The 110,743-nt window shown below is 67.3% G+C and carries 98 protein-coding genes and 3 tRNA genes (1 of these 101 cut by a window edge); 48 read left to right on the top strand and 53 right to left on the bottom strand.

The genetic code is table 11. The features are described from left to right. The 5 genes in view from ACZ5V4_RS02930 to ACZ5V4_RS02910 are tightly spaced (at most 52 nt apart) and all read right to left on the bottom strand, a layout consistent with a single transcriptional unit that may run on beyond the window. Positions 1 to 278 carry the 5' portion of an MlaA family lipoprotein gene (locus ACZ5V4_RS02930; protein ID WP_464316681.1) on the bottom strand. It extends 499 nt beyond the left edge of the window, so only the first 278 of its 777 coding nucleotides appear in the window; the start codon lies at positions 276 to 278; the stop codon falls past the left edge of the window. A 52-nt stretch (positions 279 to 330) separates the two neighbouring features. Next, on the bottom strand, positions 331 to 915 hold the full coding sequence (locus ACZ5V4_RS02925; RefSeq protein WP_464316680.1) for a Tgt2/MlaC family protein: 585 nt from the start codon (positions 913 to 915) through the stop codon (positions 331 to 333). After that, positions 912 to 1,379 (bottom strand): outer membrane lipid asymmetry maintenance protein MlaD, encoded by a 468-nt coding sequence (gene mlaD, locus ACZ5V4_RS02920; RefSeq protein WP_464316679.1) that lies wholly within the window; start codon positions 1,377 to 1,379, stop codon positions 912 to 914. The genes ACZ5V4_RS02925 and mlaD overlap by 4 nt, the downstream gene beginning before the upstream one ends. A 34-nt stretch (positions 1,380 to 1,413) precedes the next feature. Next, on the bottom strand, positions 1,414 to 2,217 hold the full coding sequence (locus ACZ5V4_RS02915; protein ID WP_464316678.1) for an MlaE family ABC transporter permease: 804 nt from the start codon (positions 2,215 to 2,217) through the stop codon (positions 1,414 to 1,416). 12 nt (positions 2,218 to 2,229) lie between these two features. Further along, complete coding sequence (locus ACZ5V4_RS02910) at positions 2,230 to 3,438, bottom strand: class I SAM-dependent rRNA methyltransferase (RefSeq protein ID WP_464316677.1); 1,209 nt, start codon at positions 3,436 to 3,438, stop codon at positions 2,230 to 2,232. A gap of 83 nt (positions 3,439 to 3,521) precedes the next feature. Here ACZ5V4_RS02910 and ACZ5V4_RS02905 point away from each other — a divergent pair, with 83 nt between their 5' ends. Continuing rightward, positions 3,522 to 4,001 (top strand): hypothetical protein, encoded by a 480-nt coding sequence (locus ACZ5V4_RS02905; protein WP_464316676.1) that lies wholly within the window; start codon positions 3,522 to 3,524, stop codon positions 3,999 to 4,001. Positions 4,002 to 4,153: 152 nt separating this feature from the next. Further along, positions 4,154 to 4,543 carry a tautomerase family protein gene (locus tag ACZ5V4_RS02900; protein WP_464316675.1) on the top strand — a complete coding sequence of 130 codons (390 nt, stop codon included), beginning with the start codon at positions 4,154 to 4,156 and terminating at the stop codon, positions 4,541 to 4,543. 95 nt (positions 4,544 to 4,638) lie between these two features. On the opposite strand, the gene ACZ5V4_RS02895 is transcribed toward ACZ5V4_RS02900, so the two are convergent. Next, positions 4,639 to 5,847, bottom strand: a complete 1,209-nt coding sequence (locus ACZ5V4_RS02895) for a phospholipase effector Tle1 domain-containing protein (RefSeq protein WP_464316674.1) — start codon at positions 5,845 to 5,847, stop codon at positions 4,639 to 4,641. A gap of 186 nt (positions 5,848 to 6,033) precedes the next feature. Here ACZ5V4_RS02895 and ACZ5V4_RS02890 point away from each other — a divergent pair, with 186 nt between their 5' ends. From ACZ5V4_RS02890 to ACZ5V4_RS02870, 5 genes are all read left to right on the top strand, one after another. Next, positions 6,034 to 6,645, top strand: coding sequence for a TetR/AcrR family transcriptional regulator (locus tag ACZ5V4_RS02890; protein ID WP_464316673.1), 612 nt, complete (start codon positions 6,034 to 6,036; stop codon positions 6,643 to 6,645). Continuing rightward, complete coding sequence (locus ACZ5V4_RS02885; RefSeq protein ID WP_464316672.1) at positions 6,639 to 7,601, top strand: HlyD family secretion protein; 963 nt, start codon at positions 6,639 to 6,641, stop codon at positions 7,599 to 7,601. Before ACZ5V4_RS02890 ends, ACZ5V4_RS02885 begins: the two co-directional genes overlap by 7 nt. Then, positions 7,598 to 8,521: an ABC transporter ATP-binding protein gene (locus ACZ5V4_RS02880; RefSeq protein WP_464316671.1), complete on the top strand. Its 924-nt coding sequence runs from the start codon at positions 7,598 to 7,600 to the stop codon at positions 8,519 to 8,521. Before ACZ5V4_RS02885 ends, ACZ5V4_RS02880 begins: the two co-directional genes overlap by 4 nt. Beyond that, the gene (locus ACZ5V4_RS02875; protein ID WP_464316670.1) at positions 8,518 to 9,651 is read left to right on the top strand and encodes an ABC transporter permease; all 1,134 of its coding nucleotides are present in this window, start codon (positions 8,518 to 8,520) and stop codon (positions 9,649 to 9,651) included. Before ACZ5V4_RS02880 ends, ACZ5V4_RS02875 begins: the two co-directional genes overlap by 4 nt. A gap of 88 nt (positions 9,652 to 9,739) precedes the next feature. Further along, a complete protein-coding gene (locus ACZ5V4_RS02870) occupies positions 9,740 to 10,456 on the top strand; it encodes a TerC family protein (protein WP_464316669.1) in 717 nt (238 codons plus the stop codon). A 147-nt stretch (positions 10,457 to 10,603) separates the two neighbouring features. Here the strand turns inward: ACZ5V4_RS02870 and ACZ5V4_RS02865 are convergent, their stop codons facing one another. Further along, a complete protein-coding gene (locus ACZ5V4_RS02865) occupies positions 10,604 to 11,947 on the bottom strand; it encodes a TrpB-like pyridoxal phosphate-dependent enzyme (protein ID WP_464316668.1) in 1,344 nt (447 codons plus the stop codon). 237 nt (positions 11,948 to 12,184) lie between these two features. On the opposite strand from ACZ5V4_RS02865, the gene ACZ5V4_RS02860 reads away from it, so the two are divergent. After that, entirely contained in the window at positions 12,185 to 13,462 is a 1,278-nt protein-coding gene (locus ACZ5V4_RS02860) for a YhjD/YihY/BrkB family envelope integrity protein (protein ID WP_464316667.1), read from the top strand. 142 nt (positions 13,463 to 13,604) lie between these two features. On the opposite strand, the gene ACZ5V4_RS02855 is transcribed toward ACZ5V4_RS02860, so the two are convergent. The 4 genes from ACZ5V4_RS02855 to ACZ5V4_RS02840 all read right to left on the bottom strand — a co-directional run bounded on the left by ACZ5V4_RS02855 (position 13,605) and on the right by ACZ5V4_RS02840 (position 17,254). Continuing rightward, a complete protein-coding gene (locus ACZ5V4_RS02855) occupies positions 13,605 to 14,345 on the bottom strand; it encodes an amino acid ABC transporter ATP-binding protein (protein WP_464316666.1) in 741 nt (246 codons plus the stop codon). Continuing rightward, on the bottom strand, positions 14,332 to 15,123 hold the full coding sequence (locus ACZ5V4_RS02850) for an amino acid ABC transporter permease (protein ID WP_464316665.1): 792 nt from the start codon (positions 15,121 to 15,123) through the stop codon (positions 14,332 to 14,334). The genes ACZ5V4_RS02855 and ACZ5V4_RS02850 overlap by 14 nt, the downstream gene beginning before the upstream one ends. A gap of 61 nt (positions 15,124 to 15,184) precedes the next feature. Beyond that, the gene (locus tag ACZ5V4_RS02845; protein ID WP_464316664.1) at positions 15,185 to 15,922 is read right to left on the bottom strand and encodes a basic amino acid ABC transporter substrate-binding protein; all 738 of its coding nucleotides are present in this window, start codon (positions 15,920 to 15,922) and stop codon (positions 15,185 to 15,187) included. Between the two features lie 213 nt (positions 15,923 to 16,135). After that, positions 16,136 to 17,254: an aminotransferase class I/II-fold pyridoxal phosphate-dependent enzyme gene (locus tag ACZ5V4_RS02840; protein ID WP_464316663.1), complete on the bottom strand. Its 1,119-nt coding sequence runs from the start codon at positions 17,252 to 17,254 to the stop codon at positions 16,136 to 16,138. Between the two features lie 110 nt (positions 17,255 to 17,364). Between ACZ5V4_RS02840 and ACZ5V4_RS02835 the strand changes: the two genes are divergently transcribed. The 3 genes from ACZ5V4_RS02835 (at position 17,365) to ACZ5V4_RS02825 (ending at position 19,513) form a co-directional block, all read left to right on the top strand. Further along, entirely contained in the window at positions 17,365 to 18,354 is a 990-nt protein-coding gene (locus ACZ5V4_RS02835; RefSeq protein WP_464316662.1) for a polysaccharide deacetylase family protein, read from the top strand. Between the two features lie 121 nt (positions 18,355 to 18,475). After that, complete coding sequence (locus ACZ5V4_RS02830) at positions 18,476 to 18,715, top strand: DUF2905 domain-containing protein (protein WP_464316661.1); 240 nt, start codon at positions 18,476 to 18,478, stop codon at positions 18,713 to 18,715. Positions 18,716 to 18,808: 93 nt separating this feature from the next. Next, positions 18,809 to 19,513, top strand: a complete 705-nt coding sequence (locus tag ACZ5V4_RS02825; protein ID WP_464316660.1) for an HD-GYP domain-containing protein — start codon at positions 18,809 to 18,811, stop codon at positions 19,511 to 19,513. 12 nt (positions 19,514 to 19,525) lie between these two features. Here ACZ5V4_RS02825 and ACZ5V4_RS02820 read toward each other — a convergent pair whose 3' ends face one another. The 4 genes from ACZ5V4_RS02820 to ACZ5V4_RS02805 all read right to left on the bottom strand — a co-directional run bounded on the left by ACZ5V4_RS02820 (position 19,526) and on the right by ACZ5V4_RS02805 (position 24,651). Continuing rightward, positions 19,526 to 20,275 (bottom strand): GGDEF domain-containing protein, encoded by a 750-nt coding sequence (locus ACZ5V4_RS02820; protein WP_464316659.1) that lies wholly within the window; start codon positions 20,273 to 20,275, stop codon positions 19,526 to 19,528. A 369-nt stretch (positions 20,276 to 20,644) separates the two neighbouring features. Further along, a complete protein-coding gene (gene clpB / locus ACZ5V4_RS02815) occupies positions 20,645 to 23,260 on the bottom strand; it encodes an ATP-dependent chaperone ClpB (RefSeq protein ID WP_464316658.1) in 2,616 nt (871 codons plus the stop codon). 49 nt (positions 23,261 to 23,309) lie between these two features. After that, positions 23,310 to 23,627 carry a chaperone modulator CbpM gene (locus tag ACZ5V4_RS02810; protein ID WP_464316657.1) on the bottom strand — a complete coding sequence of 106 codons (318 nt, stop codon included), beginning with the start codon at positions 23,625 to 23,627 and terminating at the stop codon, positions 23,310 to 23,312. A gap of 34 nt (positions 23,628 to 23,661) precedes the next feature. Beyond that, on the bottom strand, positions 23,662 to 24,651 hold the full coding sequence (locus tag ACZ5V4_RS02805) for a DnaJ C-terminal domain-containing protein (RefSeq protein WP_464316656.1): 990 nt from the start codon (positions 24,649 to 24,651) through the stop codon (positions 23,662 to 23,664). 228 nt (positions 24,652 to 24,879) lie between these two features. Here ACZ5V4_RS02805 and ACZ5V4_RS02800 point away from each other — a divergent pair, with 228 nt between their 5' ends. Further along, positions 24,880 to 25,590 (top strand): Smr/MutS family protein, encoded by a 711-nt coding sequence (locus ACZ5V4_RS02800; RefSeq protein WP_464316655.1) that lies wholly within the window; start codon positions 24,880 to 24,882, stop codon positions 25,588 to 25,590. A 254-nt stretch (positions 25,591 to 25,844) separates the two neighbouring features. Here the strand turns inward: ACZ5V4_RS02800 and ACZ5V4_RS02795 are convergent, their stop codons facing one another. Next, positions 25,845 to 27,632 carry a motility associated factor glycosyltransferase family protein gene (locus tag ACZ5V4_RS02795; protein WP_464316654.1) on the bottom strand — a complete coding sequence of 596 codons (1,788 nt, stop codon included), beginning with the start codon at positions 27,630 to 27,632 and terminating at the stop codon, positions 25,845 to 25,847. 59 nt (positions 27,633 to 27,691) lie between these two features. On the opposite strand from ACZ5V4_RS02795, the gene ACZ5V4_RS02790 reads away from it, so the two are divergent. After that, positions 27,692 to 29,977, top strand: a complete 2,286-nt coding sequence (locus tag ACZ5V4_RS02790) for a cysteine synthase (RefSeq protein WP_464316653.1) — start codon at positions 27,692 to 27,694, stop codon at positions 29,975 to 29,977. A gap of 224 nt (positions 29,978 to 30,201) precedes the next feature. On the opposite strand, the gene ACZ5V4_RS02785 is transcribed toward ACZ5V4_RS02790, so the two are convergent. Continuing rightward, complete coding sequence (locus ACZ5V4_RS02785; protein WP_464316652.1) at positions 30,202 to 31,851, bottom strand: glycosyltransferase; 1,650 nt, start codon at positions 31,849 to 31,851, stop codon at positions 30,202 to 30,204. Here ACZ5V4_RS02785 and ACZ5V4_RS02780 point away from each other — a divergent pair. Next, the gene (locus tag ACZ5V4_RS02780; protein WP_464316651.1) at positions 31,850 to 32,515 is read left to right on the top strand and encodes an L-threonylcarbamoyladenylate synthase; all 666 of its coding nucleotides are present in this window, start codon (positions 31,850 to 31,852) and stop codon (positions 32,513 to 32,515) included. The two genes, ACZ5V4_RS02785 and ACZ5V4_RS02780, sit on opposite strands and share 2 nt — an antisense overlap. A gap of 208 nt (positions 32,516 to 32,723) precedes the next feature. Here the strand turns inward: ACZ5V4_RS02780 and ACZ5V4_RS02775 are convergent, their stop codons facing one another. After that, the gene (locus ACZ5V4_RS02775) at positions 32,724 to 33,626 is read right to left on the bottom strand and encodes a glycosyltransferase family 9 protein (protein ID WP_464316650.1); all 903 of its coding nucleotides are present in this window, start codon (positions 33,624 to 33,626) and stop codon (positions 32,724 to 32,726) included. A gap of 152 nt (positions 33,627 to 33,778) precedes the next feature. Between ACZ5V4_RS02775 and ACZ5V4_RS02770 the strand changes: the two genes are divergently transcribed. From ACZ5V4_RS02770 to pdxA, 4 genes are read left to right on the top strand one after another with little or no spacing between them, the layout of a single operon-like run. Beyond that, positions 33,779 to 34,282, top strand: coding sequence for an NUDIX domain-containing protein (locus tag ACZ5V4_RS02770; protein ID WP_464316649.1), 504 nt, complete (start codon positions 33,779 to 33,781; stop codon positions 34,280 to 34,282). 56 nt (positions 34,283 to 34,338) lie between these two features. Further along, positions 34,339 to 35,796: a glycogen synthase GlgA gene (gene glgA, locus ACZ5V4_RS02765; protein ID WP_464316648.1), complete on the top strand. Its 1,458-nt coding sequence runs from the start codon at positions 34,339 to 34,341 to the stop codon at positions 35,794 to 35,796. A gap of 57 nt (positions 35,797 to 35,853) precedes the next feature. After that, positions 35,854 to 37,758 (top strand): 1,4-alpha-glucan branching protein GlgB, encoded by a 1,905-nt coding sequence (gene glgB, locus ACZ5V4_RS02760; protein ID WP_464316647.1) that lies wholly within the window; start codon positions 35,854 to 35,856, stop codon positions 37,756 to 37,758. 42 nt (positions 37,759 to 37,800) lie between these two features. Next, a complete protein-coding gene (gene pdxA / locus ACZ5V4_RS02755; RefSeq protein WP_464316646.1) occupies positions 37,801 to 38,802 on the top strand; it encodes a 4-hydroxythreonine-4-phosphate dehydrogenase PdxA in 1,002 nt (333 codons plus the stop codon). 77 nt (positions 38,803 to 38,879) lie between these two features. Here pdxA and ACZ5V4_RS02750 read toward each other — a convergent pair whose 3' ends face one another. The 6 genes from ACZ5V4_RS02750 to ACZ5V4_RS02725 form a co-directional block, all read right to left on the bottom strand. Continuing rightward, complete coding sequence (locus tag ACZ5V4_RS02750) at positions 38,880 to 40,433, bottom strand: FAD-binding protein (protein ID WP_464316645.1); 1,554 nt, start codon at positions 40,431 to 40,433, stop codon at positions 38,880 to 38,882. A gap of 9 nt (positions 40,434 to 40,442) precedes the next feature. Continuing rightward, on the bottom strand, positions 40,443 to 41,252 hold the full coding sequence (locus tag ACZ5V4_RS02745; RefSeq protein ID WP_464316644.1) for a tetratricopeptide repeat protein: 810 nt from the start codon (positions 41,250 to 41,252) through the stop codon (positions 40,443 to 40,445). Positions 41,253 to 41,372: 120 nt separating this feature from the next. Then, positions 41,373 to 42,503, bottom strand: coding sequence for a glutamine-hydrolyzing carbamoyl-phosphate synthase small subunit (carA, locus tag ACZ5V4_RS02740; RefSeq protein WP_464316643.1), 1,131 nt, complete (start codon positions 42,501 to 42,503; stop codon positions 41,373 to 41,375). Positions 42,504 to 42,666: 163 nt separating this feature from the next. Further along, positions 42,667 to 43,566 carry a D-alanine--D-alanine ligase family protein gene (locus tag ACZ5V4_RS02735; RefSeq protein ID WP_464316642.1) on the bottom strand — a complete coding sequence of 300 codons (900 nt, stop codon included), beginning with the start codon at positions 43,564 to 43,566 and terminating at the stop codon, positions 42,667 to 42,669. Beyond that, positions 43,523 to 44,173, bottom strand: coding sequence for an HDIG domain-containing metalloprotein (locus ACZ5V4_RS02730; protein WP_464316641.1), 651 nt, complete (start codon positions 44,171 to 44,173; stop codon positions 43,523 to 43,525). Before ACZ5V4_RS02730 ends, ACZ5V4_RS02735 begins: the two co-directional genes overlap by 44 nt. Beyond that, a complete protein-coding gene (locus ACZ5V4_RS02725; protein WP_464316640.1) occupies positions 44,173 to 45,000 on the bottom strand; it encodes a tetratricopeptide repeat protein in 828 nt (275 codons plus the stop codon). Before ACZ5V4_RS02725 ends, ACZ5V4_RS02730 begins: the two co-directional genes overlap by 1 nt. Positions 45,001 to 45,538: 538 nt before the next feature. Here ACZ5V4_RS02725 and ACZ5V4_RS02720 point away from each other — a divergent pair. From ACZ5V4_RS02720 to ACZ5V4_RS02690, 7 genes are all read left to right on the top strand, one after another. Continuing rightward, on the top strand, positions 45,539 to 47,137 hold the full coding sequence (locus tag ACZ5V4_RS02720; protein ID WP_464316639.1) for a methyl-accepting chemotaxis protein: 1,599 nt from the start codon (positions 45,539 to 45,541) through the stop codon (positions 47,135 to 47,137). 122 nt (positions 47,138 to 47,259) lie between these two features. Next, a complete protein-coding gene (locus tag ACZ5V4_RS02715) occupies positions 47,260 to 47,487 on the top strand; it encodes a HypC/HybG/HupF family hydrogenase formation chaperone (protein WP_464316638.1) in 228 nt (75 codons plus the stop codon). After that, entirely contained in the window at positions 47,474 to 48,580 is a 1,107-nt protein-coding gene (gene hypD, locus ACZ5V4_RS02710; protein ID WP_464316637.1) for a hydrogenase formation protein HypD, read from the top strand. The genes ACZ5V4_RS02715 and hypD overlap by 14 nt, the downstream gene beginning before the upstream one ends. Before the next feature lie 8 nt (positions 48,581 to 48,588). Further along, on the top strand, positions 48,589 to 49,593 hold the full coding sequence (gene hypE / locus ACZ5V4_RS02705; protein ID WP_464316636.1) for a hydrogenase expression/formation protein HypE: 1,005 nt from the start codon (positions 48,589 to 48,591) through the stop codon (positions 49,591 to 49,593). A 199-nt stretch (positions 49,594 to 49,792) separates the two neighbouring features. Next, on the top strand, positions 49,793 to 50,167 hold the full coding sequence (locus ACZ5V4_RS02700) for a hypothetical protein (RefSeq protein WP_464316635.1): 375 nt from the start codon (positions 49,793 to 49,795) through the stop codon (positions 50,165 to 50,167). A gap of 230 nt (positions 50,168 to 50,397) precedes the next feature. Further along, positions 50,398 to 50,778 carry a response regulator gene (locus ACZ5V4_RS02695; protein WP_464316634.1) on the top strand — a complete coding sequence of 127 codons (381 nt, stop codon included), beginning with the start codon at positions 50,398 to 50,400 and terminating at the stop codon, positions 50,776 to 50,778. 3 nt (positions 50,779 to 50,781) lie between these two features. Further along, complete coding sequence (locus tag ACZ5V4_RS02690; RefSeq protein ID WP_464316633.1) at positions 50,782 to 52,992, top strand: EAL domain-containing response regulator; 2,211 nt, start codon at positions 50,782 to 50,784, stop codon at positions 52,990 to 52,992. A gap of 91 nt (positions 52,993 to 53,083) precedes the next feature. On the opposite strand, the gene ACZ5V4_RS02685 is transcribed toward ACZ5V4_RS02690, so the two are convergent. From ACZ5V4_RS02685 to ACZ5V4_RS02655, 7 genes are all read right to left on the bottom strand, one after another. Beyond that, on the bottom strand, positions 53,084 to 54,958 hold the full coding sequence (locus ACZ5V4_RS02685; RefSeq protein ID WP_464316632.1) for a methyl-accepting chemotaxis protein: 1,875 nt from the start codon (positions 54,956 to 54,958) through the stop codon (positions 53,084 to 53,086). Positions 54,959 to 55,092: 134 nt separating this feature from the next. Continuing rightward, positions 55,093 to 56,727 (bottom strand): L-lactate permease, encoded by a 1,635-nt coding sequence (locus ACZ5V4_RS02680; protein ID WP_464316631.1) that lies wholly within the window; start codon positions 56,725 to 56,727, stop codon positions 55,093 to 55,095. Between the two features lie 30 nt (positions 56,728 to 56,757). Continuing rightward, entirely contained in the window at positions 56,758 to 58,047 is a 1,290-nt protein-coding gene (locus ACZ5V4_RS02675; protein ID WP_464316630.1) for a (Fe-S)-binding protein, read from the bottom strand. A 4-nt stretch (positions 58,048 to 58,051) separates the two neighbouring features. After that, positions 58,052 to 59,434 (bottom strand): FAD-binding oxidoreductase, encoded by a 1,383-nt coding sequence (locus ACZ5V4_RS02670; protein ID WP_464316629.1) that lies wholly within the window; start codon positions 59,432 to 59,434, stop codon positions 58,052 to 58,054. 364 nt (positions 59,435 to 59,798) lie between these two features. Further along, positions 59,799 to 61,205 (bottom strand): sigma-54-dependent transcriptional regulator, encoded by a 1,407-nt coding sequence (locus ACZ5V4_RS02665; protein ID WP_464316628.1) that lies wholly within the window; start codon positions 61,203 to 61,205, stop codon positions 59,799 to 59,801. Between the two features lies 1 nt (position 61,206). Further along, positions 61,207 to 64,209 carry a hybrid sensor histidine kinase/response regulator gene (locus ACZ5V4_RS02660; protein ID WP_464316627.1) on the bottom strand — a complete coding sequence of 1,001 codons (3,003 nt, stop codon included), beginning with the start codon at positions 64,207 to 64,209 and terminating at the stop codon, positions 61,207 to 61,209. Positions 64,210 to 64,300: 91 nt separating this feature from the next. Continuing rightward, on the bottom strand, positions 64,301 to 65,209 hold the full coding sequence (locus ACZ5V4_RS02655; RefSeq protein ID WP_464316626.1) for an esterase/lipase family protein: 909 nt from the start codon (positions 65,207 to 65,209) through the stop codon (positions 64,301 to 64,303). Between the two features lie 181 nt (positions 65,210 to 65,390). Between ACZ5V4_RS02655 and ACZ5V4_RS02650 the strand changes: the two genes are divergently transcribed. The 5 genes from ACZ5V4_RS02650 to ACZ5V4_RS02630 all read left to right on the top strand — a co-directional run bounded on the left by ACZ5V4_RS02650 (position 65,391) and on the right by ACZ5V4_RS02630 (position 67,013). Then, complete coding sequence (locus tag ACZ5V4_RS02650; protein WP_464316625.1) at positions 65,391 to 65,822, top strand: hypothetical protein; 432 nt, start codon at positions 65,391 to 65,393, stop codon at positions 65,820 to 65,822. Between the two features lie 67 nt (positions 65,823 to 65,889). Next, positions 65,890 to 65,965, top strand: a tRNA-Val gene (locus tag ACZ5V4_RS02645). A gap of 7 nt (positions 65,966 to 65,972) precedes the next feature. Next, positions 65,973 to 66,049 (top strand) — tRNA-Asp (locus tag ACZ5V4_RS02640). 115 nt (positions 66,050 to 66,164) lie between these two features. Next, positions 66,165 to 66,770 carry a DUF2238 domain-containing protein gene (locus ACZ5V4_RS02635; RefSeq protein WP_464316624.1) on the top strand — a complete coding sequence of 202 codons (606 nt, stop codon included), beginning with the start codon at positions 66,165 to 66,167 and terminating at the stop codon, positions 66,768 to 66,770. Positions 66,771 to 66,936: 166 nt separating this feature from the next. After that, positions 66,937 to 67,013: transfer RNA gene (locus tag ACZ5V4_RS02630), tRNA-Asp, on the top strand. Between the two features lie 116 nt (positions 67,014 to 67,129). On the opposite strand, the gene ACZ5V4_RS02625 is transcribed toward ACZ5V4_RS02630, so the two are convergent. Both ACZ5V4_RS02625 and ACZ5V4_RS02620 read right to left on the bottom strand, forming a co-directional pair. After that, positions 67,130 to 68,182: a hypothetical protein gene (locus ACZ5V4_RS02625; protein WP_464316623.1), complete on the bottom strand. Its 1,053-nt coding sequence runs from the start codon at positions 68,180 to 68,182 to the stop codon at positions 67,130 to 67,132. After that, the gene (locus tag ACZ5V4_RS02620; RefSeq protein WP_464316622.1) at positions 68,157 to 69,566 is read right to left on the bottom strand and encodes an MBOAT family O-acyltransferase; all 1,410 of its coding nucleotides are present in this window, start codon (positions 69,564 to 69,566) and stop codon (positions 68,157 to 68,159) included. The genes ACZ5V4_RS02625 and ACZ5V4_RS02620 overlap by 26 nt, the downstream gene beginning before the upstream one ends. A gap of 398 nt (positions 69,567 to 69,964) precedes the next feature. Here ACZ5V4_RS02620 and ACZ5V4_RS02615 point away from each other — a divergent pair, with 398 nt between their 5' ends. The 3 genes from ACZ5V4_RS02615 (at position 69,965) to ACZ5V4_RS02605 (ending at position 72,968) form a co-directional block, all read left to right on the top strand. After that, entirely contained in the window at positions 69,965 to 70,990 is a 1,026-nt protein-coding gene (locus ACZ5V4_RS02615; RefSeq protein ID WP_464316621.1) for an acyltransferase, read from the top strand. A gap of 77 nt (positions 70,991 to 71,067) precedes the next feature. Continuing rightward, positions 71,068 to 72,216 (top strand): NADP-dependent isocitrate dehydrogenase, encoded by a 1,149-nt coding sequence (gene icd, locus ACZ5V4_RS02610; RefSeq protein ID WP_464316620.1) that lies wholly within the window; start codon positions 71,068 to 71,070, stop codon positions 72,214 to 72,216. Between the two features lie 158 nt (positions 72,217 to 72,374). Further along, a complete protein-coding gene (locus ACZ5V4_RS02605) occupies positions 72,375 to 72,968 on the top strand; it encodes an O-methyltransferase (RefSeq protein ID WP_464316619.1) in 594 nt (197 codons plus the stop codon). 129 nt (positions 72,969 to 73,097) lie between these two features. Here the strand turns inward: ACZ5V4_RS02605 and ACZ5V4_RS02600 are convergent, their stop codons facing one another. Beyond that, on the bottom strand, positions 73,098 to 73,319 hold the full coding sequence (locus tag ACZ5V4_RS02600) for a hypothetical protein (protein WP_464316618.1): 222 nt from the start codon (positions 73,317 to 73,319) through the stop codon (positions 73,098 to 73,100). A gap of 238 nt (positions 73,320 to 73,557) precedes the next feature. On the opposite strand from ACZ5V4_RS02600, the gene ACZ5V4_RS02595 reads away from it, so the two are divergent. From ACZ5V4_RS02595 to rpsT, 9 genes are all read left to right on the top strand, one after another. Continuing rightward, complete coding sequence (locus tag ACZ5V4_RS02595; protein ID WP_464316617.1) at positions 73,558 to 74,034, top strand: chemotaxis protein CheW; 477 nt, start codon at positions 73,558 to 73,560, stop codon at positions 74,032 to 74,034. A gap of 72 nt (positions 74,035 to 74,106) precedes the next feature. Then, positions 74,107 to 77,550 (top strand): transcription-repair coupling factor, encoded by a 3,444-nt coding sequence (gene mfd, locus ACZ5V4_RS02590; protein ID WP_464316616.1) that lies wholly within the window; start codon positions 74,107 to 74,109, stop codon positions 77,548 to 77,550. After that, a complete protein-coding gene (locus ACZ5V4_RS02585) occupies positions 77,547 to 78,473 on the top strand; it encodes a peptidylprolyl isomerase (RefSeq protein ID WP_464316615.1) in 927 nt (308 codons plus the stop codon). Before mfd ends, ACZ5V4_RS02585 begins: the two co-directional genes overlap by 4 nt. A gap of 99 nt (positions 78,474 to 78,572) precedes the next feature. Continuing rightward, a complete protein-coding gene (locus tag ACZ5V4_RS02580; RefSeq protein WP_464316614.1) occupies positions 78,573 to 79,529 on the top strand; it encodes a SurA N-terminal domain-containing protein in 957 nt (318 codons plus the stop codon). A gap of 21 nt (positions 79,530 to 79,550) precedes the next feature. Then, entirely contained in the window at positions 79,551 to 80,552 is a 1,002-nt protein-coding gene (locus tag ACZ5V4_RS02575) for a helix-turn-helix domain-containing protein (RefSeq protein WP_464316613.1), read from the top strand. Positions 80,553 to 80,779: 227 nt separating this feature from the next. Continuing rightward, a complete protein-coding gene (gene recO / locus ACZ5V4_RS02570) occupies positions 80,780 to 81,529 on the top strand; it encodes a DNA repair protein RecO (RefSeq protein ID WP_464316612.1) in 750 nt (249 codons plus the stop codon). Between the two features lie 25 nt (positions 81,530 to 81,554). After that, a complete protein-coding gene (gene glyQ / locus ACZ5V4_RS02565; RefSeq protein ID WP_464316611.1) occupies positions 81,555 to 82,424 on the top strand; it encodes a glycine--tRNA ligase subunit alpha in 870 nt (289 codons plus the stop codon). Between the two features lie 12 nt (positions 82,425 to 82,436). After that, positions 82,437 to 84,521: a glycine--tRNA ligase subunit beta gene (gene glyS / locus ACZ5V4_RS02560; protein WP_464316610.1), complete on the top strand. Its 2,085-nt coding sequence runs from the start codon at positions 82,437 to 82,439 to the stop codon at positions 84,519 to 84,521. A 101-nt stretch (positions 84,522 to 84,622) separates the two neighbouring features. Next, complete coding sequence (gene rpsT, locus ACZ5V4_RS02555; protein WP_464316609.1) at positions 84,623 to 84,889, top strand: 30S ribosomal protein S20; 267 nt, start codon at positions 84,623 to 84,625, stop codon at positions 84,887 to 84,889. Positions 84,890 to 85,138: 249 nt separating this feature from the next. Here the strand turns inward: rpsT and ACZ5V4_RS02550 are convergent, their stop codons facing one another. From ACZ5V4_RS02550 to ACZ5V4_RS02515, 8 genes are all read right to left on the bottom strand, one after another. Continuing rightward, a complete protein-coding gene (locus ACZ5V4_RS02550; RefSeq protein WP_464316608.1) occupies positions 85,139 to 85,771 on the bottom strand; it encodes a uracil-DNA glycosylase in 633 nt (210 codons plus the stop codon). Between the two features lie 153 nt (positions 85,772 to 85,924). Beyond that, complete coding sequence (locus ACZ5V4_RS02545; RefSeq protein WP_464316607.1) at positions 85,925 to 86,596, bottom strand: adenylate kinase; 672 nt, start codon at positions 86,594 to 86,596, stop codon at positions 85,925 to 85,927. Between the two features lie 39 nt (positions 86,597 to 86,635). Next, positions 86,636 to 87,694 carry a tRNA lysidine(34) synthetase TilS gene (gene tilS / locus ACZ5V4_RS02540; protein ID WP_464316606.1) on the bottom strand — a complete coding sequence of 353 codons (1,059 nt, stop codon included), beginning with the start codon at positions 87,692 to 87,694 and terminating at the stop codon, positions 86,636 to 86,638. 4 nt (positions 87,695 to 87,698) lie between these two features. Then, complete coding sequence (locus ACZ5V4_RS02535; RefSeq protein ID WP_464316605.1) at positions 87,699 to 88,106, bottom strand: bacteriohemerythrin; 408 nt, start codon at positions 88,104 to 88,106, stop codon at positions 87,699 to 87,701. A gap of 24 nt (positions 88,107 to 88,130) precedes the next feature. Beyond that, entirely contained in the window at positions 88,131 to 88,466 is a 336-nt protein-coding gene (locus ACZ5V4_RS02530) for a hypothetical protein (RefSeq protein WP_464316604.1), read from the bottom strand. Between the two features lies 1 nt (position 88,467). After that, positions 88,468 to 89,790 (bottom strand): glutamyl-tRNA reductase, encoded by a 1,323-nt coding sequence (gene hemA, locus ACZ5V4_RS02525; RefSeq protein ID WP_464316603.1) that lies wholly within the window; start codon positions 89,788 to 89,790, stop codon positions 88,468 to 88,470. Continuing rightward, positions 89,790 to 90,614 (bottom strand): cytochrome C assembly family protein, encoded by an 825-nt coding sequence (locus tag ACZ5V4_RS02520; RefSeq protein ID WP_464316602.1) that lies wholly within the window; start codon positions 90,612 to 90,614, stop codon positions 89,790 to 89,792. The genes hemA and ACZ5V4_RS02520 overlap by 1 nt, the downstream gene beginning before the upstream one ends. Next, positions 90,601 to 91,278, bottom strand: coding sequence for a precorrin-2 dehydrogenase/sirohydrochlorin ferrochelatase family protein (locus tag ACZ5V4_RS02515; protein ID WP_464316601.1), 678 nt, complete (start codon positions 91,276 to 91,278; stop codon positions 90,601 to 90,603). The genes ACZ5V4_RS02520 and ACZ5V4_RS02515 overlap by 14 nt, the downstream gene beginning before the upstream one ends. A gap of 79 nt (positions 91,279 to 91,357) precedes the next feature. Between ACZ5V4_RS02515 and ACZ5V4_RS02510 the strand changes: the two genes are divergently transcribed. Both ACZ5V4_RS02510 and ACZ5V4_RS02505 read left to right on the top strand, forming a co-directional pair. Beyond that, the gene (locus ACZ5V4_RS02510) at positions 91,358 to 92,584 is read left to right on the top strand and encodes a glycosyltransferase family 9 protein (RefSeq protein ID WP_464316600.1); all 1,227 of its coding nucleotides are present in this window, start codon (positions 91,358 to 91,360) and stop codon (positions 92,582 to 92,584) included. After that, positions 92,581 to 93,852, top strand: coding sequence for a CgeB family protein (locus ACZ5V4_RS02505; RefSeq protein WP_464316599.1), 1,272 nt, complete (start codon positions 92,581 to 92,583; stop codon positions 93,850 to 93,852). The genes ACZ5V4_RS02510 and ACZ5V4_RS02505 overlap by 4 nt, the downstream gene beginning before the upstream one ends. An 86-nt stretch (positions 93,853 to 93,938) precedes the next feature. Here the strand turns inward: ACZ5V4_RS02505 and ACZ5V4_RS02500 are convergent, their stop codons facing one another. The 6 genes from ACZ5V4_RS02500 to lspA are packed head-to-tail and all read right to left on the bottom strand — an operon-like array spanning position 93,939 to position 97,271. Then, the gene (locus tag ACZ5V4_RS02500) at positions 93,939 to 94,679 is read right to left on the bottom strand and encodes a protein phosphatase CheZ (protein ID WP_464316598.1); all 741 of its coding nucleotides are present in this window, start codon (positions 94,677 to 94,679) and stop codon (positions 93,939 to 93,941) included. Positions 94,680 to 94,684: 5 nt separating this feature from the next. Then, entirely contained in the window at positions 94,685 to 95,212 is a 528-nt protein-coding gene (locus ACZ5V4_RS02495; RefSeq protein ID WP_464316597.1) for a PilZ domain-containing protein, read from the bottom strand. A 17-nt stretch (positions 95,213 to 95,229) separates the two neighbouring features. Further along, positions 95,230 to 95,658 carry an NIL domain-containing protein gene (locus ACZ5V4_RS02490; protein ID WP_464316596.1) on the bottom strand — a complete coding sequence of 143 codons (429 nt, stop codon included), beginning with the start codon at positions 95,656 to 95,658 and terminating at the stop codon, positions 95,230 to 95,232. Between the two features lie 14 nt (positions 95,659 to 95,672). Beyond that, positions 95,673 to 96,512 carry a tol-pal system protein YbgF gene (ybgF, locus tag ACZ5V4_RS02485; RefSeq protein WP_464316595.1) on the bottom strand — a complete coding sequence of 280 codons (840 nt, stop codon included), beginning with the start codon at positions 96,510 to 96,512 and terminating at the stop codon, positions 95,673 to 95,675. Continuing rightward, positions 96,509 to 96,730 carry a PLDc N-terminal domain-containing protein gene (locus tag ACZ5V4_RS02480; protein WP_464316594.1) on the bottom strand — a complete coding sequence of 74 codons (222 nt, stop codon included), beginning with the start codon at positions 96,728 to 96,730 and terminating at the stop codon, positions 96,509 to 96,511. The genes ybgF and ACZ5V4_RS02480 overlap by 4 nt, the downstream gene beginning before the upstream one ends. 55 nt (positions 96,731 to 96,785) lie before the next feature. Continuing rightward, the gene (gene lspA, locus ACZ5V4_RS02475) at positions 96,786 to 97,271 is read right to left on the bottom strand and encodes a signal peptidase II (protein WP_464316593.1); all 486 of its coding nucleotides are present in this window, start codon (positions 97,269 to 97,271) and stop codon (positions 96,786 to 96,788) included. A 196-nt stretch (positions 97,272 to 97,467) separates the two neighbouring features. Between lspA and carB the strand changes: the two genes are divergently transcribed. The 3 genes from carB to ACZ5V4_RS02460 all read left to right on the top strand — a co-directional run bounded on the left by carB (position 97,468) and on the right by ACZ5V4_RS02460 (position 102,624). Then, on the top strand, positions 97,468 to 100,698 hold the full coding sequence (gene carB, locus ACZ5V4_RS02470; protein ID WP_464316592.1) for a carbamoyl-phosphate synthase large subunit: 3,231 nt from the start codon (positions 97,468 to 97,470) through the stop codon (positions 100,696 to 100,698). Positions 100,699 to 100,865: 167 nt separating this feature from the next. Continuing rightward, a complete protein-coding gene (gene purF, locus ACZ5V4_RS02465; protein WP_464316591.1) occupies positions 100,866 to 102,278 on the top strand; it encodes an amidophosphoribosyltransferase in 1,413 nt (470 codons plus the stop codon). 10 nt (positions 102,279 to 102,288) lie between these two features. After that, on the top strand, positions 102,289 to 102,624 hold the full coding sequence (locus ACZ5V4_RS02460) for a hypothetical protein (RefSeq protein ID WP_464316590.1): 336 nt from the start codon (positions 102,289 to 102,291) through the stop codon (positions 102,622 to 102,624). A 327-nt stretch (positions 102,625 to 102,951) separates the two neighbouring features. Here the strand turns inward: ACZ5V4_RS02460 and ACZ5V4_RS02455 are convergent, their stop codons facing one another. The 5 genes from ACZ5V4_RS02455 to ftsY form a co-directional block, all read right to left on the bottom strand. Beyond that, positions 102,952 to 103,287 (bottom strand): phasin family protein, encoded by a 336-nt coding sequence (locus tag ACZ5V4_RS02455; protein ID WP_464316589.1) that lies wholly within the window; start codon positions 103,285 to 103,287, stop codon positions 102,952 to 102,954. 29 nt (positions 103,288 to 103,316) lie between these two features. Further along, the gene (locus tag ACZ5V4_RS02450) at positions 103,317 to 104,978 is read right to left on the bottom strand and encodes an ABC1 kinase family protein (RefSeq protein WP_464316588.1); all 1,662 of its coding nucleotides are present in this window, start codon (positions 104,976 to 104,978) and stop codon (positions 103,317 to 103,319) included. 57 nt (positions 104,979 to 105,035) lie between these two features. Then, positions 105,036 to 107,000 (bottom strand): RecQ family ATP-dependent DNA helicase, encoded by a 1,965-nt coding sequence (locus ACZ5V4_RS02445; protein WP_464316587.1) that lies wholly within the window; start codon positions 106,998 to 107,000, stop codon positions 105,036 to 105,038. A 103-nt stretch (positions 107,001 to 107,103) separates the two neighbouring features. Beyond that, complete coding sequence (locus tag ACZ5V4_RS02440) at positions 107,104 to 107,631, bottom strand: HD domain-containing protein (protein ID WP_464316586.1); 528 nt, start codon at positions 107,629 to 107,631, stop codon at positions 107,104 to 107,106. Positions 107,632 to 107,670: 39 nt separating this feature from the next. Continuing rightward, positions 107,671 to 109,080, bottom strand: coding sequence for a signal recognition particle-docking protein FtsY (gene ftsY / locus ACZ5V4_RS02435; RefSeq protein ID WP_464316585.1), 1,410 nt, complete (start codon positions 109,078 to 109,080; stop codon positions 107,671 to 107,673). 190 nt (positions 109,081 to 109,270) lie between these two features. On the opposite strand from ftsY, the gene asnS reads away from it, so the two are divergent. Then, a complete protein-coding gene (gene asnS, locus ACZ5V4_RS02430) occupies positions 109,271 to 110,647 on the top strand; it encodes an asparagine--tRNA ligase (RefSeq protein ID WP_464316584.1) in 1,377 nt (458 codons plus the stop codon). Positions 110,648 to 110,743: the final 96 nt, after the last annotated feature.

The following is a 110,743-nucleotide window of genomic DNA, read 5'->3' as shown; positions in this document are numbered from 1 at the left end:
AAGTTGGAGTAGGCGTTCTCGATGCGCTCGCGCCCGTACTTGGGCATCACGAAAGTGTAGAACCTGCTGAACGGCTTGCCCAGACCCATGTAGAACATGTCGTTGAAGCCGAACCAGAAGCGGTTCCAGGGCTCCAGGGGGTCGGCTATCTGGGTGGTGTCCACGTCCTCGGGGTCCACCGGGGCCTTGGCGGCCTTCTTCGCGCAGCCGGAGGCGAGCGCCAGCGCGGTGACGAGCAAAAGGACCAGGATGAGGGGGCGCGCCGTTGAGCGATTCATGTGTCTTCCGCCGTGTCTTTGGGATGCCGTTGACGGGTGTGGACGGGGCCGGCTAGCTGGCCGAGCCCATGGACTCCACCCGCCCGATGAGCTGGGCGGGGGTTTCCCTGGCCAGGATTTCGCTGAACTGCTTGCGGTAGTTCTGCACGAGGCTCACGCCTTCGATGACCACGTCGTAGACCTTCCAGTCGGCCTTCTTGATGAGCCTGTAGACGATGGGCACCTCCTTGCTGGAGGTGACGATCTTGGTGCTCACCTCGGAGCGGTCGTCGGCCAGTGAGGATTCCTCCAGGAAGACCACCTTCTCGTCGGTGTAGGCCTCGATGCGGCGCAGGTAGGTGCGCTCAAGGAGCCTCACGAAGGCCTTGGTGAAGCGGGCGCGCTCGTCCTCGCTGAAGGACTGCCAGTTGGCGGCCAGGGTGCGCCGGGCCAGCTCCTCGGGGTCGAAGACCTTGCCCACGGCCTCGTTGAGCTTGGCGGTGCGGCTGGGGTCGCCCGCCTTGGTGGAGGAGAGCACGTTCAGCACCTCGTCCACGGCCGCCTTGAGCGTGTCGCGCGCCTGCCCGGCGTGGGCCGCGCCCGCGAAGCCGGCCAGCAGGGCCATGATGATAAGCACGCAGACTGCACGCGCCCTCATTTCTTCTCCTCCTTCACTCCGCCGAAGACGTACTTGCCTATGAGGTCCTGGATGTCCACCGAGGATTCTGTCTCGGTGAGCAGGCCGCCGGGCTTCACCGGGTCGCCCGCGCCTCCGGGGGTGATCTTCACGTATTTGTCGCCGATGAGCCCGCTCGTCTTCACGGAGACGATGGCGTCGTCGGAAAGCTTCACGGCCTTGGCGATCTTCATGGAGACGATGGCCTTCTTGTCCTGGGAGAGGTCGATGGAGTCCACGCGGCCCACGCGCACCCCGGCCAGCTCCACGCCCGCCCCGGCCTTGAGCCCGGTGACGTCGAGGAAGCGGGCCTTCACCTCGTACGTGTCGCCGCCGAGCACCTCGAGCTTGCCCAGCTTCACGGTCAGGTAGGCCACGCACAAAAGGCCCGCCATCACGAACAGGCCCACGGCGATTTCCACGGAACGGTTTCTTGCGGTATCCATCAAGCCATCTTCCCGGGCGCGAAAGCGCGCCCCGTCACAGCAGAAAAGACGTCAGAACGTAGTCCGACACCAGTATGCACACGCAGGAGGCCACCACCGCCGAAGTGGTGGAGAGCCCCACGCCCTTGGCCCCGTATCCGTCGGGCCGGCGGTGCGTGTTGTAGCCTTCGTAACAGCAAACGGCCGCCACCAGCAAGGCGAACACCAGCGACTTGTAGAAGCCTCCGCTCACGTCGGAGAGCTCCACGCTGTCGTGGATGCGCGCCCAGTAGACGCCCGGGCTCACGCCGAGAAGCATCACGCCCGAGACGTAGCCGCCCGCGAGCGCGATGACGTCGAACATGGCCGTGAGCAGCGGAAACGAGATCAGCGCCGCGGCCAGCCTCGGGCTCACCAGGTAGCGCACGGGGTTGACGTCCATGGCGTCCAGGGCGTCGATCTGCTCGGAGATGCGCATGATGCCGAGCTCGGCGGCCATGGACGAGCCTGCCCGGCCCGTGATCATGATCGCCGTGAGCACCGGCCCAAGCTCCCTGATGGCGGAAAGGGCCACGGCCGCGCCCAGAAGCCCCTCGGCCCCGAACTTGACCAGGGTGTAGTAGCCCTGAAGGCCGAGCACCATGCCCGTGAACAGCCCGATGAGCGCGATGACCGTCACGGACTTCACGCCGATGAAGTAGACCTGCCTGAGCACCTTGTCCCATTGCGGGGGCAGGCTCAGCATGTGCGCGAGCCCCCTGGCCGTGAACACGGCGAAGGACCCGAGCCCCATGGTGGTGGCCATGGCCGCGCGGCCCAGCGCGGCCGGGGGAGTCAGCAGGGCGTCCAGGACGTTCATCGAGGGGCCGTTCTATCCGATTTCCGCATTTTGTGAAGCGTTTATCCTAAAGAGCAGCGATTTCAGGTAATCCGTTTCCGGCATGGACGGGTGCACCGGATGGTCCGGCCCCTGGCCGCCCCTGTAAACCAGCTGCGCGCGGCGGCGGCCCGACACGGCCGAGGTGACGATGCGCTGGAACTGCCACGGCTCGAGGTTCTGCGAGCAGGAGGCCGTGAGCAGGAATCCCCCGGGCTTGAGCAGGCGCGCGGCCAGCTTGTTTATCTTGTGGTAGGCCCCCAGGCCCTGCTCCAGGTCCTTGCGGCGCTTGACGAAGGCGGGCGGGTCCACGCTGACCACGTCGAAGCGGCGGCCCTCGGCGATCAGGCTGTCCAGCACCTCGTCCGCGTCGCCCTTGAGCGCGCTGACGCTCTGCGCCACGCCGTTCAAGTCCGCGTTGGCGGTCACGTGGTCGAGGGCCGCCTGGGAGGCGTCCACGCACACGGCCTCGCGGGCCCCGGCCAGCACGGCGCCGATGCCGAGCGCGCCCACGTAGCTGAACACGTCCAGCACGCTGGCGTTCTTGCACAGCCTCTGGATGCCCAGGCGGTTGGGGCTCTGGTCGAAGAACCAGCCGGTCTTCTGCCCGGCGGCCAGGCTGGCCCGGTAGCGCCCCAAGCCCTCGGGCACCTCGACCTCGTCGGGGATGTCGCCCTTGGCGGCCACGACCTCCAGGGGCAGGCCCTCCAGCTGGCGCGAGCGCACGTCGCCCTTGAGGAGCACCGCGCGGGGCGAGAGAAGCTCGTCCAGCACGTCCAGCACGTCCTCGCGCATGCGCTCCATTCCGGCGGTGAGCAGCTGCACGGAGAGCACGTCTCCGTAGCGGTCCACCACCAGGCCCGGCAGGTGGTCGCCCTCGCCGTGGACCAGGCGGTAGAAGGGGGCCTGGAAAAAGGCCTCGCGCAGGCTGAGCGCCTGGGAGATCCGGTTCTTCAGCCACGCCCGGTCGATGACCGCCGAGGGGTCCTTGTCCAGGATGCGCGCCAGGATGAGCGAGCCGGGGTTGACGTAGGCCACGCCCAGGGGTTTGTTGCGCGCGGACATGACAAGGGCCTTGTCCCCGGGCTTGAACGCGCCGAGCGGGCTTTGGGCCGTGTCCGCCTCGTTGGAGAACACCCACAGGTGTCCCGTCATGAGGCGGCGTTCCTCGTGTTTCTTGAGATGGAGAATGGGAAGGTTCATAAGCGCTTGGTCCTGTATGCCTTACGGCCGTGCATTGCAATAATTAGCTTGAGCATGGAACATTTGGCGGATAATTTCCAGCCATGAAAACCGCAGCCTTCATTCTTTTCGCTGTGGTCACGGCAGCCGTGGCCGCGCTGTCCACCCTCACCGCCACCCGCTACCTCAGCCTGGAGAAGGAGCTGTCCGACACGCGCTCCCGCCTGGAAGACGCCCTCACCGAGCGAAAGCGCCAGGAGGAGGAGAAGATCGTCCTGCGCCTGGAGCGCGAGCGCGTGCAGTCCGACCTCGAGGCCCGGCTCGCCGAGCAGCTCTCGCGCGTGGAGGCCTGCGAGGGCAAGCGCCAGCAGGAGCTCCTGGAGATCGAGGCCACCCTGAAGATACTACAGAAGGCCGTGATCGACATCCAGGTGCACATGGGCCCCTCCGCGCGCCAGGACCAGGGCGCGGCCGCTCCCCCGGCCCCGCAGGCCCCAGGCGAGCCCGCCAGGGCCACGGACGTGCCCAGGGGGGCCATCCCCACGCCGGAGCAGGAAGCCGCCAGGCTCGACAAGGCGCAGTAGGGGCGCGGCCGGGCCAGGGTCCCCGCGGCGGCCCGTCCCTGGACTCGCTCGCCCGTGCAACGGGCGTGCGCGCTCCATCCGGCGGGCGAACGGCTTATACCGCACCGCTTGCCCCCGAAACGGCGCGAACACCCTTCGACAAGGAGCACTTCATGCCTCTCGTCACCGTGAGCGGCCTCGGCCAAAGGACCGCCGGCGAAAAGACCGCCGTCATGAACGCCGTGCACGCGGCGCTGATGGACGCCTTCGGCATCCCCGAGCCCGACCGCAACATCCGCTTCCTGGAATACGCGCCGGGTGACTGGCTTTTGCCGCCGGGCAAGTCGGAGAAGTACCTCCTGGTGGAGGTGTTCGCCTTCGCCGGGCGCAGCCCCGAGGCCAAGGGCAGGCTCTTCGCCAAGGTGGTGGAAAACCTGGGCGCGCTTGGCGTGCCCGCCATGGACGTCTTCGTCATCGTGGTGGACCAGCCCCGCGAGAACTGGGGCATCCGGGGCGGACAGCGCGCGGACCTCGTGAACCTGGGCTACGAGGTGAAGGTCTAGCCCCGTTCGCCCGGATGCCTGGCGCTTGCGGCCGCCAAGCGCGCGGCCCAAGCCTCTCCTCGCATTTCCGCGCGGGCGGGGGCGCGCGCCTGGCCTCAGAGCGTCACCGCGATGCCGGGCCGTGGCCTGCCCGAAGGCTCCAGGAGGCTCCCCAGGTTCCCGGGCGCGTAGGGCGCGGGGGCGTGCGGCTTGAACGCCACCCCTTGCCCCCAGCGGTCCAGCACCGCCTGGTGGACCAGCAGGTCCGCGCGCCCGGCGAAATCCCTGCCGTTGGGGAGCTTCTTCCAGATCTTGTTCACGGCCTCGTCGTGGGCCATGCCCAGGGCCTTGGCCGCGAAACCCGCATAGGACGAGGCCGGGCTCCGGAACGCGAGGCCGCGCCCGGACAGGCGGGCCTTCATCCAGGCCTGGGCCACGTCCGAGAGGTCGCTTTCGCCCCCCGTCACCGGGTAGCCCCCGCCCACGTCCGCGTGTCCGCCGGGGAAGAGCGCCTGGGTCACGTTGGCCGCCTGGTCCCACAGGGTGGGCGTGAAGTCCGCGCGCCGGTCGTCCACGCAGACCGCGTGCAGCCCGGCCGCCACCTTGGGGCTGAGCGCCGTGTCCGCGAACCGGAAGGCGTCGTAGCGCTCGTCCTCCCCGTCGTAGCTCGGGATGCCGAGCGCGCCCACGGTGTCGAACACCGCCACGGTGGAAATCCCCGGCACGGGCACGAAGGCGTCGTCGTGCAGCATCTCCGCCACCAGGCCGGGCAGGAACATGAGCGCGGCCCTGAGCTTGCCCAGAAGAGTCGGGTCCTGCTTCAGGCGCTCGCGCCGGTAGCTCTGCCAGGCCGCCGCCCCCATGATGTAGGCCTTCTCCTTGTCGCCGCCGGTCTTCGACTGGTCCAGCAGGCCCTTGGCGCAGACCAGCCCGGCCAGGGCGCGCGCGGTGTAGGCCCCCCGGCTGAAGCCCACGATGTGGATGCGGTCGCCGTCCTCGTAGGCGCGCGAGAGGTACGTGTAGCCGCGCACGATGCGCTTGATCACGCCCGCGCCGGTGGCCCCGCCAAGAAGCTTCACGATGGGGTTCTTCGAGTCGCCCACGCCGTGGATGTACTTGGCCGCCTGCGTCACCGCGCCGTCCGGCGAGAACACCCGCTCCTGCTCGTTGCCCAGGCGCTTGGAGCCCGGGGTGTCCTCGCCCGCCAGGTCGTCGAAGAGCTTCCAGACGTTGGTGGGGTCGTTGTCGTAGACGTCGTCGGCGTCCAGGTCCACGCCGGGGCCGTTCCACGTCCCGTCGGCGAAAAAGGCTATGTGCTTTGCCATGGCTGTCTCTGCGGGCTGCACTGCTTTGGTTGCGACGTACTTCTCCTGCGGCCTCCACGCTCGTCACGGAAGGGTTTCCCCATCCTTGCCCGATACCGGGCCGGGCCGCGCCTGTCAACGCGCGCGGCATTCCGGCGGAAGGCCTTGACCCTTTCTAACCGGATGGTTAAACCACTCGGTATGACGATGAAGCGCCAAGACGGGGAGGACCCGCAGACGGCCGCCATCCTGGACGCGGCGGCCACGGTCTTCGCGGAGCACGGCTTTGCCGGGGCCCGCGTGGAGGCTATCGCCAAGGCGGCAGGGATCAACAAGGCCATGCTCTACTACCGCGTGGGCGACAAGGCCCGGCTCTACGAGCTGGTAATCCTGGGCCAGTTCGACCGCGTGGCCTCGGCCGTGGAGAGCGCCCGTCCGGCCGGGGACTGGCCCGAGGCCGCGGGCGCGGTGCTCACGGCGCTGGCGGGCATCTTTTCCGAGGACCCCAGGCTGCCGCGCATCATGGCCTGGGAGTTCGTCTCGGGAGGGGCCACGATCCCCGAAGCCGTGACCTCGCGCTGGGCAAGGATCATGGCCGTGGTCTTCCCCCTGGCCGAGAAGGCCGGGATGGACCCGGTGCTCCTGTACATGTCCATGCTCGGCCCCATGGTGCTCACCTGCCTGACCGGCCCCATGCGCGCCCGCATCGGCGCGGGCAAGCCCGAGCCCTTGGCGCGCGTGGCGGCCATTAACGTCGACGACATGGCCGGGTTTCTGGCCGGGCTTTTCGGCAAAGCCGCGGGAGGGACGAAATGCTGAGACGCGCCGTGGCCGCATTGGCCCTGCTTCTGCTCCCGGCCTGCTCCGAGGGGGGCGGTGGGGCCTACCAGGGATACGTGGAGGGGGAGTTCGTCTACGTGGCCACGCAACTGGCCGGACGCCTGGACGAACTGCCCGTGGCGCGCGGCGACCGGGTGCGCCCGGGAAGCCCGCTCTTCGTCCTGGAACACGCCCTGGAGCTCCAGGGCGTGCAGAAGGCCGAAGCGAGCCTCAAGCGCGCCCAGGACACGGTGAACGACCTGAAGAAGGGCCTGCGCCCCGAGGAGATCGACCAGATCCTCGCGCGCATCTCCCAGGCCCAGGCCGAGGTGTCCCTGGCCAGGCTGGAGATGGACCGCCGCGCCGCGCTTCTTTCCACCGGGGCCGTGGCCCGCGAGGACTACGACCAGGCCCGCACGGTCTTCTTGAGCGCCAGCGGCCGCCTGGCCGACTACCGGGCGCAGCTGGCCACGGGCAAGCTCGGCTCGCGCATCGACCAGATCCTGGCGGCCCAGGCCCAGGCCGACGCGGCCCAGGCCGACCTGGACCAGGCCCGCTGGTACCTGGGCCAGAAGGCGGCCGCGTCCACGCAGGACGCCCTGGTCTTCGACCTGCTGCACTACAAGGGCGAGTGGGTTCAGGCGGGCAGCCCCGTGGTCAAGCTTTTGCCGCCGGGCAACGTCAAGGTGCGCTTCTTCATCCCGGAGACGGACCTGGGCAAGGTGGCCGTGGGCCAGGGCGTCACGGCGCGCTGCGACGGCTGCCCGCGCCCCTTCGAGGGCAAGGTGAGCTTCGTCTTCCCCCAGGCCGAGTACGCCCCGCCCGTGATCTACAGCCAGGGCTTCCGGGCCAAGCTCACGTTCATGGTGGAGGCCCGCTTCGACGCCGAGGCCTCGCGCCTGCTCAAGCCCGGCCAGCCCGTGGACGTGACGCTCGCGGCCGGGGGCGGCTCGTGAGCCGTCCGGCCATCGACGTCTCGGGCATCACCAAGTCCTTCGGGGGCAAGGTGGTGGTGAACAACCTCTCCATCAAGGTGGAGCAAGGCGAGATCTACGGCTTTCTGGGCCCCAACGGCTCGGGCAAGACCACCTTCATCCGCATGCTCTGCGGGCTCCTGAAGCCGGACTCCGGCAGCGGGACCTGCCTGGGCATGGACGTGGTCAGGGACGCGGCGCTGATCAAGACCCGCGTGGGCTACATGGCCCAGCGCTTCAGCCTCTACGGCGACCTCTCCGTGCGCGAGAATCTCGACTTCATGGCCCGGGTCTACGGCGTGGAGGACCGCCGCCGCGCCGTGGACCAGATGGTCGAACGCATGAGCCTCGGGCCGTACGCCGATCAACTGGGCCAGAACCTTTCCGGCGGCTGGAAGCAGCGCCTGGCCCTGGCCGCCAGCCTGATCCACGGGCCGGAGCTCCTTTTGCTGGACGAGCCCACGGCCGGGGTGGACCCCAAGGCCCGGCGCGACTTCTGGGACGAGATCCACGAGTTGGCAGGGCAGGGGCTCACGGCGCTCATCTCCACGCACTACATGGACGAGGCCGAGCGCTGCCATCGCCTGGCCTACATCGCTTACGGCGACCTGCTGGCCAAGGGCACGGTGGAGGAGGTGGTCTCGGGGCGCGGGCTGACCACGCTGGAGGTCTCCGGCCCAGGGCTCTACGAGCTGGCCAAGACCATGAAAGGGCTGCCGGGGATCGAGCAGGTGGCCCACTTCGGCAACACCCTGCATGTCTCGGGGCGCGACGCCGCGCTCCTGCACGCGAGCCTCGATCCCTTCGCGCACGGCCCGCAGGCCTTCCGGCCCGTGGACACGAGCCTCGAGGAGGTCTTCATCAGCCTGATGAACGAGTCGCTCTCCAGGGGGCGCGGATGAGCCTCTTCTCCCCGAGCCGCTTCTGGGCCATGGTGGTCAAGGAATTCGTGCAGATGCGCCGCGACCGCGTGACTTTCGCAATGATGATCGGCATCCCGATCATGCAGCTCGTCCTTTTCGGCTTCGCCATCAACTCCAACCCCCAGTACCTGCCCCTGGCCGTGCTCTCCAACGACGACTCCGAGTTCTCGCGCGGCATCGTGGCCGGGCTCCAGAACAGCCTCTACTACCGCGTGACCAAGGTGATATCCAAGGAGTCGGAGGCCAAGCGCATCCTGGACCGGGGCGAGGCCCTCTTCGTGCTGACCATCCCGCAGGACTTCGGCCGCCTGCTGGCCCGGGGGGACCGCCCGGCGCTGCTCATGGAGGCCGACGCCTCGGACCCCACGGCCTCCGGCTTCGCGCTGGGCGCGCTGGACACCGTGGTCTCCCAGGCCCTGGAGCGCGACCTCGTCGGACCGCTTTTGACGCTACGTTCCCAGCCCGGCCCGGCCCAAGTGATCGTGCACCGCCTCTACAACCCGGAGATCCAGACCAAGTACAACATCGTGCCCGGGCTCATGGGCGTGGTGCTGACCATGACCATGGTGATCATCACGGCCCTGGCCATCACCCGCGAGCGCGAACGCGGCACCATGGAGAACCTTTTGTGCACGCCGGTGCGGCCCTTCGAGGTGATGGTGGGCAAGATCATCCCCTACATCGTGGTCGGCTACGTGCAGGTGCTGCTCATCGTCCTGGCCGCGCGGGTGATCTTCGGGGTGCCCGTGGTGGGGAGCTTGGCCTTGCTGCTTTGCGTCTCGATCCTCTTCATCGCGGCCAATCTGGCGGTGGGCATCACCTTCTCCACCGTGGCCCAGAACCAGCTCCAGGCCATGCAGATGGCGTTCTTCTTCTTTCTGCCCTCCATCCTGCTCTCGGGCTTCATGTTTCCCTTCCAGGGCATGCCGGACTGGGCGCGGGTGATCGGCGAGGTGCTGCCGCTCACGCACTACCTGCGCATCGTGCGCGGCATCGTGCTCAAGGGCAACGGCCTGGCAGACATCGCCCCGGAGCTCTGGCCCATGGCGCTTTTCCTCGTGGTGCTCATGACCGTGGCCGTGAAACGCTACCGCCAGACCCTGGATTGACGGAGCCCGGGCCGCGCATTTCACTTGATAAGGCGGCCTGGGGCGGGTAGACGCCGGGGGAATCGGCAAACCTCCAACCCGCAAGCAGATGGAAATCTTCACCGCGAGCAACTTCATCGCCTTTCTCACGCTCTCCGCCCTGGAGATCGTGCTGGGCATCGACAACATCGTCTTCATCGCCATCATCTCCAACCGCCTGCCCCTGGAGCAGCAGCCGCGCGCCCGGCGCATCGGGTTGCTCCTGGCCATGGGCACGCGCATCCTGCTGCTTCTCTCCATCGCCTGGGTCATGCGCCTGACCGCGCCCTTGTTCGCGGTGCTCGGCAACGAGTTCTCGGGGCGTGATTTGATCCTTCTGGCCGGCGGGCTCTTCCTCATCGCCAAGTCCACCTTCGAGATCCACGAGAAGACCGAGCACAAGGGCCACGGGCCCGAGTCCGGCGGGGGCAGGGTGCTCTCCTTCGGCGCGGCCGTGAGCCAGATCGCCGTGCTGGACATCATCTTCTCGCTCGATTCCGTGATCACGGCCGTGGGCATGGTGGACCAGGTGTCGGTGATGATCGCGGCGGTGGTGGCGGCAGTGGCCGTGATGATGATCTTCGCCGAGCCCGTGAGCCACTTCGTGAAGCGCCACCCCACCATCCAGATGCTGGCCTTGTCGTTTCTCATCCTCATCGGCGTGTTCCTAGTGGCCGAGGGCCTGGGCAAGCACATCGACCGGGGCTACATCTACTTCGCCATGGCCTTCTCGCTGGGTGTCGAGCTTCTTAACATGCGCGCCAGGAAGGCCACGGAGCGCGGCTAGGCCTGGGGAGCCTCCGGGACGCTTGGCCCGTGTCCTCGCGGCCCGCGTTTTCACCGGGCAGGCGCGGCTGCGATGAAAACCGCACTGTAAAAACGAAGGCCGCCGGAGAAATCCGGCGGCCTTCGTTTTTGCTCAGCCTCAAGCGGTCTAGTCGATGTCCGGGCAGTCTTTGAGGGCCTCGGCCAGCTCCGCCTCGGAGTGCTCGAAGTCCGTGAGGTTCCCCTGGAGGTAGGCGTCGTAGGAGGCCAGGTCCAGGAGCCCGTGGCCGGAGAACAGGAAGACCACGTTCTGGCCGGGCTCGGCCTCCCTGGCCACGTCGATGGCGGCCTTGATGGCGTGGGAGGTCTCGGGCGCGGGCAAAAAGCCCTCGGTGGCCTGGAACAGGCGCGCGGCCTCGAAGCACTCGTTCTGGAAGTAGGCCCGGGCGTCCACGAGCCCCTCGGCCGCCAGGTTGCACACGATGGGCGCGTCGCCGTGGTAGCGCAGTCCGCCCGCGTGGATGGGCGCGGGCATGTAGGAGTGCCCCAGGGTGTGCATCTTGAGAAGCGGCGTCAGGCGCGCGACGTCGCCGTAGTCGTAGCGGAACTGGCCGCGCGTGAGCGTGGGGCAGGCCTTGGGCTCGGCGGCCACGAAGGTGATCTTCTCCCCGGAGAGCTTCCTGGGCAAAAAGGGCAGCACCAGCCCGCCGAAGTTGCTGCCGCCGCCCACGCAGCCCACCAGGTAGTCGGGCTTTTCCCCGGCCATGGCCAGCTGCTTCTCGGTCTCCAGCCCCACGATGGTCTGGTGCAGCACCACGTGGTTGAGCACGCTGCCCAGGGCGTACTTGGTGTCCTCGTGGGTGGCCGCGTCCTCCACGGCCTCGGAGATGGCCAGGCCCAGGCTGCCCTGGCAGTCCGGGTCCTTCTCCAGGACCATCCGGCCCACCCGGGTGCGGTCCGACGGCGAGGGGAACACCTCGGCCCCGTAGGTGTGGATCAGGATGCGCCGGTAGGGCTTCTGGTTGTAGCTCACCTTGACCATGTACACTGTGCAGGCAAGGCCGAACATCTTGCACGCGAAGGACAGGGCGGTGCCCCACTGGCCCGCGCCCGTCTCCGTGGCCAGGCGCCTGACGCCCTCCACCTTGTTGTAGTAGGCCTGCGGCACGGCCGTGTTGGGCTTGTGCGACCCGGCCGGGGAGCGCGACTCGTCCTTGTAGAAGATCTTGCACTTGACGCCGAGCGCCTTCTCCAGGTTGCGCGCCCGCACCAGGGGCGTGGGGCGGTAGAGGCGGTAGACGTCCAGCACCGGCTCGGGGATGTCGATGCGCGGCCTGGAGCTGACCTCCTGCTCGATGATGCCCATGGGGAAGATGGGCGTCAGCGCGTCCGGGGTGACGGGCTTGCCGCTGGCGGGGTCGAGCGGCGGGGCCAGGGGGGTGGGCAGGTCGGGCAGGGCGTTGTACCACTGCCTGGGCATCTCGCTTTCGGGCAGGATGATCCTGGATTCCATCGAACCTCCTCGTCCTTCGGTTTGCGTTGGTCGGGCTTAGGCGCTCCCCCGAAGCGCCTCGATGCAAACCGGCGTGATTCAGGGACCCCATCGATTCAGAAAGCATGGACTTGTTTCCTGTCCCTAATGACTAGCTGGCCGCATCAAACGCTGTCAAGGAAGGCCGCCCATGCCCGCCTGGGCCTTCATCTGCTCAAAATCCTGGAAAAACGCGTAAAATGGAGCTAAGGCAGGGCCATGATCCGCGAGCCTCTCGTCATCTCCTGGGCGCGTTTCGTGGCGTCCTCGTTCATGCGCAACCGCAGCCTGCTGCTGGCTGCCTCGCTCAGCTACACCACGGTGCTCTCCCTGGTGCCGCTTCTGGCAGTGGCCTTCTCCGTGGCCAAGGGCTTCGGCATCTACGAGGCCCCCTTCCTGCACGACGTGCTCATGCGCCTGTTCGCGGAAAAGGCCGAAGTGGTGGACGCGGTGCTGGGCTACATCCAGAACACCAACGTCAAGGCCCTGGGCTTCATCGGCGTGGCCACGCTCTTCGTCACCTCCTTCGGCCTGCTTTCCACCATGGAGGAGGCCTTCAACATCATCTGGGGCGCGCGCGAGCAGCGCGGGCTGTGGAGCCGCATCTCCAACTACCTCACCGTGATCCTGGTCTGCCCGGTGTTCATCCTGGCGGCCTTCAGCCTCACCGCCACCCTGCAGAACGCAGAGGTGGTGCGCTGGATCAAGGAGATCGAGCTGGTGAACACGGCCCTGACCGCCTCGCTGAAGGCCGTGCCCATGGTCATGGTGACCATCTCGCTCTTCATCCTCTACAAGTTCCTGCCAAACGTGAAGGTCAGGCCCTTTGCGGCGCTTTGCGGCGCTGTGGCCGCGGGCGTTGCCTGGCAAAGCACGCAGGCCCTCTACATCAAGTACCAGGTCGGCGTGACCGGGTACAACGCCATCTACGGCAGCTTCGCCCAGATCCCGCTTCTTCTGGTCTGGCTCTACGTGAGCTGGCTCATCGTGCTGGCCGGGGCCGAGATCGCCAACGCGGCGCAGAATTTCGCGGCCATCCGCAGCGAGGAGGCGGCCCAGGGCTACTCCTTCGCCGACAGGCGCGACCTGGCGCTCTTGCTGGCCGTGCTTCTGACCGAGAAGGCCGAGCAGCGCGAGCCCCCGCTCACGGGGATCGGCGCGGCCGTGGCGCTCGGGGTGCCGATTCGCCTGGTTGCGGAGGAGTTGGAACATCTCGCGCGCATCAAGGTGGCCGTCCGGGTGGAGGGCGAGGGCGCGGACGGCTCGGGCTACGTGCTCGCGGCCCCGCCGGACAGGATCACCGTGGGCGAGTTGGTGGTGGCCTGGGAGGGGTTGCGCGGCCAGGAGGGCCAAGGGGAGCTTGGCAAGCGCTTCCCCATGGTCGAGGAGATAAGGGGCAGGCTCAGCGCCTCCTGCCTGGAGGGCTCCACCCAGACGCTGCGCGAGGTCTGGGCGTCGCTGCCCGAGGGCGGCGCGGAGGCCGGGACCGGGCGGTAGAAGCCCGGGCCGCCCGCGCGGGGCCTTTCCGCAAGACGACGCCCATGCGCCCCTCCGGAAACGATGGCGGGGACGCGAAAAAGCCGGGGCCCGGCCGCACGTTCATGCGGCCGGGCCCCGGCTTTTTCGGGTGATTTCGAGGCTAGAGGATCTGCTCCAGGAACTTCTGGGCCCTGGGGTGCTTGGCGCTCTCGAAGAACTCGGCCGGGGGGCCGTGGTCGATGATCTGCCCCTGGTCCATGAACACGATGCGGTCTGCGGCCTGGCGGGCGAAGCCCATCTCGTGGGTCACCACCACCATGGTCATGCCCTCGCGGGCCAGGTCCAGCATGACGGCCAGCACCTCGCCGATCATCTCGGGGTCGAGGGCCGAGGTGGGCTCGTCGAAGAGCATGATCTTGGGGTTCATGGCCAGCGCCCTGGCGATGGCCACGCGCTGCTGCTGGCCGCCCGAGAGCATGGAGGGGAACACGTCGGCCTTCTCCTCGATGCCGACCTTCTTCAGGAGCGCCCGGGCCTTTTCCTCGGCCTGGGCCTTGGGCTCGCGGCGCAGCTTGATGGGGGCCAGGGTCACGTTGTCCAGCACCGTGTAGTGCGGGAAGAGGTTGAAAGACTGGAAGACCATGCCCACTTCCATGCGCACCTGGTTGATGTCCACCTTGGCGTCGGAGAGGTCGAAGCCGTCCACCACGATGCGCCCGGCGTCGATGGTCTCCAGGCGGTTGATGGTGCGCAGCAGGGTGGACTTGCCCGAGCCCGAGGGGCCGATGATGACCACCTTCTCGCCCGGGACCACGTCCATGCTGACGTTCGAGAGCGCTCGCAGCTTCCCGAAGAACTTGCCCACGCCCTGGATGGAGATGATGGGCTCAGCGTTTGACATAGTAGGAGAGCCTCTCTTCGAGCTTGGAGACCATCTTGGAGAGCAGCAGGGTGATGATCAGGTAGATGAGCGCCACCACGGTGTAGGTCTCGAAATACAGAAACGTCTCGGATGCGAATTCGCGGCCCCGGCGCAACAGGTCCGCCACGGCGAGGATGGAAACCAGCGAGGTGTCCTTGAGCAGCATGATGAATTCGTTTCCGACCGGCGGCAGGATGATGCGCATGGCCTGGGGCAGGATGACGTAACGCATGGTCTGGGCGCGGCTGAAGCCCAGCGAGCGCGCGGCCTCGGTCTGGCCCTTGTCGATGGCCAGGATGCCCGCGCGGAAGATCTCGCCCAGGTACGCGCCGTAGCACACGGCCATGGCGATGACCGCCGCCACCATGTCCGGCACGCGCACGAACCTGCCCAGGGCGTAATAGATGTAGAAAAGCTGCACCAGGAGCGGGATGCCCCGGATGATCTCCACGTAGGTGGAGGCCACCAGGTTGATCCAGCGGTTGCGCGACACCCTGCCCAGGCCCGTGAGCAGACCAAGGAGGAGCGCCAGCACGATGGAGTAGACGGTCACCTGGAAGGTGATGGCCACGCCGTCCGGGATGAACTTGACCAGGCGCATGTACGCGCCCTTTTCCACGAACACCAGGTAGGCGAGGGTGCCGACGGACAGGGTAAGCGAGAGCCACCAGGCCGAGACGAGCCCCCGATCCGATTTGCGGGGGATGGCCGGGCCGTCGTGCTGCTCGATGACGGGGGTGGGTTGTTGGGTCTGCATGGGTGTTTTAAAGAAGAAGGGGAGGGCCGGTTTCAGCCCTCCCCTCCCGGAAGTTGCAGGTCTACTGGCCGATCCACTTCTTCATGAGTTCCTTGTCGATGCCCTTGGCCTTCACGGCGGCGATGCCCTTGTTGATCAGGGCCAGGTTCTCCTTGTCGCCTTTCTTCACGGCGATGCCGTAGAACTCGTCCTCGCCGGACTCGATGATGCCGCCGATCTTGAGCTTGCCCTTGTACTTTTCGGTCTGCAGGGCGTAGTTGGCGGCGACGGGGTCGTCGCAGACCACGGCGTCGATGCGGCCGTTGAACAGGTCCTCGATGGCCAGGCCGACTTCGTCGTAGGACTTGTCCTTGATGCCTTCGACCTTCTTCAGGGCCAGGTGGCCGGTGGTGGAGATCTGGGCGCCCACGGTCTTGCCCTTCATGTCGGCGAAGCTCTTGGCGTTGGAGGCGACGGGCACCACCAGGGCCTGGCGGACCTTGAAGTAGGGCTCGGAGAAGTCCATGGTGCCTTTACGTTCCTCGGTGATGGACACGGAGGAGCAGATGGCGTCGTATTTGTTGGCGGCCAGGCCGGCGAAGATGCCGTCCCAGGCAACGGCCTTGAACTCGGGGGTGAACCCGGCTTCCTTGCCGGCGGCGGTCATGTAGTCGATGGCGAAGCCGGTCATCTTCTTGTCGGCATCGACGAACTCCATGGGGGGCCAGGTGGCGTCGGAAGCGAAGACGATGGTCTTGGCCCAGGCGGACTGGGCGAGCAGGGCGAGCATCAGGGCGGCCAGGACGACGATTCTGCGCATGGTTTTCTCCGGGTTTGGTTTGTTTCGGGCACGGCGCGGGCCATGGTGGACCGGCGCCGGAAGTTCCTTCGCACGTTCGTCACGCGACCGGACACGATTGCCCATTTTAGGCAAAAAGACAAGATAATTCAATTAGAAGGCGGCTCCTGTCCGGGGTGCGCTTAAACCTTCGCCATCCTTGGGAAAGACCTTTCGCGAGCCTCCCGGGGGCGCTCATGCCCGGCCGGCGAGGTACGCCTCGAGCGCTGCGAGCCCCTCGGCGAAGGAAGCCCGGCCGAAGCCGACCCGGAAGTGCGCCCGCCAGCGCTCGCCGTAGAGCCCGCCGGGCAAAAGGAGCACCCCCGCCCCCTCCAGCACCTCGGCGCAGAAGGGCTCGGCGTCCCCCCCAGAGGCCAGGCGCGGGAAGGCGATGGGGCCGCCCGAGGGCGCGGCCCATGAGAGCAGGCCCTGGTGGCGCCCCATGAAACCGGAAAGCAGCGCGAGGTTCGAGAGCGTGAGCGCGCGGTTTCTCCCAAGCACCGCTTCCCTGCGGCGAAGCGCCAGCGCGGCCAGGAATTCCCCGGGCGCGCTGCCGCAGATGGTGGTGTAGTCCTTCACCTGGGCCATGGCCGCCAGCGCCTTCTTGTCGCGGCTGGCGGCCCAGCCCACGCGCAGCCCGGCCAGGCCGAAGGACTTGGACATGACGCCAAGGCTCACGGCGCGCTCGTAGAGCTCGCAGGCCGGGCGGGCCGCGGGGGCGTCGCCGTACTCCAGGAAGCGGTAGACCTCGTCGGAGAAGAGCAGGCAGCCGAGCTTCGCGGCCACGGCGGCCACGCGCTCCATCGCCCCGGCGTCCAGGCGCGCGCCCGTGGGGTTGTGGGGCGAGTTGACGAAGATGGCCTTCACGCCCGGGCCCGCCAGGCGCGCGAGTTCGTCCGCGTCCGGGACCCAGCCGTTCTCCTCCCGGCAGACCCAGGGCGTCACCGTGCAGCCCAGGGTTTCGGCCACCTGGGCCAGGGACTGGTAGCAGGGCATCTGGACGATCACGTGGTCGCCCGGGGAGAGGCAGGCGGCGGCGAAGGTGAAGATGGCCTCCTGCGCGCCCACGTGCACGAGCACGCCGCCTGGATCGAGCCCCTCATAGAGCCCGGCGATTCCGGCGCGAAGTTCCGTCCCGCCCGGGGATTCGGTGTAGCCCAGGGAAAGGCGTTCGAAAGCCTCCCGCGACCCCGGCTCCAGGTCCAGGAGTTCGCCCACGCTCAGGCTCTGGCAGTCCGAGACGCACAAGAGGTGGGGGGCGTTGAATTCGTGCCTTGCGAAGTAGCGTTCCAGGCGGAAGGGGGGCAGTTTCACGGCGTGTCTCCCTTGTGAAAAGATTCCGCGTTCATACAGGCGCGCAGCCCGGCCCGCAACCGGCTTGCGGGCCGGCGCGCGCGGGCGTAGGCTCCGGGGCCGGAGGAAGCATGACGCGACTTGGAAGAACCTTGGCGGCGTTCACCCTCGTGTTCCTGGCCGTGGCGGCCCCGGCTCAGGCCCGGGCGGGAGCGCTCTGGAGCCAGGACGAACTGACCCCCGTTCCCGGCGAGAACAAGCCCGGCCGCCTGGGGCCGCCCGACCTCACCGGCCCCGGGGAGCGCTCGCCCGCGCCGCTGCCCGCGCTGCCCGAGAGCCTCAAGGGGTCGATCAGGCGCGTGGACACGGGCGGCGAGAAGCTCGTGGCGCTCACCTTCGACCTCTGCGAGCTCTCGGACCAGCGCGCCGGGTACGACGGGGAACTGGTGCAGACCCTGCGGGAGCTCAAGGCCCCGGCGACCTTCTTCGCCGGGGGCAAGTGGATGCGCTCGCACCCCGGGCGCGCCATGCAGCTCATGTCCGACCCGCTCTTCGAACTGGGCGGCCACGGCTGGACCCACGGCAACATGGCCGTGCTGGACCGGGAGGGCATGCGCCGCCAGATCGACTGGTCCCAGGCCCAGTACGAGCTCACGCGCGAAGAACTGGTGCGCCTTGCCGCCGAACGCGGGGCCGGGGACGCCGTGGCCGGCGTTCCGGCGGCCATGCGCCTGTACCGCTTCCCGTACGGGCGCTGCGGGGCCGAGGCCCTGGAGATGCTCGCGGCCAAGGGAATAGCGGCCGTGCAGTGGGACGTGAACACCATGGACGCGGCCAAGGGCCGCCAGGCCCAGGCCATCGTCCGCGACGTGCTGCGCGCGGTGGGGCCGGGCTCCATCGTGCTTGGCCACGCCAACGGGTTCGGCCGCGCCACCGCCGAGGCGCTGCGCCTGTTCGTACCGGAGCTTCGGGCCAGGGGCTACAGGCTGGTCACGGTGGGCGCTCTCCTGGCTTCGGGCAAGGCCGTGGCCGCCAAACAGTGCTACGACTCCCGCCCCGGCGATACCGCGGTGTACGACGCCCAGTACGGCGACGGCACCACGCACCGAAAGGCGCGTTAGTGGCGCATCCTTAGAAGGACATGAACGTGTTCTTCAGGAATAAGACTAGTTACTTCATGTTGTTATCCATGGAATATGTATTTGTTCAGTGGACGCCACATCGGGCTGGCGGGAGGGAATCGTGGGCAGGTTCTTCATCATCCTGGGCGTCGTCTTCGTCTGTGTGGGCCTTGCGATGGTTTTCGCTGACAGGCTCGGGCCGCTGAAAGACGTGTTCCAGCGCATCCCCCTGGGGCGGCTGCCAGGGGACATCTCCTTTGGCGACGAGAACTTCCGCGTGAGCTTCCCCATCGTCACCTGCCTGGTCATCAGCGCGGTCCTGAGCCTCATCAGCCTCATCCTCTGGTTATTCCGCAAATAGCGGTCAATAATTCCGGCCTGTTGCCCGTCCAGCTATTGATTATGAGAATCAATTTCGCTATCTGGTCCCAAGCACACACGGGCGGGACAGCAGATGAAACTTCTTTGCGGCTTGGATGATTGCCTGGGCACATACCGTTGCGGGCAGATGGCGGCCACCGTGCACCAGCTCGCGGACACCCTGGGCAGGGCCGTGGACGCCAAGGACAAGCGCCTTTTCGAGCACTCCGTGCTCACGGCGGACCTGGCCTCCATCCTGGCCCTGGCCCACGGGCTTTCGGCCAAGCAGGCGGACGTGATCCACATCGCCGGGCACCTGCACGACATCGGCAAGATCGGCATCCCGGACGCCGTGCTCCTGAAGCCCGGACGCCTGAACGCGGCGGATTGGGCGCTCATCCGGGAGCACCCGGCCACCGGGGCGGAGATACTCAAGCCCATCGGCCTCTTCGCCACGCGCGGCGGGGTGGCCGAGATGGTGCTCTCGCACCACGAGTCCTTCGACGGCGGCGGCTATCCGCGCGGGCTCTCCGGCAAGGACATCCCCCTGGGCGGGCGCATCCTGGCCGTGGCGGACAGCCTGGCGGCCATGCTCGAGAAACGGGTCTACAGCCCGGCCATGACCTTCGCCCAAGCCCTCGGGGAGCTGGAGCGCTGCGTGGGCACGCGCTACGACCCGGACGTCTGCCGGGACCTCTTCAGGAACGAGGGCGAGATCGGCCATGTGCTGGCCGCGCAGGGGGCGGGAAGCTTCGGGAGCGGGGACGCGCGGCGCGAGCCCGTGGCGGCCGGTTGCTGAGCGCGGCCCGGGTCAGGCGGCGGCGAGGCGGCCGCGCCCGTCGTCCTTGGCCTTGTAGAGGGCCTTGTCCGCCTGGGCGATGAGCGCGTAGGGCGACTCGCCCCCGGCGGGCACGCCGCCGGCAAGGCCGATGGAGGCCGAGAGCTCTATGACGCCCCCGCCGGAGAGGCGCACGCTGGCGGAGCGCAGCCCGGCGAGGATGCGCTCGGCGGCGTTGCGGGCCTCCTCCACCGGGGTGTCGGGCAGGATCACCGCGAACTCCTCGCCGCCGATGCGCGCGGTCACGTCGGAGGCGCGCACGCTGGAGCGGATCACCGAGGCGGCGGTCTTGAGCGCCACGTCCCCGGCCTGGTGGCCGTAAGTGTCGTTGATGGACTTGAAGTGGTCCATGTCGATGAGCAGCAGGCTCTGGGGCGTGGCGTTGCGCACTCCCTGGGCCAGGCATTCCGAAAGGCGCTGCCCGAAGAGGCGGTTGTTGGCCAGCCCGGTGAGCTCGTCCTGCATGGCCAGCGCGCTCAGGCGCTCCTCCTCGCGCCCCAGGAGCCAGCCGAAGAGCCCGAAGGCGGTCATGGTGCCGAAGAGCATGTAGGCGAAGAGCCCCGGGGACCCGGCCAGGGTCTCGAGGGGCGTTTGCCCGCCCAGGGACTGGAGCGCGAGCCACCCGGCGGGAGCGCACACGGCGAGCAGCGCGCCCTGGAGCGCGCGCGATCTCCTCCGGCAGCGGCGGCCCCGGCATGGCTTGGACATTCGAACGGGAAACATGGACAAAACCGTACGTGCAGCGTTGCTGGGTAACTAGTCATTTCAGCGCAAAAAGCAAGTCAAAGCATACCGCGGCGGTATTGTTTGAAATCGCGCTCCGCGCGGCAAAGCCCTCGTCCTGCCAGGGCTTTGCCCTGGACCCAGCAGGGGGATGATCCCCTTGCATCCCGCATTCGCTTCGCGCAGGTCACCGGGTGCATGACATTAGGCCGCCCTTCCGGCTGGAAGCGCGCTTCCAGCCGGAAGGGCGGCCATATTTCATGGTCATGGTGAAACCCGCGAAGCTATTGCCGGGGTCCGGGGGCAGGCACTGCCCCCGGCAGGTGCAGGACAGCGTCCTGCCGGGGCGCGGGGCAGAGCCCCGCCTCGCTACTGCGTGCGCTGGACGGTGAAGCCCAGTTCGTCGCCCAGCACGTCCACGGTCACTGCCTGGCCGTCGCCGATCTCGCCGCCGATGAGCTTTCTCGCCAGTGGCGTCTCGATGTGCGCCTGGATGTAGCGCCTAAGCGGCCGCGCGCCGTAGACCGGGTCGTAGGCCGCGTCGGCGATGAAGTCCTTGGCTTGGCCGGAGAGGTCCAGGGTGATCTTGCGTTCGGCCAGCCTGGCCCGAAGCCCGCCGAGCATGAGTTCCACGATGCGCGTGATCTGCTCCTTGAGCAGGGGCTTGAAGAGCACGATCTCGTCCACGCGGTTCAGGAACTCCGGCCTGAAGTGGCCGCGAAGCGTCTCCATGACCTTCTCGGCGGTGCCGCGCTTGAACTCGCCGTCCTCCTGGATGCCGTCGAGCATGTACTGCGAGCCCAGGTTGGAGGTCATGATGATGATGGTGTTCTTGAAGTCCACGGTCTTGCCGTGGCTGTCCGTGAGCCTGCCGTCGTCGAGTATCTGGAGCAGCACGTTGAACACGTCGTGGTGCGCCTTCTCGATCTCGTCGAAGAGCACGACGGAGTAGGGCTTTCGCCGCACGGCCTCGGTGAGCTGGCCTCCCTCGTCGTAGCCCACGTAGCCCGGGGGCGCTCCGATCAGGCGCGAGACCGTGTGCTTCTCCATGTATTCGCTCATGTCCAGGCGCACGATGTTGTCCTCGGTGTCGAAAAGCGACTCGGCCAGGGTCTTGCAAAGCTCGGTCTTGCCCACGCCGGTTGGGCCGAGGAAGATGAACGAGCCGATGGGCCGCTTGGGGTCCTTGAGCCCGGCCCGGGCGCGAAGCACGGCGTCGGCCACGGCGGTGACGGCCTCCTCCTGGCCCACCACCCGGTTGTGCAGTTCGTCGGGCAGGCGCAGAAGCTTCTCGCGCTCGGTCTCCAGCAGGCGCGTCACCGGGATGCCGGTCCAGCGCGCGATGACCTGGGCCACGTCGTCCGGGCCGACCTCCTCGCGCAGCAGGCGCTGGCCGCCCGATGCCTTCTCGATCTCGGCCTCGCGCCTGGCCAAGTCGCCCTCGAGCTGATTGAGCTTTCCGTACTTGAGCTCGGCGGCCTTGTTCATGTCGTACTCGCGCTCGGCCTTCTCCATGTCGATGCGGGTGCGCTCGATTTCTTCCTTGATGGAGCGCAGCCCGTCGATGGCCTGCTTCTCGCGGTCCCACTGGGCCGTGAGCCCGGTCTGCTCCTCCTTGAGCCCGGCCAGTTCCTCGCGCAGCTTCTCCAGGCGCTCCTTGGAGGCCGCGTCCGTCTCGCGGGTCAGCGCGGCCTGCTCGATCTCCAGCTGCATGATCCGGCGGTTGATGGTGTCGAGCTCCGTGGGCAGGGAGTCGATCTCGGTGCGGATCATGGCTGCGGCCTCGTCGATCAGGTCGATGGCCTTGTCCGGCAACTGCCTGTCCGGCAGATAGCGGGTGGAGAGCACGGCCGCCTCCACCAGGGCCGCGTCCGCGATGCGCACGCCGTGGTGCACCTCGAAGCGTTCGCGCAGGCCGCGCAGGATGGACACGGTGTCCTCCAGGGTGGGCTCGTCCACCAGCACGGGCTGGAAGCGGCGCTCAAGCGCGGGGTCCTTCTCGATGTACTTGCGGTACTCGTCGATGGTGGTGGCGCCGATGCAGTGCAGTTCGCCGCGCGCCAGCATGGGCTTGAGCAGGTTGCCCGCGTCCATGGCCCCCTCGGCCTTGCCCGCGCCCACGATGGTGTGCAGCTCGTCGATGAAGAGGATGATGCGCCCCTCGGAGGCCTGCACCTCCTTGAGCACTGCCTTCAGGCGCTCCTCGAACTCGCCGCGGTACTTGGCCCCGGCGATGAGCGCGCCCATGTCCAGGGCGAAGACGGACTTTTCCTTGAGCCCCTCGGGCACGTCCTTCTTCACGATGCGCTGGGCCAGACCCTCCACGATGGCGGTCTTGCCCACGCCCGCCTCGCCGATGAGCACGGGGTTGTTCTTGGTGCGCCGGGAGAGGATGCGCACGCAGCGCCTGATCTCCTCGTCGCGCCCGATCACGGGGTCGAGCTTGCCCTTCTGGGCCTCCTCCACCAGGTCGCGGCCGTACTTCTTGAGGGCCTCGTAGGTCTCCTCGGGGTTGGCCGAGGTGACGCGCTGGGTGCCGCGCACGTCGGTGAGCACGGAGAGGATCTTCTCGCGGGTGAGCCCGAACTGCCTGTTCACCTTGCCGAGCGTGGAGGAGGGCGGCTCGTCCAAAAGCGTCAGGAACAGGTGCTCCACGGAGACGTAGTCGTCCTTCATGGACTTGGCCAGTTCCGAGGCGGCCACGAGCACCTCGTTGACGCGCGGCGTCACGAACACCTGGCCGGGCTGCGAGCCCGGGCCCGAGACGCGCGGCATCTTGCCGAGCTCCTCCTCCAGGGCGCGTTCGAAGGCGCGAACGTCGTAGCCCGCGCGCTCGAGCAGCCTGGGCACGAGCCCCTGCTCCTGCTGCACCAGGGCCATCATCAGGTGCCCGGAGTCTATCTGCTGGTGCCCCAGGCGCACGGCCACGGCCTGGGCCTGGCTGATGGCCTCCTGGGATTTCTGCGTGAACTTGTTGATATCCATGATCTCTCCTTGAAGAGCCGGTTCTTTCGGAAATTCGTCCCGGGCGCCGCTAGAACAGCCGCTCCAGGTCGCGCACGCGCTTCTCCAGCTGTTCGATGCGCTCCACCAGGTCCACGATGATGGACGCGCCCACGGGGTTGATCTCCAGGTCGTTGCAGAGCCTGGAGAGCTTCTTCACGCGGTACACGTCGCGCCGCCTGAAGAGGTAGGCCTCGCCGTGGGTGCGCCTGGGCGAGAGCCAGCCCAGCTCGATGAGTTCGCCCACGAAGGACGGGTGCAGGCCGGTCATCTCGATGAACTGCGCCCAGGCGATCAGTTCCGAGCGCGCGGGCAGGTCGCCGCCGGTGACGATGGTGATGCCGGTCATTTGAGCCTCCGGTATGCCGCTCGCCTGGGCGGCGTCAGTGGTTCTCGCGCGGGTTGAAGGAGGACTCGCGGGACAGCTCCTCCCACAGGGAGCGCTCCTTGTCGGAGAGCTGCTTGGGCGACTGGATCATCACCCGCACCAGCTGGTCGCCGCGCCCGGCCTTGCCCGAGAGCCCCTTGCCCCGGATGCGCATCTTGCGCCCGGAGCCGATTCCGGCGGGCACGGTCATGTCCACCTCGCCGTCCAGGGTGGGCACGCGCACGGTGGCCCCGAGCGCCGCCTCCCAGGGGGCCAGGGGCAGGTCCACTACCACGTTCACGTCTTCCAACTTGAAGCGTGAGTGCGGCCGGATCATCACCTTGAGGTAGAGGTCACCGGCGGGGCCGCCGCCGCCCCCCTGCGAGCCCTGGCCGGAGAGCCTGATCCTGGCCCCGTCGCGCACGCCCGGCGGGATGTTCACCGAGAGCGTCTTGGGCTTCAGATACGGCCGTCCGTCCGGGGAAAGGGCCTCCTCCTGGAGCGTGATGGCCTTGGAGCCACCGTGGTAGGCCTCCTCCAGGGTGAGTTCGAGCCCGGCCTCCACGTCCTGGCCGCGCGAGGGCCTGCGCTGGTAGCCGCCCGCCCCCCCGAACCCGCCGCCCGCGAAGCCCCCGCCCGGGCCGAAGCCGCCAGCGCCGCCGAAGATGGTCTGGAAGAAGTCCGAGAAGCCGCCCATGTCGAACTGCTGGCCGCCTCCGCCCGCGCCGCCGAAGTGAAAGCGCACGTTCTCGTAGCCCGGGGGCGGCTGGAAGTTCTGGCCGTGCTGCCAGTTGGGGCCGAGCTGGTCGTAGAGCTTTCTCTTCTCCGGGTCGCGCAGCACCTCGTAGGCTTCGTTGATGTCCTTGAATTTGGTCTCGGCGCTCGCGTCCCCCGGGTGGAGGTCCGGGTGGCACTGCCGGGCCAGCTTCTTGAAAGCCTTGGAGATTTCCTCCTGGCTGGCCTTGCGGTCGACGCTCAGGAGCTTGTAATAGTCTTTGTATTCCACGCGGTTGTCCTTTGGTCGGCGGTTGGGGCCGCAGCAAGTTTACATAATAATCACGCCCCAAAAAGCGTCAAGCATGCCAGCGTATTGAATGCTGACAGGAGCCATACCAGCCAGGATACGCCAAGGCCCGCGAAAAATCCAGGAGCGCCGGTGCGCGGGGTGCTCCCCGAATCCGCTCAGGCGCGGCGGGGCATTGCCAAGCGCGGCGAGGCAGGCTAGCACCCCCGCATGCCAAAGGACGATTTCAACAGCCCCTTCGACAAGCTCAAGGGCCTGAAGCTGAAGAAGGAAAAGCCCAAGGCTCCCGCCCCGAAACCCGCAGCCGCGCCCAAGCCGCAGGCGGAGCCCCAGGAGGAGGGCGATCTGTTCGCCCAGGCCATGTCCGGCGTGAACAGGCTGGACAAGGCCCCTGGGGGCAGGCAGGTGGCCGCCCGCGCCACGCCCGCGCCCCCGCCCAAGGCCGCCGATCCGGACGCCGAGGCAAAGGCCAAGCTCTACGACCTGGTGGCCGGGAAGGTGGAGTTCGAGCTGGAGTACACCGACGAGTACGTCCAGGGCTTCGTCAAGGGCACCGACCAGAAGATCTTCCGCCAGCTCAAGGCCGGGGCCTACAGCCCCGAGGCGCACCTGGACCTGCACGGCCTGAACGCCGACCAGGCCTACGAGACGCTCCTCGTGTTCACCCGCGAGAAATACTACCAGGGCAAGCGTTGCCTGCTGCTCATCCCCGGACGCGGGATCAACTCCCCCGGCGGCATGCCCGTGCTCAAGGAGGAGCTGAAGAGCTGGCTCACGCGCGATCCGCTGAAAAGGGTGGTGCTGGCCTTCTGCACGGCCCAGCCGCGCCACGGCGGGGCCGGGGCGCTCTACGTGCTTTTGCGCCAGCGCCGCAAGGCCGAGGGCAAGATCAAGTGGGACAATCTTTGGGGGGACGACTAGCAGAGGGAGTTTTCGAGGCGAGGCTCTACCCGGCGCCCTGCTGGGGGCGGATCCCTGCCCCGGACCCCGGCGTTCGGCTTCGTGGGCTTCACCCTTGCCATGACGTGCCGCCCGCCTGGAAGCGAGCTTCCAGGCGGGCGGCTTGTTTATTGGCGTTCGGTGATCGACGCGAAGCTATCGCCGGGTCCAGGGTGAGGCACTCACCCTGGCGGGAGAGGTCCGGAGAGGGCGGAGCCCTTTCCGGTTCTTGATCTTCAGGCCGCCTGTTCCTTCCTGGCGATGCCGTCCGGCCCAAGCGCGCCGTCCACGCGTTTCACCTTCTCAAGCGACCGCTTGAGGATGTCCTTGAACTCCCTCATGTCCGTGGCCGCGTAGCGGTCCTTGCAGTTGACCATGGCCGCCATGTCCATGACCTCATTGTAGAGGTAGGGCAGGTAGAGCGGGTCCTGCTTGAGGAAGTGCAGCACGTTGTTCAGGAGCTGCCTGATGTCGCCCTGGTGCTTGCCGGGCTTCTTCAAAAGCTTTTCCAGGCGTCGCGTGGCGTTTCTGAGCGACGTGTTCCAGGTGGCGTGCCTCGGGTGGTACACGGGGCGCACGCGCGGCTGGTTGGCGCGGCGGATCGCGCCGAGGAAGCGCTCCTTGGCCCCGGGCTGCGAGGCCAGAAGCCCGCGCTGGTGGCATTCCTCAACGTCCACCACACGGCTGCCCTCGATCTCCGCGCCGCCGCCGTAGATGTTGTACACGGGCACCTGGGCCTTGCGCAGGTCCTTCTCCAGGTCGCGCTTGGCCGAGAGGTAGCCGACGTTCGAGTAGATGGTCTGTCCCCAGAGGTTGGTGAACTTGACGTCCCGCTCGGGGTCGAAATTCTGCACGTTGCCGTGGGCGTGGTGGCCCGGCGCGTGGGAGCGGTCCCCGGGCCAGGAGAAGTCCTGCCCGGCCAGCAGGATGCGGCTCACCCCGCACCAGGAGAGGAACCGCGCCAGCGTGACGCCCACGTTGCCGCCCGCGTCCAGCACCAGCTCGTGGTCCTGGAAAACGTAGGTGCCGATGCCGCCCATGGTCCACAGGGGGATCTTCGGGCCGGGGTAGCGCCTGACCACGGCGGGGTCCATCTTGGTCGAGTAGATGAGCGGGATGTCGTGAAGCCAGGAGTGGTCCGTGATCCCGTCGTAGAGGCGCAGCATCTCCTCGCGGAAGTCGATGGCCAGGCACAGGTCGGGCTTGAGGCCCACGCGCTGCAGCGCCGGGATGGTCTGGAGCGCCGAGGCGTAGAGCGCGTGCCCGGGGCGTTCGGCCAGCTGCGGGCCGGTGGACGCCAGCGACGGGCCTGCGCCCAGGATCACGGCGGTGACGCCCTGGGCCATGCCCTGGAGGGGCTTGAGGGAGCCGTTGTCCATGGCCTGGGCGTAGTTGGAGAGCTCGTTGCCCACCATCACCTCCTGCTTCAGGCGCAGGGTGCCGAGCTCCACCGCGAAGTTCTCCAGCTTGCCGCGCGTGACCTGGCTGACCTGGGCGTACTCGGGGCCGATCTGCTGCGAGGGCACGTCGTTTCTCAAGTGGATGTTGCCGTAGACCAGGTTCAGGTCCAGGCGCTGGATGGCGGATTCGATCTGGTCGTGGCCGGGCACGATGAAGCGCAGCTTCCCAATCTCCATGAACGGCCGGTAGTCGGTCTGGCCCAGGCAGGCCAGGAGCATGTCGGGCCTGGGTTCGATCACCAGCACCTTGTGCGAGTTGGGCGTGCCCGTGAGCACGTGGTTCAGCCCGTAGCCCAGGTTCGCGCCCACGATCACCGTGGCGTCTCGCTCCGGAGTTTTGACGCTTCGCCACTCGTCGTAGAGCACCGGCAGCGGCGGACATTTGGCGATCAGGCCCGTGCCGTCGTCCATGCGCCAGTCCAGAAGGCCCATCTGGTTGACGAAAACGCGCTCCAGCGCGCCTTCCACGTCCGCCACGCCCTGCGCCAGCCAGGTGGCCACGGGCTCCTTGCGGGCAGCCAGGGCTTCCAGGTTGGCGGTGAGGTATTGGTGCAGGTTGATCATGCCGCAGGTGTTAGCAAGTTCCTTGCCAGCAGGGAGTCTTTGCCCTAAATCCCAAGGCCATGGCACATCCGGACATTCTTTCCCTGGTGGGCGGCACGCCCCTGGTCACGATCAGGCGGCTGAACCCCAACCCGCGCGTCACGCTTCTGGCGAAGCTCGAGGCCAAGAACCCGGGCGGCTCCATCAAGGACCGCGTGGCCCTGGCCATGATCCGCGCCGCGCTGGATTCCGGGGAACTCACCCCGGACAAGACCCTCATCGAGGCCACCTCCGGCAACACCGGCATCGGCCTGGCCATGGTCTGCGCCGTCCTGGGGCTGAAGCTCACGCTGATCATGCCCGCGTCCGCCTCGGAGGAGCGCAAGCGCATCATGCGCGCCTACGGGGCCGAACTGATCCTCACCCCGGGCCAGCTCGGCACCGACGGGGCCATCGAGGAGGCCTACCGCCTGGCGAGAGAGCATCCGGAGCGCTACGTCCTCACCGACCAGTACAACAACCCCGCCAGCATCGCGGCCCACTACCAGGGCACGGGCCAGGAGATCTGGGACCAGACCGGCGGGGAAGTCACCCACGTGGTGGCCACCCTGGGCACCACGGGCACGGCCATGGGCATCGCCAAGCGCCTGGCCGAGCTGAACCCCGCCGTCAGGGTGGTCGCCGTGGAGCCCAACCCCGGCCACCGCATCCAGGGCCTCAAGAACATGCAGGAGTCCTATCCGCCGGGCATCTACGACAAGCACGCCGTGGCCGAGGTGGTCCACGTGGAGGACGAGGCCGCCTTCGAGACCGCCCGCGCCCTGGCCAGAAGCGAGGGCATCCTCGCGGGCATGAGCGGCGGGGCGGCCATGGCCGCCGCCGTCAGGCTCTGCGCCTCGCTCGATTCCGGCGTGGTGGTGGCCATCCTGCCCGATGGCGGCGAGCGCTATCTCTCCACCGACCTTTTCGCCGCCCCGGAAACCAGGGGCGCGCGCCTGCGCTGCGTCTCCACGGGCAAGCCCGTGAGCCTGACCCCCGGTCCGGCCGGATTCTACACCCTTGGCCCGAGCCTGGACGCCCTGGAAGGGGCCGAGGCCTGGCGGCGCATGGTGCTCCTGGACGTGCTGGCCCGCCACGCCCGCGCTAGCGGCCAGGAGGCTCAGGTGGTGGCTGGCCTCGCCGACCTCGACGACAGGACCCTGGCCGGTGCCCGCGCAGCGAAAAAGAGCCGCGAGGGCTTCGCGGCCGAAGCCGTGGCAGGGCTCGAAACCCTGGCCAAGAAGCTCGGGGCGGACGTCGTCTTCCAGGCGGCCTCGGCCGAGCTCGAACGCATGCTCGAGATGACGCGCGCGCTCATGCGCAAGGGCATGTGCTACGAGAAGCTGCGCTCGGTCTATTTCGACGTGGAGCGCGACAAGGGCTACGGAAGCCTCTCGCGCTCGGACCTGGGCAAGCTGGCCCTGGGCAAGACCGTGGACCTGGCCGACTATCTCAAGGAGCACCCCCAGGACTTCACCCTGCTCAAGCGCGTCAGCCTCCAGGACCTGAAGCTCGGGCAGGTGGTGCAGACCGAATGGGGGGCCGTGCGCCCGAGCTGGTTCCTCCAGATGGCCGCCTGCCCGCTTTCGCGCCTGCCGCGCATCCAGGCCGTGCTGGCCGGAGAGCCCCACGCCTTCCCCCACCTTGAGAACCTGCGCGCCATCTGGAGCCAGGCCGCCTCCGTGCGCCCGGACGCCTGGCTCCTCTCCGGGCTCGTGCGCCTGGGCGCGGAGGAGCCCCGGATTTCCCAGGCGGCCCAGGCCATGGGCGGCTATCACGCCGCGCGCCTGTGGCTTCTCTCCGTGCACTACCGCAGGCCCCTGGAAGCCTCGGAAAAGACCCTGGCCATGTGGGCCGCCAACTGGCGCAAGTTGAACGAGGCCGCCGCCAACCTCTCCCACTGCGCCACCGGCGCGGAGGGAGCGTCGGCCGAGGCGGCGGACGCCGTGGACGCCCTGCGCCAGGAGCTGGACCGCGCGGTCAGCGACGACCTGGCCCTGCACCGCTTCTGGCCGCACCTCTTCGCCTTCTGCCGCAAGGCCAACGCCGCCGCCTCGCCCAAGCGCGCGGCCCCGGCGGACGCGGCCGCCTACCTGGAAGGGCTCAAGGCCGTGGACAGCGTGCTCGGCGTCATGGACCAGTCGCAGATGCCCCTGCCCAGGGCGGACTGGCCCGAGGAGGCGGCAGGGATGGCCGAACGGCGGGAAAAGGCGCGGGCCAAAAAAGACTTCAGCCTGGCCGACGAGCTGCGCGCGGGCATCGAGGCCCTGGGCCTTCGCGTGGAGGACACGGCCGCAGGGCCCAGGCTGTACGCGGCGAGGAAGTAGGGAAGGGGAAATAGGCGGGGCGCTGCCCCGAACCCCGGCAGGACGCTGTCCTGCACCTGCAAGGGGCAGTGCCTGCCCCTTGACCCGGCAGTGGCTTCGCGGGCGTCACCGGCAAGCCCGGACAGGGGCGCGGACAGGGGCGCGGGAGGAAACCGCCGGGACTGCGCCCAAGGCGGCGCTTATCCCGGCGGACCGCCGTCGCCGCGAGCGGCGAGAGGGGTGGATTACTTGTCCAGGGCCAGCAAGGTGGTTTGCTTGGCCAGCAGGTCGCCCCAGGCCATTTCGAAATTTTTGGCTATCATCGCGTCCAGTTGCGCGTCGTCGTACTTGGCCTCCAGCTTGATCTTGTTCCCCATGATGTGCCCGACCTGCGCGGGCGAGGACGCCTGCTTCAGGCTCGATCGCTGCACGTGGTCCACCGCGAGATGCCCGGTGTAGACGCACGGCCGCCCGGCCAGGAAGCAGCGGATGTCCCGGTCCAGGTCGTCGAACTGCGTGGGCGCGTAGCGCACGTCGAAGGCCCCTATGGGGCCCAGGGTGGAAAGGTCCAGCAGGTGGCAGCACCCGGAGACGGAGAGGCACGGCCGCTCGTAGGCGAAATGCCCGAGATCGAGCGAACCGGTGCAGTTGTTGAACACGCGCAGGCGCTCCCCGGGTTCCCCCCCGGCCTCGCCCGGCAGGCGGTGCAGCAGGTGGTAATCGGCGGATTGGAGCTTGTGCGGGTGCACGTGGTCGCGGATGGCGCAGCCCACCGTGGAGCACCCGGGGTGGCGAAGCGCGGCGTCGAGGAGCTTCGAGAGCCAGTCGCCAGGCAGGATCACGTCGTCGTCCAGGAAGGCCGCGAAACGGCATGCACGCACCTCGGGCAGCGAGAGGAGCCAGTTGCGCGCTCCCGGAGCCCCCACGTTCACCGGCAAGGTGACGACATGCAGCCGGTCCGCCCCGAAGCGGTCCTGGGCCGCGCGCAGGGCGTCGGGGGTGGGGTCGGTTGAGCCGTTGTCCAGCACGAACACCGTGTTGCCGCCGATGCCGGAGGCGAAGACGCTCTCGAGGGTCTGGGCGATCAGCTCGGCCTTGTTCCAGCAGTAGGCCAGCACGGCCACGGGTTCGTCGGGCAGCGGGCCTGCCTGGGGCAGGCTGGCCGCGTCGTGCGCGGCCAGGATCAGGTTCGTGTTCCAGGGCATGGCCTTGAAAAGCGGCAGCAGGCCCGCCATCGCTGCGGACGAGTCGCCGCGCGTCGCGGCCCGGCGCGCGGCCAGGAAGGTGAAGAACGGGGAGAAGAGCCCCCCGGGGGCGTCCGGCAGGGTGGTCAGGCCGTGGTGGAAATCGAGCTCGATGAGCATACGCTCGCAAAGCTCCGGGTCCTTGAGGGCCTTGCCGATGAGCGACGCCGCGAGGTCCCGGTCGGGAAGCGAGACGACCTCGTCCCAGGCCTCGCCCAGCCAGGAAGCGGCGAACGGCCCCGAGAGGGCCGGCTCGAGGACGGAGGCTATCACGGCCGGGTCCCCGCCGGCCTTGGCTTCCTCCCAGGCCGGGTTCGGCGCCAGGGGCTTGAGGATTTTTTTAAGGGCCGCGAGGCGGTCGCGGATTTCCGGCGCGAGAAACGGCAGCCCCTTGTCCAGGGCCAGAAGCAGGCCCAGCATGGGCGCGTGCAGGGGGCGGCCCTGCCAGGCCCAGGACAAAAGTCCGCCCACGGCCGACATCAGCACTTGATTGCCGAGGGCTCCCCGAACTATCCCTTCGGCCAGCCCCCACTGCTGCCAGGGGCTTTCGGTCGAGAGCGCCCACGTGGGCAGCGGCCCGGCGAGCCGGGCCAGGTCGGCCGCTTCGAAGAAGGGGAAGTGCCCCGGGTAGTCATGGGAGGGTTGGCTCATGTCCTGCGAGAAGGTTGATTGTTGTCCGGAAAGTCAACTGGACCGCGCCGCGCGCGTCCTCGCCGGGGGCGGCTGCGTCGTCTACCCCACGGAGACCTTCTACGCGTTGGGGGCCTCGGTGGGAAGCGCCCACGCCCTGGAAAGGGTGAACGCCACCAAGGGCAGGCCCAGGGCCAAGCCCCTGCCCGTGATCATCGGCTCCCTGGAGCAGCTGGGCCAGGTGCTGGCCCCGGACGCGGAGCAGTGGCCGGGGTACGGCGCCGCCATGGAGCTCATGCGCCGCTTCTGGCCCGGGCCGCTCTCCATCATCGTGCCCGCGTCTCCTCACCTGCCCACGCAACTCCTGGACGCCAGGGGCTGCGTGTCCGTGCGCCTGACCTCGCACCCCCAGGCGCGCGAGCTCTGCCTGCGAGTGGGCGCGCCCCTGGCCGCCACCAGCGCCAACGTCAGCGGCGGCCAGGCCGTGAGCGACGTGGGGGACCTGAACCCAGCCGTGTGCCTGGGCGCGGACTACGTCTTCACCGGCAACCCCACGCCAGCGGGCGGGCTGGCCTCCACCGTGGTCGGCCCCCTCGGCGGGCGCGAGCTGCGGCTCTTCCGCGCCGGAGCCCTGCCCGTGGAGGAGCTCGAGAAGGCCGGGTTCACGGTGAAGCCCGAAGCGTAAAAGTTTTTATACCCCGGATGGGGGGATTGGCCGGGGGGCCGGGCGGAGTTCAAGTTTTTAAACGGATTCCGGCCGGTTTCGATGTGGGCCTGATAAGAAAAGAGTGTGTTAAATTGAAGCATTAGGGTGAAGTTTCGAGGCCGTGGTGACGTTGGCATCGTCCTTGCTACATGGGATTCATCCTTCCTCCTTTTGCCAAAGCCGGCTTTCAAGGAATACCAGGGCCTTGAAAGCCGGTTTTGCATTGTTTCCCCGCCAGTTCGAGTTTTTCCATCACCATCCGGGGCGTGATCCCCGCCAGGCAGCGCGCATCCGCGCAGGCCAAATCCGCGCAGGTCCGCGTGCAGGGCGAGCAGGGCAGCTTCAGGCTCGCCTCCAGCATGCCCACCGGCCCCCACTGGGCGAAGCTCGTCGGCCCGAAGATCGAGACGCCCGGCACGCCGAGCATCCCGGCCAGGTGCATGGGGCCGGTGTCGCCGCCCACGGCCAGGCGCGCCGTGAGCAGAAGCGCCGTGAGCTCGTCCAGGCTCTCGGGCACCGAGTGGGGACGCCCTTGAGGGTCCAGTCCCCGGTCGATCTCCGCCGGGCCGAGCACGAACAGGGGGGTTAGCCCCTCGTCCTCGATCATATCCGCCAGTTGAAAATATTGAACCATGGGCCACTGCTTGAGCGGATGGCCCGCCCCGGGGAAGAGGAGCACTGTTCGCCCGGACTCCCGCGATCCCGCGAAGAGCGCGCGGAAGTCACCGAGCCAGCCGGGCGGGGTGGGCACGCCCGCCCGGGCCAGGGCGCGGGCGTATTCGTCGCGCACATGCCCGGCGGGGGCGCTCCCGGGAACGGCGGGCAGGAAATGCAGGTTCGGGGAGCGGGGCACGTCCGGGACGCGCTCCACCACGAACCAGAGGCACAGGCTGCCCGCGAGTTCTTCGGGCCAGCGCGTAGCGCCGTGGCAGCGGTCCAGGGCCCGGCGCACGTCCGGCGGGCAGGGTTCGACGCCCAGGGGGGCGAGGATGCGCATGCGCTCCGCGCCGCCTGCCCAGAAGAGCCTCGCGCCGGGCCAGGCGCGGCGCACGGCCCACGCCGAGGGCCAGACGTTGAGGAAATCGCCCAAGGCCCCGTTATGAACCAGAATAACCTTGTCAGGTAGGGGTGTTCCCGCTATAGCTTTCATTCTGACGTGTCTTTGCATCGCGCCGGCCCGGGGTGTAAAGCCCCCCCGCCCAGGGCCTTGAGGGAAGTCGTCCAGGGGGGATTTCCAGCGAAATGGACACCAGCGCCACCAGAAAATGCGAGGGATGCGGCCGTCCCATCGAGACCTACCGGAACCCGACGCCCACCGTTGACGTCGTCATCGCCTGTCCGGGCGGGCGCGTGGTGCTCATCGAGCGCAGGAACGACCCCGTGGGCTGGGCCTTGCCCGGCGGGTTCGTGGACTACGGCGAGACCGTGGAGCGCGCGGCCATCCGCGAGGCCTTGGAGGAAACCGGGCTCGAGGTGGAGCTCACCGGGCTCCTGGGGGTCTACTCCGACCCCGCGCGCGACGCCCGGAAGCACACCCTGAGCGTTGTCTTCACCGCGACGCCCCTGGACATCTCCCGCCTGAACGCGGGCGACGACGCGGGCAAGGCCGGGGTGTTCGCCCTGGACGCGCTGCCCGGGCCCCTGGCCTTCGACCACGGGCTGATCCTTTCGGACTACGCAAGGCGCTTCCTGAACCTGAACGGCTCGCGAGAGCAGCGAAGCAAGGCGCTTTTCACCGGATCGTAACGCTTGCCGGCCGTGTGCCGTGTTATCTGGAAGTGAACGGCCGGACGGGGAGAAGGATGTCATTTCAACATAAGATAGTCTTCATCGCCTCCGAGATATACCCGTTCTCCAAGACGGGCGGCCTGGGCGACGTGCTCGGAGCCCTGCCCCTGGCGCTCAGGCGCATGGGCGTGGACGTGTGCGTGGTCACCCCGTTCTACGGCCGCCTGAGCACCGGCGAGTTCAAACTGCGCCTCGTCTCCTCGCGCTGCCCCGTGGGCTACCCGTGGGCGCCCATCACGGCCGAGATCTACATGGCCGACTACATGGGGCTGCCCGTCTACTTCATCCAGCGCGGCGAATACTTCGACCGCCGCTTCTATTACAACACTCACGACGGCGACTACTTCGACAACTGCGAACGCTTCATCTTCTTCTGCCGCGCCTGCCTGGAATGGACCCGGCGCATGGACTTCGCCCCCAGGCTCGTGCACGTGCACGACTGGCAGGCCGCGCTGGTGCCCGCGTACCTCTCCTTCATGCGCAGGCTGGACCCCTACTGGCGCGACACCAAGACCATGCTCACCATCCACAACCTGGCCTTCCAGGGCCGGTTCGCCTCGCGCCTGTTTCAGGATTCGGGCCTGCCCCCCGAGGCCTGGCACATGGACGGCGTGGAGTTCTGGGGCGACTTCAACCTGCTCAAGGCGGGTATCGCCTACTCCGACCTCGTCTCCACCGTGAGCCCCACCTACGCCCGGGAGATTCTCACCGGCGAATTCGGCTGCGGCCTGGAGGGCATCCTCTCCAAGCGCCGCGCGCACCTGCGCGGGATCTTGAACGGCGCGGACTACGGCGTGTGGGATCCGGGCAGCGACCGCTACCTGCCCTGCACCTACTCCGCCGAGGACTTCTCGGCCAAGGACACCTGCAAGGAGAACCTCCTGGCCGAGATGGACCTGGACCCGGCCCTGCTGGACCGGCCCGTGCTGGGCTTCATCGGCCGCCTGCGCCGCCAGAAGGGCATCGACCTGCTCATCGACATCCTGCCCCGGCTCATGGAGATGGACCTGGGCGTGGTGGTCCTGGGCGAGGGCAACCTGGAGTTCGAGGCCCGGCTCATGGAGCTCATGGAGAACTACCCCGGCAGGCTGGCCGTGCGCATCGGCTACACCGAGGACCTGGCCCACCGCATCCAGGCCGCCTCCGACATCTTCCTCATGCCCTCGCGCTACGAACCCTGCGGGCTCACGCAGATCTACGCCCTGCGCTTCGGCACGCCGCCGGTGGCCACCAACCTGGGCGGCCTGACCGACACCATCGTGCCCTACCCGCACCCGGAGAGCACCGGGTTCACCTTCCCGCACGCCACGGCGGACTCCTTCCTCCAGTGCATCCGCGAGGCCGTGGACGTCTACGACAGGCCCGGCGAGTGGGACAGGATCAAGAAGCGCGCCATGCAGGCCGACTTCTCCTGGGAGCGCTCCGCCGCGCGCTACATGGAAGTGTACCGGGAGCTGGGCATCGACGTGTAACCCCGCCTGCGGGCGGACGCGGCGCGGCCCGGGGCGCCCGGCCAAAGGAGCGCCCCCGTGAGTTCGCCCGCCGCCATCGAGCCTTTCGACCTCTATCTCTTCGGCCGGGGAGAGCACTGGCACATCTACCGCATCCTGGGCGCGCACCCGCACAGCGAGAACGGGGCCGAGGGCTTCCGCTTCGCGGTCTGGGCACCCAACGCGGACGCCGTCTGCGTGGTCGGCGACTTCAACGGCTGGGCGTTCGGGGCGAACCACCTGCACCCGGTGGGAGTCTCGGGCATCTGGGCGGGCTTCGTCGAGGGTGTCACGCGCGGGCAGCTCTACAAGTTCGCGGTGCGCGACAAGTCCGGCCACGTGCACGTGAAGACCGACCCTTGCGCGTTCTTCGCCGAGCTGCGCCCCGGCACTGCGGCCGTGGCCTGGGGCCTGGGCGGGTACCAATGGGGCGACGGGGAATGGATCGAGTCCCGGGCCAAGGCGGGCCTGCCCCTCGACCGGCCCGTGAGCGTCTATGAGGTCCACCTGGGCTCCTGGCGCTGGAAGGGGCCGTACTACGGCGACTTCCTCACCTACCGCGAGCTGGCCGACCAGCTCATTCCCTACGTGGCGGGCCTGGGCTTCACGCACATCCAGCTCATGCCCGTGGCCGAGCATCCCCTGGACGAGTCCTGGGGCTACCAGACCGGGCACTATTTCGCGCCCACCTCGCGCTTCGGGGAACCCGAGGACTTCAAGCACTTCGTGGACCGCTGCCACCAGGCGGGCCTGGGCGTGCTCCTGGACTGGGTGCCCGGCCACTTCCCCAAGGACTCCTGGGCGCTGGGGCGCTTCGACGGCACGGCCCTCTACGAGCACTCCGACCCCCGCCAGGGCGAGCATCCGGACTGGGGCACGTTCGTGTTCAACTACTCCCGTCACGAGGTGCGCAATTTCCTCATGGCCAACGCCCTGTACTGGCTGGAGGAGTTCCACCTGGACGGCCTGCGCATCGACGCCGTGGCCTCCATGCTCTACCTGGACTACTCGCGCGGCGAGGGCGAATGGGTGCCCAACATCCACGGCGGCAAGGAGAACCTGGAAGCCATCGCCTTCCTGCGCGAGCTCAACGCCGTGGTGCACAAGCGCTTCCCCGGCGCGATCATGGCCGCGGAGGAGTCCACGGCCTGGCCCGGGGTCTCCAGGCCCGTGCACACGGGAGGCCTCGGGTTCACGTTCAAGTGGAACATGGGCTGGATGAACGACACCCTGGGCTATTTCGCCAAGGACCCCGTGTTTCGGGCCTACCACCAGAACAACCTGACGTTCTCCATGCTCTACGCCTTCCACGAGAACTTCATCCTGCCCATGTCCCACGACGAGGTGACGCACGGAAAGGGCGCGCTCATCTCCAAGATGCCCGGCGACGACTGGCGCAAGTTCGCCAACCTGCGCCTTTTCCTCAGCTACATGTGGGCGCACCCGGGCAAGAAGCTCCTGTTCATGGGCGGGGAGTTCGGGCAGTGGCGCGAGTGGTCCAGCCGCGAGCCCCTGGACTGGGCGCTCACGGATTTCCCCGTGCACCAGGGCGTGACGCGCGCGCTTTCCGACCTGAACGCCGCGCTCAGGGCAGAACCGGCGCTCTACCAGCTGGACAACGAGTGGAGCGGCTTCGAGTGGATCGACCTTTCCGACTACCAATCCTCGGTGATAAGTTTTTTGCGCAAGGCCAAGGACGGCTCCCAGGTGATGTGCGTGTTCAACTTCACTCCGGTCACGCGTGAGCGCTACGCCCTGGGCAGCCGCCACGACGGCTTCTGGCGGGAGTTCTACAACTCCGACGCGGCCGAGTACGGAGGCTCGGGCGCGGGAAACGCAGGGGGCGTGCGGGCCAAGCCCGCCGAGATCGGCCTGTGGCCCTACTATGTCGAGCTCACCCTGCCGCCGCTGGGCGCGGTGTTCCTCAAGGCAGAGCAGGCTTAAGCGCCGCTTGCAAGCCTGGGCCCCGGCGTGTAGCCCGTGGCCATGGACGACGCCATCCTCCTCACACTGGGCGACCCGGACGGGATCGGCCCCGAACTTGTCTGTCGCTGGCTTGCCTCGAAGCCTGCCGTCGACCGCCCGGTCATTATCATCGGGCCAGAGGCGGCGCTTGCGCATCACGCCTCCCGCCTCGGCATCGGCTCGCCCTGGAGGCTCCTGGACGCGGGTTTCGCCAGCACCCCCCAATCTGTGGAACCCGGGATATGCCTGCTCGAACCCGAGGGGCTCTCCGGCTTCACGCCCACCCCCGGGCTGTTCTCGGCCTCGGGCGGTCGCGCGGCCGGGCTCTCGCTGTCCCTGGCCTGCGACCTGCTCATGGCCGGGCGCGCCGCCGGGGTCGTCACCTGTCCGCTGAACAAGGCCGGGCTGCAACTGGCCGGGTTCGACTTCCCGGGCCACACCGAATTTTTGGCCGAGCGCGCGGGCGTGGGGCGGGACGGGGTGTGCATGCACCTGTGCGGCCCCCGGCTTCGCGTGAGCCTGGTGACAACGCACCCGCCGCTTGCCGAGGTTCCGCGCCTGGTCACGCGCGAGAAGGTGCTCCGCTGCCTGGAGCTGACCGCTCTCCATGTGCGCCGCCTGGGCCTTTCCGGCCCGGTGGCCGTGTGCGGGCTCAATCCCCACGCCGGGGAGTCGGGCAGGATCGGCGACGAGGAGGCGCGCGTGATCGCCCCGGCCATCGAGGAGGCGAGGGCCTCGGGCCTGGACGTGGCCGGGCCGTTCCCGGCGGACACGGTGTTCAGACGGGCCTACATGGGCGAGTTTCCGGCCGTGCTGGCCATGTACCACGACCAGGGCCTGGGGCCGCTCAAGCTCGTGCACTTCGGCGAGGCCGTGAACGTGACCCTGGGCCTGCCCTTCGTGCGCACCTCCGTGGACCACGGCACTGCCTATGACCTGGTGGGCAAGGACGCGGCGGACATGGGCAGCTTCCTGGAGGCGCTGGCGCTCGCCGGGCGGATGCTCGGGGCGGGAAAGGGCTAGGGGGCTCGTCCCCGAAATGGACGCATTTTCGCGGGTAGGGGGGGCAGCCTGCCGTGCGGACGCACCGCCGGGAGCGCTCAGGAAGGGGAGCCGGGCAGGTTTTCCAGGATGCCTGAGGCTGTGTCCAGGGCCAGGCGCAAATGCCAGTCTCGCGCGATTTCCCGCCGCTCCCGGACCTCGCGCGCGTGCTCGGCCGCGCCCGGGCGTCCGCCCAGCACGGCATGGAACGAGAGCCCCCCGGCCAGCCAGGCCAGGCCCTCGGAGCGTTCGCCTTCGTCCGTGGCGATGCCTGCCGCAGCCTCCTTGGCCGTATCCCCGGGGCAGGCCGGTTCGCCCAGGGCCTTCGCCTCCAAGGCTGCGGCGACCCCGGCCCGGTGCCCGAAGACCTGCGTGGCCAGGACCATGCCCCCGCCCAGGCGGTTGGAGCCGTGCATGCCCGTGGCGCACTCGCCCACGGCGAAGAGCCCGGGCACGCTGGTGCGGCCGTGGGCGTCGATCACGGCCCCGCCGTTGCTGGCGTGGGCCGAGGGGGCCACGGCGAGGGTGCCGCCGTCCGGGCGCGCGAGGCGCACGATACCGGAATCGTCCAGGGCCGAAGCCAGGGCCAGGTCTATGGCCGAATCCTCCAGACCGTGACCGTAGGGGCAGTGCCCGGCGCGCAACGGGGCGAGCTCCGCGAGGTTCGGGACGGCCTCTTCCAGCAACGCTCCTTCTTTCCCGCCGATCCTCCAGCCGCCCCGGCCCGTCTCGGCTGGCTGCCAGAACGCGAGCCCGGGCACCGTGGCCCACATGTATTGCAGGTAGCCAAGGTTGGCCATGGCCGCTCCGGAGCGCGCCAGCAGCCCCTGGCCGTAGCCGGGGTTGGCCGGTCCGGCCATGGAATGGGCGAAGAGCCTGCCCGGCCCGCCCAGCGCCACGATGACGGCGCTCGCGGCGACCGCCACGGGGGCCCCGCCGCCCACGGGAACGAAAACCGCGCCGCGCACCCGCGAGGCTTCGGCCTCGGGCGTGCCCGGCGTGGGGCTTGCGTCCGGCGTCCGTCCGGCCTCCTCGGAAGCGCAAGACGGCGAACGCGGGAGGCCCCGGCCGTCTGTCGTTTCGCCGTGCGCCTCCCCGGGCGGGCCGGAGCGACCCCCTCCGCCGATCAGGGCGACGGGGAGAAGGCCGTGGGCGAAGGAGCAGCCCAGGGCCTCCAGGCGCGTCCGGAACGCTTCGTAGACAGGTGCAAGGGGCGTGAAGACGAAGGCCCGCCGGGAATGAGGCGAGAAACACGAGGAGTGCGCAAGAAGTCCGCCTCCAGCGTCCCGCACGAAGGGGGCGCCCATGTCCTCGAGGTCCGCGAGGCGCGCGGCCCCTTCCTGGGCCTGGATGCGAAGCAGTTCCAGCGAGAGCCGGGCCCCACGGTTCAGGGCCGCGACCTCGCGCACGTAGTCCTCGCGGTCCCGGTCCGTTCGGCAGGCGTGGAAGCCCAGGGCGTTGTTGATATTGGCGAAGGAGGAGCCGGTGGGGCCGCCGCGCAGGCTGGCCACGCGGACGCGATGGGAGGGATCGGCCAGGAGGCAGGAGAGGGCGGCGCGCAGCCCGGCCAGGCCCGCCCCCAGCACGAGCACGTCGGCGGGCGCGGGGAGCATGGCCGGGCCCTAGGCCTGCTTGCCCTGTTTCTTCAGGGCGAAGGCGAGCATCTTGGCCGCTTCCTGGAAGGCGGGGTTGAGCTTGAGCGCGATGCGGGACGCCTTCTCCACCTTGTCGTAGCGCTCCCAGTCGATATAGAGCCGCCCGAGGTTGAAGTAGAGGTTGGGGTCGTCCTTGGCGTAGTTCACGGCGCGCATGAAATACTTCTCGCCCACGTCGAACTGGCCCAGCTTGCGAAGCACGATGCCGATGCGGTTGTAGAGGTGGATCTGCTCCGGCGAGAGCCCGAGGGCTTCGTCCAGGTACTTGAAGGCGTCCTCGTAGAGTTCGGCCTGGATGAAGAGCTCCGCGATCTCGGCGCGCAGGGGGGCGTCGTTGGGGAACTCCCGCACCAGGCCGCCCAGGCTCTTGCGCGCCGGGTCGTATTCCTTCTTGTCGAGGAGCTCCTTGCCCTGCCTGAGCCCCTCGGTGCGGCGCTTCTGGCGCATCTCGATCTGGGCCGTGGCGATGTCCACGGTGTTGGTCTGCAGCTCGCGCAAAAGCTCGCGCAGCTTGTCCAGGAGCTCCTTCTCCTCGCCCTGGGCGTAGGGGATCACCAGGGGGTAGAGGGTGCGCAGCTCCTTGTTGTTGTTCAGCTGGTAGACCGCCTGCTCGATGAGCTTGGAGAACTCGTCGCGCTCGGACTTCATGAGCTGGGCCTTGAGCATGGCCAGCACGGCCTCGTACAGGGCGTTCACCGCGGGCAGGGGCTTGGCCTGCTTGAGGTAGGTGTTGACCTGCGAGATCTGGTTTCTGGCCTTGGTCAGTTCGGCTGACATGCTCAACCACCCTTGGGGCGGGCGCTTGGAGCGTCCGCGCGGGCCGGGGCCTTGTGCCCACGTCCCGGATCGACCGTTAATGTGAACGCACAGCCAGCTCCGGCCCGCCGCGAAGACGGCCTACCGGCCCAGTTCCCTGCGCAGCATCTCCCTGTAGCGCTTGAAGAAGGACCGGCTGTCGTGGGGGCCGGGCCCGGCTTCGGGGTGGTACTGGATGGCGATGATGGGCTTCTTGGTGTGGGCGAAGCCCTCAAGGGTGTTGTCGTTCAGGTTCACGTGGGTCAGCTCCACGTCGGAGAGCGAGGAGAGGTCCACGCAGAAACCGTGGTTCTGCGAGGAGATCTCGATGTGCCCGGTGGAGAGCTCCTTCACGGGGTGGTTGAGCCCGTGGTGGCCGAACTTGAGCTTGAAGGTCCTGCCGCCGAGCGCAAGGCCCAGGAGCTGGTGGCCCAGGCAGATGCCCGCCGTGGGGTAGTCGTTCACCAGGATGCTCGTGGCGTGGACCATGTCCGTGAGCGCGGCCGGGTCGCCGGGGCCGCTGGAGAGGAAGATGGACTCGGGGTTCAGCTTCTTCACCTGCTCGGCGGTGAAGAAGGCCGGGACCACCAGGAGGTCGATGCCCTCGGCCACGAGCAGGCGCAGGATGTTCCACTTGATGCCGCAGTCGAAGGCCACCACGCGCGGGCCCGTGCCGGGCCACGTGTAGGAGCCGTCGGGATTGAGCGTCACGGTCCTGGGGGCCTTGCCGTCCCAGACGTAGGGCTCCTTGGGCGTGACGGACCCGGCCAGGTCGAGGCCTTCCATGGGGGGCAGCTCGCGGGCCTGCTTCACCAGGTCGCGCGGGTCGCCGCATTCGGTGGAGATGATGCCGCGCTGCGCGCCGTGCAGGCGCAGGTGCCGGGTGAGCGCGCGGGTGTCGACGCCCTCGATGCCCATCACGCCGTGGCGGGTGAGGTAGTCGGGCAGGGATTCCTTGGCGCGCCAGTTGGAGGGCGTCTTGCAGCACTCCTTGACGATGAACGCCTCGACGCGGATGCGGTCGGACTCGACGTCGTCGAGGTTGACTCCGTAGTTGCCGATGTGCGGGTAGGTCATGCAGACCATCTGGCCGACGTAGGAGGGGTCGGTGAGCACTTCCTGGTAGCCGGTCATGCCGGTGTTGAAGATGACCTCTCCGCCGGAGCGGCCGGTACCGGTGAACGACGCGCCTTCGAACCAGGCGCCGTCCTCAAGGGCGAGAAAAGCTTTCATCGATGCTCCAGAAAAGCCGCGCGAGCGGCCGTGTGATGGCGGGGCCGGGGGCCGGTTCGGCTCTTATAATGCTTACGCCCCGTTCGTCCAGCACGGATTGCCCCCCGTGGCGGGGAAAACCGTCCGGAATCTGCCCATTTTGCAAATCCGGGGGCGCCCGGCCTCAGCCTTCCAGGCCAAGCTCCACCAGCCGGGCGATCAGCGCCGGGAAATCGAGCCCCACGGCCGCGGCCGCCTTGGGCAGAAGGCTCGTGGCGGTCATGCCCGGCAGGGTGTTGACCTCCAAAAGCACCGGGGTCTCCCCCGCGAGGATGAAGTCCGCCCGGCTGTAGCCCGAAAGCCCGAGCAGTTCGTGCGCCGCGAGGGCCGCCCGGCGCACGGCCCCCAGGATTGGCTCCGGCAGGGGGGCGGGGCAGAGCTCCTCGGCGGCGTCCTGCACGTACTTGCTCTCGTAGTCGAAGAACACACCTGCCTTGGGCTTGATGAGGATCGGCGGCAGGGCCTCGCCGCCGAGCACCGCGCAGGTGACCTCCAGGCCGTCCAGGGCGGGCTCGACGAGCACCTCGCGCCCTTCCGCGAAGGCCGCGTCCAGGGCGGCGGGAAGCTCCGAGGCCTCGCGGACCAGGCTCATGCCCAGGCTCGACCCGCCGGAGTTGGGCTTGAAGAAGGCGGGCAGGCCGAACCTGGGCCGCCAGCCCGGCCCGGGCCGCTCCACCAGGAGCTCCCAGTCCGCCGTGGCCAGCCCGCCCGCGCGGAAGACCTGCTTGGACGCCGCCTTGTTCAGCGCCAAAAACGACCCCCTGGGGCGGCTGCCCTGGTAGGGGCATCCGGCCGAGTCCAGCAGGGCCTGGATCAGGCCGTCCTCGCCGGGAGCGCCGTGGAGGTTCAGGAACGCGAAATCATGGGCGCGCGCCGCGTCCACGATGGTGTCGAATTCGGTCAGGGGGTCGAGCCTGGTCACCGTGTGCCCGAGGCTCGAAAGCGCCGCCTCTATCTGGGCCGCCCCGGAGAGCGAGACTTCACGCTCGCTCGACCAGCCGCCCGCTATCAAAAGTATGTTCATGGACGTTCATCCCGAGTGTTTCGCTGAGAGCCGTTTCGATGGCCGCGGCCTGGCCCTGGGATTCGGCCAGCCGGTCGCGGATGTATTGGGTCGTGCCGTAGCGCGTGTAGAGGTCCTCGAAGCGCTCGGCCAGCGTGACCACGGTGTCGTGGCGCACGCGCTTGTCGCCGTAGATGATGGCCAGGGGCAGGAAGAAGGCCCGGACGTCCACCTCCCAGGCCCAGTGCACGTGGTGCACGATGCCCATGGAGAGCACGGGGTTGCCGGTGCGCTCCTGCATCCAGGCCCCGCCCAGCTGGCTGTGGTTGCCGCCGTGGCGGATGGTGTAGGTCTTGGCGATGTCGTGGAGCAGGGCGGAGGCGCGCACGGTCTGCACGTCCACGTCCAGCCCCGCGCGCTGGGCCGCCAGGGCCAGGGTGGTGGCCACCCGGGCCACGCTCAGGCTGTGGGCGCGGATGTGCGGGAGCATGTCGTACTCGTCCCAGAGCCCGAAGCACTCGGCGTCGGAGGGCGCGGGCGGCAAGTCCCGGGGCGAGGGCAGCCTCGGGGAGGGCAACCCCTCCAGCGGCTGCCAGGGAGGGGCTGCGCGCTTGCCGCGTTGCGTCATCAGATCAGGTCCCGGCAATGCCTGGTGGCGAACTCCAGGCCCTTTTTCGCGGGTTCGAGCCCCGGGTCGAGCGCAAGGACGCGGCGCAGGGTCTCCTGGGCCTTGGGCCAGTTGGCCGAGTCGATATACACCCGCGAGAGGTTGAAAAGGTAGCTCACGTTGTCCGGGGAGAGCTCCAGGGCCGTGAGGTAGGCGCGCTCGGCCAGGTCGAACTTCCTGGTCTTGCGCAGGGCCACGCCCATCATGGACAGGCTCCTGTGGTCGGACGGGTCGGCGGCCACGGCCTTCTCGAAGAAGGTGATGCACTCGATGTGGTTGATGTCGAAGAGGGTCTTGCCGATCTCGGCGTAGAGCGGGGCGTCGCCGGGGTAGTCGTCGCACATGCGGTTGAAGTGCTGGAGGGCCCCGTCGAAGTACTTCTGCTGCAAGAGCTGGCGGCCCTTTTCCAGGCGCTCCCCCCTGGCCTGGGCGAGGGCCTCGCGGCGCGTCTCGGAGTCCTGCCTGGCGCGTTCGGCCAGGAGCTCCGGCAGCGAGCGCAACACGGCCAGCACCTCGGCCTCGCGCTTGGGGACGTACTCCAGGGGCTTGTCGAGCACGGCCTTGACCGCCGGGTCCAGGCTGATCAGGTGCACCGCCTTGGTGATGAGCTCCTGGAACTCCTTGCGCTCCTGCATGATCAACGTGCCCGCGTGCCTGACGTAGGAGACCAGCCCGAAGGTGGCCGCCTTGATGGCGCTGTCGATCTTGCCGTCCTTGAGGATGGAGACGATGTTGAGCAGGTGCTTGCGGGCCTGGCTGATCAGGTCAGCCGGGGAATGCTCTTGCATGGTCGCGACGCTCAAAAAGATTGAACATATTTGGTTGGCTGCGCAGATTTGTAAATCTACTTTCTCAGGAGTGATTTAGCAAGCCCTTTCTGGGATTACCTGAAGCAACCCGGAAGCGACTGCTTTTCCCTGGATGAACGCATCAGCCGAAGCTGTTGACGCTGCTTTCCGACTGGTGTATTTGATGATTACATATCGTCAATGTCGTCCTGCATGGAGGCGCGAACGTTCTTGTGTGCCGCATCTCCTCGACATTCAGTCTGTTCAATCGCCACTTGCGGCATGATGACGCATTGCCCTCGGGATGCGTCTCCAGAAAGAAAGGCACCGATCCCGCTCCAGCAGGCCGACGGTAGGGCCGCACGGACATGTGCGAACGTTTCCGTTGCGGAGTCATTGAACAAAACAGCTCTCTTGCTGCGCGATCCGCGCATGCTCCAGGCCGTGTTTTCGTGTCCGGCCGAAAACCCGTGCAGTCCCCGAGGCCGCAACCAGCGGCCCGGCGTCCTTCCCCTCCTCACCATCCGGGAGTCTCGCCATGTCGATCAAGACACGTCTCGCGGCCACCGTGTTCACCATGGCCGTGGTGGCCATGGTCATCATTTTCTCCACCTCCATGTTCCCCGGCGGCGCGGACGGCCGAAGCGCGGCCGTGTTCCTGCAATTCGCGGGGGCAGGGGTGATCCTCGTTCTGGCGGTGCTGGCGTTCGTCGGTCTTGACCGGCACGTGGTCAGGCCGCTCGCGGCCATTGGAGAATTTGCACGAGCGCAAGCCTCGGGACGCCATGCGGTCAGGCTGGAAGGAACTTTTCAGGCGGAGCTGGGCGAAACGGCCGCCGCCGTGCAAGAAATGGTGGAGAAGACCACCGAGGCCTTGGGCTTCTCCAGGGGCGTCTTGGCCGGGATCAAGACCCCCTTCGTGGTGGTGGACGGGGACAGCAAGCTCAGGATGACCAACCAGGCGCTCATGGACATCCTCCAGTACGACGGCCGCGCCGAGGACCACTACGGCGAGAACGTGGCCCATTTCTTCTACGGCGACGCCAGCCGCAAGACGGTGCTCTCCGAGGCCATGGCCACCAACTCCTCCATCATCAAGGAGGTGATCACCACGGGCAGGAGGGGAGCCAAGCGCAATATCCTCATCGCGGCCTCGCCTCTGTATAACGGCGTGACCGGCGGGCTCATGGGCGCGTTGTGCCTCTACACCGACCTGACCGAACTGCGCGCCCGCGAGGCTGAAATCAAGCAAAGCAGCGAGCTTCTGGCCCAGGCCGCCGGAGAGGCCGAGGCCATTTCCGGCGAGGTGGTGCGCAACACGCGCGCGCTCATGGAGACTTTGGGCGACGCGGGCAAGGGCGCGTCGCGCCAGCGCGAGCGCCTGGAGGGCACCTCGGCGGCCATCGCCGAGATCGACGCCTCGGTGAGCCACGTGGCCGTGAGCGCCAACCAGGTGGCCAAGAGCGCCGAGGACGCGGGCGGCAAGGCCGTGGAGGGCGAGAAGCTCGTCTCCGGGCTGGCCGGGTCCATGGAGCGCGTCCGCGCCATGGCCGAGAACCTGCGCGAGGCCATGGGGTCGCTCGGCAGGCAGGCCGAGGACATCGGCCGCGTGCTCACTGTGATCACCGACATAGCCGACCAGACCAACCTGCTGGCCCTGAACGCGGCCATCGAGGCGGCCCGCGCGGGCGACGCCGGGCGCGGCTTCGCCGTGGTGGCCGACGAGGTGCGCAAGCTCGCCGAGAAGACCATGACCGCCACCAAGGAAGTGGGGGAGGCCATCCGGGCCATCCAGGCCGGCGCGCGCGACAACGCCCAGCAGGTGGACGCGGCCGCCGAGGCCGTCATCGAGACCTCGGCCATGGCGCGCGGCTCGGGCGAGGCCCTGCGCGACATCGTGCGCCTGGTCTCCGAGACCTCGGCCCAGGTGCGCTCCATCGCCCTGGGCGCGGAGGAGCAGGCCGCGGCGCTGCGCGACGTCACCGAGGCCGTGGGCGACATAAGCCGCGTGGCCGCGCTGACCTCCGAGGGCATGGACGACTCGGCCCAGGCCGTACGCTCGGTCATGGGCATGACCGACAGGCTCAAGGGGCTCATCGACTCCATGGCCGGGCGCAACCAGGCGGCCTTGACTTAGCCCCGGTTAGCCACCATATTCCCGCAACCTTTTGCGCCAAGCCCTCATCCGGCCCGTTTTCCGCTCGCTGCGACGCGCGCGGGCGGCCGCCGGACGGGCTCGCGCCCTCTGGAGGACCCGCTATGTGCCTGGCAGTTCCCATGGAAGTCAAACACGTCGAAGGCGAAGTTGCCGATGTCGAGATCGGCGGGGTGCGCAAGCAGATCCGCCTGGACCTCATGGGGGACAAGCCCCAGGTCGGCGAGTACGTGATCATCCACGCCGGGTTCGCCATCCGCGTCCTCAACAGGGAGGAAGCCCTGGAGACCATCAAGATCTTCCAGGAAGGGTGGAACCTTGAACTCATTTGACGCGCTCAGGGACCCCGAGCTCTGCAGGGACGTGCTCGACAAGATCGAGGCGGCCCTGGAGGGCGCGACGCTCCGCTTCATGGAGGTCTGCGGCACGCACACCGTGGCGCTCTTCAGGAGCGGGGTGCACTCGCTATTGCCCAAGTCGGTGGTGCATCTGACCGGCCCGGGCTGCCCGGTGTGCGTCACGCACGAATCCGAGGTGGCGGCCTACCTGGAGCTCGCCGGGCGCGACGGCGTGGTCATCGCCACCTTCGGCGACCTCATGCGCGTGCCGGGCCCGAACGGTGCGAGCCTCAAGAAGGCCCAGGCCGAGGGCGCGCGCGTGGAGGTGGTCTATTCCCCCTTCGACGCGCTCAAGGTCGCGGCCGACAACCCCGGGGACAAGGTGGTCTTTCTGGGCATCGGCTTCGAGACCACCGCCCCCACCGTGGCCGCCACCGTGCGCCTGGCCAGGGAGCAGGGGCTCTCCAACTTCTTCGTCATGCCCTTCCACAAGCTGGTGCCCCCGGCCCTGGACGCGCTGCTCTCCGACCCGGACATGGCCATCGAGGGCTTCATGCTCCCGGGCCACGTCTCGGCCATCATCGGGCTCGAGCCCTACGCGCCCCTGGCCTCGCGCTACAAGATTCCCTCGGTGGTGGCCGGGTTCGAGCCGCTGGACCTGCTCCAGGCCATCCTGCTCATGGCCGAGATGAAGCGCCAGGGCAAACCCCGGGTCGTTAACAACTACAAGCGCGTGGTGGCCGACGAGGGCAACCCCAAGGCCCGCCAGGTGCTCTACGAGGTCTACCGCCCGGGCGACGCCTTGTGGCGCGGCATCGGGACCATCCCGGGCAGCGGCCTCGTGATGAGCGACGCCTACAAGGCCTTCGACGCCTTCGAGGCCCTGGGCGTGGAACTCAAGGAGTCCAAGCCCCTGCCCGGCTGCCGCTGCGGCGAGGTGCTCAAGGGCATCATGCCCCCCAACCGCTGCCCGCTCTTCGCCAAGGCCTGCACTCCCGCCACCCCGGTGGGGCCGTGCATGGTTTCCACCGAGGGCAGCTGCGCCGCCTACTTCAAGTACCAACTGGACGTAACCACGGACCAATAGGACATTCCATGGGCAAGAAGCTTCTTCTGGACCAGGGCAGCGGCGGCCTGGCCTCGCACAGGCTCGTGGCCGAGGTCTTCATGGCCAGGCTCGGCAACCCGGTGCTGGCGCGCATGGACGACGCGGCGCTCATCCGCCCCAAGGGCCCTCTGGCCGTGAGCACCGACAGCTTCACCGTGGACCCCATCTTCTTCCCCGGGGGAGACATCGGCTGCCTGGCCGTGCACGGCACGGTGAACGACGTGGCCATGCTCGGGGCCAAGCCCCTGTACCTGACCTGCGGGTTCATCCTGGAGGAGGGCTTCGACCTGGACGACCTGGAGCGCATCGTCGCCTCCATGGGGCAGGCCGCGAAAAAGGCCGGGGTGAAAGTGATCGCGGGGGACACCAAGGTGGTGCCCCGTGGCGCCGCGGACAAGATCTTCATAAACACCACCGGCATAGGCGAGGTGGTCGTTTCCCCGGCCCCCAGCGGGCACAGGGCGAAACCCGGCGACGTGGTCATCGTCTCCGGAACCTTGGGCGACCACGGCCTGACCGTGCTCTCGCATCGCCAGGGGCTCTCCTTCGAGGCCCCGGTGCGGAGCGACTGCGCCTCGCTCAATCATTTGACGCTGAAGCTCGTGAAAAACCTGCCCTCGGTGCACGTGCTGCGCGACCCCACGCGCGGCGGCCTGGCCACCACGGTGAACGAGATCGCCCAGCAGTCGGGCGTGGGCGTGATGCTGGAGGAGCCCTCCCTGCCCGTGCTGCCCGCCGTGGCCGCCGGGTGCGAGATACTGGGGCTGGACCCCCTCTACCTGGCCAACGAGGGCAAGCTCATCTGCGTGCTGCCCGAGAGGCATGCGAAGAAGGCCCTGGAGATCATGCGCCGCGACCCGCTGGGCCGTGCGGCGCGCGTCATCGGCAGGGTCACGGCCGAGAACCCCGGCAAGGTGGTGCTGCGCACGGGCCTCGGCGGGCACAGGCTCCTGGGCATGCTCGAAGGCGAGCAACTGCCGCGCATCTGCTAGGCCTTCCCCCTTTCCGACGCCAAAAGCCCGGCGGCGCGCGAGCGCCCCGGGCTTTTTTGACGCCCGGCCGCCGTAACCCGGAAGGGCTGATTCGCGTCCAACTTCTATATATCGTTGAGCATCTTCAGTGTGGCAAGGTGCTTGCTAATCAAGGGCAGCAACACGCCACCCGGCCCAGGCCGGTTTTCAAGGAGGAGCCATGCTGTCACTTTTCACCGGCGCGCAGCGCCAGCCCAAGGACCCCAACGAGGAACTCAAGCGTGGCCAGCGACTCCAGCACGCCAAGGAAATGTTCTATTCAGGCAGATTGCCCGTGGTGACCACCCCGGCCATGAAGGGCCGGCGCATCAAGAAGGTCATCGGGCTCGTGCACGGCAGGGGCTACGACGCCGAATGCGCGCTTTTGTCCCTGGCCGCCTCGGCCATGGAGATCGGCGGGGACGCCATCATCGGCTACCAGGAGGCCGTGGCCTTCCACCCGGACGGCTCCAAGTTCTTCTCCTGCTACGGAACCGCCGTGGTCCTGGAGAAGGCCGGCGCCTCGAAGCCGGGCAGGCGCGGCGTGACGCACTGATTTCCCGCCCCTTTCGGGGGCTTTTCACCGTTTTGACGGGAGCGGCGCTTCAGCGGGCCGCTCCCCCTTCCTTTTTCTTTCCCTTTTTGGGCCGCCGCCTGGGTGGGGGTTTCCCCCTTTTGCAGGGGCCGCACTTGAAATCTCTTGGCCTGCTTCGGAAAATTGGGTAGCTATGAACGGTGCGCATTGTCCCGATGCGGCTGCGTCACCCCGAACTGTTTTCCGATAGCATGCAGAAAGACCAAGCCGAAATCCTCGTCGTCGACGACGAAACCCCTGTCCGCCTGAGCCTCGCGGCCTACCTCGAGGACGAAGGCTTCAACGTGCGCACCGCCGAGTCCGCCGAGCAGGCCATCGAGGTCTCCGCCGAGCGCGCCGCGCACCTGGCAGTCGTCGACTTGAGGCTGCCCGGCATGGACGGCGCGTCCCTCATCCTGGAGCTCTCCAGGCGGCACCCGGGCATGAAGTTCCTCATCCACACCGGCTCCACCAAGTTCAGCCTGTCCGAGGACCTCAAGGCCGCGGGCATGGACGACAGCCTCGTCTTCTTCAAGCCTGTCCTCGACATGGGGGACATGGCCTCGAAAATCCTTCAAGTCCTCCAGGGATGACACATGGTTTCTGAACCCGTGGCGACCGTTCTCACCATCGACGACGAGGAGGTCATCCGGCGTTCCTTCCAGGCCTATCTCGAGGACAGCGGCTTCGTGGTCCTCCAGGCCCAGAACGGGCGCGTGGGCCTGGACGTCTTCCGCGAGCGCCGCCCGGACATCATCCTCGTGGACCTGCGCATGCCCGAGATGGACGGCCTGGAAGTGCTGGCCACCGTGGTGCGCGAGGCCCCGGACGTGCCCATCATCGTGGTCTCCGGCACGGGCATGATCCAGGACGCCATCGAGGCGCTGCGCCTGGGTGCCTGGGATTACGTGCTCAAGCCCGTGGAGGACCTGGGCATCCTCGAGCATTCCGTGCGCCGGGCCCTGGAGCGGGCCAAGCTCATCAAGGAAAACAAGGCCTACCGCGAGAACCTGGAAAACCTGGTGCGCCGTCGCACCACCGAACTGCACGACCGCACCCTCCAGCTGGAGCAGGCCAACACGCGCCTGCAAAGCGAGATAGAGGAGCGCAAGGCCGCCGAGGCCAAGTACCGCTCCATCTTCGAGAACGCCATCGAGGGCATCTTCCAGGTGGACCACGACGGCAGGCTGGTCAGTGCCAACCCGGCCATGGCCAGGATACTGGGCTACGGCTCCGTGTTCGACCTCCAGGGCGGCATCGCCGACTTCTGCGAGCGCCTCTGCGAGGACCCGGGCAAGCGCGAGAAGTTCTTCAGGGTCCTCGAGGACCACGGCTCGGTCCAGGGCTTCGAGGTGCAGACCCTGCGCCAGGACGGCCAGACCCTGTGGGGCTCGGTCAACGCGCACCTGGTGGCGGGCAGGACCGGCCAGTCCATCCACTTCGAGGGCACCCTCGAGGACATCAGCGACCACAAGCGCTTCGAGGAGCAGCTGCTCCACCAGTCGCTGCACGACGCCCTCACCGGGCTGCCCAACCGCGCTCTCTTCACCGACCGCCTCTCCCAGGCCATCAGCCGCTGCGCCCGACACAACAGCTTTTTCGCGCTGCTCTACCTGGACGTGGACCGCTTCAAGGTCATCAACGACAGCCTGGGCCACGCCGCGGGCGACCAGTTCCTGGTCAAGCTGGCCGAGCGCCTGCGCACCTGCACGCGCGAGGCCGACACCCTGGCCAGGCTCGGCGGCGACGAGTTCGCCGTGATCTCCGAGCAGGTGCGAAGCCTCTCCGGGGCCACGGTGGTGGCCGAGCGCATCCTCGAGGAGATGCGCCAGCCCTTCAACATCGAAGGCCGCGAGATCTACAGCACCGTCTCCATAGGCATCATCTGCTGCACCGGCTTCTGCGGCACGGCCGAGGACGTGCTGCGCGACGCCGACCTGACCATGTACCGCGCCAAGAGCAACGGCAAGGCGCGCTACGAGGTGTTCGACAACGCCCTGCACGAGCAGACCATCAAGCTCTTGACCATGGAGACCGAATTTCGCCGGGCCCTGGCCCGCAACGAGTTCGAGCTGTATTACCAGCCCATCGTGGACGTGAACACCCACGAGGTGTTCAGCCTGGAGGCCCTGCTGCGCTGGAAGCACCCCGAACGCGGCTACATCCCGCCCCTGGACTTCATCCCCCTGGCCGAGGAGAACGGGCTCATCGTGCCCCTGGGCTGGTGGGTGCTGGAAGAGGGCACGCGCCAGCTGGCGGTCCTTCAGAACCGGTTCCCCAAGCCCGTGCCGCTGTCCATGAGCGTGAACATCTCGGCCAAGCAGTTCTCCGACGCCGACCTGACCAGCAAGCTGGAGACGCTCTTGTCGCACTCGCGGATTCTTCCGGGCACCCTGGAGCTCGAGATCACCGAGAGCGTGATCATGGACAAGGGAGAGGCGGCCATCGGCAGGCTGGAGGAGCTCAAGGCCCTGGGGGTCAAGCTCTTCGTAGACGACTTCGGCACCGGCTACTCCTCGCTCTCCTACCTGCACCGCTTCCCCATCGACATGCTCAAGATCGACCGGTCCTTCATCCGGGAGATCGACGCCACGGGCGGGCACGCCGAGATCGTCCGGGCCATCGTGGGCCTGGGGCGCAACCTGGGGCTGGAACTCATCGCCGAGGGCGTGGAGACCGACGCGCAGCTCGCGGTCATCCGCACCCTGGGCTGCCAGTACGCCCAGGGGTACCTGTTCTCCAAGCCCTGTCCGGCTGCCGCCATCGAGGAGTACCTCGCCCGCGAGAAGACTCAGGGCCAGACCTGACGCCGGGCCGCCATCAACGAATAAAAAGCCCCCGGGGATATACCCCGGGGGCTTTTTCAGTTCGTCGTGCGCCCAAAGGGGGCTGCGACGTCTAGGCTCCGAGAGCCCTCGAGCCGCATTGGGCCTCGGAGTGCAGCTCGTCGATGATCCGGCGCAGCTGGGTGGCCTGGCCCACCAGACCTTCGATGGCCCGTGAGGCGGTGTCCACGCTGACCACGGTCCTGCCCGTGAGCTCGTTTATGGATTCGAGCGAGCTGTTGATCTCCTCGGCCGAGGCGGACTGCTCCTCGGCCGCGGCGGCGATGCTCTGGATTTGCGAGGCCGAGGTCTGCGAGCCCTCGACCAACTCCGAGAGCACGGACCCGGACCTGTCCGCCAGCTGCCCGGCCATGGCGATGGTTTCTATCGCCTTGTCGGTGTTGGCGATGCTGTCCTGGGCCGAGCGCTGGATGGCGGTGATGCTCGAGGTGACCTCCTGGGTGGCGATCATGGTCTTTTCCGCGAGCTTTCTCACCTCGTCGGCCACCACGGCGAAGCCGCGTCCGGCTTCGCCCGCGCGGGCCGCCTCGATGGCGGCGTTGAGCGCCAGCAGGTTGGTCTGGTCCGCGATGTCGGAGATCACGGTGAGGATGCGCCCCACGTCCTGGGAGCGCCGCCCCAGGTCGTCCATGTTGGCCTTGAGGGCCTGGGCCTGGCTGCCCACCTGGCGCATGGTCTGGATGGAGTCGTCCACCACCTTGCGGCCCTCCAGGGCCTTGCCCTTGGCCTGCTCGGCCTGGGCCGAGGCCGAGGAGGAGTTGCGGGCCACGTCCATGATGGCGGCGGACATCTGGTCCATGCTGGTGGCGGTGATGCGCATGCGTTCGCTCTGCTCGTCGGCGCCGCCCTTGATGTCCTGGGCCTGGCTGGAGATCTCCTCGGTGGCCCGGCCGATGTGGTCGACGATGCTCTCCAGGCGCGAGGCCGCCGTGGCCATTCCGTCGCAGCGGGCCTGCTCGGCCTGGGCCATGGCCTGCTCGGCCAGGGCGCGCGACTGCTCGGCGGCGCGGGCCTTCTCCTCGGCTTCGCTGGTCTTGGCCTCGATGTCGGCGATGTTGGCGCGTAGCGTGGCCACCATGGTGTTCAGCGCGGCCTGCATCTGCGAGGCTTCGTCGCGCCCTTCGGCGTCGAGGGAAATGTCCAGGTCGCCCTTGGCGCAGCGCTCGGCCGCGTCGGTGGCTTCCTTGATGGGCCGGGAGATGGTGGTGATGATGAAGCCGCAGAGCAGGATCAGGAAGATCAGGCTCACTCCGATGCCGGTGAAGATGGCCGTGAGCAGCGAATGGATGCGCTTCTCGCTGTCGTCGCGGATGGCGGCCTTCTCGCGCTCCACGTTGTCCACGTAGACTCCGGTGCCGATCCACATGGTGGTGCCGGGGATCATGGTGGCGTAGGCGATCTTGGGCTGGTCGCCCTGACCGGGCTTGGGGAAGACGTACTCGACGAACCCGCCTCCGGCCTTGGCCTTGTCCATGAGTTCGCGCACGAAGTAGACGCCGTTCTTGTCCTTGGTCTGGCCCAGGTCCTGGCCCTGGGATTCCTTCTTGGGGGGCAGGGCCACGTTCACGGTGTTCTCGTAGACGAAGTAGTAGCCGGACTTGTCGTTCTCGAAGCGGATGGGGTCGACCATGGCGCGGATGATCTCCACGCGCCTGGCCGGGTCCTTCTCGCCCTTGATGGCCTCTCCTATCGCCAGAGCGAGCGAGTCGGAGGCGATGCCCAGCTTTTCCTTCTGCCCTTCGATCATGATGCCTTGGGCGGCTTGAATGTTGTGGTCCAGAACCTGCTTCAAGCCGAAATAGAACACGGTCACGACGCCGCCCACGAACACTGAGAACAGGATCAGGAGCACGGCGAAGCGCCATGAGATGGAAAAACGGCGGAAGAACAGGGTGAACGGATTGGACCGGGTGGGTGGGGTGGTCATGGTGGTCCTCCTCGGGTCAGCGGAGCCTGATGCGTATTTCAATTATTTACTGGGACAAACGAAAAAAATGCACAAGCCAAAAAAAAGGGGGGTCCCGGTCGGGACCCCCAGGGAAGGCGATTGGAGGCTCGCTGTTACGCGGGCAGCATCCACTTCAGCGGGTAGGCCATGAGCATGGTCAGCACGGAGATGAACAGCACCATGGCGACCGAGTGCCACAGGGTGAAGCGGAAGATGTCGCCGTCCTTGCCGTGCAGGCCGGTGGCGGCCACGGCCACGGAGATGGACTGGGGCGAGATCATCTTGCCGGTGACGCCGCCGGAGGTGTTGGCGGCCACGCACAGTTCGGGGCGCACGCCGATCTCGAGGGCGGTGGTCTTCTGCAGGTTACCGAAGAGCAGGTTGGACGAGGTGTCCGAACCGGTCAGGAACACGCCCATCCAGCCGAGGATCGGGGCGAAGAAGGGGAACATCACGCCGGTGCCGGCCAGGGCCAGGCCCAGGGTGGTGGACATGCCGTTGGCGTTCATGATGAAGGCCAGGCCGACGATGTTGCCGATGGAGACGATGGGCCAGCGCAGCTGGTGGCAGGTCTTGCCGAAGCAGGCGATGGCCTTGCCGAAGCTGTAGCCGGGCATGATGAAGATGGACAGGATGCCGGAGAGCAGGATGGCGGTGCCGGCGGCGGCCAGGGGCTGGAAGGCGTACTTCACGGCCTGCGGGGTGGCGACGCCGTTGACCATCTTGGCCACCATGTTGTGGTACAGGGGCCATTCGATCTGGATGTTGATGTAGGCGGCCAGGATCTTCTTCACCGAGGGCCAGCCCTGGATGAGCACGAGCACGGCCAGGATCAGGTAGGGCATCCAGGCGCGGATGATCTCGCCCGAGGAGAAGCGGCACACGGCGGGGCCGGTGGGGGCGGCTTCATCGGGGAAGTGCCACACGTTCTTGGGCTTCCACACGCGCAGGAAGCCCCACAGGGCCACGATGGTCACGATGGCCGACACGATGTCGGGCAGGGTCGGGCCGTGGAAGTTCGAGAGCAGGAACTGGGTTCCGGCGAAGGCCACGCCGGCCACGAGCAGGGCCGGGATGACTTCCATGGTGCGCTTGAAGCCGCACATGGTCACGGACAGCCAGATGGGCACGATGATGGACAGGAAGGGCAGCTGGCGGCCGACGATGGCGGAGATGGTCATCTCGTCGAGCTTGGTGGCGCCGGCAACGGCCGTGATGGGGATACCGACCGCGCCGAAGGCCACGGGGGCGGTGTTGGCCAGAAGGCAGATGCCCGCGGCGTACAGGGGGTTGAAGCCCAGGCCGGCGAGCATGGCCGCGGTGATGGCCACGGGGGTGCCGAAGCCCGCGGTGCCCTCGATGAAGGAGCCGAAGGCGAAGCCGATGAACACGGCCTGGAGGCGGCGGTCATCGGTGATGCAGGCCAGGGAGTTCTTGATGATCTCGAACTCGCCGGACTCGACGGTCATGTTGTAGACCCAGATCGCGGTGACGACGATCCAGACGATGGGGAACAGGCCGTAGACGAAGCCGTAGGTGTAGGAACCGATGGCGGTGGACGTGGGGATGCCCCAGAAGAGGATGCCCAGCAGCAGGGCGGCCAAGCTGGCCACCGCGCCGGCGACGTGGCCCTTGGCGCGTTTCACCGCGAGCATGTAGAACAGAATGTAGATGGGGATGCCCGCCACCAGCGCCGACAGCAAGTAGCTGTCTCCAAGGGGTTTGTAGACTTGAGTCCAGACGCTCATCACTTCCTCCTTCAAAGGGTTGATACGATTTTACCCAAGGGTCTGGGCGTACAGCTCCACGGGGTGCCTGACGGCGATGCGGTCACCGGCCTGGGACATCATGTCCGCGATCTGCATCATGCAGGCAGGGCAACCGGCGGAAACGATGTCCGCACCCGTGGCGACGATGCTGTCGCGCTTCTTCTTGCCGATCTTGGTGGAGACGGAATAATGCTGGAGGTTGAACGATCCGCCGCAGCCGCAGCAGACGTCCGAACCAGCCATCTCCACCACGTTCAGGCGCGGGTTGGCCTTGAGCAGGGTCCTCACCTGCCCGGACACCCCCAAGCTCTTCTTGAGGTGGCAGGGATCGTGGACCGTGACCTTCTTCGCGTCGGAAGCGGTCTCTGCCATGGTAACGCCCAGTTTGTCGACGATGAAGGCGTTGATGTCCATGGCCTTGCCAGCGAGCATCTTGATCTGGTCGCGTTCGGCCTGGGAGAGGCCCTCGCACATGAGCGGCCACACGTGGTGGAACGCCGAGGTGCAGGTGCCGCAGGGGGTGACGATGTAATCGAAGTCACCCTTGCCGAAGAGCTTGAGGTTCATGCGAACCAGGTCCTCGAAGCTCTTCATGTCTCCGGAAGCCAGTGAGGGAACGCCGCAGCAGACCTGGTCGGTGGGCATGTAGACGCCCACGCCGTGATGCTTGAACACCTTGAGCATGGCCTCGCCCACGCTGGTGAACATCTTGTCCACCACGCAGCCGTAGAAGAAGGCCACTTTCAAGCCGCTCGCGCCCGGAGCGGTGTTCAGGTTGCCGACGCTGCGAAGAGGCTTGTCCGCCAGGGAGAGCAGGTGACGGTCTCCCAGAAGCGGTGACAGCAGCTTGGAACAGGACGACCCGATGATGTCGTTGACCGGGGTCGTGAAGAAGCCCTGGAACTTGGTGCCCAGGGCCAGGAGGTTGTTGAACAGGGCGGGCTTGGTCAGCATGCCCCGGAAGATGGCCTTCTTCATCGGGGAAAGGCCGATGTAGGCCGTGACGATGGCGCGGCCCTTGAGGAAGATGTCCACGGCCTTGACGCCCGACGGGCAGGCCGCCGCGCAGGAGCCGCACAGCAGGCACTTGTCCAGGCGGTCCTTCACGGCCTTGGCGTCGGAGATCATCTCGTGGCCCAGGAACTCCAGCAGGGCGATCTTGCCGCGGGCCACGTCCGCCTCACGCCCGGTTTCGGCGAACACGGGGCAGACGCTCTGGCACATGCCGCAGCGCATGCAGTTGACGAGCTGGTCGTCGAGCTCGCCCAGCAGTTTGAGCATTTGGTTCAAGTCGGCCATTGTCTTACTCCCCCAGGATCTTGCCAGGGTTCAGGACGTTCTTGGGGTCGCAGGCCTTCTTGATGCGCTTGGAGAAGAGCACGCTGGCCTTGTTGGTCTCCTTCTCCATCCAGCGCGACTTGGCCAGGCCGATGCCGTGCTCGCCGGAGAGCGTGCCGTCCAGGCCCAGGGCGGCCTCGAAGATGGCGTCCACGCCCTTCTCGACGCGGTGGAACTCTTCCTTGTCGCGGCGGTCGCAGAGGATGGTCGGGTGCAGGTTGCCGTCGCCCGCGTGGCCGAAGGTGCCGATGGTCAGCTTGTATTCCTTGGCGATCTTGTCCAGGGCTTCCATCATGGCCGGGATCTTGGAGCGCGGCACGGTGGCGTCCTCGAGCACGGTGGTGGGGCGCAGGCGGGCGAGCGAGGACAGGGCGGCGCGGCGCGCTTCCCAGACCTTGTTGCGCTCCACGGCGTCCTTGGCCACCTGGATGCGGGTGCAGCCGTTCTGCTTGCAGATGGCCTCGACCTTCTCGGCCTCCTCGGCGACCTGGGCGGGGTGGCCGTCCACCTCGATGAGCAGCAGCGAACCGGCGTCGGTGGGCAGGCCGACCTTGGCGTAGCCCTCGACGGCGCCGATGGTGAAGTTGTCCATGAATTCAAGGGTGCAGGGCACGACCTTGGCGGCGATGATGGCGGAGACGGTGCGCGAGGCGGTCATGATGTCGGGGAACACGGCCATCATGGACTTGGCGGCCTGCGGCGGGGGCACGAGCTTCAGGATGAACTCGCTCATCACGGCCAGGGTGCCCTCGGAGCCGACCATCAGCTGCGGGATGTTCAGGCCGGTGACGCACTTGACGGTCTTGGAGCCGGACTTGCAGTAGTTGCCCTCGGAGTCGAAGAAGTTGACTCCCATGACGTAGTCCTTGGTCACGCCGTACTTCAGGCCGCGCAGGCCGCCGGCGTTCTCGGCGACGTTGCCGCCCAGGGTGGAGACGGCCTGGGAGCCCGGGTCGGGGGGGTAGAACAGGCCCTTGGCGGTGACGGCGGCGGCGAACTTGGCCGTGATGGCGCCGGTCTGGACCACCGCGTACATGTCCTCCTCGTTGATCTCCAGAATTTTGTCCAGAGCGTTGGTCAGGAGCACGACGCCGCCCTTGGAGGGAATGGTTCCGCCGGAGAGGTTGGAGCCCGCGCCGCGAACGGTCAGGGGCAGGCCGTTGTCGTTGCACAGCTTCACGATCTTGCCGACCATCTCCATCTGGGTGGGGCGAACCACCAGGGAGGGCAGGACGGGATCGAGCACGGCGGCGTCGTACGAATAGGAATGCTTGTCGGCCTCGGCATCCATGACGTTGTCGTTGCCGACCACGGTGGCGAAGGCCTGTTTGAGCGACTGGCTGACCATTCTGTTGTTCTCCCGGTCGTTTTGAGGTTGTACGGCTTCCTCCCCGGTCAAGGAGGATTTCTGTCAACGGCCCTTTAACAACAATCGTGCCAAGTCATGTTGTAGGTATAATGCGTGTTATTTTGGTGTGTTACCGTTTCCTGGGGCAAAGGCTCCCCCGGGAATCCAGAATGCCGGATATGCCCATCCGATCCAGTAATCCCGGGGTTTTGGTGACATTTTCGTAGCGGACTCGAGGCAGGGCCGGGCCGTCCGTTTTTCCGGATGAAGGGTGATATTCCGGAAAAACGGACGACCCGGAAAAGGGCGCGGAGGCCCGCACGGCAAGGCTTCGCCGGGGCGCCCGGGACGGCCGTGAACGGGCTTAGAGGGTCATGTTGTGCTTCTTGAGAAGCGCGTAGAGGTGCGAGCGCGAGAGCCCGGAGGTGTCCAGCATGCACTGGAGGTCCTTGCCGGACTGGAAGAGCAGGGCCTCCAGGTACTCGCGCTCCTTGGCTTCCTTGAAGGACTTGAGCGAGGTGAGCATCCCCCCGCAGGCCCCGCTGGGCCGGGCCGGGGCTGCCTGCGCGGGAGCGTCGTCGCGCCTGCCGCGCTCGATGTTGGCCTTGACCATGTGCAGGCGCACCTCGGGCGGCAGGTGCTTGGCGTAGAGCGTGGGCTCCATGCCCGCGGCGGCCAGGGCGCGCTCCAGCACGCCGAAGAGCTCGCGCACGTTGCCGGGCCAGGAGTAGTGGGTGAGCATCTCCATGAAGTCCGCGCCCACGCCCTTGGTGGGCAGGCCGTAGCGCTGGCAGAGCAGGTCCAGGTGCGCGAGCGTCAGGGGCTTGATGTCCTGCCTGCGCTCGCGCAGGGGCGGAAGCGAGATCACGAAGGTCTTGAGCCTGAAGAGCAGGTCCTGGCGGAACTCGCCGCGCGCGGCCATGGCCTCCAGGTCGCGGTTCGTGGCCGCGATCAGGCGGAAGTCGCTCTCCACCTCCACGGTGGCGCCCACGGGCCTGAAGCGCTTCTCCTGGAGCACGCGCAGAAAGGCCTTCTGGATGCTCATGGGCATCTCGCCAACCTCGTCGAGAAACAGCGTGCCGCCGTCGGCCAGCTTGACCAGGCCCGGGCGGTCCTGGTCCGCGCCGGTGAAGGAGCCTTTGCGGTGGCCGAAGAGCGTGCTCTCCAGGAGCGTCTCCGTGAGCGAGGCGCAGTCCACGGCCACGAAGTCGCCGGAGGAGCGCGTGGAGTTGACGTGGATGGTCCTGGCCATGAGCTCCTTGCCCGTGCCCGTCTCGCCGGTGATGAGCACCGGGCCGGTCAGGCGCGAGGCCTGGGCCACCAGGTCCAGGCAGGCCTCCATGCGCGGGCTCGCGCCGATCACGGCGTCGCGGCGCAGGGCCACGGTGGCCACGCCCTGGGCCTTCTCCTTGTGGTACTTGAGCGCGCGCGTCAGCGAGAGCATGGTCTGCTTGATGGGCGCGGGCTTGACCAGATAGTCCCACGCGCCGCCCGCGATGGCCATCTCCGCGCCGTCGGGGTCGCCCAGGCCGGTCAGGATGATCACCTCGGGCGGGTTGTCGCCGCGCCTGATGTCCGGGAGGGCGTCCAGGCCGTTGCCGTCGGGCAGCCTGATGTCCAGGAGCACCACGTCCACTTCGTGGCCCCGGACCATGGACATGCCCTCGGAGAGGGTGCCCGCGCCGAGGAAGTTGAAGCGCATGCGCCTGGACAGGCTTTGGAAGGTGTCGCGGATTTCCTGGTCGTCGTCGATCACGAGAATGGTGGACATGTTATCGCTTGCCGTCCAGCACCTGGCCGATGGCCCTGGCCAGGTCGTCGCCGTTGTAGGGTTTGAGGATCACGGACTTTATGTTGCCCGCGCGCTCGGCCGCCGTCAAGGAACCGCGCCGCCCCGACACCAGGATCACGGGCAGCGAGGGCGCGACCTCGCGCAGCCGCTCGGCCAGCTCCACGCCGGAGATGCCCGGCATGTCGAAATCGGTCACCACCACGTCCACGGCCCCGTGGGAGGTGCGCACGTGGTCCAGGGCCTGGAAGCCGTCCCCCGTGGCCGTGACCCGGTAGCCCATGAGGCCGAGCACCCGGGGCACCACCTTGAGCTGGTCTTCGTCGTCCTCCACGAAGAGCACGCGCTCGTCGCCGTGGCGCACGGGGCCCGCCGGCGGCAGGGCCAGGGCGCTCGTCTCGTCGAAGTCGGCCTGCTTGGGCAGGTATATCTCGAAGCTCGTGCGCATCCCGCCCTGGCTCGTGACCTTGAGCCCGCCCCTGTGCGTCTTGACGATGCCGTGCACCACGGCCAGCCCCAGGCCCGTGCCCTCGCCCTTGGCCTTGGTGGTGAAGAAGGGGTCGAAGATGCGGTCCATGATGTCCTGGGGGATGCCGGGGCCGTCGTCGGACACGGCCAGGCGCAGGTAGCGCCCGGGGCGCACGTTGATCATCTCGGCCTGGATGTCGTCCAGGTCCGTCTCGGTGAGCTCGATGGCGATGTGCCCCCCGGTCTCGCGCATGGCCTGGAAGGAGTTGGCGCAGAGGTTCATCACGATCTGGTGGATCTGCGTGGGGTTGGCGAAGGCGATGGCCGGGTGCACGTCGATGCGCTCGCTCAGCGTGATGTTTCGCGGCAGGGTGGCCGCGAAGATGCCCAGGGCCTCGTGCACCACCTCGGCCATGTCCGTTGGGGCGTAGCCCTCCTGGGAGGGGCGGCTGAAGGAGAGGATCTGCTGCACCAGGCGCGACCCGCGCCTGGCGGCCTTGAGGGTGCGCTCCAGGTCCAGGGCGGTATCGGAGTCCTCGGGCAGGTCCATGAGGGCGAGCTCGGTGGAGTTGATTATGGAGGTCAGGATGTTGTTGAAGTCGTGCGCGATGCCCCCGGCCAGGGCGCCGATGGCCTCCATCTTCTGCGACTGGAGCAGCTGGCGCTCGAGCGATATCTTGGCCGTGACGTCCTCGGCCGTGCCCAGCACGCCCACCACCTCGCCCGCGTCGTCGTGCAGGGGCACGATGGTCATCTCCAGGCTCACGGGCTCGCGCCCGGGCAGGGTGAGCGTCCACTCCCTGCGGTGGATGGAGTGCCCCGAGGCGAGCACCCTGCGGTTGACCTCCTCGGCGGATTCCGCGGCGTCCTCGGGCATGATCACCACGGCGGAATGGCCCACGATCTGCTCGGGGTTCTCCAGGCCGAAGAAGTCCAGGAAGGAGCGGTTCACGCCCAGGAAGTTGAGGTCCTTGCCCTTCCAGTAGACCAGCTGGGGGATGTTGTTCAGCACGGTCTGGAGCATGGCCTGGGAGCGGCGCAGGGCGCGTTCGGCCTCGCGGCGCAGGGTGATGTCCTGGATGGCCTCCACCACGCCCGCAGCCACGCCGCGCGCGTCCTTGTAGGTGGCCTTGCTGACGATGACGCCGTGGGTGTTTCCGGCGGCGTCCAGCATGTCGGTCTCGTAGCTGAGCACCCCGGGCTTGGTCAGCAGGTGGCGCTCGGCGGAGTCGAAGCGCCTGGCCAGGGGGTGGCGGGGGTTGTCCAGGAGCTCCTCGCGCACCACGCCGAACCATTTCTCGAAGGCCAGGTTGCAGCCCAGGTAGCGCCCGTCCAGGCCCTTGTAGGAGAGCGGCAGCGGGATGGTGTCCATGAGGATGCGCAAGAACGAAAGCTGGTTCTTGATCTGCATCTCCACCGAACGCTTCTGGATGATGGACGTGGCCAGGAGCACCAGCACGAACACAAGCAAAAAGAAGCCCGAGAGGCTTATCCACACGATCTGCTTGTTGATGGTGTAGAAGGTCAGGGGCTCGTTGATCAGCGTCGCGCCCAGGGGCAGCTTGCTCTCGGGGATGGCGAAGCGCTTCAGCACGTTGTAGTCGAAGAGGTAGGGGTCCTCGAACTTGTCCACCACGCGGATGCCTTCCGGGGCGTGGCCCTCCAGCACCTGGAGCGCCATCTTGGCGGCGGTCTCGCCCTCGCCTTGGCCCGAGTGCAGCTTGCCGCCCACGATGCCGTGGCCGAGCATGAACTGCCACGCGCTGTAGATGGGCACGGACGAGCGCTTGGAAAGGATGTCGCAGACCTCCTCCACCGAGTAGACCTGCTTTTCCGTGCCCACGTAGATGGGGATGAGGAAGATCATGTCCCCGGTGGAGAGGGTGTCGGTCTTCTCCAGGAGCTCCGGCAGGGTGCGCACGTCCCAGAACTCGAAGGCGAAGGTGGTGCGGTACTTGGCGGCCGCGCGCATCACCTGCTTGCGGATGGCCTGGCTGGTCAGGGAGTAGTCTCCGGCGACGATCACCCGGGTGACGTCGGGGGTCAGTTCGTGGGCGATCTTGAAATTGGTCTCGAAGTCCGGGTATTCGACCACCCCCGTGATCCCCTTGCCCCGTATCCTGGCGGGGTCGAAGTCGTTGACGCCGCAGAAGATGGCCGGGATGTCCGGGAAGAGTTCTTCCTTGTGGGCCAGCAGGAACTGGAAGGCGTAGTCGTCCGAGACGAGGATCACGTCGAAGGACGTGTCGCGGTACTTTTCCAGATAGTATTTGACCAGCGTCTCGTTCATGTGCGGCTTGTCGAACCGCTTGGAGTCCATGTACTCGATCTGCATGTCATAGGGCACGGTGGACTTGTCCAGCCCCGCGCGGATGCCCTGGAGTATCTGGTCGGACCAGGCGTAGCCGTTGTGGTAGGAGTTAATGTAGAGGATCTTCTTCTTGTTGATCATCTCTGCCTGCCCGAACGCAAGCGTCGCGCCGAGCAGGACCAGGAGGAACGCGGCAAGGGTCTTCATTGGGCTGGTCCCGGTGGGAAAGGTGGAGCTTCGCCCGAAAGGGGCCTGGGCCCCCCGGACGTGCAAGCAGTAGACCAAGCGGCCCCGGCGATCAAGCCTTCGCGGGGCCGAACCCGGGGCGCGCGTCCTCCCCGGCCGCGCGGCCTTCGCATGCCGGGGCGGCTTCGTCCAGGAAATCCAGGACCATGCGGATGGTGGGGATGTGGTAGAGCATGCTCACGTGGCTGATGGGCGCGGTCTGCTCCTCCATCCAGCCGTCCTGGCCGATCTCCAGCGACGACGTGGGCAGGACCATGTTGTCCAGGGGCGAGTAGACGTTGAGCTTGGGCAGATCCCTGGGCGCGGGCATGGCGTTCAGCCTCCGGGCCAGCGGGCCGCCGTACTTCAGGCTGCGCCCCAGCCTGCCCAGGGCCAGGGCCGAGAGCTTGCTGCCCTTGTTGGGCGCGCCCAGGATCACGGCCGCGCGCACGAGCTTGGCGGTCTGCGGGTCCGCGATGGCCGCCCGGGTCAGAAGCCCGCCCAGGCTGTGGCCCACCAGGATCACGGGCTCGCCTCCGCACAGCCCGGCGGCCTCGCGCACCACTTCCTTGAGCTGGTCCGCCAGCTGCCAGAAGTCGTTTTTTACCGTGTTGTAGCTCCAGGCGAAGACCTTCTCGTAGCCGCGCCGCCTGAGCCACCACTTGTAGAGGTGCCAGGCCGAGGCGTTGTGGTAGAGCCCGTGCACCAGGAGCACCGGCGGGCGCGAGCAGCTGGGGGAGGGCGAGGGCTTCCAGAGCCTCTTGGCGAATCCGAAGGGGTAGGTCAGGTAGACCATGAGCTGGCTGGAGACGCTGGAAAGAAACCCCAGCGCGACGCAACGGGCGAGCCCGGGCGTGCCCTCGCAGGTGGCCCGGTGGGACGGGTGCGGGGTGTTGGCGGCCTCGTACCAGAACAATATGTACGTGAGCCCGGAGACGAAAGCCCCGGCCCCGAGCAGGGTGGCAAGCAGAACGAACGCCATGAACGGTCCTCCGAAACGGCCCGGTCTTCCGGGCGCAAGCGCGCGGACCTTACAGCATGGGGTTTTCTGTGGCAATACGGGGTCGAATGTTACAAAATGCATTCGCGCTTGACGTCAATTCGGGAAAAGGGAACGATAACAACGTAGTGTGTAGTAACTACATCCCGCAAGGAGCGTCCCCATGGCATTGGTGTTCAGGAGCTTGAGCATCTTTTTCGCCGCAGGAGTGGCCGGAGGGCTGGCCAACGCGGCCTTCGTCTGGGGAAGCGGCGCGTTCGGGCTGAGCGCGCTCATGGGCGTGGCCATCGCGCCTGCGTGGACGCCACCGTGGCTCTACCAGCGCCTGGTCTGGGGCGGGATCTGGGGGCTCGCGTTCGTCCTACCGTTTTTCTCGCGCTCCGTGCTCGCCCGGGGGCTCTTCATGAGCCTCGGGCCCACGGCGGTGCAGCTTCTTGTCGTGTTCCCCCGGGTGCTGGACAAGGGCATGTTCGGGATGGACCTCGGGGCGTGGACCCCGGCTTTCGTGTTCCTGGCCAACGCGGTCTGGGGCGTGGTGGCCGCGTGGTGGGTCTGGATGGGCACGGACGCGCGCCCGTCCCGGGGGAGGCTGTGAGATTTAGCAGGCGAAACGGGGTTGACCTGGGGGCGGGGTTCGTATAAAAGCCTCCTTCTCGTGAGGCGGGCGGGTAGCTCAGTTGGAAGAGCACCGGCCTTACAAGCCGGGGGTCACAGGTTCGAGCCCTGTTCCGCCTACCACGAATGCGCGGGAGTAGTTCAGTTGGTTAGAACGCCGGCCTGTCACGTCGGAGGTCGCGGGTTCAAGTCCCGTCTCTCGCGCCACTAGAAAGTAACCGGTCAGGGCAAACGCCCTGGCCGGTTTTTCTTTTCGCGCCCCTCGCGCGCATCCTCCCCCAACTATGGGCTTTCCCGTCCGGATGGTGTACGCCTCGCGCATATGCATGCGCGCTACCCCCTCCTGCTGGCCCTCGTCTTCGCCGCCTTCTGGTCGATCCTGGCCGTAGCCCCCGCCTCGCGCGAGGTCTGGTGGGCCGAGAACATCCCGGTGATGGCCGTGTTCGCCTTCCTGGCGGCCACGTACCGCCGCTTCCGCTTCTCCAACCTGGCCTACACCTTCATGGCCGCCTGGCTCTTCATGCACACCGTGGGCGGGCACTACACCTTCGCCAACGTCCCCTTCGGTTGGGTGACGGACCTCTTCGGGTTCGAGCGCAACCATTACGACCGCATCGCGCACTTCTCCGTGGGGTTCTACGCCTTCGGCCTCGCGGAGTACCTCCAGCGAAAGCGCCTGGCGCACCCTGCCGTGGTGCTGGCCTTCAGCCTGGCGTCGGTGATGGCCCTGGCCTGCGCCTACGAGATCGTCGAGTGGTGGTACGCGGTGTTGGAGGGCGGCGAGGCCGGGGTGGAGTTCCTGGGCAGCCAGGGCGACCCCTGGGACGCCCAGAAGGATATGCTGGCCGACACCCTGGGCGCTGTGTTCGCGCTGGTTGTCTTCGCCGCGCGGGATAGGAGGGCGGCCGGGCTCGTGCGGAAGGGATGAGCGGGGCGCGGAAGGCCCGGAAACCTTCGAAGGGCGCCTGCTCCGGGCGTGGCCGGAATTTTTGTGAAAAGAACGCTTGACGCCGGACGCGTGCCGGGATAGTTACCGCTTCCCGCGACGGACGAGGGGGCGGCGAAAGCCGGTCCGGAACCCGTCGGGGCAAAGCGCGGGAGTAGTTCAGTTGGTTAGAACGCCGGCCTGTCACGTCGGAGGTCGCGGGTTCAAGTCCCGTCTCTCGCGCCACTGAAACACCAGGGCACAAGCCCTTGAAAGCCGGCCTGAGCGAACAGCTCGGGCCGGCTTTGTTTTGTCCGGCGCGCAATCCGGGGCGAACCGGGCGCGAAGCGCCTGGCACAGGGTTATTGCTTGGCCTGCTTCGCGTAGGCGTTCTTGAGGAAAACCAAGACCGAGGACAGTTGCTCGGTGAATCTCTTCGAGTCCCTGAAGTCGAGGTGCGAGCAGTCGAGCGACGGGAACGCGGCAAGCGTCGGCCATTGATAGGCGTCGATGAACGTGTGGTCCAGGCGGGACGCGAGGGTCGAGAACACCCATCGTCCATGCTTGGAGTTGTTCTCGAGCTCCCCGCAATCACCGGAAGGCATCCTCAGGAAGATGACGTCTCCTCCGCGTGCCCTGATCTTGTTCGCGCATGCATTGTACATGTCGATCGTCGAGAGTATCCCGTCCTTGTCTTCCTCGTCCTGTTCAATCGTGCTGAGGGTTTCGTGGTAATGCTGCGAATGGATTCTGCCGATGACCTCGGTGTCCATGTTGTAGTCCGCGCGGATAGACCGGTCATTCTTCGTCGTGGCGAACGGAGGCGCCAAAATCGAGCTCGTGTAGTTTCCTACGGATTTGTGAGCGATCCTGGGCAAATTCAGGTGCGATTGCACCGACACGAGGTTCTCTTGGAAGTATGTGGCAAAAATCCTGTTCAGTTTTTTGTTGAGCGACCATTCGTTGTGATAGTAGCTCGTGTACTTCTCCTGCTCGGACAGGGTGGATTTCGAGAACGAACTCTTGTGTATCGAGACGATTGCTGTTCCAGTGAACTTTTCGTCGTCGGCGATGTCCCTCAGTGTCGAAAATGAGTTGGTCAGGGATGGGACGGCCAGGTAGACGATGTTGGAGTCGTTGCCGGTGCCCGTGAAGCCGGACTTGTCGAACCCGATGAGTATCCTGGACGCGCCGACGAGCACGATGGAGTTGCTGTCGTAGATCTTTTCCCTTGAAAGCGACCACATGGCAGGGTCATCGATGATGGACGGAATGAACCCTGCGCCGCGCATGGCGAATTCCGCGAACGCGAAGAATGCGACGACGATGAGCGTTGTGGCCGCGAACGTGCCTTTCCACGCGACAGTCGGTATTTTCCTGTCGACGATGCTAGAATTGGAAGTAGATGAAGGCACGGTCTTCTCCGGGTGTGGCGATGATTGTGATGATGACGACAGACAGGATGAGCGCCAGGATGGGCTTCGGCAGCCTTTCGGCCAGTTCCTCGATGGACGTTTTGCGCATCAGGTAGTGGTAGAGGACCATCAATGATGCGGCGGCCATGGGGATGGCGTAGTCACTGAAGTACGCGCGATAAAGCGAGGGGTCGTTCTGCCATGTGAGCATGGAGTGGATGATGTCGAACGCTTGCCCGAAGGTGGCTGCCCTGAAAAAGACCCACGCGACGCACACGAGGGCGAAGGTGAGCATGGCCTTCGGGAAGTCGAAGACCTTCTTTTGCGGCGTGAAGCTCTTGAATGCATGTTCCGCAGTCAGGTACGCGCCATGAAGCCCGCCCCAGGCGACGAACGTCCATGACGCCCCGTGCCAGAGCCCGGCGATCAGCATCGTCCCGAGCAGGTTCCTGCTCACGATGGCGGCGTTTCCCCTGTTGCCCCCCATGGGGATGTAGACGTAGTCGCGAAACCATGTGGAAAGGCTCATGTGCCATCTTCGCCAGAAGTCCGAGAAGCCCGTGGCTCCGTATGGGTGGCGGAAGTTGTCGGGGAGGTGGAAGCCGAGCATCAGCGAGCACCCGATGGCGCTGATCGAATAGCCTGAGAAGTCGTAGAAGATCTGCCCGGCAAAGGCTATCGTTCCTGCCCAGGCGGTGATGGTCGTCATGTGCGCCCGCGCGGTGTAGACCTTCTCGACAAGCGGCGCGAAAACGGCATCCGCCAGGATGCTCTTCATGAATATCCCGATGATCAGCAGCACGGCTCCCCAACAAAACGTCCTGGGGTCGAACCTCTTCTCGTCCGCGCATTGGTAAAGGAACTGATTGCTGCGCACTATCGGGCCGGCCACGAGCTGGGGGAAAAAGGTGACGTAGAGCGCGTAATCGAGGAAGTTGTCCCAGGGCTTGTCCCTCTTGAGGTAGACGTCGAGAGTGTAGGAGAGCGTCTGGAATGTGTAGAACGATATTCCCACTGGAAGGATTATGTCGAGCTTGAGCGGCTGGAACTCGATGTGCAACAATTGCAGGAGAGCGATGGTGTTCTCGAGGATGAAATTTCCGTACTTGAAGAACGCGAGAAGACCGATGTTGACAAATACGCTGATAACCATCCAGAAGTGTTTGCGTTTTTTGTCTCCTGCCATGTAGATCAGCTTGGCGGAATACCAGTCGATGACCGTGGAGAGCATCAGGAGCAGCACGAACGGCGGATTCCAGGCCGCATAAAACAGATAGCTCGCCGCCGTGAGGATCGCCTTTTTGGCCTTCCATGATATCGTGGAATAGTACAGCAAGAGAATGACGCAGAAAAACAAGACGAATGTATAGGAATTGAATGTCATTTGAGTCTGCCGTGTTTTTTTAACGGCTATCTATGATGCCAGGAGCCTTCGAGCAATCACAGGCATCTGGAAAAGTCGCTTGCCAGTTTCCCTCCCTTGTCGTTTTGTAATATTCGTGTCCGCTCCAGAGTCGTTCCAAAGGGGCTCGGACTGGTTTTGGACTGTTTTTTTGCTAAAGCAGCAACGGCTTGCCCTCGGTTTTCGCGGATGTAAACGCTCTCCGCCTCGGGCACGCGCTTCGCGGGTCTTTGCGCCCCAACTCCCCGGATCATTTCGGGAAACCCTTCTTGAACCCAGGCCGCCGCGCGTGTAATCCTCCCTGATCCCTCCCGCCCAGTGCTTGCGTATCCGGCATCGCCACGGAGGGCGAAGCCTCCATCAAGGAACCCACCGCGCGCATGAAAAAGCTCTGGATCGATTACCTGCGGGCCTTGTCCGCGCTGGCCGTGGTGGTCATCCACGTCACCGCCCCGTTCTACGCCAGGTTTCCCTCCCTTTCCGCCGCTGACTGGTGGCTGGCGGACATCGTCAACTCGAGCGTGCGCTTCGCGGTGCCCATGTACGTGATGATCTCGGGGGCGCTGCTCCTGGGCCGCGACACCGACGCCCCCTCGTTCTACCGCAGGCGCGCCGCGCGCCTGATCCCGCCGCTGGCGTTCTGGAGCGCGTTCTACCTGCTCTTCTCGAGCTTCGCCGCGGGCGAGGGCTTCCCGGGCGTCCTGTCCAGGTTCAAGCACGACCTGCTCCTCGGCGGCCAGGCCTACTACCATCTGTGGTACCTGCCCATGTTCATCGGGCTCATGCTCGCGCACCCCTTCGTGAACGGCTACCTCATGGGCAGAAAGCCCGGACGCGTCGAGCTGGCCGCGCTGTTCGCGGTGTTCGCGGGCTTCATGCTCCTGGGGCAGGGGACGGAACTCCTGGCCGCCCTCAAGGGGGTGCGCGTGGCGTGGTACGGCGCTTTCGTGTGGTACCTGGGCTATTACGTGGCCGGGCACGTGCTGGACAGGCGAGGGGGGATCGCGCTGCCGGGAGGCCTGCTCGCGGGGACCGCCGCAGCCATCGTCGCGGCGGGAAGCGTTGCGAACCACGTGATGGCCTCGCGCTTCGGCCTCTTCGACGACCAGTACGTCCTTTTCAACACGGGGCTCGCGGTGTTCGCGCTCACGGCGGCGATCTTCTGCCTGTTCAGGAACAACGCGCACGCGTTCAGGGAGAACCGCCTGGTGGCCTCGGTGGCGGACGCGAGCTTCGGCATCTACCTGATCCACCCGTTCTTCCTGTACTTCGAGCGCCGCTACCTGCCCGGGTATTACGGCAATGCCTTGCTGTACATCCCGCTCTCGGCGATCACGGTGTTCGCGGCGTCCTGGGCGTCCGTCGCGGCGCTCAGGCGCCTGGAGTTCTTCCGCAGACTCTGTTGAGGTGGCTCGCGGCAGTTGACAGCGCGGCTCGGGCAAACGTATGCGCCTTCTTTCACATGACCCGACAGGAGCGCGCAATGAACAAAACCGTCCATTACATCATCGGCGACGGCATCGGGCCCGAGGTCTTCGCCGCCGCCAGGCCCGTCATCGACGCCGCAGTGGCCAAGGCCTACGGCGATTCCCGCAAGCTCGAGTGGAAGGAGCTGCTGGCGGGCGAGAAGGCCTTCAAGGAGACCGGCAACTACCTGCCCCAGGAGACCCTGGACGCCCTCTCCAAGGCCGAGCTGGCCATGAAGGGCCCCCTGGGCACCCCCGTGGGCGGCGGCATCCGCTCCCTCAACGTGACCATGCGCCAGACGCTGGACCTCTACGCCTGCATCCGGCCCATCAAATACTTCAAGGGCATCGAATCCCCGGTGAAGCGCCCGGACCTCGTGGACATGATCGTGTTCCGCGAGAACACCGAGGACGTCTACGCGGGCATCGAGTGGGCCTCCGGCACCCCCGAGGCCAAGCGCCTCATCGAGTTTTTGGCCTCCATGGGCAAGAACGTGGACGAGACCGCCGGCATCGGCATCAAGCCCATGACCCCCAAGGGCTCCAAGCGCCTGGCGCGCATGGCCATCGAGCACGCCGTGGCCCAGGGCAAGCCCAACGTGACCCTGGTGCACAAGGGCAACATCATGAAGTTCACCGAGGGCGCTTTCCGCGCCTGGGGCTACGAACTGGCCGCCGAGGAGTTCGCGGACACCGTGATGACCGAGCAGCAGGCCAAGGAAGGCATGACCAGGCCCGTGATCCTCAAGGACCGCATCGCCGACGCCATGTTCCAGGAAGTGCTCATCCGCCCCCAGGAGTACTCGGTGATCGCCACCACGAACCTGAACGGCGACTACATCTCCGACGCCCTGGCCGCTCAGGTCGGCGGGCTGGGCCTGGCCCCGGGCGTGAACATGAGCGAGAAGCTGGCCTTCTTCGAGGCCACCCACGGCACCGCCCCCACCATCGCGGGCCTGGACAAGGCCAACCCGGGCAGCCTGGTGCTCTGCGGGGCCATGCTCTGCGAGCACCTCGGCTGGTTCGAGGCCGCCAAGCTCATCCACGACGCCATGGACAAGGTCATCAGCGACAAGACCGTCACCGTGGACCTGGCCAGCCAGATCCCCGGCAGCAAGACCGTGGGCTGCACCGAGTTCGGCGAACTGCTTCAGCGCAACTTCTAGGACAGCGCACCCGCATCCGGACCACCGGCCGGGAAGGCTTTCGCCCTCCCGGCCTTTTCATTTCCATCCCCCGGGTGTAGTGGAGCCCCACGCCCCGGGAAAGCCGCCAACGCGGGCGGCGGCCTCCCTGACGCATGGCCCGCCGTCAAGGACACGCCATGTTCCACGACATCCCCCCAGGCATGACCCTGCGCATGCGCGAGCTCGAGGCCCGCGACGCGGCAGACCGCACCGACGGCACGGCCCACGCCGACCGGCTGCGCCAGATTCCGCCGGACACCGGACGCTTCCTGGCCATCCTGGCGGCCTCGGCCCCGGACGGGGCCTGGGTCGAGGTGGGCTCGGGCGCGGGGTATTCGGCCATGTGGCTGTCGCTGGCCTGCAAGGCCAAAGGGCGGGTACTCACGACCTTCGAGCTCTCGGCCGCAAAGGCGGCCATGGCCCGCGAGACCCTGCGCCAGGCGGGCATCGAGCATCTGGTGGACCTGGTGGAGGCGGACGCCCTGGAGGAGCTCTCACGGCGCGAGCGCGTGGCCTTCGCCTTCCTGGACGCGGAGCGGGCCATCCTGGAACCCTGCTACGAGCTCCTGCTGGAGCGCATGGTCCCGGGAGGGCTCATCTGCGCGGACAACGTCATCAGCCACAGGCACCAGATAGAATCGTTCATGGCCAGGATCCCGCACGACGCGAGGGTGGACAGCGTCGTGACGCTCATAGGCTCCGGGGTGTTGGTCTGCCGCAAGCCGGGCTGAGGCGGGCGGGAAGGGATCGTCTTCATCCGGGGGGGGCGGCCGCCGGGCCGCCTCCGTCGAGAACGGGGCCCGGAACGAAAAAGCCGGCCCGAGGGGCCGGCTCGAAACGTCACGCGCGGCGAAGGCGCGTCAGCGCGGCCCGGCCCCGCGCATGCAGGAACGCAGCATCAGCTCCTGGAGGATGATGCGCTCGTATTCGAGTTGGCTGGCGGGGGAGGGGACGGCCTGTTCGGCCATGGACCGCTCCAGGAACTGCGCCTCTTCCCAGAAGTCGAGCAATTCGTCGTCGGCCAGGGTCTTCACCTGGTCTTCAAGTGGGTATTGGTCGTTTTCAGGAAAATACTGTCCCATAGCTTGGCGATGCCTCCGCCGGATATCCCCGGCGCTTCATCCTTAAACGACAACGGATTTTTTGCAAGCGCCCCAAGGCCGTCCCCGTCCGCCGGCCAGCGCCGGACGCGCCCGGCATTGGCCCGGCGCGGAACAACCATGTTGCCAGTGCCGGAAAATGCGTTTATCCTCCGGATCTCCAGGCCCTCGCCAGATGGGATTGGCAGTGAACATCCGAGTTTCCCGGGAGGTTTCCAGGATGGACGAGGCACAGAAGAAGCAAGACGCGGAACTCATGCAGCTGGTGACTTTCAGCATCGGCGAAGAAGAGTTCGGCGTGGACATCCTCAAGGTGCAGGAGATCATCCGGATGATGGAGATCACCAAAGTGCCGCGCGCGCCCGAGTTCGTCGAGGGCGTCATCAACCTGCGCGGCAAGGTCATCCCCATCATCGACCTGCGCAGGCGCTTCGGGCTCTCGTCCAGGGGCCACGACAAGCATACGCGCATCATCGTGATCGAGATAAACAACATGATCGTGGGCTTCGTGGTGGACTCCGTGTCCGAGGTGCTCAGGATTCCCTCGAGCACGGTGGAGCCGCCGCCGCCGGTGGTCTCCGGGCTCGAGTCCGAGTACATCAGCGGCGTGGGCAAGCTGGAGGACCGGCTGCTCATCCTGCTCGACCTCGACCGCCTGCTCTCCCACGAAGAGGCCCAGACCCTGACCGGCGTCTAGCCGGGGCAGGCTCCCGACAACATCCGCGCCGCCGGGCCCGCACGGACCCGGCGGCTTTTCGGCTTCAGGCCCATGGCCCGTCCATTCAATCCACTTCACGAATTCCTCCAAGGCTCCGCCCAGACCGTCAGCTTCTACAAGAGCGGACCGGGCAGCCTCGCAACCCTTTGCCGCGACCTCTCGGCCAAGGGCCGCACCGTCGTGGTGCTCGCGCCGGGCGCGGCCGACATGGCCCAGCTCACGGCGCTCCTCCAACTTTTCTTTCCCGGCGAGGACCCCGAGACCGGGCTCGCGCCCTGGGCCGCGCTGCCCTCCTACGTGCCGGGCCAGCCCAGCCAGGCCCTCTGGGCCAGGCGCTGGGCCTTCCTGGACGCCTGCGCCAGGGCGCGCAAGGGGGCCGTGCTCTGCCTGACGGTGGACAACCTCCTGCCCAAATGGCCGCCCATGGCCGCGCTGGAGCACAACAGCCTGGAGCTCAAGCCCGGCGACGACCTCTCCCCGGACATGATCGTGGAGCAGGCCTCGGCCTGGGGCTACCGGCGGGTGGGCATGGTCTCCGCGCCCGGGGACATGGCCCTGCGCGGCGACCTCTTGGACCTCTTCCCCCCGGGGCGCGACCACCCCGTGCGCCTGGAGTTCTTCGGCGACACCCTGGAGAGCATCCGCTCCTTCGACGCGAACTCCCAGCGCTCGCTGGCCGAAGTGCGCGAGGCGCGCATCCTGCCCGTGTCCCCGGCCATCCTCACCGAGCCCTTCCTCTCCAGGGCCAGGGCGCTCTGGGCCAAGCTCGCCCAGACCGGTGAACTGAACCGCGCGGCCCAGGCCAGGCTCGAGGAGATGCTCGTCAAGGGCGAGGGCAACATCTGGCCCGGGCTCTACTACGACGCCCCCGTGACGCTTGAGAGCTGGTTCCCGCCCGATTGCGCCTTCGTGCTGGCCCAGTCCTCCAGCCTGCGCCCCAGGCTCGAGGAGCAGGAGTTCGGCTGGGTCACGGAGCTCGAGAAACAGGCCTCGGCCCAGGGCTTCCCCTGGCCGCGCCACCAGATCGTCTGGCCCGAGGGCCAGGCCCGGCGCGCCTGGCGCGACAAGCCGCAGCTGGTCTTCGAGGACCTGGTCATCGGCCAAGAGAAGCACGGCACGGACCTGCCCGAGCGCAAGATAGACAACTTCCAGGACCTCTTCTGGCGGCCCGACGAGGCCCGCAGGCCCTGGAGCACCCTGGTGGCCGCGCTCAAGCAGTGGGAGGAGGAGCGCAGACAGGTGCTCCTGTCCTTCCATTCGCAGCAGTCGCGCAGGAAGTTCGTCAAGCTGGCCGAGCACGAGGGCGTGGCCCTGAGCACCGAGCCCGCGCCGGGCAAGCCCGGGCTCTACGCCCTGGTCTCGCCGCTTCGCCGGGGCATGGAGCTCGCCTGGAACAACAGCCTGATCCTGCCCGAGGACGTGATCCAACCGGGCGCGGGCAAGGCCGCCAGGCCCAGGCCCGAGAAGGGCTTCAAGGGCCTCTCCGGCTACGACGACCTGAGCCCCGGCGACCTCCTGGTGCACCGCGACTACGGCCTGGCCCGCTTCGAGGGATTGAACAGGCTCTCGGTGGACCAGGCCGCCAACGACTACCTGCTGCTTCTCTTCGACGGCGGCGACAAGCTCTACCTGCCCGTGGACCGCTTGAGCCTGGTGCAGCGCTACAAGGGCCCCGAGGGCACGGACCCGTCGCTGGACCGCCTGGGCGGGGCGCGCTGGAAGGCCAGCCGCGAGAAGGCCCGCAAGGCCATCGAGAGGATCGCCCAGGAGCTCGTGGAGATGTACGCCTACCGCCGCGTGGCCAAGGGCTACGCCTACGGCCCGGTGGGCGAGCTCTTCTGGGAGTTCGAGGCCACCTTCGGCTTCGAGGAGACCCCGGACCAGGAGCGGGCCATCTCCGAGGTGCTCGCCGACATGGAGCGCCCCGAGCCCATGGACCGCCTGGTCTGCGGCGACGTGGGCTTCGGCAAGACCGAAGTGGCCATGCGCGCGGCCTTCCGCGCGGTGCTGGACGGCAAGCAGGTGGCGCTTCTGTGCCCCACCACGGTGCTGGCCGAGCAGCACTACCAGAATTTCATGAGGCGGCTCGAGGGCTTCCCCGTGAACGTGGGCATGCTCTCGCGCTTCGTGCCCCCCAAGCGGGCCAAGATGGTCACCGAGGCCGCGGCCAAGGGCGAGCTGGACATCATGATAGGCACCCACAGGCTCCTGTCCAAGGACGTGAGCTTCCCCAGGCTCGGGCTCATCATCCTGGACGAGGAGCAGCGCTTCGGGGTCAAGCACAAGGAAAAGCTCAAGACCCTGAAGATGAACGTGGACGCGCTCACGCTCACGGCCACGCCCATCCCGCGCACGCTCCAGCTCTCGCTCTCGGGCATCCGGGGGCTCTCGGTGATGGAGACCCCCCCTGCGGACCGCAAGGCCGTGGAGACGGCCCTCGTCGGGCGCGACGAGCGCATGCTCGCCAACATCGTGGCCCGGGAGCTCGAGCGCCAGGGGCAGGTGTTCTGGGTGCACAACCGCGTGCAGAGCCTGGCCCAAGTGGCTGATTTCGTGCGCAAGCTGGCGCCTGGCGCGCGCATCGGCATGGCCCACGGCCAGATGGCCGAGAAGGAGCTCGAGGAGTCCATGCACAAGTTCTGGCACGGCGAGATCGACGTGCTGGTCTGCACGGCCATCATCGAGTCGGGCCTCGACTTCCCCCGCGCCAACACCCTCATCGTGGACAACGCCCAGATGTTCGGCCTGGGCCAACTCTACCAGCTGCGCGGCAGGGTGGGGCGCTCCGAGCGCCAGGCCTACGCCTATTTCGTGGTGCCCTCGGTGGACCACGTGCCGGAGCTCGCCCGCAAGCGCCTCCAGGTGATCCTGGACATGGACTACCTGGGCGCGGGCTTCCAGATCGCCATGGAGGACCTGCGCCTGCGCGGCGCGGGCAACATCCTGGGCGAGGCCCAGTCCGGCCACATCGCCAAGATCGGCCTGGACCTCTTCCTGGAGATGCTTGACGACGAGGTGCGCCGCGTGAAGGGCGAGCCGCCCAGCCGCGAGGTGGAGACCGAACTCAACCTGAGCGTGCCCGCGCGCATCCCCGAGACCTACGTGCCCGACTCCAAGGAGCGCCTGCGCCTCTACAAGAGCCTGACCCTGGCCCGGGACGAGGCCGAGCTGGCCGAGGCGGTGGCCGACCTCAAGGACCGCTTCGGGCATGCGCCCGAGGAGGTGGAGAACTTCGCCGCCGTCCTGGGCCTCAAGCGCGTGCTCACGCGCCTCGGCGTGCGCCGGGCCGACGTGCACGCCTCCAAGGTGGTGCTCACCTGGGAGGAGGGCGCGCAGGCCGTGACCCCGGAAAGCCTCATCGCCTGGATGGCCTCCAGGGCCGGCGTGGCGAAACTCTTCCCCCCGGCCAAGCTGGAACTGCGCCTGGACCAGGGCGCGCCCCTGCGCGAGAGCCTGGGCCGGGCCGCCGGGGAGCTGGCCAAGCTGTCGTCATGAAACGCCTCGCCGCAGTGCTGATCCTCGCGGCCGCGCTGGCCGCCTGCAAGGGCGCTCCGCCGGAGCGCGGCGTGGCCGCCAAGGTCAACGGCAGGCCCATCTCCACCGCGCTCCTGGAGTTCGCCCACGGCCTGAGCTCCCCGGCCCGCCAGGGCTCCGGCGGGCGGGACGTGCTGGGGGCGCTCCAGGCCGAGTACGGCCAGGCCCTGGCCGGGCTGGTGGTCGAGGAATTGGTGGTGCAGGAGCTTTCCAGGCGCGGCCTCGAGGTCACCGAGGCCGAGCTCAAGAACGCCGAGAACGCGGCGCGCGCGGGCTACCCGGGCGAGAGCTTCGAGCACATGCTCTCCGAGGAGGGCGTGGACCCGGGCGTGTGGCGCGAGCGCCTGCGCGTGCGCACGGCCATGGACAAGTTCATCGCCAGGGTGCTCAGGCCGCGCGTGTCCATCGCCCCGGAGGAGGTCCAGGGCTACTTCCGCGACCACGCCAAGGAATTCTCCCAGCCCGCCGGGGTGCGCTACCTGCGGGTGGAGTCCAAGAGCGTCGAGGCCTTGCAACGGGCGCTGGCCGAGGCGAAGAAGGCCGCCTCGCCCGTGGACGTGCTCTCGGTGTTCGACGACGTGAGCGTGCGCGAGCAGGCCTCGCCCGAGGAGGCCCTCCCCGGCCCCTGGCGGGACGCACTGGGCCGCCTGAAGCCAGGCGAGGCCGGGCCGGTGGGCAAGGGCGGCCTGGGTTTCCAGGCCTTCATCCTGCTCGAGCGCATCCCGGCCAGGGCCGACGGGCTGGTCCAGGCCTACCCGCTGGTGGAGAAGCGGCTCATGGAGGCCAAGCTCGAGCGGGAGTTCACAGCCTGGCTGAACCAGGCCGTGAACACGTCGGTGATCGAACTGAGCCCCGGGCTCGTGCCCGAAAAAGGGATGTTCTGAGGCCGGGCCTTCGTTGCATCCGGCGAAAAAAGCTACTACAAGGGCCTCGCCGCCGAATCCGGCGATGCGTCCGCCACTCTGCCTCCATGGAGGATTCCATTGTCCGTCTTTTTCCGCTTGCTCGCTGCCGTTTTCGTCTTCGTGGCCGCCGTTTCCGTCTCCACCGCGCACGCGCAGGTGGTGGACAAGATTGTGGCCCAGGTGAACGGGGAGGTCATCACCCTGTTCGAATTGAACGAGAAGGTGAAAGCTTACGTCACCCAGATAGAAAAACGCCCCTTCAATCCCTCCGACCCCGCGCTCAAGGAGCTGCAGACGCGCATCCTGGCCACCCTGATGGAAGACATCATGCTCAAGCAGGAGGCCGCCAGGCTGAAGGTGAACATCTCGGACGCCGAGATAGAGTCGCGCATCCGCGAGATTCGGGAAAAGGGCGGCCTCTCCGAAGCCCAGTTCGTCCAGCAGCTCAGGCTCGAGGGCATGTCCCGCAAGCAGTTCGCCGACGCCATCAGGAAGGACATCCTCAAGAAGCAGATCCTGGGCTACATGGTGCAGCGCAAGGTCGTGGTCAGCGAGGAGGAGATCAAGAAGTACTACGACGAGCACAAGTCCGGCCTGCGCTCCGAGTCGGGGCAGCGCGTGGCGCTGATCATGCTCGACAAGCCCGAGGAGGCCAAGGCCCTGCGCCAGAAGATCGCCTCCGGGCAGATCTCCTTCGCGGATGCGGCCCGCAAGTTCTCCGTGGGCCCCGGCGCCGAGCAGGGCGGCGACCTGGGCAAGGTCGAACCCAAGGACCTGGCCCCCGAACTGCGCCAGGCCCTGAACGGGGTCCAGCCCGGCGGGGTGAGCGAGGTGGCCACGCTCGACGGCAAGCCCGTGCTCCTGAGCCTGAGCGCCACCAAGGATTCCCCCGCGTCCGCGCCCTCCGGCGCCCCCGCCATGGAGAGCGTGCGCAACGAAATCTACGAGAAGATCTACCGCGAGAAGCTCGAGAAGCAGTTCGCCGAGTACATGGCCAAGCTGCGTGCCAAGTCGGTCATAAAGGTCAACCTCTGAGCTCTTGCATAAGGACGTATGATGACCCTCGAGGAAATGGGCGCTCTCTTGCGCCAGGAGCGCGAACGCCAGGGAATCAGCCTGGAAAAGGCCGCCGCCGACATCAAGATCAGCAGGAAGTACCTGATCGCTCTTGAGGAAGGCCAGACGGACGAACTGCCGCATCCTGTCTACGCCAAGGGATTCGTCAAGAATTACGCGCGTCTGCTGGGCCTCGACCCGGAGGAGATGGGCGCGGTGCTCTCCAACCACTACGCCGTGGACGACGACCACCTGCGGGACATGCCCCGCTACGAGGGGCGCGAAAGCGGCCCGGCCATCAAGGAGCGCAGGCCCTCCTTCGCCAAGACGTCCTCCCCGGGCCATGCGTTCAAGCCGTCGCTCCTCTACGGGGTGCCGCTTTTGCTCGTGTTCGCGGGCTTGGCCTGGTTCTTCTTCTTTTCCAGCTACGCCAAGGACTTCTCCTTCGACGGCGTGATCGGCTCGGTCAAATCCCTGTTCGAATCGGGCGGCCAGCCCGCGCCCGAGGCGGCCAAGCCGGCGGCGCCCTCCAAGGCCCCGGCCCAGTCGCCGCAGGCCCCCGCGGCCCCCAAGCCCGAGGCCAAGCCGGAAGCCAGGCACGAGCCCGTCCCGGCTCCGGCCGACCAGGGCGCGCCCGTGCAGCGCGACCTTCTGGCCACCACCCCCGGCCCCGGCGGCCAGCACCCCGCGCCCGCCGCCCCGCAGCTCGCGCAGGAGCCCGCCATCACGGCGGCCAAGCTGGCCTCCGAGGCCCAGTTCGCCGCCTCGGGCAAGCAGGTGGTGGAAGTGAACGCCAACCAACCCGCCTCGGTGGAGGTCTCCACCGAGGATGGCCAGACGCGCGCCTTCACCCTGGTCAAGGGACAGCGCCTGTCGCTTCGCTTCAACGACAAGATCTCCGTCCGCTTCCTCCAGGCTCCCGCCGTGGCCGTAAGGCTGAACGGCAAGGACTACCCCCTGGAGGGCGGCAAGGCCGAAGGCAAGAGCATCACCTTCCCCTAACCGGTTTCGCGCGCCGCGCGCGACGGCGCGGCGCCGGCGGCAGGCCATGGCCCACAGTCCCGCTCCCCGCTCCCACGACGACCACGCCCCGCACGACGGGGCTTTTTTCGGCCCCCCCCGGACGCTGACCGTGCCCGGGGTCGGGCTGGTGCGCGCCTGCCCGCCGTCCGGCCCGTCCTTGGCCGCGAGGCCGGGTTTCGCGGGCGGCCAGGCCCGCCGGAGGCTTCGTGGAAAGCGTTGAGAAGGCGTTGGTGCTCAAGGTGGGCCGCTTCAAGGAGGTGGACGCCTGGGTGCGCCTGTTCTCGGCGCGCAAGGGTATCTTCACGGCCTTCGCCTTCGGGGGCTCCGTGAGCAGGCGGCGATTCCTGGGCTGCCTGGACCCGCTCAACATCGTCAGCTTCAAGGTGCGCACCGACACGGCCAAGGGCTACACCTACCTGCTGGAGGGCTCGCTTTTGGCGTCGCACCCCACGGTGCGCGCCGACGGCGAGCGCCTGGGCATGGCGGTCAACTGCCTGAAGTTCCTGGAGGCCGCGCACCTGGGGCCGTCCGGCGGCGACGGGGCCTTCGCCCTGCTGACCCGGACGCTTGCCGCCCTGGAGGAGGCCCAGCGCCCCTCCGGGCTCCTGCCCATGTTCTTCCGGGCCAGGATGGCCTTCGACCAGGGCTTCAGGCCCGAGCTCGAGAGGTGCGCGCGCTGCGGCGCGGACCTGGCCTCGCAGCCCTCGGCGCAGTTTCTCGTGGAGCAGGGCAAGCTTCACTGCGGGGCCTGCCGCCAGTGGGGGAAGGGCGCGAGCGTGCTTCTGGGGAGCGAGGCGCTCAAAACCCTCGGTCTCATCTGCCTGGGCGGCCCGGAGGGCTGGGCGCAGGCGCGCGTTTCGGGCCAGGCCCGCATGGAGTGCGGCCGGGCCCTTGACATGTTCGTGGAATACCACCTGGGCTTGACCTGGGAGCATGGCTCGTTTAGGCGCATCTGACGCCTTTTACTCCAGAGGAGTTCTCATGCACTTTCAAGACGTCATCCTCACCTTGCAGAGCTACTGGGCCAAGCAAGGCTGTCTGATCGTCCAGCCCTACGACCTCGAAGTCGGAGCGGGGACCTTCAACCCCTCCACGTTCTTCAGGGTCATCGGCCCCGAGCCCTGGCGCGTGGCCTACGTCGAGCCTTCCCGCCGCCCCACCGACGGCCGCTACGGCGAGAATCCCAACCGCCTCCAGCACTACTACCAGTTCCAGGTGATCCTGAAGCCCTCGCCGGACAACGTGCAGGACCTCTACCTGGAGAGCCTGCGCGCGCTTGGCGTGCCCCCCGAGGCCCACGACATCCGCTTCGTGGAGGACGACTGGGAGTCGCCCACCCTGGGCGCGTCCGGGCTCGGCTGGGAGGTCTGGTTGAACGGCATGGAGGTGACGCAGTTCACCTACTTCCAGCAGGTGGGCGGCATCGAGCTTTCCCCCGTGTCCGTGGAGATAACCTACGGGCTCGAGCGCATCTCCATGTACCTTCAGGAGAAGGAATCGGTCTACGACCTCTCCTGGAACGGCGAGGTGACCTACGGCCAGGTGCACCACCAGGGCGAGGTGGAGCATTCGAAGTACAACTTCGAGCTTGCCGACGCGGACATGCTCCTGTCGTTCTTCAACTCCTGCGAGGCCGAGTGCAGGCGCCTCTGCGAGCAGGGCCTGCCCTGGCCCGCCTACGACTACTGCCTGCGCTGCTCGCACACGTTCAACATGCTCCAGGCGAGGGGGGCCATCTCCATCACCGAGCGCACCGGCTACATCGCCCGCGTGCGCGCCCTGGCCTCCTCCCTGGCCCGTCTCTACGCCGCCCAGCGCCGGGACATGGGTTATCCCCTCCTGAAAAGCTAAAGGACTTCATCCATGCCTGCATTCTTGTTGGAAATCGGCTTCGAGGAGATGCCCTCGCGCTTCCTGGCCTCCCTGACCGGGGAGCTGCGCCAAGCCTTGAGCGGGCTTCTGGAGCAAAACAAGCTGGGCTTCTCCCAGGTCCAAAGCTGGGCCACGCCGCGCCGCCTGGCCGTGCTGGTGGAAGGCCTGGACGGGGAGCAGCGCCGCGAGGAGGAGGTCGTCACCGGCCCGCCCGTGCGCGCCGCCTACGACGCCTCGGGCAATCCCACGGCGGCCGCCCTGGGCTTCGCCAAGGGCCAGGGCGCGGAGATGTCCCAGGTGTTCACCGTGGACACCCCCAAGGGCCAGTACCTCGCCGTGCGCAAGACCACCGGCGGCGTGAGCGCCTCGGAGCTTCTTCCCGGCGTCTGCGCGGGGGCGCTCAAGGCGCTCAATTTCCCCAAGAAGATGCGCTGGGGCAGCCTGGACTACTCCTTCGGCCGCCCCATCCGCTGGATCGTGGCCCTGCTGGACTCCGAGGTCGTCTCCTTCGAGGCAGCCACCGTGCGCTCCGGGCGCTCCACCTGGGGCCACCGGGTCATGGGCGCGGGGCCGTGGGAGCTCTCCAGGGTCGAGGACTATTTCCCGACGCTCGCGGACAAGGCCAAGGTGGTGCTCGACCCGGCCGCGCGCCGCGAACTGATCGTCACCCAGTGCGAGAAGGCCGCGGCCTCGGCCGGGGGCAGGCCCGTCATAGTGGAGCGCCTGCTGGACGAGGTCTGCGGGCTGGTGGAACACCCGCTGGTGATCCTTGGCAGCTTCGACAAGCGCTACCTGGAGCTCCCGCGCGAGGTGCTGCTCACTAGCATGGAGAGCCACCAGAAGAGCTTCGGCGTGGAGGACGAGAAGGGCGCGCTGCTGCCGCACTTCTTGACCACCGCGGGCCTTGAGCCCACGGACGTGGCCCTGGTGCGCAAGGGCTGGGAGCGCGTGCTCAAGGCCCGCCTGGAGGACGCCCGCTTCTTCTGGGAGACGGATCTGGCCTCGAGCTTCGACAAGTGGCTGGCCAAGCTCGACTCCGTGACCTTCCTGGCCCCCCTTGGGTCCATGGGCGCGAAGACCCGCAGGGTCGAGGCGCTCTGCGGCAAGCTCGCGGGGCTGGTGAAGCCCGAGATCACCCTGGAGCTCTGCCAGGCGGGCAGGCTCGGCAAGGCCGACCTGGTTTCCGAGATGGTGGGCGAGTTCGCCGAGCTCCAGGGCGTCATGGGCGGCGTCTACGCCCGGCGCAAGGGCGAAAGCGAGCTCGTGGCCCGGGCCGTGGCCGAGCAGTACATGCCCCTGGGACCCGACAGCCCCGTGCCGGGCAGCCTCGGCGGCGCGCTCCTGGCCGTGGCCGACAAGATCGACACCCTGGCCGGATGCTTCGGCCTGGACATGATCCCCACCGGCGCGGCCGACCCCTACGCCCTGCGCCGCCAGGCCCTGGGCATCTGCCGCATCGTTGTGGAGCACAAGCTGCGCATCGACCTGGGATGGCTGGTGGACGCCGCCTTCGCCGGATACGAGGGCGTGGCCTGGAAGCTCGACCCCGCCGAGGCCAAGGCCAGGCTGCTGGAATTCTTCGGTTCGCGCCTGAAGGCCTGGCACCAGGGCCGGGGAGTGCGCCCGCAGGTGGCCGACGCCGCCCTTGGCGCGGGCTTCGCCGACGTCTGGGCCCTGGACGCGCGCATGGGCGCGCTCACGCGCTTCAGCGAGGGCGAAGGGTTCGACCAGGCTGTGCTGGCCTTCAAGCGCGCGGCCAACATCATCCGCAAGCAGGCCGCCGAGATGGAGCTCACCGGCTCCTTCGATCGCGCGAGCCTCAAGGAGCCCGCCGAGGCGGCCCTGGCCGACGCCCTGGAGGCCAACGCCGCGCGCTTCGAGGAGCTCTGGGCCAAGGACGACTTCGACGCCCTGTTCGGGCTGCTCGGGGAGCTGCGCCCCAGCGTGGACGCCTTCTTCGACAACGTCATGGTCATGTGCGACGACAAGGACCTGAAGCTCACGCGGCTCAACCTGCTCAAGTCCCTGGTGGACAGGCTCGGCAGGCTGGCCGATTTCGCCGCCCTCCAGGTGTGAGGAGCGCGGCTTATTCGATTGCATGCGGAAAGGCGCTTGACAAAACGCGTCGTCGCGCCTATCAAATCCGTCTTTGAACTTGATGCGAGGAGGGAGATCCCTTGGCCAATCATAAGTCCGCGCTGAAAAGGCACCGTCAGAGCCTTGTTGCCCGTGCCCGCAACCGCGCCATGAAAACCTGTGTGAAGAACGCCATCAAGGCCGTGCGCGCCGCCATCGACACGAAGGACGCCGCCGCCGCCCAGACCGCCCTGAAGGAAGCCACCGCCGTGCTGGACGGCGCCGCCTCCAAGAAGATCATCCACTGGAAGACCGCCGCGCGCAAGGTCTCCAGGCTGAACTTGGCCGTCAACAAGATCCAGGCCTAGTAGTTCAGGACAACTTTTCCAAGCCCGCCGGCCCTGGGCCGCGCGGGCTTTTCGTTTTTGTCCCTGGAAAGAGGGGGAGGCGGGCCGCCATGTCCTGCCCCGGCCTTCGCCGCGAAGCGAAACATCACCCCCGCCTAAAGCCGCCCCCCGGGTTTCGGCCCGCCGCGCCCGGTCCGGGACAGGCCACACGGCCGCCTGGGCCCATCTGTCGTTCAGGCGGGGGGAGCCCCGCCGGCCGGCCAGCCAAGCCTATCGTCCGCCGCGCGGCAGCCCGGCCAGGATCTCGTCCATCTGGCGCGTGAAGAGCGTGCTCCCGCCCATGGCCGGATGGCGCACGGCCGGGAAGCTCATCTCCGGGAACATCTCCCCAAGCGACTGCTCCGCCTTGCGTCCCACCGCCACCACCAGGCCCGGCCTGAAGATCTCCAGCACGCGCTCGAGATATGGCTTGCCCATGGCCAGCTCGGCCTTGCCGGGGGTGCGGTTGGTGCGCGCCTCGCCCGGCTTGTGCGGGTGGAAGGGCAGGGCGTTCCACAGAAGCGGCACGACCCCGTGCCGGTCGGCCACTCCCCAGACCCAGCGCCCGCTGGGCTCGAAAATGTCCCCCTGTCTGAACATGCGCTCCCGGTGCGGGGCGAAGAACGTGTTTTGCGAGTCCCTGAGCGTCTCCGGGCTGGTGAAGGGCATGCCCGTGAGCGCGCATCCCCTGTGCCCGGCGGCCTCGCCGATGAGCGCCACGGGCACGGGCGAGGAGGCCAGGAAATCGAAGTACAGCTTGAGGTTCCCGGCAAGCCTGGGGTCGGCGAATGGGTTGAAGAGCGCGGGGGGGCTCTTGAAGGCGGCCAGATCCTGGATGAGCCGGTCGATGGCGGGCTTAGGCATGGTGTCTTTAGGGCTTGCGTCGTTGATGAACTGGGATTCCAAAGGGCGAAGCCCTTTGGCCGCCGGAGGCTGATACCTGTCGGCACCCGCTGCCGGCAACAAAAAAACGCCCCGGAGCCAGAAGCCCCGGGGCGTTGAATACTCGAAGTCAGCTTAGGACAACTGGGCCAGCAGCTTGTCCTTGATGTCGTTGATGGCGCCTTCGCCGTTCAACTCGATGTACTTGGTCAGCCCCTTGGCGGCCAGGTCCTTGTAGAAGTAGGCGGAGGCCAGGGTGCCGGTGTTGGTGTCGTAGTAGATGTCGTGACGCTTGCCGATGGCGCCTTCGTCCTGGTCGTCGGAGCGGGCGGAGAGGTCGCCGCCGCAGACGCGGCACTTGTCGCCGTTGGGCTTGATGGCGTCGATGAAAATGTTGTTCGGGTGGTTGGGGTCGTTCTTGCAGATGCGGCGGCCCATGATGCGGTTCTTGGCCACTTCGCGCGGCAGCAGGATCTCGATGACGTAGTCGAGCTTCATGCCCTCGGCCTGCAGGGCGTCCCACAGTTTCTGGGCCTGCACGGTGTTGCGGGGGAAGCCGTCGAGCAGCCAGCCGCCCTTGCCGCGGGTCTTCAGGGTCTCGAGAACCATGGGGATGGTGATGTCGTCGGGCACGAGGTCGCCGCGGTCGATGTACGCCTTGGCCTTCTTGCCCAGCTCGGTGCCGCCGCCGATGTGCTCGCGGAAGATGCCGCCGGACTCGATGTGAGCCAGGTTGTACTTGTCTTTGACCAGGGAACCCTGGGTTCCCTTGCCGCTGCCGTTGGGCCCGAAGATCAGGATATTCACGCGCCGCCTCCTTGTTTAAAAAATAACAATCGGTGCTCTCTATCCCTCAGGCTGGGAAGTGTCAACGCCGGGGACGTCCGGGGCGGGCAGGAAACGGATGCCGCCGCGTTCGATCACGGCGAGCTTTCCGCCTGGAAACTGGAAGGATTTCCCGGTCTGGCGGGTGGCCCAGGCCTTGTCCAGGCCGTGCAGGGCGGCCGACAGCGGCTGGCCGGGGCCGAGGCGCTCCACGGCGCGCTTGTAGAGGCGAAGCCGCAGCGCCTGGGTGGCTCCTTCGAGTGCCGAAGCCGGGAGAAAGGCTCCGTTTTCTTCCTTGAACCCGGCTCTCAGGACGCGCAACACCTCGCCGTCCCAGTGCGTCTCGTCGATGCGGGCCTGACGCCAGAGCTCGGCGGCGGCGGCCAGATAGTCCGGATTTTCACGAACGAACAGGGGCAGGATCTCGGCGCGCACGCGGTTTCTGGTGAAGGCCTGGTCGCGGTTGGTCTCGTCCTCGCGCCAGCTCGCGCCGCATTCGGCGAGAAAGCCGCGCAGTTCGGCCTTGGGGGTGAGCAGCAAGGGGCGCAGGATGCGCCTGCCCGGATCCCAGGCGGGCATGCCCCCGAGCGCGGGCCAGCCGCTGCCGCGCATCAGGCGCATGAGCTGGTCCTCGGCCAGGTCGTCGAGCTGGTGGGCGCAGGCCACGGCGAAGGCGCCAAGGCCCGCGCGGACCTCCTCCAGCCAGGCGTAGCGCGCCCTGCGCCCGGCGTCCTCGATGCCCGTGCCCAGCGACTCGGCCAGGGCGGCCACGTCCCGGCGCGCGCTCACGAATTCGATGCCGCGCTCTTCGCAGAACGCCCGGCAGGCTGCCGCGTCCTCGAAGGAGGACGGGCGCAGGCCGTGGTCCAGATGCGCGGCGACGATACGGGTGTTCAGGCGCGGGGCCAGGGCGCCCAGGATGAGGAGCAGGGCGGTGGAGTCGAGGCCGCCCGAGAAGGCGGCCACCAGCGGGCGGGAAGCGAAGCCTTCGGGAGCGAGCGTGGCCGTGAACGACTCCACGCGCAGGCACAGCCGGGCCTTCGCGGGCGTCAGGTCCTTGAGGCCGAGCGCCCGGGCCATGGCCTCAGACGATCCCTTTGTCCAGGAAGTACTGGGCGTAGAGCTGGTCGTAGACCGTGACGTGCCCCTTGAACCAGTCGATCAGGAAGTCAAGGAGTTCCCGGGAGACCTCGGCGCGCCCGCCCAGGTGGTCCAGCTCGAAGTGCAGGAGCTTCTCGATGAAGGCCTCGTGCTGCGCCGCGTGCTCGTGCAGGCCCGGATAGCCGTGCTTGGCCATCCAGCGCTCCTCCAGGGTGAAGTGCTCGCGCACGTAGGCGTTGAGCTCGCTGACGACGTCGTTCATGACCGCCCTGTCGGCCCCTTGGAGCATGGCGTGCTCGAGCTCGCCTATGATCTCCACGAGGTGGCGGTGCTGCTGGTCGATCTCCTGGATGTTCACTGAAAGGTCGGGGGTCCATCTGATGGCGGCCATGTGCTACTCCTGGCTTGGCGCGGTCTAGACGGCGATGTCCAGTTCCTTGATGAGGCTGTCGAGCAGGTCGATCATGTGTTCCCGAAGCCCCGGGTTGGCGTAGGCCACGCAGGAGCAGCGCAGGATCTGCCGCGCGCGCACGAGCAGTTCCAGGCGGATCCAGCCGTCGCCGGTCTCCAGGGGCAGGAAGAACGGCCCGCAGGATTCGCCGTGCTCCTTCTGCTCGGGGCCCAGGCGGTCCTCGGGGATGGGGATGTAGTACATCCCGGAGATGGACCCGGTCCAGCCTTTCTGCTTCAGGCGGTCCTCGATGCGGGTCACGTCCTCGGGGGTGAGTTCGTCAACGGTGTAGGCGCGCATGTCACTCCTCCAGGCCGGGCTTGCGGTCGCGGTGCGCCCCGGGGGGCACGGTCTCGTCGTCGAGGTTGAACATCCGGCGGGCCAGGTCGAGGAAGCGTTCGCCTCCCTCCTCGCGGGCGCGCCGCTTCAGGAAGATCAGCGGGTCGTGGTAGAGCTTGCGCGGCAGGGTCAGCGCCAGGGTCTCCACCGCGGCGCGGACCTCCTCGGCGCAGTCTGGGCCGAGGCGCTTGAGCGTCTTGCGCAATTCCTTGCGCGCCAGCTCCTCCCCGCGCGAGAGCATGTCCACGATGGTGGGCTGGAGGTCCAGCGAGTCGAGCCACTGGCCGAACTTGGCGGTCTCGGCGTCGATGATCTCCCTCGCTTTCTCGGCCTCGGACTGGCGCTGGGCCTTGTTCTCCTCCACCACCTCCTTGAGGTCGTCGATGTCGTAGAGGTAGACGTTGTCCAGGCTGTTGATGTCCGGGTCGATGTCGCGCGGCACGGCGATGTCGATGAAGAACATGGGCCGGTACTTGCGCTTCTTCAGCACGTCCTTGATGTCTCGGGCGCGGATGATGGGCTCGGGTGAACCCGTGGAGGTGATGACGATGTCCACCTCGGGCAGGCGCTCGATCATCTCGGAGAAGGCGTAGGCCTTGCCCCTGAAGCGCGAGGCCAGCTCCTCGGCGCGCGAGTAGGTGCGGTTGACCACGCACAGCGACCTGACCCCGGCCCCCACCAGGTGGGTGGCCGCGAGCTCGGCCATCTCGCCCGCTCCCACGAGCATGGCGGTCTGGCCGCTCATGTCGCCGAAGATGCGCTTGGCCAGCTCCACGGCCGCGTAGCTGATGGACACGGCGCTGGTGCCGATGCCGGTCTCGGTGCGCACGCGCTTGGCCACGGAAAAGGCCTTGTGCAAAAGCCTGTTCACCACGACCCGGGCCTGTCCGCTCTCCACGGCCACCTTGTAGGCCTGCTTGAGCTGGCCGAGTATCTGCGGCTCGCCCAGCACCATGGAGTCGAGCCCCGAGGCCACCAGGAACAGGTGCTTCACCGCGTCCAGGCCCTTGTGCTCGTAGACGTGGGGGCTAAGCTGGCGCGTGTCGCGCCCGCTGGACCCCGCCCAGCATTCCAGCACCTTGGCCGACACGTTCGATCCCAGCGGGGCCACGGCCACGATCTCCACCCTGTTGCAGGTGGAGAGCACCAGAACCTCGTCCACGGCGCGGCCCAGGGAGCGCACGCATTCCTCGAAGGCCAGCTGGTCCTTGAGGGCGAAGCACTCCCGCACGTCCACGTCCGCGGTGCGGTGGTTCAGGCCGAAAAGATGAATGTCGTGCTGCATCAGACGAAGCTGTGGTGTGTCTTGACGAAGAAGTTGATCCCGAGCATGGAGGCGAAGCTCAGCCCGAACACCCAGATTGCCAGCCATGCCGTCTTGCGTCCGCGCCAGCCCAGGGCCTTGCGCTGGTGGAACAGGTAGGCGAACAGGAGCCAGATGAACACCGCCGTGAGCTCCTTGGGGTCCCAGGAGAAGAAGCGCTTCCAGGTGATCCCGGCCCAGAAGAAGCCCGAGATCATGCCCACGGTGTAGAGCGGAAATCCAACGTTGACCGCCAGCCTGTTGGCCGCGTCCAGCTTGTCCAGCGAGGGCAGGGCCGCCCAGATGCCGGTGAGCTTCTCTTTCGACTTGATGCGCCGCTCCAGCTTCAGGTAGGCCGCCCCGGCCGCGCAGGCCATGGCCATGAGCCCCATGGAGCCGAAGAGCGTGCCGATATGCAGCCCGAAGAAGAGCCCGGCCAGCGACGGCGGCAGAGGCACCCGCTCGCCCGATACCGCCTGGGAGCCAAGCAGCAGCACCAGCGCCAGGGGCGTGGCGATGAGCCCCAGAAACGAGAGCCTGAGGCGCATCCAGAGGATGAAGAGCACGAGCAGCACGCTCCAGGAGAACAGGCTCAGGTAGAAGCCGCCGCTGGCGAGGGCGCCGGTCTGGTCCTGGACCAGGGCCATGCCCAGGGTCAGGCCGTGCAGGGCGAAGCCCGCGCCGGAGATGGCCCCGCCGATGACGCGGGGGCGCTCCTTGCGGGTGAGCATTCCCCAGATGTGGCCGCCGCTGCCCGCCAGGTAGAGCGCTATCACGGCGTAGAAGAGCAGGTCAGATGAGCCCATCCAGTATCTCCGGGATGCGCGGGTGCAGTTCGGCCGGAATGTGGCTGGCCAGGAGCCTTGCGGCCGCGTCCTTGTCGGAGCGCTCCAGGGCGTCCAGCAGGCCTGAATCCACGAGGCCCCTGAAAATGTCGGCATTTCGCGGCGAGCCGAGGCCAAGCTCCAGCACCAGGGGCCTCAGCCTCCCCATGAGCACCAGGGCCGCGCCATACTCCTCGCCCAAGAATTCGCCCAGCCCCTTGCGGATCTTGCGCGCGAGCGCGGGCGAGCCCCCGCCCGTGGAGATGGCCACGGTCAGGTCGCCCTGGGTGAACAGCGCGGGCACGATGAAGCTGCACTTCTCGGGCTGGTCCACGATGTTGCAGAGGATGCCCCGGGCCTCGCAGGAGCGGCTGATCGCCCAGTTGAGCTCCTCGTTGGACGTGGAGGCGATGACCAGGAAGCGGCCGTCCAGGTCGGACTCCTGGAAGGAGCGGCGCTCGAAGCGCACGGCCGGGTGTTCGATGGCCTCCAGGAGGTCCTGGTCGGGCTCGCGCGTGTCCAGCACGAGCACTTCCTTGGCCCCGCAGGCGGCCAGGGTGCCTATCTTGCGGCGGCCGACCTCGCCGGCGCCCACCACGAGGCAGCGCTTGCGCGAAAGGTCGGCGAAGAGGGGGTAGTATCGCATGGGCGGGTACCATAACAAATCCGGGCCTGCACGCAAAGCCACTTTCTTTCCCCCCGGCCTTGGGATACCCCTTGAGTCCATGAAACCCGCGCTGGTGATGCAGCTGGCCCGCTTCGGGGACCTCATCCAGTCCAAGCGCCTCATCGTGGGGCTCGCCGCCTCGGGCAGGCCCGTGCACCTGCTGGTGGACGCCTCCCTGGAGCGGCTCGCGCGCATCGTCTACCCGGGCGTCGCGGTGCACACCGTGAACGCCCACTCCAGGCCGGACCCGGCCGCGCTGCTCGCCGGCCTGGAGGGCCTCGCCACGGCCGGTTTCCACCGCGTCTACAACCTCAATTTTTCCGGGATGAACCTGGCCGTGGCCGGGCTTTTCGACCCGGCCGTCGTGCGCGGGCACAGCCTGGACAAGGGCCAGGCCCTGCGCGACCCGTGGGCGGCCACGGCCTTCCGCTGGACCAGGCGCAGGCGGCTCGGCGCGCTCAACCTGGCCGACTTCTGGGCCGGGTTCGCCCTGCCCATGGCGGACCCCGCCTCGGTCAACCCCGAGGCCGCGCCCAAGGGCGGGGGGCTCGGCGTGGCCATGGCCGGGCGAAGCGCCAGGCGCTCGCTTCCGCCGGACGTGCTGGCCGGGGTGGTCCAGGCACTGCTGCCGACGCTCGGCACGCCCAGGATCTACCTGCTGGGCACCGCCGCCGAGCGCCCGGCCGCGCGCGAACTCACCGCGCTCCTGCCCGCAAGGGTGGGGGCCATGGCGACCGACCTCACAGGGCGCACGGACTGGGCCGAACTCGCCGACACCGTGGCCGGGCTGGACCGCGTGCTCACCCCGGACACCGGGGTCATGCACCTGGCCGCGCATCTGGGCGTGCCCGTGACAGCTACGTTCCTCTCTTCGGCCTGGTGCCACGAGACCGGCCCCTACGGCCTGGGGCACACGGTCTGGCAGGCGGTGCACGAGTGCGCCCCGTGCCTGGAATCCGCGCCCTGCCCGTGCGGGCTGGCCTGCCTGGAGCCCTTCCGCTCTCGCGAATTCCTGCGCCTGGCGGCCGGGGCGGGCAGGGGCGATCCGCCGCCCGGGCTCACGGGCTACCGCACGGGGTTCGACGATCTGGGCGTGGTCTGCGCCCCCTTCGCGGGCCAGGACCCGATCCTGGGCGAGCGAATGCGCGTGCGCGGCTTCATCGCCAGGCGCCTCGGCGTGGAAGCCGGGCATGCGCGGCCCCCAGCGCCGGACCTGGCCGAGGCCCTCGTGGAGGACCCGGACTTCATGCTCGAAAAACCTCAAGCACTACTTGAAATCCTATGAACCGTCCCCTGCGCGTGCTCGTGGTCTTGCCGCTCTACGGCGGCTCCCTGCCCATCGGCCGCTACTGCGCCCGCGCCCTGGCCTCGCTCGGGCACGCGGTGGAGACCTTCGAGGCCCCGTCGTTCTACGGCGCGTTCACGGCGCTGAAGGAACTCAAGGTCACAACCGAGCGCCTCGACCACCTGGAGCACGCCCTCTTGCAGGTGGTCTCCCAGGGCGTGCTGGCCAAGGCCGAGACCTGGAAGCCGGACCTGGTGCTGGCCATGGCCCAGGCCCCGCTGACGCGCCAGGCGCTCAAGCGGCTGCGTCAGTCGGGCGTGCCCACGGCCATGTGGTTCGTGGAGGACTTCAGGCTCTTCACCTACTGGGAGGCCTACGCCGCCCACTACGACGCCTTCGCCGTGATCCAGAAGGAGCCCTTTCTGGAGAAGCTGGCCCAGGCGGGCCAGCACAACGCCCTGTACCTGCCCCTGGCGGCCGACCCGGAGTTCCACCGGCCCCTCGAGCTCACGCCGGTGGAAAAACACCAGTGGGGGGCCAACGTGGCCTTTCTGGGCGCGGGCTACCCCAACAGGCGCGCGGCCTTCAGGCAGCTCATGGAGTTCGGGCTCAAGATCTGGGGCTCGGACTGGGAGGGCGACGAGCTGCTCGCGCCCCTGGTGCAGCGGGGAGGGGAGCGCATCGCGCCCGAGGACGCGGTGAAGATCTTCAACGCCACCGCCGTGAACGTGAACCTGCATTCCAGCGTCTCGGCCGCGGAGCTTGTGCCGGAGGGGGATTTCGTGAACCCGCGCACCTTCGAGCTGGCAATGTGCGGGGCGTTCCAGCTGGTGGACCGCAGGGAGCTTCTGGGCGAGTTGTTCGCCGAGGGCGAGCTGGCCACCTTCACGGACATGCAGGGGCTCAAGGAGAGCGTCCGGCGTTTCCTGGCCGGGCCCGGGGAGCGCGCGGCCTTCGCGGAGCGGGCGCGCGAGAGGGCGCTCAGGGACCACACCTACCAGGCGCGCATGAAGGTGCTTCTCGCGTTCCTGGAGGAGCGCCTGCCCGGCTGGCCTGCCCCGCGCGAGGACGAAGGGGCGCTGGCCGCGCTGCCGGAAGAGTACCGCGCCCAGGCGCGCACGCTTCTCTCGGGGCTTGGCCTGAGCGAGGACGCGCCCTTCGACGATCTGGTCTGGGCCGTGCGCTCGCGCGCGGGCAGGCTCACGCCGCTTGAGACCGCGATCCTCTTCCTGGACGAGTGGCGCAAGCAGTACGGGGTGAAGAAGTAAGCTGCGGCGCCTGAAGTCCTTCAAAGCCGGAAAAAGAAAAGGGGGCCTAGGCCCCCTTCGAGATTCGGTCGCGGCGCGAACCCTTCCTAAAGTCCCAGCGAGGCCAGCAGGTCGTCCACGGAGGCCTGGCTGGTGCCCACCTGGGGGCCCTTGAGCTCGCTGACCTTCTGCTCGGTCTCCTTCTGGATCTGCTCCAGGTCCTTGTCCGGGGCCTCCTCGTGGGCTTTCAGCTTGAGCCCGGTGGACAGGTACAGGTCCAGGACGATGGTCTCCACCTTCTTGATGGCCCCGATGATGCGCTTGATGCGCTGGCCGGTGAGGTCCTGGAAGGAGAGGGTGGTCATGATGGTCATCAGGTCGGCGTTCAGGTCGTCGCTCATCTGGCGCAGGTCGTGCAACTGCTCCTTGGTCACGCCGCCGGACTTGAGGCTGTGCAGGATCTGGTTGGACTTGGCCTGCATCTCCATGTGCTTCTCGACGATGTCCATGATCTCGCCGGTGGCCTGCTCGGTGGTGGTCAGGATCTTGTCGAGCTGGTCGGCGGCCTCGCTGAAGAGCTGGTCGGCGCGCTTTTTCTCGCGGGTGATCTCCTGGCCGCCTTCTTCCTGGCGGGCGCTGGAGAGTTCCTTGTAGATGGACTGGAGGCCACCGCGCATGTCCTCGGAGATGCGCTTGTAGAATTCGCTCTGCAGAAGCGAGCGCGTGAGCGACCTGGAGAGCTCCTTCTCCACCGCCTGGGTGATGGCGGACTTCAGGTTGTCCACCATCTCGTCCATGTAGCGGTCGATAACCTCTTCCATCATGGTCTCGGGTTTTCTGTCGCTCACAGGGGCTACTCCCACTTCTTTACGCGCAATTCGTCGCGCTGGGTTTGGAACACGAACTGCACGATGGACTCAAGGTCCCTGTCGCGGATGCGCAGGAAATCCACGGCCCAGACCGCGCGGCCGTCCACGTTCTCCTCGCGGATCACGCGCCCGATGGCCCCGGCCATGCGCACGGGCAGCTGCGTGAGCGTGATCACCAACTCCACCACCTGGCCTTCGGAGACCCGGCAGGGGGTGGTCATCTTCACGCCCGCGCCGGAAATGTCCAGCACGTCGATCTGGCAGGGGAAGTCGCCCTGGAGGCTGTCCTGGGTGTGGATGCCGATGAGCATGTCCAGCTTGCGGTCCATGGCGGTCAGGGCGTTGATCAGCGCCTCGTTGACGCCCGCGCCCTTGAGCTCCATGGCGGTCACCGCCGTGCTGACGATGGGGGCCTCCCGGAAGAGCTGGGGCTCCTTCTCGGAAGAAAGCAGGCGCATCCGGCCACGCAGGTTGGTGGGGATGCGCAGGTAGGTTCTTTGCTCCTCGCCCATGAACGCCTCCGGGGATGCTAGAGGATCCCGTTCTCGAGCTGCGTCTCCATGGCCTTGACCGGGCAGACCTTCACGCACAGGCCGCAGGCCACGCACTTCTCGGAGTCGAAGCGCACCCGCCAGGTGGCGCGGTCGATCTCCAGGGCGCGCGGGCGGCACAGGGCGGTGCACACGCCGCAGTGCATGCAGAGGTCTTCGTCCTTGCGCACCTTCTGGGCCACGGGGGTCAGCTTGACGCCGTGCTCCTTCAGGTACTCCATGCCGTCGGCCACGGCCTGCTCCAGGCCGGTGATCTCCAGGACCATCTCGCCCACCTCGCGGGGGTTGATCTGGGCCTTGAGAATGTTGAAGCACAGGTCGAACAGCTTGATGATGTTGCAGACCACCGGCTTGCCGGAGGTGTCCGGCGGAAAGCTCAGGTGGACGATCTTGCGGACTTCGTTCATTGCGGTCGCGTTCCTTAGATGAGGCTCTTGGCCCGGCGCGCCTCGGCCGAGTCAGGGAATTTCTTGATCAGGTCCTGGAACATCAGGCGCGCGGCGTCCTTTTTGTTCAGCTTCTGGAAGGCCATGCCCATCTTGAGCATGGCCGAGGGGGTCTTGTTGCTCTTGGGGAACTTCTCGACCACGTTGTTGTAGTTGAGCACGGCCTGACCCCAGTCGCCCTTCTGGAAGTAGGCCTCGCCCACCCAGAAGTAGGCGTTGGGGGCCAGGTTGTGCTTGGGGTAGCTCTTGGCCACGTCGCCCCAGAGGCCGATGGCCTTGTCGTACTCCTTGGCCTGGAAGGCCTGCATGCCCTTGGCGTAGATGGCCTCGGCCGGGTCGGTGTTGGACGCGGCGGGCACGTCCGTCTTGGCCTGGGGCTGCGGCTGCTGGGCCTGGGGCTGCTGCGCGCCCGGGGACGGCGGCATGGAGGCCTGGCGGGCCTGCTCGTCGCCGCCGGGCTCCGAGGGGTTCTGCTGCTGGCCGGGCTGCTGGCCGTCCACCTCGACGCCGAGCTGGGAGCCCATCTGCTTGAGGTTGCCCTCGAGCTTCTGGATGCGCTTGGAGAGCTCGGGCATGGTGGTGGCCCCCCCGGTGCCGTCGCCGGCGGAGAGGGTGCGCAGCTGGAGGTTGATGTCCTCGACCTCGGCGCTCAGGCGCTGCACCTGGGACTTCAGCCCGTCCACCTCGGCTAGCAGGTTGGCCTGGGCCTGGGCCTGCGGGTCGATGGGCTTGCCCTTCACGGGGGCGTCGGAGCTCGTTCCGGCGCAGCCGGAGAGGAAAATGATCGCGGCGAAGGCCGCAAGGCGGGTCTTCATGACGGTTTCGTACCTCTTTTCCTTCCGAAGAAGATGTAGGCCAGGCCGCCCACCACGGGCACGAACACGGCCAGGCAGAGCCAGACCATCTTTTCCTGGATGGTCGGGAATTCGCGGTAGAAGGCGTGCCCGATGGCCCAGAAGTTGATGAACACGGGCAGCGCGAGCACGAGGAAGAACCAGAGGGGATAGCCCCCGATGGTGGCGGTCAGCGTCATAGGTGCGTCCTTTGCTATCTCCGGGCGGCCTGTTTGGCAAGGCCGGCGGGCGTTTTCAGTCCTTGCGCCGGCCGCGCGCGTAGAACGAGAAGATGAGCGCCAGCGACCCGCAGGTGATGGCGATGTCCGCCACGTTGAAGGCCGGCCAGTGGTAGGAACCGACGGCGAAGTCCAGAAAGTCCACCACCTCGCCCAGGCGCAGCCTGTCGGCCACGTTGCCCAAGGCTCCGCCCAGGATGGCACCCAGGGCCCAGACGAAGAGCCTGCCCTCGTTCTCGGCCTTGGAGAGCAGGTTGAAGATGATGAGCACGGCGAAGGCCGCGGCCGCGATGAAGAAGTAGACCTGCCAGTCGGTGTCGCGGTCGTTCATGAAGCCGAAGGCCGCGCCCTTGTTCAGGGTGTGCACGAGGTTGAAGAACCCCGGGACGATCTCCACGGACGTGTAGAGCTTCAGGTGCGCCTGCACCAGCAGCTTGGTGATCTGGTCCAGGGCGAGCACGGCCAGGGCCAGGCTTCCGGCGAGTTTGTACTGGGGCTTCACTGGGTGTTTTCCTCCGGCGTCTCCGGCTGCACTCATTTATGCAAGCTGGCGGGGAAGTCAATCGCCGCGTGGCGTTCAAATGTCTTGCGGCTGGGGGATAAGTTGCGTAAACCCACGCCGGGGCGAAAGCCCGATTTGACATTTCACGCATGTTTCGTCACTCGAGACGATCCGCAACCCTAACCCCGCCCAAGTCATGCCCAAACGCACGGACCTCAAGAAAATCCTGATCATAGGCTCGGGCCCCATCGTCATCGGCCAGGCCTGCGAATTCGACTACTCCGGCTCCCAGGCCGCCAAGGCCCTCAAGGAAGAGGGTTACGAGGTGGTGCTGGTCAATTCCAACCCCGCGACCATCATGACCGATCCGGGGCTGGCGGACCGCACCTACGTGGAGCCCATCGACCCCGACATCGTCGCCAAGATCATCGAGCGAGAACGCCCGGACGCGCTCCTGCCCACCCTGGGCGGCCAGACCGGCCTGAACACGGCCGTGGCCCTGGCCGAATCCGGCGTGCTCGACAAGTTCGACGTGGAACTCATCGGCGCGAACCTGGCCGTGATCAAGAAGGCCGAGAGCCGCGAGGAGTTCAAGGCCGCCATGGGCAAGATCGGCTTGGCCGTGCCCAAGTCCGGCATCTGCCGGAACATGGACGACGTGCGCCACTGGGGACGCCAGATCCCCTTCCCGATCATCGTCCGCCCGGCCTTCACCCTGGGCGGCTCGGGCGGCGGCGTGGCCTACAACATGGAAGACCTGGAGAAGATCGCCGCGCGCGGCCTCTCGCTCTCCATGAAATCTGAAGTGATGCTTGAACAGTCGGTGCTGGGCTGGAAGGAGTTCGAGCTGGAGGTGATGCGCGACGTCAACGACAACTGCGTGATCATCTGCTCCATCGAGAACATCGACCCCATGGGCGTGCACACGGGCGATTCCATCACCGTGGCCCCGGCCCAGACCCTCACCGACGACGAATACCAGGTCATGCGCGACGCAGCCCTGGCCATCATGCGCGAGATCGGCGTGGAGACCGGCGGGTCCAACGTGCAGTTCGCGGTGAACCCGGAGAACGGCGAGCTCATCGTCATCGAGATGAACCCGCGCGTGTCTCGCTCCTCGGCGCTGGCCTCCAAGGCCACGGGCTTCCCCATCGCCAAGATCGCGGCCAAGCTCGCCGTGGGCTACACCCTGGACGAGATCCCCAACGACATCACGCGCGAGACCATGGCCTCCTTCGAGCCGACCATCGACTACACCGTGGTCAAGATCCCGCGCTTCACCTTCGAGAAGTTCCCCGGAGCCGAGGACTACCTGACCACGGCCATGAAGAGCGTGGGCGAGGCCATGAGCATCGGCCGCACCTTCAAGGAGGCCCTGCAGAAAGGCTTGCGCTCGCTGGAGATCGGCATGCCCGGCCTCTCCAAGGAGTACGACAAGTGCTCCTGGGACCGCGACGCCATCCTGGCCTCCCTGCGCAAGCCCAACTCCCGCAGGCTCTTCGACGTGCGCTCGGCCATCCTCTGCGGCATGACCGAGGCCGAGATCTTCGAGGCCACCAAGATCGACCCCTGGTTTTTGCGCCAGATCAAAAGCATCGTGGACATGGAAGCCAAGCTGCACGCGTTCGCCCTGCACGAAACCGTGAGCGCCTCCAACCCCAAGATGCGCGAGGCCATGCTCGAGGCCAAGGAGTACGGCTTCTCCGACCGCCAGCTGGCCGCGCTCTGGAAGAAGTCCGAGCTCGACATCCGGGGCATCCGCGAAAAGCTCGGCGTCAAGCCCACCTACTATCTGGTGGACACCTGCGCCGCCGAGTTCGAGGCCTACACCCCCTATTTCTACTCCACCTACGAGACCGGCTCGGAGATCACCCCCTCGGACAAGCGCAAGGTGGTGATCCTGGGCGGCGGGCCCAACCGCATCGGCCAGGGCATCGAGTTCGACTACTGCTGCGTGCACGCCTCCTACGCGTTGCGCGAGCTGGGCATCGAGTCCATCATGGTCAACTCCAACCCCGAGACCGTCTCCACCGACTACGACACGTCCGACAAGCTCTACTTCGAGCCCCTGACCTTCGAGGACGTGCTGAACATCATCGAGCACGAGAAGCCCGAGGGCGTCATCGTCCAGTTCGGCGGCCAGACCCCGCTGAACCTGGCCGTGCCGCTCATGCGCGCGGGCGTGCCCATCCTCGGCACCTCGCCCGACTCCATCGACCGCGCCGAGGACCGCGAACGCTTCCAGGCCCTGCTCAACAAGCTGGGCCTCAGGCAGCCGCCCAACGGCACGGCCATGTCGGTCGAAGAGGCCAAGAAGATCGCCCGCGAGATCACCTACCCCGTGGTGGTGCGCCCCTCCTACGTGCTGGGCGGCCGGGCCATGGAAGTGGTCTACGACGACGACGGCCTGGACGCCTACTTCAAGAAGGCCGCCGTGGTCTCCCCCGAGCACCCCATCCTCATCGACAAGTTCCTGGAGAACGCCACCGAGGTGGACGTGGACGCGCTCTCCGACGGCGAGGACACCTACGTGGCCGGGATCATGGAGCACATCGAGGAGGCGGGCATCCACTCCGGCGACTCCGCCTGCGTGCTGCCGCCGCACACCCTCTCCGCCGAGGTCGTGGCCGAGATCGAGCGCCAGACCAAGGCCCTGGCCGTGGAGCTCGGCGTGGTCGGGCTCATGAACATCCAGTTCGCGCTCAAAGACGGCGTGGTCTACATCCTGGAGGTCAACCCCCGGGCCTCGCGCACCTCGCCCTTCGTGTCCAAGTCCACGGGCGTGCCCCTGGCCAAGCTGGCCACCAAGGTGATGATGGGCATGAAGCTCTCCGAGCTCGACCCCTGGAGCCAGCGCAAGGGCGGCTACATCTCCGTGAAGGAGTCGGTGTTCCCGTTCAACCGCTTCCCCGGCGTGGACGTGCTGCTCGGACCCGAGATGCGCTCCACCGGCGAGGTCATGGGCGTGGACATGAACTTCGGCCTGGCCTTCATGAAGAGCCAACTGGCCGCCGGGCAGCGCCTGCCGCTCTCGGGCACCGTGTTCATCTCCGTCAACGACCGCGACAAGCAGGCCATCCTGCCCGCGGCGAAGATGTTCGAGGAGCTGGGCTTCAGGATCGTGGCCACGGGCGGCACCTGCGCCTACCTGAACGACAGCGGGGTCAAGGCCGAGAAGGTGCTCAAGGTCTACGAGGGCAGGCCCAACGCGGCGGACATGGTCATCAACGGCGAGATCCAGCTGATGGTCAACACCGTCTCCGGCAAGAAGACCGTGCAGGACTCCTCGCAGCTCCGGCAGACCACGCTCCTCTACGGCGTGCCCTACACCACCACGGTGGCCGGGGCCAAGGCCATGGCCCAGGCCATCAAGGAGCTCACGGGCACCGGGCTCGGGGTCAAGAGCCTCCAGGAGCATTACGCGTAAACACGATCCGGCCGGGTCCGCGCCAGCGGGCCCGGCCGGTCTTCCTTTGAACGACGATTGGCCGCGCCGCATCGAAGCCCGCAGGGCTCCGGGCGGCGCGGCGCGGTTGACAGACCCGGCGGGCGGCTTATCTCAGGGCTTTCCGGCGGAAGGCGGCGGGTAGCGACATGAAGAAAGAGTATTGCGGACTGTTCGGCATCTACGGCCACCCCGAGGCCGCGCGCATGACCTATTTCGGGCTCTACGCCCTGCAGCACCGGGGCCAGGAGTCGGCGGGCATCGTCACCTGGGACGGCGACACCATCCGCGAGCAGAAAGGCATGGGCCTCGTGGCGGACGTGTTCAGCGAACGCCACCTGGGCAAGGAGCTCAAGGGCAACATCGCCGTGGGCCACATCCGCTACTCCACCACCGGGGCCTCGCTTTTGCGCAACGCCCAGCCCTTCCTGGTGCGCTTCGGCGACTGGCGCCTGGCCATCGCCCACAACGGCAACCTGGTGAACACCATGGAGCTGCGCCAGGAGCTGGAAGCCTCGGGCTCCATCTTCCAGACCACCATCGACTCCGAAGTCTTCGTGCACCTCATCGCCAAGCACCTGAACGGCGGCACCATCGAGGAGGCCGTGATCAAGGCCTGCCAGAAGGTGAAGGGCTCGTACTCGCTCTTGATCCTGGCCAACGACAAGATGATCGCCCTGCGCGACCCGCACGGCATCCGCCCGCTCTCCCTGGGCCGCCTGGACGACACCTACGTGGTCTCCTCCGAGACCTGCGCCTTCGACCTCATCGAGGCCGAACACCTGAGGCCCATCGAGCCCGGCGAGATGCTGGTGATCAAGGACAAGTGCCTGACCTCCATGCGCATATGCGAGCCCAAGCCCGTGCGCCGCTGCATCTTCGAGCTGGTCTACTTCGCCCGGCCCGACTCCCTGGTCTTCGGCGAGGTGGTCTACACCCGGCGCAAGACCATGGGCCAGATCCTGGCACAGGAAGCGCCTGTGGACGCCGACTTCGTCATGCCCTTCCCGGATTCGGGCGTGTACGCGGCCGTGGGCTACGCCCAGCAGTCCGGCCTGCCCTTCGAGGTGGCCATGATCCGCAACCACTACGTGGGCCGCACCTTCATCCAGCCCTCGCAGAACATGCGCGACTTCTCCGTGCGCGTGAAGCTCAACCCGGTGCGCTCCATGATTAAAAACAAGCGCATCATCATCGTCGAGGACTCCATCGTGCGCGGCACCACCATCCGCACGCGCATCAAGAAGCTGCGCGAGCTTGGCGCGCGCGAGATCCACATGCGCGTGAGCTGCCCGCCCATCAAGTTCCCCTGCTTCTACGGCATCGACTTCTCCTCCAAGGGCGAACTCATCGCGGCCAACAACTCCGTGGGAGACATCGCGCGCTACATCGGGCTGGACAGCCTGCACTACCTCTCCGTGGACGGCCTGCTGAGAGCCGTGGGCGCCGACCCCGTGGACCCCAAGTACTGCCTGGCCTGCTTCGACGGGGACTACGTCATCCCTCCCTGCGCCGAGGGAAGCAAGAACTGCCTGGACGAATCCAACGCGCTGACATGGTAGGTGACTAGAGATGTTCGGTGCAATGAAGGACATGGCCGTCTCCTCGGCCATCACCAGCAAGCTCGCCCCCCTTTTCGAGGACTACTGCCACTCGTTCAAGCTGAGCCTGAACACGTCCTCCAAGACCATGACCCTGGAAGCCCTGCCCAAGGGCGAGGCCGCGCCCGTGCAGCTCGAGATCATCGGCTACAGCCTGCTGCTCGAAGAGGGCAGGGCCGTGCTGGCCTTCGAGCGCCTGCGCGCCAGCCGCGTCTGGCTGGGGGCGCTGATCCTGGGTTTGCTGCCCGGCAACCGCCTGGTGCTGCCGGAAGACACCCCCTACGAACTGCTCAGGCAGTACGTGTAGGAAAGAGCGGGGCTCCGCCCCGGACCTCGCGAGGGCGCTGCCCTGCACCCGCTGGGGGCGGATGCCTGCCCCCAGACCCCGGCGATGGCTTCGCGGGCGTCACCGGGGAGCCCGGACAGGGGCGCGGGGAGCAAGCCGCCGCAAGCGGCGAGGGGTTAAATTTCAAGCAATTCGAATGCCCCGTGATCCGCGCGAAAGCGCGGATCACGGGGCATTCGATTATTTCAAGTGGGCGGTGATGCCCGCGAAGCTATCGCCGGGTGCAGGGGGAGGCACTCCCCCTGCCGGGAGAGTCTGGAGAGGGCGGCGCCCTCTCCAGTTCCTGGATCAGCCTTTCTTCGCTCCGGCCTTCTTCCCGGCGGCCACCTTGGCTTCCAGTTCCGCGATGCGCGCCTTGAGCGCCTCCACGTCCTCGGCCTTGGCCAGGCCCACGCGCGAGAGCAGTTCGGCCAGTTCGTCCTCGCCCGCCTGCCTGAGGCTCTCCGCGCCCGCCCCCACGTTGGCGGAGAGCTTTTCGAGCAGCGTGGCCAGTTGCGTGCGCAGCTCCTGCGCGGGCATGTCGTTCACCTTCACTGGCGCGTCCAGGGCGTTCATGATCTCGTCCTTGAGCAGGAGCCCGGCCCCGAGCCCGGTGTAGAATCCTTTCTTCAGCGCGTCCTTCATGGCGTATCCTCCTGTTCCAGGCGGCCTTTTCAGGTGCTCCTGAACATCTTGAAGGTCAGGTACAGGCCGAGCAGGCCGGACACGGCGAACCCGGCGAGGCCCATCACGGGCATTCCCCAGAAGTGCGGGCCCAGGTCGGAAAGATACACCACCGACGAGCCTATGGCCAGCGCCGCCGTGACCAGCGCGCCACCCAGGCGGTTGCCGATCTGGCGCAGGTCCTTGGGGAAGGGGCCGTAGTCGTGCTGGCGCAGCTCGATGGCCAGGTCGCCGGAGTCGGCCTTGCGCAGGATGTTCGATATCTGCACCGGAATCCGGCCCACGGCGCGCAGGACCTCCTCGGCCTCGCCCAGGATGCTCCCGTCCGCCAGGCCAGGGAGCAGGCCGCGCTTGGCGTAGCCCTCGGCCAGGGTGGCGATGTTCTCCATGGCGTTCACTTCCGGGGCAAGGGACCTGCCCGCCGATTCCGTGGCCAGGAGTGCCCGGGCGATGAGGATGAAGTCCGGGCGCAGGTGCACGCCGTACTCGTGGCAGAGCGTGGTTACCTCCAGCATGAAGCGGCCGAAGGAGGCGTCGCGGAAGGGCGCGCGGGCCTTCTGCATGGCGAAGGTCAGGTCGCGCTCGAAGCTCATGGCGTCAACGTCCGGGCGGTAGCTGGCGGCCATCTCCAGGATGTGGCGCACGCCCTTGGCCGCGTCGGACTTGCCCATGGCGATGAGGAAGTTGACGATGTCCGAGCGCATGGCCGGGGTGAGCCGCCCGCACATGCCGAAATCCAGGTAGCAGAGCCTGCACCCTTCCACCACGCGCAGGTTGCCCAGGTGCGGGTCCGCGTGGAAGAAGCCTTCCTCCAGTATCTGGCGCACCACGGCCTTGAAGCCGGCCTTGGCCAGCTCCTCGCGCCGGAAGGCGGGGCAGGAGCACTGGTCCAGGCGTTCGCCCTCGATGAAGTCCATCACCAGCACGTCCTCGCGCAAAAGCTCGGCGTGCACGCCCGGGGCGAAGATGTCCGGGTCCTCGGCGAAGATCTGGTTGAAGACGTGCATGTTCACGGCTTCGTTGGTGAAGTCGAGCTCCCGGGTGACGTCCTTGCGCAGGGTGCGCACGATCTCGCGCGGGCGCGAGCGGCGTGTGGAGGGGAAGCGCTCTTCGATCTGGGCGGCGAAGAACTCCATGATGTCCAGGTCAGCCATGATCGTGTCCACCACGCCCGGCAGGCGCACCTTCACGGCCACGACCTTGCCGCTCAGGAGCACGGCCCGGTGCACCTGGGAGATGGAGGCCGTGGCCACTGGCTTGCGGTCGATGGAGGTGAACAGCTCGTTCAGCGGGCGGCCGTAGGCCTCGTACAGGGTCTTCTCGATGGCCTGGTAAGGCGTGGGCGGGACGTTCTCCTGGAGCTTGCGCAGCTCCTCTGAGAGCCCGGTGGGGATCATGTCCGGGCGCATGGAGAGGATCTGGCCGATCTTGATGGCCGTGGGACCGAGTTCCTCGATGACGCGGCGCAGCTTGACCCACAGGGGCAGCCCCGAGGCCTCGTCAGGGAGCTTGCGGCGAAGGAAGGGCCTGCGCTTGAAGCCCAGGCGCTCCATGATCTCGCCGAACCCGTGCTTTACCAGCACGCCCACGATCTGCGCGAAGCGGTTGGCCGAAGCCAGCGGCGTGTAACGGATGAAGTCTGATACGTTCATGCTACCTGGCTGATAGCGTAGAATTTCAGGGGGAACAAGCGGGGAAGGGGGGATGAGCTACTTGCCCGCGTCGCGGGCGGGGTCCCGGCCCATGGCCTGCTCGGCGAGCCCGAGCACCATCCGGAAGGGCACGCGCTCGAAGAGCCCGAAGGCCTCGTGCTCCTTGAGGCGCGTGGTGGCTGGCGAGGCCAGGCCGCAGAGGAACTTGGCGAGCCTCCTCGGCGTCGAGAGTTGCACCAGGCCTTCGGATAAAAGCGCGTCGAGCTTCTTGAGCGAGCGTTCCCTGGGTTTTCTCGGCTGGAACGGATGGGGCGCGCAGGGCTCCGCCCCCAGGCAGGGGCCGCAGTGCCCACACGGGCCGGACTCCTCCCCGAAGTAGGCCAGGAGCCGCCTGGTCAGGCAGTGCGGGTCGGAGGCGAGCGTAAGCATCTGGCGGATGCGCTCCAGGTCGCGCCCTTCGCGCTCCAGGAACCTGGCCATCAGCTCTCGGGCCAGTTCGCCCAGGTCTCCGGGCCTGCGCGTCACCACGTAGCGCTGCCGGGTGCCGCTGGCCTTCAGCTCGATGTCGCCCTTGCCCGCCAGGTATTCGAGCGCGGCCACGATGCGCTCGCGCGGCTCGCCTGTCTCCACGGCGGCGTCCTCCACGTCCAGGGCGAAATTAACGCTCCCGCGCTTCTTGCGGCACCTGGAGAGCACCTTCTTCAGAAACGCCCGGCGCGCCTCGTCGAAGGGCGCGAGCATCTCGGCCGAGGGCTTGTTGGGCGTGAGCGTGTAGCTGGTGTAGATATGCCCGAGCGCCCGCAGGTAGCCGTCCAGCTCCAGGTAGGTCAGCAGCGTTCGCACCACCAGCTCGCGGATATCGTGCCTGCCCGCCAGCGCCGGGGGCGAGAGCAGCAGGTGCTCCTCCCCGCCGAACACCTCACCCAGGATCGACTCCAGGGACTCGCGGTCGGGCGTGTCGCCCAGCACGAAGTTCTCCAGCACCAGGGTGTCCCGCAGGCACACGAACATCTCGCAGACGGACTTTTGGCCGTCGCGCCCGGCGCGCCCGACCTCCTGGGCGTAGCTCTCCACACCCTTGGGCAGGTTGTAGTGGTAGATGGCCCGGATGTCGGGCTTGTCCACGCCCATGCCGAAGGCGATGGTGGCCACGATGACGAGCCTGTCCGAGGCCATGAAGGCGTCCTGCACGGCGGCGCGCTCATCGGCCCCCATGCCCGCGTGGTAGGCCATGGCCGCGACGCCGTGCTCCGTCAGCCACGCGGCCACGGTTTCGGCGGTCTTCTGCAGGGTGACGTAGACGATGGCCGGGCCTGCCGGGCGCGATTTCAGCCGCTCGAGCAGAAGCGCCTTCTTGCCGCCGGGCTTGGACGGCGTGGCCCGAAGCTCCAGGTTGGGGCGGTAGAATCCTGTGTGGACGATGTCCTCCGGGGCGACGGAAAAGGTCCGGGCGATGTCCAGGGCGGTCTCGCGGTCGGCCGTGGCGGTGAGCGCGAGCACGCGGGGGATGGAGAGCTCCCGGGCGGTGCGCGCGATCTTCAGGTACTCTGGCCGGAAGTTGTGGCCCCACTGGCTGATGCAGTGGGCCTCGTCCACGGCCAGGAGCGACACCCGCGCGCGGCGCGCCGCGCCGAGGAAGCGCTCGTTGGCCAGGCGTTCGGGCGAGATGTAGAGGAGCTTCAGCCTGCCTTCGCGGAAGGCGTTCAGCACTTCCCGGGCCTCTTGCGCGTCCAGGCTGGAGTCGTAGCGTTCGGCCGCGACGCCCCGGGCTTTCAGGAAGTCGATCTGGTCCTTCATGAGCGCGATGAGCGGGGAGATGACCAGCGTGACGCCCTCCAGGGCCAGGGCCGGAAGCTGGTAGCACAGACTTTTGCCGCCGCCCGTGGGGAAGATGGCCAGCACGCTCTTGCCGTCGAGCAGCCGCCCGATGGCATCGGCCTGGCCCGGCTTCAGCGACGCGAAGCCGAAGACGTCTCGCAACAGGCTTGCAACGGCCGGGGCAGGGGAGGGTGATGCTGTCATTCCCGGTCGCCCTGAGATGTTCGCCAATGAAACCCGCGAAGCGAAAGGGGATTCCAAAGGGACCTCGTCCCTTTGGCCGCCGGAGGCTTCTCCCCGTCCTGCCCTACACTTCGCCCAGATCCCGCCCCAGGGCCTTCTCGATCCGCGCCCTGACGGCCTTGGCGCGGTTCTCGCCGCGCGTCAGGCTCTCCAGGCGCTTGGGGTCGTTCTTCCAGGTCTCGCGCCAGATGCTGTAGCGTTCCTCGATGGTCACGCGGTTGGTGCGGCGATAGCTCTTGTCCGCGATGTAGACCACCTCGGCCTCGCGCACGGGCTCGGCAGGGTCCGGGGTGAGCCCGCCCAGGCGGGTGTGCACTTCCACCACGGCGGCCACCTCGGGGTAGCCCAGCGCACGCAGGAGCTCTCCGCCCGCGTGGTCGTGGGCGGGGCGCCCCTTGAGGATGTCGTGTAGGATGGCGGAGGCCTCCACCAGGGCCAGGTCCAGCGCGGAGCCGTTCGAGTTGCGGTTGATGCCCAGGGCGATGGTGCAGGCCAGGTCGGCCACGGCCAGGGAGTGGGCGATCCGTTCGGGCTTCTCGCCCTGATATTGCTGGAGCAGGGCCAGGGCCTGCTCGCGGGTGGGTATGTGCATGTCGGCGGGTTTTCCTTGTGTCGAATGGCCAAGGCGCTGCTAGGTGAGCAGCGCCTTGGCGAAATCTTCCCCGGAGAAGGGCCTGAGGTCTTCCATTTTCTCCCCCAGGCCCACGAAGGTGATGGGGATGGAGTGCTCCAGCGCGATGCCCACCACCACGCCGCCCTTGGCCGTGCCGTCGAGCTTGGTGAGCACGATCTCGTCCACGCCCACGGCCTCGTGGAAGAGCTTGGTCTGGGAGAGGGCGTTCTGGCCGGTGGTGGCGTCCACCACAAGGATGGTGCGGTGCGGCGCGCCCTCGTGCTTCTTGCCCAGCACGCGTTCGATCTTCTTGAGTTCTTCCATGAGGTTGGTCTTGGTGTGCAGGCGTCCGGCGGTGTCCAGGAGCATCAGGTCGTAGCCGCCCTCCAGGCAGCGGTCCATGGCCTCGAAGGCCACGGCGGCCGGGTCGGAGCCCTCGCCCTTGCTGAAGAAGCCCGCGTCCACGCGCTTGGCCCAGATCTGAAGCTGCTCGATGGCTGCCGCGCGGAAGGTGTCGCCCGCGGCGATGAGCACCTTGCGGCCCTGCATCTGGGCGCGGTAGGCCAGCTTGGCGATGGTGGTGGTCTTGCCCACGCCGTTGACGCCGACGATCATCACCACCTCGGGCGGGTTCACGGCCTTGATGGTCTTGGGGGTGCGGAAGATCTGGGCCAGCTCCTCGCGCAGGATGTCCTTGAAGCCCGAAGGGTCGCTCACCCCGGCCTTGCGCGCGCGGTTCTTGAGTTGGGAAAGGAGCTTGCCCGCGGGCTCGAAGCCCACGTCGGCCATGATCAGTATCTCCTCCAGTTCCTCCCAGAAGTCGTCGTCCATCTTCGCGTGGGAGGTGAGCAGGCCGTCGATGCGCGCCGCGATCTGCTCGCGGGTTTTGGCCAGGCCTTCGGAGAGCTTGAGGAAGAGCCTGGAGCGTTCGTCCTCCTCGTCCTCCAGCTCCAGCGCCAGGGCCAGGCGGTACTGGAGCTCGGAGCGGAACTCCTCCACCTCTTCGTAGCCCATGTTGGCCAGCCACTTCTCGAAGTCGGCCACGAAGCCGTCGGCCTCGTCCGCCGGGGCCTCCAGGCAGGTGAAAAGGAAGCGCAGGCGCTGCCAGAGCTCGGGGCCGGGCTTGTCCACGCCCGTGAGGATGATGCCGAGCCACACCGAGAGCTTGGGTTCGGCCTGGCGCAGGGAGAGCGTCAGCTCCTTCTGCCAGTCCTCGGCGGCCAGGTGGGCGGTAGGGGCGGGGGCTTCGGCGGACGGAGCGGCCGCTTCGGGCGTCGCGCCTGCCTCGGCCTCGGGCTCACCGGACGCCTCCCCGGCCGCTTCCGGCTCGGGCTGGGCCTCGGCGGCTTCCGGGGTGCCGGCCTCGGGGGCCTCTTCGGTCTTCTTGGAGCCGCCCAGCCAGGACGTGAGCTTGGAGAAAAATCCCATTTCGATTCCTTATGCGCTGTGTAGGACTCCCGGCGGCCGGGGCCGGAGGGGGAGCGTGGTCGGGAGCCGCCCGGCGCGATTGGGTTCGCCGGGCGCGGGGGCGTCATGCGCCGCCGCAGGCTTCCTATCCTACAGTTGCCCACGAGACAAGGCTTGCCCCTCCATTGGCCCCTGCGTTATCGGGCTCTGCATGAAACGCACGAAAATCGCCACCCTGCTCGCGGCCGACGGGCCCATCGGGCAGGTTCTCGTCAAGGGCTGGGTGCGCACGCGCCGCGACTCTAAGGATTTCTCCTTCCTGGAGATCAACGACGGCTCCTGCCTCGCCAACATCCAGGCCGTGGTGGACTCCTCCGCCAAGGGCTTCGACATCATCAAGGACATCGGCACCGGCGCGTCCGTGGCCATCGCCGGGGCGCTGATCGCCTCGCCGGGCAAGGGCCAGGCCTGGGAGATCAGGGCCGAATCCGTGGAACTCATCGGCACGGCCGACCAGGAGACCTTCCCGCTCCAGAAGAAGCGCCACTCGGACGAATTCCTGCGCTCCATCGCCCACCTGCGTCCGCGCACCAACAAGTTCGGGGCCATGTTCCGCATCCGCTCGGAGCTCTCCCTGGCCATCCACAGGTTCTTCCAGGAGCGCGGCTTCTTCCACCTGCACTCGCCCATCATCACCGGCTCCGACTGCGAGGGCGCGGGCGAGATGCTGCGCGTGACCTCCCTGCACCCGGGCCAGCCCCTGGGCGAGGAGGGCGTCAAGACGGACTTCTTCGGCAAGGAGGCCTTCTTGACCGTCTCCGGCCAGCTTTCGGCCGAACCCTTCGCCCTGGCGCTCGGCGACGTGTACACCTTCGGCCCCACCTTCCGCGCCGAGCCCTCCGATACCGCGCGCCACGCCGCCGAGTTCTGGATGGTCGAGCCCGAGATGGCCTTCGCGGACTTAAGCGACGACATGGACCTGGCCGAGGACATCATCAAGTACTGCATCCGCGCCGTCATGGATCGCAGGCCCGGCGACCTGGAGCTCTTCGCCAAATGGGTGGACAACACCCTGGAGGCCACCCTGCGCAAGGTGCTGGACGAGCCCTTCGAACGCATTCCCTATAAGGAAGCGGTGGAAATCCTCAAGAAGGCCCCCAAGAAGTTCGAGTATGAGGCCGCCTTCGGCAAGGACATCCAGACCGAGCACGAGCGCTACCTGGCCGAGGAGCACTTCAAGAAGCCCGTCATCGTCTACGACTACCCCAAGGATATCAAGGCCTTCTACATGCGCCAGAACGAAGACGGCGTCACCGTGGGGGCCATGGACGTGCTCGTGCCGCGCATCGGCGAGATCGTGGGCGGCAGCGCCCGCGAGGAGCGCCTGGACAGGCTGGAGGCGCGTATCAAGGAGCTGGGGCTCGATATGTCCTGCTACCAGTGGTACCTGGACACACGCCGCTTCGGCACGGCCCCGCACGCAGGCTTCGGCCTGGGCTTCGAGCGGCTGGTCATGCTCCTCACCGGCGTGACCAACATCCGCGACGTCATCGCTTTTCCAAGGACGTACAAGCATTTGGAGTTTTAGGAGTAGAAGAGAAGACCGGGCGCTGCCCGGGCCCGGCAGGGCTCTGCCCTGCACCCGCTGGGGGCAGATGCCTGCCCCCAGACCCCGGCGCTTAGC

The sequence above is a fragment of the Fundidesulfovibrio sp. YSD1 genome (assembly GCF_055397115.1).
This window is presented reverse-complemented; position numbering and strand designations above follow the sequence as displayed.

What these genes read in the sequence shown, in the direction of transcription:
- ACZ5V4_RS02925 (WP_464316680.1), bottom strand. Translation starts at nt 915, where the DNA reads ATGAGGGCGCGTGCAGTCTGCGTGCTTATCATCATGGCCCTGCTGGCC.
- mlaD (WP_464316679.1), bottom strand. Translation starts at nt 1,379, where the DNA reads ATGGATACCGCAAGAAACCGTTCCGTGGAAATCGCCGTGGGCCTGTTC.
- ACZ5V4_RS02915 (WP_464316678.1), bottom strand. Translation starts at nt 2,217, where the DNA reads ATGAACGTCCTGGACGCCCTGCTGACTCCCCCGGCCGCGCTGGGCCGC.
- ACZ5V4_RS02910 (WP_464316677.1), bottom strand. Translation starts at nt 3,438, where the DNA reads ATGAACCTTCCCATTCTCCATCTCAAGAAACACGAGGAACGCCGCCTC.
- ACZ5V4_RS02905 (WP_464316676.1), top strand. Translation starts at nt 3,522, where the DNA reads ATGAAAACCGCAGCCTTCATTCTTTTCGCTGTGGTCACGGCAGCCGTG.
- ACZ5V4_RS02900 (WP_464316675.1), top strand. Translation starts at nt 4,154, where the DNA reads ATGCCTCTCGTCACCGTGAGCGGCCTCGGCCAAAGGACCGCCGGCGAA.
- ACZ5V4_RS02895 (WP_464316674.1), bottom strand. Translation starts at nt 5,847, where the DNA reads ATGGCAAAGCACATAGCCTTTTTCGCCGACGGGACGTGGAACGGCCCC.
- ACZ5V4_RS02890 (WP_464316673.1), top strand. Translation starts at nt 6,034, where the DNA reads ATGAAGCGCCAAGACGGGGAGGACCCGCAGACGGCCGCCATCCTGGAC.
- ACZ5V4_RS02885 (WP_464316672.1), top strand. Translation starts at nt 6,639, where the DNA reads ATGCTGAGACGCGCCGTGGCCGCATTGGCCCTGCTTCTGCTCCCGGCC.
- ACZ5V4_RS02875 (WP_464316670.1), top strand. Translation starts at nt 8,518, where the DNA reads ATGAGCCTCTTCTCCCCGAGCCGCTTCTGGGCCATGGTGGTCAAGGAA.
- ACZ5V4_RS02870 (WP_464316669.1), top strand. Translation starts at nt 9,740, where the DNA reads ATGGAAATCTTCACCGCGAGCAACTTCATCGCCTTTCTCACGCTCTCC.
- ACZ5V4_RS02865 (WP_464316668.1), bottom strand. Translation starts at nt 11,947, where the DNA reads ATGGAATCCAGGATCATCCTGCCCGAAAGCGAGATGCCCAGGCAGTGG.
- ACZ5V4_RS02860 (WP_464316667.1), top strand. Translation starts at nt 12,185, where the DNA reads ATGATCCGCGAGCCTCTCGTCATCTCCTGGGCGCGTTTCGTGGCGTCC.
- ACZ5V4_RS02855 (WP_464316666.1), bottom strand. Translation starts at nt 14,345, where the DNA reads ATGTCAAACGCTGAGCCCATCATCTCCATCCAGGGCGTGGGCAAGTTC.
- ACZ5V4_RS02850 (WP_464316665.1), bottom strand. Translation starts at nt 15,123, where the DNA reads ATGCAGACCCAACAACCCACCCCCGTCATCGAGCAGCACGACGGCCCG.
- ACZ5V4_RS02845 (WP_464316664.1), bottom strand. Translation starts at nt 15,922, where the DNA reads ATGCGCAGAATCGTCGTCCTGGCCGCCCTGATGCTCGCCCTGCTCGCC.
- ACZ5V4_RS02835 (WP_464316662.1), top strand. Translation starts at nt 17,365, where the DNA reads ATGACGCGACTTGGAAGAACCTTGGCGGCGTTCACCCTCGTGTTCCTG.
- ACZ5V4_RS02825 (WP_464316660.1), top strand. Translation starts at nt 18,809, where the DNA reads ATGAAACTTCTTTGCGGCTTGGATGATTGCCTGGGCACATACCGTTGC.
- ACZ5V4_RS02820 (WP_464316659.1), bottom strand. Translation starts at nt 20,275, where the DNA reads ATGTTTCCCGTTCGAATGTCCAAGCCATGCCGGGGCCGCCGCTGCCGG.
- clpB (WP_464316658.1), bottom strand. Translation starts at nt 23,260, where the DNA reads ATGGATATCAACAAGTTCACGCAGAAATCCCAGGAGGCCATCAGCCAG.
- ACZ5V4_RS02810 (WP_464316657.1), bottom strand. Translation starts at nt 23,627, where the DNA reads ATGACCGGCATCACCATCGTCACCGGCGGCGACCTGCCCGCGCGCTCG.
- ACZ5V4_RS02800 (WP_464316655.1), top strand. Translation starts at nt 24,880, where the DNA reads ATGCCAAAGGACGATTTCAACAGCCCCTTCGACAAGCTCAAGGGCCTG.
- ACZ5V4_RS02795 (WP_464316654.1), bottom strand. Translation starts at nt 27,632, where the DNA reads ATGATCAACCTGCACCAATACCTCACCGCCAACCTGGAAGCCCTGGCT.
- ACZ5V4_RS02790 (WP_464316653.1), top strand. Translation starts at nt 27,692, where the DNA reads ATGGCACATCCGGACATTCTTTCCCTGGTGGGCGGCACGCCCCTGGTC.
- ACZ5V4_RS02780 (WP_464316651.1), top strand. Translation starts at nt 31,850, where the DNA reads ATGTCCTGCGAGAAGGTTGATTGTTGTCCGGAAAGTCAACTGGACCGC.
- ACZ5V4_RS02785 (WP_464316652.1), bottom strand. Translation starts at nt 31,851, where the DNA reads ATGAGCCAACCCTCCCATGACTACCCGGGGCACTTCCCCTTCTTCGAA.
- ACZ5V4_RS02770 (WP_464316649.1), top strand. Translation starts at nt 33,779, where the DNA reads ATGGACACCAGCGCCACCAGAAAATGCGAGGGATGCGGCCGTCCCATC.
- glgA (WP_464316648.1), top strand. Translation starts at nt 34,339, where the DNA reads ATGTCATTTCAACATAAGATAGTCTTCATCGCCTCCGAGATATACCCG.
- pdxA (WP_464316646.1), top strand. Translation starts at nt 37,801, where the DNA reads ATGGACGACGCCATCCTCCTCACACTGGGCGACCCGGACGGGATCGGC.
- ACZ5V4_RS02750 (WP_464316645.1), bottom strand. Translation starts at nt 40,433, where the DNA reads ATGCTCCCCGCGCCCGCCGACGTGCTCGTGCTGGGGGCGGGCCTGGCC.
- ACZ5V4_RS02745 (WP_464316644.1), bottom strand. Translation starts at nt 41,252, where the DNA reads ATGTCAGCCGAACTGACCAAGGCCAGAAACCAGATCTCGCAGGTCAAC.
- carA (WP_464316643.1), bottom strand. Translation starts at nt 42,503, where the DNA reads ATGAAAGCTTTTCTCGCCCTTGAGGACGGCGCCTGGTTCGAAGGCGCG.
- ACZ5V4_RS02735 (WP_464316642.1), bottom strand. Translation starts at nt 43,566, where the DNA reads ATGAACATACTTTTGATAGCGGGCGGCTGGTCGAGCGAGCGTGAAGTC.
- ACZ5V4_RS02730 (WP_464316641.1), bottom strand. Translation starts at nt 44,173, where the DNA reads ATGACGCAACGCGGCAAGCGCGCAGCCCCTCCCTGGCAGCCGCTGGAG.
- ACZ5V4_RS02725 (WP_464316640.1), bottom strand. Translation starts at nt 45,000, where the DNA reads ATGCAAGAGCATTCCCCGGCTGACCTGATCAGCCAGGCCCGCAAGCAC.
- ACZ5V4_RS02720 (WP_464316639.1), top strand. Translation starts at nt 45,539, where the DNA reads ATGTCGATCAAGACACGTCTCGCGGCCACCGTGTTCACCATGGCCGTG.
- ACZ5V4_RS02715 (WP_464316638.1), top strand. Translation starts at nt 47,260, where the DNA reads ATGTGCCTGGCAGTTCCCATGGAAGTCAAACACGTCGAAGGCGAAGTT.
- hypE (WP_464316636.1), top strand. Translation starts at nt 48,589, where the DNA reads ATGGGCAAGAAGCTTCTTCTGGACCAGGGCAGCGGCGGCCTGGCCTCG.
- ACZ5V4_RS02700 (WP_464316635.1), top strand. Translation starts at nt 49,793, where the DNA reads ATGCTGTCACTTTTCACCGGCGCGCAGCGCCAGCCCAAGGACCCCAAC.
- ACZ5V4_RS02695 (WP_464316634.1), top strand. Translation starts at nt 50,398, where the DNA reads ATGCAGAAAGACCAAGCCGAAATCCTCGTCGTCGACGACGAAACCCCT.
- ACZ5V4_RS02690 (WP_464316633.1), top strand. Translation starts at nt 50,782, where the DNA reads ATGGTTTCTGAACCCGTGGCGACCGTTCTCACCATCGACGACGAGGAG.
- ACZ5V4_RS02685 (WP_464316632.1), bottom strand. Translation starts at nt 54,958, where the DNA reads ATGACCACCCCACCCACCCGGTCCAATCCGTTCACCCTGTTCTTCCGC.
- ACZ5V4_RS02680 (WP_464316631.1), bottom strand. Translation starts at nt 56,727, where the DNA reads ATGAGCGTCTGGACTCAAGTCTACAAACCCCTTGGAGACAGCTACTTG.
- ACZ5V4_RS02675 (WP_464316630.1), bottom strand. Translation starts at nt 58,047, where the DNA reads ATGGCCGACTTGAACCAAATGCTCAAACTGCTGGGCGAGCTCGACGAC.
- ACZ5V4_RS02670 (WP_464316629.1), bottom strand. Translation starts at nt 59,434, where the DNA reads ATGGTCAGCCAGTCGCTCAAACAGGCCTTCGCCACCGTGGTCGGCAAC.
- ACZ5V4_RS02665 (WP_464316628.1), bottom strand. Translation starts at nt 61,205, where the DNA reads ATGTCCACCATTCTCGTGATCGACGACGACCAGGAAATCCGCGACACC.
- ACZ5V4_RS02660 (WP_464316627.1), bottom strand. Translation starts at nt 64,209, where the DNA reads ATGAAGACCCTTGCCGCGTTCCTCCTGGTCCTGCTCGGCGCGACGCTT.
- ACZ5V4_RS02655 (WP_464316626.1), bottom strand. Translation starts at nt 65,209, where the DNA reads ATGGCGTTCGTTCTGCTTGCCACCCTGCTCGGGGCCGGGGCTTTCGTC.
- ACZ5V4_RS02650 (WP_464316625.1), top strand. Translation starts at nt 65,391, where the DNA reads ATGGCATTGGTGTTCAGGAGCTTGAGCATCTTTTTCGCCGCAGGAGTG.
- ACZ5V4_RS02635 (WP_464316624.1), top strand. Translation starts at nt 66,165, where the DNA reads ATGCATGCGCGCTACCCCCTCCTGCTGGCCCTCGTCTTCGCCGCCTTC.
- ACZ5V4_RS02620 (WP_464316622.1), bottom strand. Translation starts at nt 69,566, where the DNA reads ATGACATTCAATTCCTATACATTCGTCTTGTTTTTCTGCGTCATTCTC.
- ACZ5V4_RS02615 (WP_464316621.1), top strand. Translation starts at nt 69,965, where the DNA reads ATGAAAAAGCTCTGGATCGATTACCTGCGGGCCTTGTCCGCGCTGGCC.
- icd (WP_464316620.1), top strand. Translation starts at nt 71,068, where the DNA reads ATGAACAAAACCGTCCATTACATCATCGGCGACGGCATCGGGCCCGAG.
- ACZ5V4_RS02605 (WP_464316619.1), top strand. Translation starts at nt 72,375, where the DNA reads ATGTTCCACGACATCCCCCCAGGCATGACCCTGCGCATGCGCGAGCTC.
- ACZ5V4_RS02600 (WP_464316618.1), bottom strand. Translation starts at nt 73,319, where the DNA reads ATGGGACAGTATTTTCCTGAAAACGACCAATACCCACTTGAAGACCAG.
- ACZ5V4_RS02595 (WP_464316617.1), top strand. Translation starts at nt 73,558, where the DNA reads ATGGACGAGGCACAGAAGAAGCAAGACGCGGAACTCATGCAGCTGGTG.
- mfd (WP_464316616.1), top strand. Translation starts at nt 74,107, where the DNA reads ATGGCCCGTCCATTCAATCCACTTCACGAATTCCTCCAAGGCTCCGCC.
- ACZ5V4_RS02585 (WP_464316615.1), top strand. Translation starts at nt 77,547, where the DNA reads ATGAAACGCCTCGCCGCAGTGCTGATCCTCGCGGCCGCGCTGGCCGCC.
- ACZ5V4_RS02575 (WP_464316613.1), top strand. Translation starts at nt 79,551, where the DNA reads ATGACCCTCGAGGAAATGGGCGCTCTCTTGCGCCAGGAGCGCGAACGC.
- glyQ (WP_464316611.1), top strand. Translation starts at nt 81,555, where the DNA reads ATGCACTTTCAAGACGTCATCCTCACCTTGCAGAGCTACTGGGCCAAG.
- glyS (WP_464316610.1), top strand. Translation starts at nt 82,437, where the DNA reads ATGCCTGCATTCTTGTTGGAAATCGGCTTCGAGGAGATGCCCTCGCGC.
- ACZ5V4_RS02550 (WP_464316608.1), bottom strand. Translation starts at nt 85,771, where the DNA reads ATGCCTAAGCCCGCCATCGACCGGCTCATCCAGGATCTGGCCGCCTTC.
- tilS (WP_464316606.1), bottom strand. Translation starts at nt 87,694, where the DNA reads ATGGCCCGGGCGCTCGGCCTCAAGGACCTGACGCCCGCGAAGGCCCGG.
- ACZ5V4_RS02535 (WP_464316605.1), bottom strand. Translation starts at nt 88,106, where the DNA reads ATGGCCGCCATCAGATGGACCCCCGACCTTTCAGTGAACATCCAGGAG.
- ACZ5V4_RS02530 (WP_464316604.1), bottom strand. Translation starts at nt 88,466, where the DNA reads ATGCGCGCCTACACCGTTGACGAACTCACCCCCGAGGACGTGACCCGC.
- hemA (WP_464316603.1), bottom strand. Translation starts at nt 89,790, where the DNA reads ATGCAGCACGACATTCATCTTTTCGGCCTGAACCACCGCACCGCGGAC.
- ACZ5V4_RS02520 (WP_464316602.1), bottom strand. Translation starts at nt 90,614, where the DNA reads ATGGGCTCATCTGACCTGCTCTTCTACGCCGTGATAGCGCTCTACCTG.
- ACZ5V4_RS02515 (WP_464316601.1), bottom strand. Translation starts at nt 91,278, where the DNA reads ATGCGATACTACCCCCTCTTCGCCGACCTTTCGCGCAAGCGCTGCCTC.
- ACZ5V4_RS02510 (WP_464316600.1), top strand. Translation starts at nt 91,358, where the DNA reads ATGAAACCCGCGCTGGTGATGCAGCTGGCCCGCTTCGGGGACCTCATC.
- ACZ5V4_RS02505 (WP_464316599.1), top strand. Translation starts at nt 92,581, where the DNA reads ATGAACCGTCCCCTGCGCGTGCTCGTGGTCTTGCCGCTCTACGGCGGC.
- ACZ5V4_RS02495 (WP_464316597.1), bottom strand. Translation starts at nt 95,212, where the DNA reads ATGGGCGAGGAGCAAAGAACCTACCTGCGCATCCCCACCAACCTGCGT.
- ACZ5V4_RS02490 (WP_464316596.1), bottom strand. Translation starts at nt 95,658, where the DNA reads ATGAACGAAGTCCGCAAGATCGTCCACCTGAGCTTTCCGCCGGACACC.
- ybgF (WP_464316595.1), bottom strand. Translation starts at nt 96,512, where the DNA reads ATGAAGACCCGCCTTGCGGCCTTCGCCGCGATCATTTTCCTCTCCGGC.
- ACZ5V4_RS02480 (WP_464316594.1), bottom strand. Translation starts at nt 96,730, where the DNA reads ATGACGCTGACCGCCACCATCGGGGGCTATCCCCTCTGGTTCTTCCTC.
- carB (WP_464316592.1), top strand. Translation starts at nt 97,468, where the DNA reads ATGCCCAAACGCACGGACCTCAAGAAAATCCTGATCATAGGCTCGGGC.
- purF (WP_464316591.1), top strand. Translation starts at nt 100,866, where the DNA reads ATGAAGAAAGAGTATTGCGGACTGTTCGGCATCTACGGCCACCCCGAG.
- ACZ5V4_RS02460 (WP_464316590.1), top strand. Translation starts at nt 102,289, where the DNA reads ATGTTCGGTGCAATGAAGGACATGGCCGTCTCCTCGGCCATCACCAGC.
- ACZ5V4_RS02455 (WP_464316589.1), bottom strand. Translation starts at nt 103,287, where the DNA reads ATGAAGGACGCGCTGAAGAAAGGATTCTACACCGGGCTCGGGGCCGGG.
- ACZ5V4_RS02450 (WP_464316588.1), bottom strand. Translation starts at nt 104,978, where the DNA reads ATGAACGTATCAGACTTCATCCGTTACACGCCGCTGGCTTCGGCCAAC.
- ACZ5V4_RS02445 (WP_464316587.1), bottom strand. Translation starts at nt 107,000, where the DNA reads ATGACAGCATCACCCTCCCCTGCCCCGGCCGTTGCAAGCCTGTTGCGA.
- ACZ5V4_RS02440 (WP_464316586.1), bottom strand. Translation starts at nt 107,631, where the DNA reads ATGCACATACCCACCCGCGAGCAGGCCCTGGCCCTGCTCCAGCAATAT.
- ftsY (WP_464316585.1), bottom strand. Translation starts at nt 109,080, where the DNA reads ATGGGATTTTTCTCCAAGCTCACGTCCTGGCTGGGCGGCTCCAAGAAG.
- asnS (WP_464316584.1), top strand. Translation starts at nt 109,271, where the DNA reads ATGAAACGCACGAAAATCGCCACCCTGCTCGCGGCCGACGGGCCCATC.